The organism is Amycolatopsis sp. NBC_01307 (assembly GCF_035975215.1).
In the GTDB taxonomy this organism is placed as follows: Bacteria; Actinomycetota; Actinomycetes; order Mycobacteriales; family Pseudonocardiaceae; genus Amycolatopsis.
Genome location: NZ_CP108403.1, coordinates 4,920,601 through 5,034,104, shown reverse-complemented (window position 1 = coordinate 5,034,104; position 113,504 = coordinate 4,920,601). Strand labels below are relative to the sequence as shown.

At 70.1% G+C, this 113,504-nt stretch carries 102 protein-coding genes, 1 tRNA gene and 1 pseudogene (2 of these 104 only partly in view); 55 read left to right on the top strand and 49 right to left on the bottom strand.

Annotation, left to right across the window (positions count from 1 at the left end; genetic code table 11):
* Together OG439_RS20935 and OG439_RS20930 are read right to left on the bottom strand one after the other, a co-directional pair.
* Positions 1-248, bottom strand: the 5' portion of a protein-coding gene (locus tag OG439_RS20935; RefSeq protein ID WP_326951047.1) for a DUF4232 domain-containing protein. It extends 298 nt beyond the left edge of the window; only the first 248 of its 546 coding nucleotides appear in the window; it begins with the start codon at positions 246-248; its stop codon lies beyond the left edge, outside the window.
* Positions 249-1,138: 890 nt separating this feature from the next.
* The gene (locus OG439_RS20930) at positions 1,139-4,408 is read right to left on the bottom strand and encodes a glucodextranase DOMON-like domain-containing protein (protein WP_326951046.1); all 3,270 of its coding nucleotides are present in this window, start codon (positions 4,406-4,408) and stop codon (positions 1,139-1,141) included.
* Positions 4,409-4,531: 123 nt separating this feature from the next.
* On the opposite strand from OG439_RS20930, the gene OG439_RS20925 reads away from it, so the two are divergent.
* On the top strand, positions 4,532-4,942 hold the full coding sequence (locus OG439_RS20925) for an ATP-binding protein (RefSeq protein WP_326951045.1): 411 nt from the start codon (positions 4,532-4,534) through the stop codon (positions 4,940-4,942).
* A 21-nt stretch (positions 4,943-4,963) separates the two neighbouring features.
* Here the strand turns inward: OG439_RS20925 and OG439_RS20920 are convergent, their stop codons facing one another.
* The 6 genes from OG439_RS20920 to OG439_RS20895 all read right to left on the bottom strand — a co-directional run bounded on the left by OG439_RS20920 (position 4,964) and on the right by OG439_RS20895 (position 12,568).
* Positions 4,964-5,695 carry a GAF and ANTAR domain-containing protein gene (locus tag OG439_RS20920; protein ID WP_326951044.1) on the bottom strand — a complete coding sequence of 244 codons (732 nt, stop codon included), beginning with the start codon at positions 5,693-5,695 and terminating at the stop codon, positions 4,964-4,966.
* A 255-nt stretch (positions 5,696-5,950) separates the two neighbouring features.
* Positions 5,951-6,253 (bottom strand): STAS domain-containing protein, encoded by a 303-nt coding sequence (locus OG439_RS20915; RefSeq protein WP_247053708.1) that lies wholly within the window; start codon positions 6,251-6,253, stop codon positions 5,951-5,953.
* A complete protein-coding gene (locus tag OG439_RS20910; RefSeq protein ID WP_326951043.1) occupies positions 6,250-10,338 on the bottom strand; it encodes a SpoIIE family protein phosphatase in 4,089 nt (1,362 codons plus the stop codon). Before OG439_RS20910 ends, OG439_RS20915 begins: the two co-directional genes overlap by 4 nt.
* A 69-nt stretch (positions 10,339-10,407) precedes the next feature.
* Complete coding sequence (locus OG439_RS20905) at positions 10,408-10,833, bottom strand: ATP-binding protein (protein ID WP_326951042.1); 426 nt, start codon at positions 10,831-10,833, stop codon at positions 10,408-10,410.
* Positions 10,830-12,215 (bottom strand): PP2C family protein-serine/threonine phosphatase, encoded by a 1,386-nt coding sequence (locus tag OG439_RS20900; RefSeq protein ID WP_326951041.1) that lies wholly within the window; start codon positions 12,213-12,215, stop codon positions 10,830-10,832. The genes OG439_RS20905 and OG439_RS20900 overlap by 4 nt, the downstream gene beginning before the upstream one ends.
* Positions 12,215-12,568, bottom strand: a complete 354-nt coding sequence (locus OG439_RS20895) for an STAS domain-containing protein (protein WP_326951040.1) — start codon at positions 12,566-12,568, stop codon at positions 12,215-12,217. Before OG439_RS20895 ends, OG439_RS20900 begins: the two co-directional genes overlap by 1 nt.
* Positions 12,569-12,801: 233 nt before the next feature.
* On the opposite strand from OG439_RS20895, the gene OG439_RS20890 reads away from it, so the two are divergent.
* The gene (locus tag OG439_RS20890; RefSeq protein ID WP_326951039.1) at positions 12,802-13,116 is read left to right on the top strand and encodes an STAS domain-containing protein; all 315 of its coding nucleotides are present in this window, start codon (positions 12,802-12,804) and stop codon (positions 13,114-13,116) included.
* A 6-nt stretch (positions 13,117-13,122) separates the two neighbouring features.
* Here OG439_RS20890 and OG439_RS20885 read toward each other — a convergent pair whose 3' ends face one another.
* Positions 13,123-14,331 (bottom strand): PP2C family protein-serine/threonine phosphatase, encoded by a 1,209-nt coding sequence (locus tag OG439_RS20885; protein ID WP_326951038.1) that lies wholly within the window; start codon positions 14,329-14,331, stop codon positions 13,123-13,125.
* Between the two features lie 81 nt (positions 14,332-14,412).
* Here OG439_RS20885 and OG439_RS20880 point away from each other — a divergent pair, with 81 nt between their 5' ends.
* Positions 14,413-15,069, top strand: coding sequence for a histidine phosphatase family protein (locus OG439_RS20880; protein WP_326951037.1), 657 nt, complete (start codon positions 14,413-14,415; stop codon positions 15,067-15,069).
* On the opposite strand, the gene OG439_RS20875 is transcribed toward OG439_RS20880, so the two are convergent.
* The 3 genes from OG439_RS20875 to OG439_RS20865 form a co-directional block, all read right to left on the bottom strand.
* Complete coding sequence (locus OG439_RS20875; protein ID WP_326951036.1) at positions 15,066-15,785, bottom strand: SDR family oxidoreductase; 720 nt, start codon at positions 15,783-15,785, stop codon at positions 15,066-15,068. The genes OG439_RS20880 and OG439_RS20875 overlap by 4 nt on opposite strands.
* Positions 15,786-15,845: 60 nt before the next feature.
* Positions 15,846-16,682, bottom strand: a complete 837-nt coding sequence (locus tag OG439_RS20870) for a helix-turn-helix transcriptional regulator (RefSeq protein WP_326951035.1) — start codon at positions 16,680-16,682, stop codon at positions 15,846-15,848.
* Positions 16,683-16,793: 111 nt separating this feature from the next.
* Positions 16,794-18,377 (bottom strand): alkaline phosphatase D family protein, encoded by a 1,584-nt coding sequence (locus OG439_RS20865; RefSeq protein WP_326951034.1) that lies wholly within the window; start codon positions 18,375-18,377, stop codon positions 16,794-16,796.
* Positions 18,378-18,530: 153 nt separating this feature from the next.
* Here OG439_RS20865 and OG439_RS20860 point away from each other — a divergent pair, with 153 nt between their 5' ends.
* Complete coding sequence (locus tag OG439_RS20860; protein WP_326951033.1) at positions 18,531-20,777, top strand: extracellular catalytic domain type 1 short-chain-length polyhydroxyalkanoate depolymerase; 2,247 nt, start codon at positions 18,531-18,533, stop codon at positions 20,775-20,777.
* A 4-nt stretch (positions 20,778-20,781) separates the two neighbouring features.
* On the opposite strand, the gene OG439_RS20855 is transcribed toward OG439_RS20860, so the two are convergent.
* Both OG439_RS20855 and OG439_RS20850 read right to left on the bottom strand, forming a co-directional pair.
* A complete protein-coding gene (locus OG439_RS20855) occupies positions 20,782-21,285 on the bottom strand; it encodes a methylated-DNA--[protein]-cysteine S-methyltransferase (protein WP_247053685.1) in 504 nt (167 codons plus the stop codon).
* A 17-nt stretch (positions 21,286-21,302) separates the two neighbouring features.
* Positions 21,303-22,211, bottom strand: coding sequence for a glycoside hydrolase family 16 protein (locus OG439_RS20850; protein WP_326951032.1), 909 nt, complete (start codon positions 22,209-22,211; stop codon positions 21,303-21,305).
* Positions 22,212-22,551: 340 nt separating this feature from the next.
* Between OG439_RS20850 and OG439_RS20845 the strand changes: the two genes are divergently transcribed.
* Entirely contained in the window at positions 22,552-23,724 is a 1,173-nt protein-coding gene (locus OG439_RS20845; RefSeq protein ID WP_326951031.1) for a glycoside hydrolase family 64 protein, read from the top strand.
* A 42-nt stretch (positions 23,725-23,766) separates the two neighbouring features.
* Positions 23,767-23,979 carry a hypothetical protein gene (locus OG439_RS20840; protein ID WP_247053679.1) on the top strand — a complete coding sequence of 71 codons (213 nt, stop codon included), beginning with the start codon at positions 23,767-23,769 and terminating at the stop codon, positions 23,977-23,979.
* A 204-nt stretch (positions 23,980-24,183) separates the two neighbouring features.
* Here OG439_RS20840 and OG439_RS20835 read toward each other — a convergent pair whose 3' ends face one another.
* Positions 24,184-24,720, bottom strand: a complete 537-nt coding sequence (locus OG439_RS20835; RefSeq protein ID WP_326951030.1) for an ATP-binding protein — start codon at positions 24,718-24,720, stop codon at positions 24,184-24,186.
* 242 nt (positions 24,721-24,962) lie between these two features.
* Here OG439_RS20835 and rho point away from each other — a divergent pair, with 242 nt between their 5' ends.
* Entirely contained in the window at positions 24,963-26,027 is a 1,065-nt protein-coding gene (gene rho / locus OG439_RS20830; protein ID WP_326951580.1) for a transcription termination factor Rho, read from the top strand.
* A gap of 401 nt (positions 26,028-26,428) precedes the next feature.
* On the opposite strand, the gene OG439_RS20825 is transcribed toward rho, so the two are convergent.
* Entirely contained in the window at positions 26,429-26,629 is a 201-nt protein-coding gene (locus OG439_RS20825; protein ID WP_247053671.1) for a DUF3072 domain-containing protein, read from the bottom strand.
* 164 nt (positions 26,630-26,793) lie between these two features.
* Complete coding sequence (locus OG439_RS20820; protein WP_326951029.1) at positions 26,794-27,846, bottom strand: C40 family peptidase; 1,053 nt, start codon at positions 27,844-27,846, stop codon at positions 26,794-26,796.
* A 366-nt stretch (positions 27,847-28,212) separates the two neighbouring features.
* Between OG439_RS20820 and OG439_RS20815 the strand changes: the two genes are divergently transcribed.
* The 4 genes from OG439_RS20815 to OG439_RS20800 all read left to right on the top strand — a co-directional run bounded on the left by OG439_RS20815 (position 28,213) and on the right by OG439_RS20800 (position 33,084).
* On the top strand, positions 28,213-29,073 hold the full coding sequence (locus tag OG439_RS20815; protein ID WP_326951028.1) for a hypothetical protein: 861 nt from the start codon (positions 28,213-28,215) through the stop codon (positions 29,071-29,073).
* Positions 29,070-31,190: a heavy metal translocating P-type ATPase gene (locus OG439_RS20810; protein WP_326951027.1), complete on the top strand. Its 2,121-nt coding sequence runs from the start codon at positions 29,070-29,072 to the stop codon at positions 31,188-31,190. The genes OG439_RS20815 and OG439_RS20810 overlap by 4 nt, the downstream gene beginning before the upstream one ends.
* A 108-nt stretch (positions 31,191-31,298) precedes the next feature.
* Positions 31,299-32,129: a peptidoglycan-binding protein gene (locus OG439_RS20805; RefSeq protein ID WP_326951026.1), complete on the top strand. Its 831-nt coding sequence runs from the start codon at positions 31,299-31,301 to the stop codon at positions 32,127-32,129.
* A gap of 136 nt (positions 32,130-32,265) precedes the next feature.
* Complete coding sequence (locus OG439_RS20800; protein WP_326951025.1) at positions 32,266-33,084, top strand: LLM class flavin-dependent oxidoreductase; 819 nt, start codon at positions 32,266-32,268, stop codon at positions 33,082-33,084.
* Here the strand turns inward: OG439_RS20800 and OG439_RS20795 are convergent.
* Entirely contained in the window at positions 33,038-33,982 is a 945-nt protein-coding gene (locus tag OG439_RS20795; RefSeq protein ID WP_326951024.1) for a threonine/serine dehydratase, read from the bottom strand. The genes OG439_RS20800 and OG439_RS20795 overlap by 47 nt on opposite strands.
* Before the next feature lie 84 nt (positions 33,983-34,066).
* On the opposite strand from OG439_RS20795, the gene OG439_RS20790 reads away from it, so the two are divergent.
* Positions 34,067-34,951: a LysR family transcriptional regulator gene (locus OG439_RS20790; protein ID WP_326951023.1), complete on the top strand. Its 885-nt coding sequence runs from the start codon at positions 34,067-34,069 to the stop codon at positions 34,949-34,951.
* 1 nt (position 34,952) lies between these two features.
* On the opposite strand, the gene OG439_RS20785 is transcribed toward OG439_RS20790, so the two are convergent.
* Positions 34,953-35,960: an aldo/keto reductase gene (locus tag OG439_RS20785; protein ID WP_326951022.1), complete on the bottom strand. Its 1,008-nt coding sequence runs from the start codon at positions 35,958-35,960 to the stop codon at positions 34,953-34,955.
* A 141-nt stretch (positions 35,961-36,101) separates the two neighbouring features.
* On the opposite strand from OG439_RS20785, the gene OG439_RS20780 reads away from it, so the two are divergent.
* Positions 36,102-36,950, top strand: coding sequence for a helix-turn-helix transcriptional regulator (locus OG439_RS20780; RefSeq protein ID WP_326951021.1), 849 nt, complete (start codon positions 36,102-36,104; stop codon positions 36,948-36,950).
* A 76-nt stretch (positions 36,951-37,026) separates the two neighbouring features.
* Here OG439_RS20780 and OG439_RS20775 read toward each other — a convergent pair whose 3' ends face one another.
* On the bottom strand, positions 37,027-37,950 hold the full coding sequence (locus OG439_RS20775) for a LysR family transcriptional regulator (RefSeq protein ID WP_247053648.1): 924 nt from the start codon (positions 37,948-37,950) through the stop codon (positions 37,027-37,029).
* Positions 37,951-38,023: 73 nt separating this feature from the next.
* Between OG439_RS20775 and OG439_RS20770 the strand changes: the two genes are divergently transcribed.
* The 4 genes from OG439_RS20770 to OG439_RS20755 all read left to right on the top strand — a co-directional run bounded on the left by OG439_RS20770 (position 38,024) and on the right by OG439_RS20755 (position 42,322).
* Complete coding sequence (locus OG439_RS20770; RefSeq protein ID WP_247053646.1) at positions 38,024-38,950, top strand: DMT family transporter; 927 nt, start codon at positions 38,024-38,026, stop codon at positions 38,948-38,950.
* Positions 38,951-38,960: 10 nt separating this feature from the next.
* A complete protein-coding gene (locus OG439_RS20765; protein ID WP_326951020.1) occupies positions 38,961-39,857 on the top strand; it encodes an NAD(P)H-binding protein in 897 nt (298 codons plus the stop codon).
* Positions 39,858-39,868: 11 nt separating this feature from the next.
* A complete protein-coding gene (locus tag OG439_RS20760; protein WP_326951019.1) occupies positions 39,869-40,471 on the top strand; it encodes a CPBP family intramembrane glutamic endopeptidase in 603 nt (200 codons plus the stop codon).
* Between the two features lie 207 nt (positions 40,472-40,678).
* A complete protein-coding gene (locus OG439_RS20755) occupies positions 40,679-42,322 on the top strand; it encodes a glycoside hydrolase family 76 protein (protein WP_326951018.1) in 1,644 nt (547 codons plus the stop codon).
* Positions 42,323-42,410: 88 nt separating this feature from the next.
* On the opposite strand, the gene OG439_RS20750 is transcribed toward OG439_RS20755, so the two are convergent.
* Positions 42,411-43,598: a carbohydrate-binding protein gene (locus tag OG439_RS20750; RefSeq protein WP_326951017.1), complete on the bottom strand. Its 1,188-nt coding sequence runs from the start codon at positions 43,596-43,598 to the stop codon at positions 42,411-42,413.
* Between the two features lie 153 nt (positions 43,599-43,751).
* On the opposite strand from OG439_RS20750, the gene OG439_RS20745 reads away from it, so the two are divergent.
* Complete coding sequence (locus OG439_RS20745; RefSeq protein ID WP_326951016.1) at positions 43,752-44,375, top strand: SecDF P1 head subdomain-containing protein; 624 nt, start codon at positions 43,752-43,754, stop codon at positions 44,373-44,375.
* On the opposite strand, the gene OG439_RS20740 is transcribed toward OG439_RS20745, so the two are convergent.
* Positions 44,372-44,848, bottom strand: a complete 477-nt coding sequence (locus OG439_RS20740) for a MarR family winged helix-turn-helix transcriptional regulator (protein WP_326951015.1) — start codon at positions 44,846-44,848, stop codon at positions 44,372-44,374. The two genes, OG439_RS20745 and OG439_RS20740, sit on opposite strands and share 4 nt — an antisense overlap.
* 82 nt (positions 44,849-44,930) lie before the next feature.
* On the opposite strand from OG439_RS20740, the gene OG439_RS20735 reads away from it, so the two are divergent.
* Positions 44,931-45,572: an FMN-dependent NADH-azoreductase gene (locus OG439_RS20735; protein ID WP_326951014.1), complete on the top strand. Its 642-nt coding sequence runs from the start codon at positions 44,931-44,933 to the stop codon at positions 45,570-45,572.
* A gap of 50 nt (positions 45,573-45,622) precedes the next feature.
* Here OG439_RS20735 and OG439_RS20730 read toward each other — a convergent pair whose 3' ends face one another.
* A complete protein-coding gene (locus OG439_RS20730; protein ID WP_326951013.1) occupies positions 45,623-46,342 on the bottom strand; it encodes a M24 family metallopeptidase in 720 nt (239 codons plus the stop codon).
* A 191-nt stretch (positions 46,343-46,533) separates the two neighbouring features.
* Between OG439_RS20730 and OG439_RS20725 the strand changes: the two genes are divergently transcribed.
* From OG439_RS20725 to OG439_RS20710, 4 genes are all read left to right on the top strand, one after another.
* Entirely contained in the window at positions 46,534-46,743 is a 210-nt protein-coding gene (locus OG439_RS20725) for a TOBE domain-containing protein (protein WP_326951012.1), read from the top strand.
* A gap of 81 nt (positions 46,744-46,824) precedes the next feature.
* Positions 46,825-47,331, top strand: coding sequence for an ATP-binding protein (locus OG439_RS20720; protein ID WP_326951011.1), 507 nt, complete (start codon positions 46,825-46,827; stop codon positions 47,329-47,331).
* Between the two features lie 53 nt (positions 47,332-47,384).
* Positions 47,385-48,350 carry a GlxA family transcriptional regulator gene (locus OG439_RS20715; protein ID WP_326951010.1) on the top strand — a complete coding sequence of 322 codons (966 nt, stop codon included), beginning with the start codon at positions 47,385-47,387 and terminating at the stop codon, positions 48,348-48,350.
* 63 nt (positions 48,351-48,413) lie between these two features.
* A complete protein-coding gene (locus tag OG439_RS20710) occupies positions 48,414-49,040 on the top strand; it encodes a helix-turn-helix transcriptional regulator (RefSeq protein WP_326951009.1) in 627 nt (208 codons plus the stop codon).
* On the opposite strand, the gene OG439_RS20705 is transcribed toward OG439_RS20710, so the two are convergent.
* Positions 49,021-52,443, bottom strand: coding sequence for an indolepyruvate ferredoxin oxidoreductase family protein (locus OG439_RS20705; protein ID WP_442792316.1), 3,423 nt, complete (start codon positions 52,441-52,443; stop codon positions 49,021-49,023). The two genes, OG439_RS20710 and OG439_RS20705, sit on opposite strands and share 20 nt — an antisense overlap.
* Before the next feature lie 179 nt (positions 52,444-52,622).
* On the opposite strand from OG439_RS20705, the gene OG439_RS20700 reads away from it, so the two are divergent.
* Complete coding sequence (locus tag OG439_RS20700) at positions 52,623-53,069, top strand: Lrp/AsnC family transcriptional regulator (protein WP_247053617.1); 447 nt, start codon at positions 52,623-52,625, stop codon at positions 53,067-53,069.
* A 227-nt stretch (positions 53,070-53,296) separates the two neighbouring features.
* Here the strand turns inward: OG439_RS20700 and OG439_RS20695 are convergent, their stop codons facing one another.
* The 3 genes from OG439_RS20695 to OG439_RS20685 all read right to left on the bottom strand — a co-directional run bounded on the left by OG439_RS20695 (position 53,297) and on the right by OG439_RS20685 (position 56,809).
* Positions 53,297-54,298 (bottom strand): hypothetical protein, encoded by a 1,002-nt coding sequence (locus OG439_RS20695; RefSeq protein WP_326951007.1) that lies wholly within the window; start codon positions 54,296-54,298, stop codon positions 53,297-53,299.
* A gap of 109 nt (positions 54,299-54,407) precedes the next feature.
* A complete protein-coding gene (locus OG439_RS20690) occupies positions 54,408-56,039 on the bottom strand; it encodes a thiamine pyrophosphate-binding protein (RefSeq protein ID WP_326951006.1) in 1,632 nt (543 codons plus the stop codon).
* Positions 56,036-56,809, bottom strand: a complete 774-nt coding sequence (locus tag OG439_RS20685) for a cyclase family protein (RefSeq protein WP_326951005.1) — start codon at positions 56,807-56,809, stop codon at positions 56,036-56,038. Before OG439_RS20685 ends, OG439_RS20690 begins: the two co-directional genes overlap by 4 nt.
* Positions 56,810-56,928: 119 nt before the next feature.
* Between OG439_RS20685 and OG439_RS20680 the strand changes: the two genes are divergently transcribed.
* From OG439_RS20680 to OG439_RS20670, 3 genes are read left to right on the top strand one after another with little or no spacing between them, the layout of a single operon-like run.
* A complete protein-coding gene (locus OG439_RS20680) occupies positions 56,929-57,330 on the top strand; it encodes a GntR family transcriptional regulator (protein ID WP_247053609.1) in 402 nt (133 codons plus the stop codon).
* Between the two features lie 22 nt (positions 57,331-57,352).
* Positions 57,353-58,246, top strand: coding sequence for an ABC transporter ATP-binding protein (locus OG439_RS20675; protein WP_326951004.1), 894 nt, complete (start codon positions 57,353-57,355; stop codon positions 58,244-58,246).
* Positions 58,243-59,214, top strand: coding sequence for an ABC transporter permease (locus tag OG439_RS20670; RefSeq protein WP_326951003.1), 972 nt, complete (start codon positions 58,243-58,245; stop codon positions 59,212-59,214). The genes OG439_RS20675 and OG439_RS20670 overlap by 4 nt, the downstream gene beginning before the upstream one ends.
* A gap of 12 nt (positions 59,215-59,226) precedes the next feature.
* Here the strand turns inward: OG439_RS20670 and OG439_RS20665 are convergent, their stop codons facing one another.
* Positions 59,227-59,409: a hypothetical protein gene (locus tag OG439_RS20665; protein WP_326951002.1), complete on the bottom strand. Its 183-nt coding sequence runs from the start codon at positions 59,407-59,409 to the stop codon at positions 59,227-59,229.
* Between the two features lie 323 nt (positions 59,410-59,732).
* Between OG439_RS20665 and OG439_RS20660 the strand changes: the two genes are divergently transcribed.
* A complete protein-coding gene (locus OG439_RS20660; RefSeq protein ID WP_326951001.1) occupies positions 59,733-62,165 on the top strand; it encodes an RICIN domain-containing protein in 2,433 nt (810 codons plus the stop codon).
* Positions 62,166-62,223: 58 nt separating this feature from the next.
* Here the strand turns inward: OG439_RS20660 and OG439_RS20655 are convergent, their stop codons facing one another.
* Positions 62,224-63,078 carry an SAM-dependent methyltransferase gene (locus OG439_RS20655; protein WP_326951000.1) on the bottom strand — a complete coding sequence of 285 codons (855 nt, stop codon included), beginning with the start codon at positions 63,076-63,078 and terminating at the stop codon, positions 62,224-62,226.
* A gap of 76 nt (positions 63,079-63,154) precedes the next feature.
* Positions 63,155-63,346 carry a hypothetical protein gene (locus OG439_RS20650; RefSeq protein ID WP_326950999.1) on the bottom strand — a complete coding sequence of 64 codons (192 nt, stop codon included), beginning with the start codon at positions 63,344-63,346 and terminating at the stop codon, positions 63,155-63,157.
* A 233-nt stretch (positions 63,347-63,579) separates the two neighbouring features.
* Here OG439_RS20650 and OG439_RS20645 point away from each other — a divergent pair, with 233 nt between their 5' ends.
* Positions 63,580-64,314, top strand: a complete 735-nt coding sequence (locus OG439_RS20645) for a sugar phosphate isomerase/epimerase family protein (protein ID WP_326950998.1) — start codon at positions 63,580-63,582, stop codon at positions 64,312-64,314.
* Positions 64,311-65,414: a Gfo/Idh/MocA family protein gene (locus tag OG439_RS20640; protein ID WP_326950997.1), complete on the top strand. Its 1,104-nt coding sequence runs from the start codon at positions 64,311-64,313 to the stop codon at positions 65,412-65,414. The genes OG439_RS20645 and OG439_RS20640 overlap by 4 nt, the downstream gene beginning before the upstream one ends.
* Here the strand turns inward: OG439_RS20640 and OG439_RS20635 are convergent.
* Positions 65,411-65,998, bottom strand: coding sequence for a TetR/AcrR family transcriptional regulator (locus OG439_RS20635; RefSeq protein ID WP_326950996.1), 588 nt, complete (start codon positions 65,996-65,998; stop codon positions 65,411-65,413). The genes OG439_RS20640 and OG439_RS20635 overlap by 4 nt on opposite strands.
* Before the next feature lie 123 nt (positions 65,999-66,121).
* On the opposite strand from OG439_RS20635, the gene OG439_RS20630 reads away from it, so the two are divergent.
* Positions 66,122-66,910, top strand: a complete 789-nt coding sequence (locus tag OG439_RS20630) for a DeoR/GlpR family DNA-binding transcription regulator (RefSeq protein ID WP_326950995.1) — start codon at positions 66,122-66,124, stop codon at positions 66,908-66,910.
* Entirely contained in the window at positions 66,907-68,100 is a 1,194-nt protein-coding gene (locus OG439_RS20625) for an MFS transporter (RefSeq protein ID WP_326950994.1), read from the top strand. Before OG439_RS20630 ends, OG439_RS20625 begins: the two co-directional genes overlap by 4 nt.
* Before the next feature lie 6 nt (positions 68,101-68,106).
* On the opposite strand, the gene OG439_RS20620 is transcribed toward OG439_RS20625, so the two are convergent.
* Positions 68,107-69,081: a cation diffusion facilitator family transporter gene (locus OG439_RS20620; protein WP_326950993.1), complete on the bottom strand. Its 975-nt coding sequence runs from the start codon at positions 69,079-69,081 to the stop codon at positions 68,107-68,109.
* A 69-nt stretch (positions 69,082-69,150) separates the two neighbouring features.
* Here OG439_RS20620 and OG439_RS20615 point away from each other — a divergent pair, with 69 nt between their 5' ends.
* The gene (locus OG439_RS20615) at positions 69,151-69,504 is read left to right on the top strand and encodes an ArsR/SmtB family transcription factor (RefSeq protein ID WP_326951579.1); all 354 of its coding nucleotides are present in this window, start codon (positions 69,151-69,153) and stop codon (positions 69,502-69,504) included.
* Here the strand turns inward: OG439_RS20615 and OG439_RS20610 are convergent.
* Genes OG439_RS20610 through OG439_RS20600 form a run of 3 tightly spaced genes read right to left on the bottom strand, consistent with a single transcriptional unit; the run spans position 69,501 to position 72,224 of the window.
* Positions 69,501-70,079 (bottom strand): hypothetical protein, encoded by a 579-nt coding sequence (locus OG439_RS20610; RefSeq protein ID WP_326950992.1) that lies wholly within the window; start codon positions 70,077-70,079, stop codon positions 69,501-69,503. The two genes, OG439_RS20615 and OG439_RS20610, sit on opposite strands and share 4 nt — an antisense overlap.
* Before the next feature lie 23 nt (positions 70,080-70,102).
* A complete protein-coding gene (locus tag OG439_RS20605) occupies positions 70,103-70,912 on the bottom strand; it encodes a MerR family transcriptional regulator (protein WP_326950991.1) in 810 nt (269 codons plus the stop codon).
* 7 nt (positions 70,913-70,919) lie between these two features.
* Positions 70,920-72,224, bottom strand: coding sequence for an amidase family protein (locus tag OG439_RS20600; RefSeq protein WP_326950990.1), 1,305 nt, complete (start codon positions 72,222-72,224; stop codon positions 70,920-70,922).
* A gap of 112 nt (positions 72,225-72,336) precedes the next feature.
* On the opposite strand from OG439_RS20600, the gene OG439_RS20595 reads away from it, so the two are divergent.
* The gene (locus OG439_RS20595; protein ID WP_326950989.1) at positions 72,337-72,549 is read left to right on the top strand and encodes a hypothetical protein; all 213 of its coding nucleotides are present in this window, start codon (positions 72,337-72,339) and stop codon (positions 72,547-72,549) included.
* Between the two features lie 53 nt (positions 72,550-72,602).
* Entirely contained in the window at positions 72,603-73,049 is a 447-nt protein-coding gene (locus tag OG439_RS20590; RefSeq protein ID WP_247053579.1) for a nitroreductase family deazaflavin-dependent oxidoreductase, read from the top strand.
* 199 nt (positions 73,050-73,248) lie between these two features.
* Here the strand turns inward: OG439_RS20590 and OG439_RS20585 are convergent, their stop codons facing one another.
* Together OG439_RS20585 and OG439_RS20580 are read right to left on the bottom strand one after the other, a co-directional pair.
* Positions 73,249-73,887 (bottom strand): maleylpyruvate isomerase family mycothiol-dependent enzyme, encoded by a 639-nt coding sequence (locus OG439_RS20585; RefSeq protein WP_326950988.1) that lies wholly within the window; start codon positions 73,885-73,887, stop codon positions 73,249-73,251.
* Between the two features lie 66 nt (positions 73,888-73,953).
* Positions 73,954-74,745, bottom strand: a complete 792-nt coding sequence (locus tag OG439_RS20580; RefSeq protein ID WP_326950987.1) for an ANTAR domain-containing protein — start codon at positions 74,743-74,745, stop codon at positions 73,954-73,956.
* Between the two features lie 108 nt (positions 74,746-74,853).
* Here OG439_RS20580 and OG439_RS20575 point away from each other — a divergent pair, with 108 nt between their 5' ends.
* Together OG439_RS20575 and OG439_RS20570 are read left to right on the top strand one after the other, a co-directional pair.
* Entirely contained in the window at positions 74,854-75,447 is a 594-nt protein-coding gene (locus tag OG439_RS20575; protein WP_326950986.1) for an HSP18 transcriptional regulator, read from the top strand.
* A 29-nt stretch (positions 75,448-75,476) separates the two neighbouring features.
* Positions 75,477-75,662, top strand: coding sequence for a hypothetical protein (locus tag OG439_RS20570; protein WP_247053572.1), 186 nt, complete (start codon positions 75,477-75,479; stop codon positions 75,660-75,662).
* A 176-nt stretch (positions 75,663-75,838) separates the two neighbouring features.
* Here the strand turns inward: OG439_RS20570 and OG439_RS20565 are convergent, their stop codons facing one another.
* Positions 75,839-76,633, bottom strand: a complete 795-nt coding sequence (locus tag OG439_RS20565) for a cellulose-binding domain-containing protein (protein ID WP_326950985.1) — start codon at positions 76,631-76,633, stop codon at positions 75,839-75,841.
* A gap of 149 nt (positions 76,634-76,782) precedes the next feature.
* Between OG439_RS20565 and OG439_RS20560 the strand changes: the two genes are divergently transcribed.
* From OG439_RS20560 to OG439_RS20545, 4 genes and pseudogenes are all read left to right on the top strand, one after another.
* The gene (locus tag OG439_RS20560; RefSeq protein ID WP_326950984.1) at positions 76,783-77,730 is read left to right on the top strand and encodes an NmrA/HSCARG family protein; all 948 of its coding nucleotides are present in this window, start codon (positions 76,783-76,785) and stop codon (positions 77,728-77,730) included.
* Between the two features lie 11 nt (positions 77,731-77,741).
* Positions 77,742-78,813, top strand: a pseudogene (locus OG439_RS20555) (LLM class flavin-dependent oxidoreductase).
* 28 nt (positions 78,814-78,841) lie between these two features.
* Entirely contained in the window at positions 78,842-80,545 is a 1,704-nt protein-coding gene (locus OG439_RS20550; protein WP_326950983.1) for an AfsR/SARP family transcriptional regulator, read from the top strand.
* Between the two features lie 82 nt (positions 80,546-80,627).
* Positions 80,628-80,711 (top strand) — tRNA-Leu (locus OG439_RS20545).
* Here the strand turns inward: OG439_RS20545 and OG439_RS20540 are convergent.
* The 7 genes from OG439_RS20540 to OG439_RS20510 are packed head-to-tail and all read right to left on the bottom strand — an operon-like array spanning position 80,693 to position 86,267.
* Positions 80,693-82,447 (bottom strand): recombinase family protein, encoded by a 1,755-nt coding sequence (locus OG439_RS20540; protein WP_326950982.1) that lies wholly within the window; start codon positions 82,445-82,447, stop codon positions 80,693-80,695. The two genes, OG439_RS20545 and OG439_RS20540, sit on opposite strands and share 19 nt — an antisense overlap.
* Positions 82,437-82,601, bottom strand: a complete 165-nt coding sequence (locus tag OG439_RS20535) for a hypothetical protein (RefSeq protein ID WP_326950981.1) — start codon at positions 82,599-82,601, stop codon at positions 82,437-82,439. Before OG439_RS20535 ends, OG439_RS20540 begins: the two co-directional genes overlap by 11 nt.
* Positions 82,598-84,733: a cell division protein FtsK gene (locus OG439_RS20530; protein WP_326950980.1), complete on the bottom strand. Its 2,136-nt coding sequence runs from the start codon at positions 84,731-84,733 to the stop codon at positions 82,598-82,600. The genes OG439_RS20535 and OG439_RS20530 overlap by 4 nt, the downstream gene beginning before the upstream one ends.
* Entirely contained in the window at positions 84,726-85,424 is a 699-nt protein-coding gene (locus OG439_RS20525; RefSeq protein WP_326950979.1) for a hypothetical protein, read from the bottom strand. Before OG439_RS20525 ends, OG439_RS20530 begins: the two co-directional genes overlap by 8 nt.
* Positions 85,421-85,750: a hypothetical protein gene (locus tag OG439_RS20520; protein WP_326950978.1), complete on the bottom strand. Its 330-nt coding sequence runs from the start codon at positions 85,748-85,750 to the stop codon at positions 85,421-85,423. The genes OG439_RS20525 and OG439_RS20520 overlap by 4 nt, the downstream gene beginning before the upstream one ends.
* Positions 85,747-86,082, bottom strand: a complete 336-nt coding sequence (locus tag OG439_RS20515) for a WhiB family transcriptional regulator (RefSeq protein WP_326950977.1) — start codon at positions 86,080-86,082, stop codon at positions 85,747-85,749. Before OG439_RS20515 ends, OG439_RS20520 begins: the two co-directional genes overlap by 4 nt.
* The gene (locus OG439_RS20510; RefSeq protein ID WP_326950976.1) at positions 86,079-86,267 is read right to left on the bottom strand and encodes an excisionase family DNA-binding protein; all 189 of its coding nucleotides are present in this window, start codon (positions 86,265-86,267) and stop codon (positions 86,079-86,081) included. The genes OG439_RS20515 and OG439_RS20510 overlap by 4 nt, the downstream gene beginning before the upstream one ends.
* A gap of 156 nt (positions 86,268-86,423) precedes the next feature.
* Between OG439_RS20510 and OG439_RS20505 the strand changes: the two genes are divergently transcribed.
* The 3 genes from OG439_RS20505 (at position 86,424) to OG439_RS20495 (ending at position 88,834) form a co-directional block, all read left to right on the top strand.
* A complete protein-coding gene (locus OG439_RS20505) occupies positions 86,424-86,804 on the top strand; it encodes a helix-turn-helix domain-containing protein (protein ID WP_326950975.1) in 381 nt (126 codons plus the stop codon).
* Between the two features lie 123 nt (positions 86,805-86,927).
* Positions 86,928-88,487 carry a transcriptional regulator gene (locus tag OG439_RS20500; protein WP_326950974.1) on the top strand — a complete coding sequence of 520 codons (1,560 nt, stop codon included), beginning with the start codon at positions 86,928-86,930 and terminating at the stop codon, positions 88,485-88,487.
* Positions 88,484-88,834, top strand: coding sequence for a cupin domain-containing protein (locus OG439_RS20495; RefSeq protein WP_326950973.1), 351 nt, complete (start codon positions 88,484-88,486; stop codon positions 88,832-88,834). The genes OG439_RS20500 and OG439_RS20495 overlap by 4 nt, the downstream gene beginning before the upstream one ends.
* On the opposite strand, the gene OG439_RS20490 is transcribed toward OG439_RS20495, so the two are convergent.
* Positions 88,823-90,298: a helix-turn-helix domain-containing protein gene (locus tag OG439_RS20490; RefSeq protein WP_326950972.1), complete on the bottom strand. Its 1,476-nt coding sequence runs from the start codon at positions 90,296-90,298 to the stop codon at positions 88,823-88,825. The genes OG439_RS20495 and OG439_RS20490 overlap by 12 nt on opposite strands.
* A gap of 615 nt (positions 90,299-90,913) precedes the next feature.
* Between OG439_RS20490 and OG439_RS20485 the strand changes: the two genes are divergently transcribed.
* The 7 genes from OG439_RS20485 to OG439_RS20455 all read left to right on the top strand — a co-directional run bounded on the left by OG439_RS20485 (position 90,914) and on the right by OG439_RS20455 (position 99,591).
* Entirely contained in the window at positions 90,914-91,159 is a 246-nt protein-coding gene (locus tag OG439_RS20485; RefSeq protein WP_326950971.1) for a hypothetical protein, read from the top strand.
* On the top strand, positions 91,156-91,515 hold the full coding sequence (locus OG439_RS20480; RefSeq protein WP_326950970.1) for a MarR family transcriptional regulator: 360 nt from the start codon (positions 91,156-91,158) through the stop codon (positions 91,513-91,515). Before OG439_RS20485 ends, OG439_RS20480 begins: the two co-directional genes overlap by 4 nt.
* A gap of 1,491 nt (positions 91,516-93,006) precedes the next feature.
* Complete coding sequence (locus OG439_RS20475) at positions 93,007-94,380, top strand: RNA-directed DNA polymerase (RefSeq protein ID WP_326950969.1); 1,374 nt, start codon at positions 93,007-93,009, stop codon at positions 94,378-94,380.
* A 56-nt stretch (positions 94,381-94,436) separates the two neighbouring features.
* Positions 94,437-95,186: an SMODS-associated NUDIX domain-containing protein gene (locus tag OG439_RS20470; RefSeq protein ID WP_326950968.1), complete on the top strand. Its 750-nt coding sequence runs from the start codon at positions 94,437-94,439 to the stop codon at positions 95,184-95,186.
* Between the two features lie 579 nt (positions 95,187-95,765).
* Positions 95,766-96,782 carry a CBASS cGAMP-activated phospholipase gene (locus OG439_RS20465; RefSeq protein WP_326950967.1) on the top strand — a complete coding sequence of 339 codons (1,017 nt, stop codon included), beginning with the start codon at positions 95,766-95,768 and terminating at the stop codon, positions 96,780-96,782.
* Positions 96,783-96,802: 20 nt separating this feature from the next.
* Positions 96,803-97,813, top strand: a complete 1,011-nt coding sequence (locus OG439_RS20460) for an SMODS domain-containing nucleotidyltransferase (protein ID WP_326950966.1) — start codon at positions 96,803-96,805, stop codon at positions 97,811-97,813.
* Positions 97,810-99,591, top strand: coding sequence for a ThiF family adenylyltransferase (locus tag OG439_RS20455; RefSeq protein WP_326950965.1), 1,782 nt, complete (start codon positions 97,810-97,812; stop codon positions 99,589-99,591). Before OG439_RS20460 ends, OG439_RS20455 begins: the two co-directional genes overlap by 4 nt.
* A gap of 25 nt (positions 99,592-99,616) precedes the next feature.
* On the opposite strand, the gene OG439_RS20450 is transcribed toward OG439_RS20455, so the two are convergent.
* The 3 genes from OG439_RS20450 to OG439_RS20440 form a co-directional block, all read right to left on the bottom strand.
* Positions 99,617-100,810, bottom strand: coding sequence for an SAVED domain-containing protein (locus OG439_RS20450; RefSeq protein WP_326950964.1), 1,194 nt, complete (start codon positions 100,808-100,810; stop codon positions 99,617-99,619).
* A 154-nt stretch (positions 100,811-100,964) separates the two neighbouring features.
* Entirely contained in the window at positions 100,965-101,510 is a 546-nt protein-coding gene (locus tag OG439_RS20445; RefSeq protein WP_326950963.1) for a hypothetical protein, read from the bottom strand.
* A gap of 26 nt (positions 101,511-101,536) precedes the next feature.
* Positions 101,537-102,523, bottom strand: a complete 987-nt coding sequence (locus tag OG439_RS20440; RefSeq protein WP_326950962.1) for a hypothetical protein — start codon at positions 102,521-102,523, stop codon at positions 101,537-101,539.
* Between the two features lie 1,679 nt (positions 102,524-104,202).
* On the opposite strand from OG439_RS20440, the gene drmD reads away from it, so the two are divergent.
* The 4 genes from drmD to drmA form a co-directional block, all read left to right on the top strand.
* Positions 104,203-107,328: a DISARM system SNF2-like helicase DrmD gene (gene drmD / locus OG439_RS20435; RefSeq protein WP_326950961.1), complete on the top strand. Its 3,126-nt coding sequence runs from the start codon at positions 104,203-104,205 to the stop codon at positions 107,326-107,328.
* Positions 107,325-108,656 (top strand): hypothetical protein, encoded by a 1,332-nt coding sequence (locus OG439_RS20430; RefSeq protein ID WP_326950960.1) that lies wholly within the window; start codon positions 107,325-107,327, stop codon positions 108,654-108,656. The genes drmD and OG439_RS20430 overlap by 4 nt, the downstream gene beginning before the upstream one ends.
* Positions 108,657-108,949: 293 nt before the next feature.
* Entirely contained in the window at positions 108,950-111,358 is a 2,409-nt protein-coding gene (locus tag OG439_RS20425) for an Eco57I restriction-modification methylase domain-containing protein (RefSeq protein ID WP_326951578.1), read from the top strand.
* A protein-coding gene (gene drmA / locus OG439_RS20420; protein ID WP_326950959.1) for a DISARM system helicase DrmA crosses the window boundary here: on the top strand, positions 111,358-113,504 show its 5' portion. The gene runs 1,675 nt beyond the window's last position; only the first 2,147 of its 3,822 coding nucleotides appear in the window; it begins with the start codon at positions 111,358-111,360; its stop codon lies beyond the right edge, outside the window. Before OG439_RS20425 ends, drmA begins: the two co-directional genes overlap by 1 nt.

Here is a 113,504-nt window from a genome sequence, read left to right as displayed (position 1 = left end):
AGGGTGACCGGGAGCGCGCCCGGGAGGGTGCACGACTCGCCGGGCTTCGCGGTGAAGACCAGCGAGGCGTAGCGCTGGCCAGCGCCGGGGTCGCCGGCGACCAGCGTCGTGTCGACCTGGCCGGAGGCGCAGTTGAAGTCTGTCGGCATCGCGGAGGCGGCCCCCGCCCCGGCGACGACAGCGGACGCGGCGGCGCCGGTCACGGCGAGAACGGTCACGGTGCGGCGGATGCTCGGACGAGTGGTCATGAGCTGTACCCCTTCCGGTGTCGGGCGGTTCCGGTGAGTGGTTCACCGAACTCCGCGCTCACTAAGAAAGATGCCCACGACCCGTCCGGGTTAGCTCCAAAGTGGGGTTGCCCGCAGAAAAGCAACCCTGGGTGATCTTGAACGTCTGACTAAACGTGATTCCGTGCGCGACGGCGCTAGCCGTTCACGTGCACCGGCCTGCGGGACCCAGCGAGACGCTGGCGTCGGCGAGACCACACCCACGAACCTCACCCGGCGAGACACGGCGGTCGCCGCGATGGCGCGCACCACGGCGACGGCACGGGTCGGCTCGGCACCAGCCGGTCCGGCTTCGGCGGGCGTGGCCCGGCCCTGTCGGCGGCATTGGCCGGGCGCGGTCCGGCCCTGTCGGCGGCATTGGTGAGCGCGGACCGGCCCCGCCGGTGGCTCTGGTGAGCGAGGCCCCGGCCTCGTTGGCGGCGCTGGCCGGCGCAGTCCAGCCCCATCGGTGACATTTCGGGCGTGGCCCGGCCCCGCCGTTGGCACTGGTGAGCGCGGCGCCGGCCTCGCGGTGGCGCTGGCGGGCGTAGCTCGGCCCTGTCGGTCGCACTGGTGAGAGTGCCCCGGCCTCGCCAGCGGCACTGGGGAGGCAGCTCAGCCCTGTCGGCGGTGCTGGCGGGCACGGTCTAGCGTCGTCGGTGACGTTGGTGAGCGTGGCCCGGCTTCGCCGGTGACATTTGCGGGCGTGGCTCGGCCTTCTTGGGGGCGCTGGCGGGCGTGGTCCGGCCCCGCCGGTGGCGCTGGCGGGCGCTTCGCCCGGTGGACAGGCCCTCGCACGTTTGGACGGCAGGCAGACCCCGTCCACACCATCGCGACGGGGACCACCGCACAGCCGGTCCGAACCCGGCCGGTCAGCCCACCGGCACGCCGCGCACCGTGACCGGGCCGCGGGTCGGGTCCAGTTCGGTCGTCTGGTCGACTCCTGCCGGGGTCAGGACGTCCAGGGCCTTCGGTGCCGTGGCCGGGTCGGCGGTGCACACCGGGGCCGTGCCGCCCGCCGCGCACAGGCCGAACGTGTACTGGCCCGCCGTCGGGGTGAACGGCCTCGCCTGGTCGGGGGAGTTGCCATCCTGGCCGGTGAGGACCGCCGCGAACGTCCAGCCCGCGCCCGGCGTTCCGAACGCCGACTTCGCCACGCTGACCGTGATGTAGCGCGTCGCCTGCGACGCCTGGACCGAGGGTGTCGCCAGCGCGGCGCCCGAAGCGTCGACCAGTGACGGGTCGGCGAAGCCTTGGACTTCCAGGCGCCTGCTCCACGCGTCGGCCGGTGCGATCGTGTACGCCCGGCTCGGGAACGGAGCTGCGGTCGAGGTGGTCGTCGCGGCCGGGTCGTGGGCGTAGATCGTCAGCAGCTGGGCGCCCAGCGGTGATCCGAACGTCGGCGTGAGGTCGCGGACCTGGGCGCGGAACACCAGGTTGGTGCCCGAGTCGATGACCTGGAACCGCTGCAGGTCGAACGCGCCCGCGTGGAAGTCCGTCGCGGTCGGGTAGGTGTACGTGCCCGGGCCGTTGTCGTCGCCGTCCGGGTCGGTCTGGTCCAGCAGGACCGTGCCCGTGACGAAGTCCGAGCTGATCGTCCGCTGCGCGTAGCCCGTGCCGGCACCCGTGGCCGTTGCGGTGACGACGTTCGCGCCCAGCGGGGTCGGCACCGTCGCGGCGAAGGTTCCCGTGGCCGAAGCCCGCACCGAGAGCACCGTGGTCGTCCCGGCGTCGGTGGCCGAGACAGCCAGGTCGACCTGGCTGCCCGCAGGCGCGGTGCCGATCACCGCGGCCGTCGCGGTCGAGACCGACGCCGGTGCGTCCAGGGTGACCGTCAAGGCCGCGGGCGGGGCGTGGGTGACGTACCGGGCGCGGACGTCGGCGGGCTGCTCGGGCAGCTTGCCGTCCGCGACGGCCCGGGCCAGGCGCACCGACTGGGACTGCGCCCAGCTCAGCGGGGCGACCGAGCCGACCGACTGGCCCGGCGTGAACCCGATGGACGCCGTCCGCGGGTCGGTGCCGTACGGCGACGCCGGGACCGCCGGGTTCTCCCAGATCTGCTCGGGGATCAGGCCGGTCCCGCCGGTCTGGGCGCGCATCGCGCGCAGCAACGTGGCCGCGCCCGCGCGGTCGCCGGTCTGGACGGCCTGCTCGCCGCGTTCGCCCGCGAGCACCGGCCAGAGGTGCCCGGACCCGGTGTTGGTCGTCGGCCACGGCGTCCCGGTCGGGGCGCAGTTAGTCGGGTCGGGCTCGTAGCAGTCGCCGTAGCCGTCCTCGCTGCCCGGCGCCGACGTGCCGTAGCGGTACCAGCCCGGCCCGGCCGGGGTGTCCCGCTTGATCACGCGGTCGACGACGGCCAGCGACGCGGTGACGTCGGGGTCGGTCGCCGGCAGCACGCCGAGGCGGGTCAGCTCGAGGAACCCGGCGTCGACGACCGCGCGCTGGTCGGCGTCCACCGAACCGTTGCCCAGGTTGTAGAAGTACTCCGAGTTCGGGTCGCCGTTCTTGGTCAGCCGCAGGAAGTAGCGGCCGCCGTACGGGCCGTTCGACGTCACGGTCCAGCCCTTGATGCTGCGCTGGAACTGGTCGGCGGTGGCCCGGTAGACGCGGGCGCGCGCCGGGTCGCCGTTGTGGTCGGCGATCACGCCGGCCGCGACGAGCCCGGCGATCTCCGCGGCGATCGTCGAGGGGGAGTAGCCGCCCTGCTCTTCCCAGCGCTCGGAGCCGAACGACGGCCCGTGCGCGACGACGAAGTCGGCGGCCGCGCGGATGTGGCCGGTGTAGAGCGTCCGGTCGCGGTCGAGCCCGGCCTGCAGCGCCATCAGGATCGGGTACGCGCTTTCGTCGAGCTGGTCACCGCCGGAGTCCGGCGCTTTCTTGCCGTTGAGCAGGGAGTTGCGCGGGAACCGGCCGTCCGGCTGCTGCTGGCGGGAGAACAGCCAGCGCACGCTAGCCCGCGCCGTGTCGCGGTCGCCCGCGGCGAGCAGGCCGGAGAAGCTTTCGTAGAGGTCGCGGGCGAAGATCTCGCGGTAGGAGCCGAAGTACACGGGCTTGCCGCCGGGCGCGTCGCCCGCGGACACCGCTTGGCCCCACGGGCTGCCGAGCGACGCCACCACCGCGCCCGGGAACGTTTTGTCCTCGCTGGCCTTCAGGACGTTGGCCGACTGGTAGTAGGCGTCCGAGTCCTTGCCGCGCAACGGGGTCAGCCCGTTGTCGTAGTTCTGCCAGCCGCGCGCGTAGTCGCGGTAGCTCTGGTCGAACGGCGTGCGCAGGCTCGCCCCGGCCGTCGCGACGGCCGCCCGCGCGTCCGTGCCGAAGCCCAGCGCCAGCACGGCCGGGCGGCGCGGGGCCAGGTCCAGCTGCGCGGTCTGCACGACGTTGCCGTTCGCGGCCGTCGACGTCGGGTCGGTGAGCCGGTGGGCGCGGTCCAGCTGGGCCAGTCCGTCACCGGCGGTGCCGGCGAAACCACTGCCGGTGCTCAAGAACCTGCGGTCCGCGCGCAGGGCGGCGGCCAGCGGCGTGCCGTAGTCGCGGGCCGGCGCGCTCGAGACGGTGTTCGTGTCGGCGCTGACCAGCGCGGTCGTCGCCGCGTCGACCGTGGCGGTGTCTCCGCCGCCGTTGGTCTCCCCACCACCGCCGTTGCCGTTGACGCTCGCGTCGAACCGCACGTAGACCTTCAGGTCCCGGCCGGAGTCGCGCAGCGGCTCGAGGCGGGTCCGGATCAGCACGCCGGTGCGCGCCGGGTCGGCCAGGTACTCGGTGACCAGCCGGTACTTGCCGCTGCGCGGGGTCGACGTCACCTCGCAGGCCATCCCGCCCGCGCTGGTCCGGACCGTGTAGGTCATGTCGCGCGCCTGCAGGTCGGTGAAGCTGCGCCCGTCGGTGACGGCGAACTGCAGCGTCTCGACGTTCGTGTTGTCGATCACCGGCGCGTAGACGTCGGAGAGCACGCCGTTCGCGACGGTGAACCACGCCTTGCTGGTCGTGTTCCGCGCGGTGCCCAGGCAGTCCTTGCGGGCCAGGCCGAAGTGCGAGACGGCGCCCGGACCGGGATCGCCGGCCGCCGAGGCTGCGGGCACGGGCAGGAAGGTGGCGGCGGCCAGCACCGCGCAGAGCACCACGGACGACGTCGACCGAGTCATCCGCACATCGGATCACGCCCGTTCGCGCCGCACCAGGGCCGAACGGCCGCCCGGTCGCGGTGACCGTTGGTTGAGAACCCGCACGGGTGGGTAGCAAACCCACAGTCCCCCGAGGAGGTGAATATGGAAGAGCACGGATCGGATGGATGGAACTACCGCGGCACGATCACCCCGCGCACGTTGCCGGGTCTGCGCCGCCATCTCATGTCGTGGCTGCGCAGAAGAGCCGGCGACGAGGTGGGCCGTCAGGCCGACGAGATCGTCCTGGCCTGCTGGGAGGCGATGGCCAACGTGCTGGACCACGCCTACGGGGGCCGGCCCGGCGAGATCGACGTCCGGGCGCGGATCGACGACCGGGTCCTGATCGTCACGATCGCCGACCGGGGCAGCTGGCAGGCCCTGGAGGAGCAGGCCGGCCGCGGCCGCGGGCTGCGGCTGATCCAGGCATTGGTCGACGGGCTCGACCTGCGCTCGACCGACGACGGCACGGTCATGACGCTGACCTGGCCGTTCCCGGTCCGCCGCAGCGCCTGAGCGGCGGAGGACCGGACGCCGTCAGCCCGGCGTCGCGCCGTCGGACAGCTCGGCGACGAACCGGGCCGCGATGTCCCGCAGCTTCACGTTGGTGCGCTGGGACTCCGTGATGAGGCGCTTCATGGCTTCGTCGGCGGAGATCCGGTGCACGGCCATCAGGATGCCCTTGGCCTGCTCGATCACCGCCCGCGATCTCATCGCGGCCTCGAGCTCGGTGGCCCGCTGCCGCGCCTGGTGGTAGCGCCGCGTGGTGCGCAGGCCGAACGTGACGATCGTGGTGTAGAGCTTCAGCAGCTGGGAGTCGGTCTCGGCGAACCCGTGGTCGCCGAAGCCGAAGAGGTTCAGCGCGCCGCCGAGGTGCTCGTCGACCCGCAGTGGCGCGGCGAGGTAGCTGCCGACGCCGACGCTCCCGGCGTACTCGGTGAACTCCGGCCACACCCGCCCGGCCGTGGCGAGCGGCACCCGGACGATCTCGCCGGACGACGCCGCCTGCAGGCACGGGCCCTCACCGGCCGCGTACTGGACGTGGTCGATGTCGACGGCGCGGTCGTCGGTGGCGGCCGCGGTCGTCGGCTCGCCGTCGCGGATCGCGGTGATGCTGGCCATGTCGGCGCCCGGGATGGCCCGGATGGCCTCCGCGCAGACGGCCTGGAGGATCTCTTCGGCGGATTCGGTCTCCAGAGCACCCGTGAGATCCGCCATGGCGGCGGTCAGCTCGTCGAGGTCCTCGGCGGGGATCGGCGCACCGGTCACTGCTCAACTCCGTCCGGGCCGCTGCGGTCAGGTCTCGAACCGCTGCTGCTTCAACGGAACGGCGAAACCCTACCCGCGCCGGTCGCGTCCTCCGCAACTCTGGGCCCGGTACGGCGGTGGCACCGGCCCGGAGCTCACTGCTGAACACCGTGGGTTGGCTGCCGGGACGCCACCTGGCGACCGCCGGCAGTGCCACCCACACATCCAGCCGTCACTGCCCCACGCGTACCCCAGCGGGCCCGATCCCAACCGGGCTCAGCGGATCGTGACCTCGGCGACCCTGGTGAGCCCCGACACCCGCAGCACCCGGCCGAGCAGCCGCGGGGCCACCAGCCGCAGGTCGTGGGAGCCGGCCCGATCGAACAGCACCGCGACGCCGGCGCTGTCGAGGTAGGTCACGCCGGTGAGGTCCACCGTGACGGTGCCGCCCGCCGCCAGCTCGCGATCGAGCGCCGAGCCGAACTCGGCGGCGTTGCTCATGTCGATCTCGCCGGTCACGGTGAGTGTCCGATCTCCCGCGTCATCGGGACCGGGGACCAGGGTGAGTGCCGTCGTCACGAACCGATTCTCCATTCCAAGGTGACGGTGGTGCCCTCAGGGTCGTGGCGGACCGTGACCGCGTCGGCCAGCGCCTTCATCATCGGCATGCCCCGCCCGCGCAGCACGTGGTTGTCCGGCGGCGGCTGCTTCCAGTGCCCGCGGTCGGTGATCGTCACGACCAGCCGGGCGCCGCTGAGGCTCGCGGACAGGTGCGGGTTCGCGCCGTCGCCGTCCACGTAGGCGTGTTCGACCGCGTTCGCGCAGGCCTCGCCCGCGGCGACCAGCACGTCCTGCGCGAGGTCCGGGTCGAGCTCCGCGGTGGCCAGCCACGCCCGCAGCCAGTGCCGGGTCGCGGCGAGGCTGTCCGGGTGCGCCGCGAACTCCATCGTCAACGGCGGCACGGTCCGGCGGTAGAGCAGCAGGGCGACGTCGTCCTCGTAGCCGTCGGCCGGCCGCAGCGAGGTCATCAGCGTGCTCGCCAGGTCGGTCAGCTCGGCGTCGTGCGCGCGGTGGGCGACGCCGGTCGCGCGGTCGATGCCGTCGTCGAGCGACTCGCGGCGGCGTTCGACGAGCCCGTCGGTGTACAGCATGAGCAGCGAGCCGATCGGGACGACCGCCGTGGCTTCGGGCCGGGCTCCGGGGACGCGAACCGCGAGCGGGACGCTGCCGCCCGCGTCGAGGGACTCGGCCGTGCCGTCCGGGTGGATCAGGGTCGCGGGCGGGTGCCCGGCGCTGCTGTAGGTGAGGGTGCCGGTGGCGGGGTCGAGGACACCGCAGAACACGGTGGTGCACAAGGCATCCGGCACTTGGGCGGCGAAGCGGTCCAGCGTGGTGAGGGTGTGCGACGGGCTGCTGGCCTCGAGCAGCAACGCCCGGCAGGCGCTGCGCAGCTGGCCCATCACGGCCGCCGCGGGCAGACCGCGGCCGACGCAGTCGCCGACCACGATGCCGATGCGGTCGTCGTCGAGGGTGATCACGTCGTACCAGTCGCCGCCGACCTCCAGGGGCGGGGTCGCCGGCTCGTAGCGCACCGCGAACCCCTCGGGAAGCCGGGCGGGGCCGAGGATCGAGCGTTGCAGCGCGAGGGCGACCTCGCGCTGCCGGTCGTCGCGGTGCGCGCGGCGCAGGGCGTGCGCGAGGGTGCCGGCCAGCAACGCCAGCAGCGTCTGGTCCTCGGTGCCGAGCGGCCGCCCGGCCGCGGGCTCCACCCAGAGCGTCAGCTGCCCGTCGGGGTGGTCGAGGGTGGTGCCGGCGGCCGCGCCCGCCGTCGCCGCGTGCAACGCGGGCAGCGAGCGGATGCGGTCGAGCGTCGTGCGCACGGAGGAGTCGAGGTCGGCCCACCGGCGGTCGCCGGGGTCGGTGGAGGTGAGCCCCGGTTCGCCGATCCGCGGCCAGGTGACGGCGAGCACGCGGTCGGCCCGCCACAGGTCGCGCAGCAGGTCCACGGCGGCGCCGAGCACGGCCGGGACGCCGCTTTCCCCGGTGAGGCGCTGGTTCATCGCCGCGAGCGCGGCTTCCCGCTGCACGGCGTAGCGCTCGGCGGTGACGTCGCGGATCGTGCCGACGAGGCGGCGCCGGCCTTCGTCGTCGTTCAGCTCGTTGTACGCGGTCGCGGCCCAGACCCGGTGGCCGTCGCGGTGCCGCATCGGCAGCACGAAACTGCCGGTGGGCTCGGCCTTGGCCCGGGCGAGGGCGTCGAGCACCAGCCGGTGCCCTTCGGGATCGGTGTCCGCGGCGGGCAGCCAGGGGAACGGCTGGGCGTAGGGCAGCCCGTCCGCGCCGTAACCCAGCAGCTCGGTGAACGCGGCGTTGATCTCCACGATCCGCCCGTCGGCGTCGCCGACGAAGAAGCCCTCCTGCAGCGAGTCGATCATCGCCGCGCGCCAGCGCGTGTGCTGCGTCCGCAGCCGGGCCAGCCGGATGGTCGTGCGTACCCGGGCGAGCAGTTCCCGCGCGGAGAACGGCTTCACGAGGTAGTCGTCGGCGCCGGCGGCCAGCCCGTCGACCGCGGCCTCCTGCCCGGCCCGCGCGGAGAGCAGGAGCACCGGGACGGCGGCCGTGCGCGGGTCGCCGCGCAGTTCCGCCAGCAGGGCCAGCCCGTCCAGCCGCGGCATCATCACGTCGCTGATGATCAGGTCCGGCGGGTCGGCGGCCGCGGCGGCGAACGCCTCGACGCCGTCGCGCACCGACGTCACGGCGTACTCGTCGCGCAGCAGCCGGGCGAGGTACTCGCGCATGTCGGTGTTGTCGTCGGCGACCAGCACCCGCGCCCCGGTGAGCCCGGACGGGACGACCTCGGCCGCGGGGCCGTCGTCCGGTCCCGGCAGCCAGCGCAGGGTTTCCGCCACGAACGGCTCGACGGCCTCCGCGGCGATCCCGCCCTGAACCGGCCCGGTGGCGACCTGCTCGGCGGGCAGGTGCCCGGTGCCCAGCGGCAGCCGGATGCGGAACGTCGTGCCGGCGCCGGGCGTGCTGTCCGCGGTGATGGCGCCGCCGTGGATGCCGACCAGCTCGCGCACCAGGGCCAGGCCGATCCCGCTGCCCTCGTTCGACCGCGCCCGCGCCGAGGGGATGCGGTGGAACCGCTCGAACAGCCGGGGCATCTCGTCGGCGGCGATGCCGATGCCCGTGTCGCTCACCCGCACCTCGGCGTGCTCGCCGTCGCGCCCGGCCGACACCCGGACCGTGCCGTCGAAGGTGTACTTGACCGCGTTGGACAGCAGGTTGAGGACGACCTTCTCCCACATCCCGCGGTCCACGTGCACCGGCTCGCCGACGGGCTCGCAGTCGACCTCGAACGCCAGCCCGGCCCGCTCGACGGCGGCGCGGAACACACTCGCCAGCTCCGCGGTGAACTCCGCGAGGTCGACCGGCTCGAAGCGCGCCTGCATCCGGCCCGCCTCGATCCGGGAGAAGTCGAGCAGGTTGTTCACCAGCCGCCCGAGGCGCACGGCGTTGCGGTGGATGACGTCGATCTCTTCGCGCACCGCTTCGCCGGCGCCGGCGAGCGTCTCCCGCAGTTCGGCCGCCGGCCCCAGGATCAGGGTGAGCGGCGTGCGGAACTCGTGGCTGACGTTGGAGAAGAACGTCGTCTTCGCGACGTCCAGCGCGGCCAGCTCCTCGGCGCGCTCCTGCTGCACCTGGAAGGCGACGGCGCCGTTGACCAGCGCCGTGGTCTGCTGGGCGACCAGGCCGAGGAACGTCCGGTAGTTCTCGTCGACGGCGTGCCCGCCGCTCGCCGCGAGCACGATCACCCCGGTGGCCGGGGTGTCCGCGGCGCCGGGCAGCGGCAGCACCACCGCCTCGGCGGGCGCGGTGGACCAGCCGCCCGCCGGCAGCTCGCCGAACTTCCCGGTCAGCCCGGACACGACGCGCGGGACGCCGTCGGCGAGGACTTCCGCCAGTGGCCAGCCCTCCGCGTCCCCGGAGCCGCCGGGCGTCACGGCGGCGAGGGTGAGGTCATCGGTGCCCGGGCGGCGGACGTGGATCGCGGCGTACGGGACGTCGGCCCCGGCGCGGCCCAGTACGTCGGTCACCAGCTCGCAGGCTTCCGTGACGGTGCGGGCGATCCCGGCTCGCGCGCCCAGCTCGCGCAGCGCGGCGAGCCGGCGCTCGCCGATCACGCGCTCGGTGCTGTCCGTGCAGGCGGTGAACACGGCCTGCACCGCGCCGTTGTCGTCGTGCAGCGGGCTGTAGGAGTACGTCCAGTACGTCTCTTCCCAGTAGCCGTGCCGGTTGACCGGCAGCAGCATGTCCTCGGACCAGGTCGCCTCGCCGGTCTCCATCACCCCGGCCAGCATCGGCCCGATGATGTGCCAGATCTCGGTCCAGACCCGCTCACCCGGCTTGTCGAGCGCCGGGTGCTTGGTGCCGAGCAGCGGCAGGTAGGCGTCGTTGTAGAGGAACCGCAGGTCCGGTCCCCACCAGACGATCATCGGGAAGCGGGAGGTCAGGCAGATCCGCACCGCCGTCGTCAGGCTCGGCGGCCAGCCCTCCGGCGGGCCCAGCGGTGAGGACGCCCAGTCGAACTCCCGCATCCGCGTCGCCATCCGGCTGGTCCCGGGGATGACGGCACCGGGGCCGGACTCGTCAGCGGCGGTCATCTCTCTCCCGGATCTGGGCTCCGGAAGAAGCCTACCGGGGTGCCGGGGGCCGCGCTGATCCGTGCGGGCTCAGCTCGCCGGGTCGGTCCGCCAGGTCATCGTGATCGTCGTGCCGTCCTCGCGGTGGACCTGGGCGCACTGGTCGGTGAGGCTGTCGATGAGCAGCAACCCGCGGCCGCGCAACCCGTTGGTGGGCACCGGCGTGCGCCAGTCGCCGTAGTCCGTGACGGTGACGGTCAGCCCGCCCGCGAACGCCTCGGCCCGGACGTCGACGTAGCCGGCTTCCTGGTCGCGGTAGGCGTGTTCGGCGGAGTTGGCCATCGCTTCGTAGCCGGCGAGGACGACGTCCTCCGCGCGTTCGGTGCCCAGGCCGAGCGCGCGCACCCAGCCGGCCAGTGCTTCGCGCAGCTCCGGCAGCCGGTCGGCGAGCGCGACCGTGCGGCGCTGGAACAAGGTCGGGGAGGGAGGTGCGCCCGGGGGGACGGGTTCCGTCATGGGCGGTCCTCTCCGCGGTGACGCACGTGGATCAGCGCGATGTCGTCGTCGTGGCGCCCGTGCGTGAGCTCGTCGACGAGGGTGTCCCACGCCGCTTCGAGGTCGGTCGCGGCCAGCAGGCCCGGGATCCCGGCCAGCAGCCACTCGATGCCCAGGGTGAGGTCGCGGGTGCGGCTCTCGACCAGGCCGTCGGTGTAGAGCACCAGGTCGGTGCCCGGCGGGAACGTGGTGGTGTCTTCGGGGAACGCCGAGCCGACACCCAGCGGCTGCGCCATCGCCTCGCCGAGCTGCTCCACCGGGGCACCGGGCCGGATCAGGATCGCCGGCAGGTGCCCGGCGTTCGCGAAGCTCAGCGTGCCGTCCGGGTGGAGGACCGCGTAGAAGCACGTGACGAAGCTCCCGCCGAACAGCCCGGCCGTCAGCTCGGAGACGTTGCGCAGCACTTCCGACGGCGTCAGCTCCAGCTGCGCGTAACAGCGGATCGCCGTCCGGACCTGGCCCATCACGGTCGCGGCGGTGACGCCGTGGCCGACGACGTCGCCGATCACGAACGCGGTCGCGCCGGAGGGGAGCCGGATCACGTCGAACCAGTCGCCGCCGATCTTCGTCCCGGTGGCCGCGGGCAGGTACCGGGTGAGGACGTCGAGGCCGGGCAGGTCCGGGACGACCGGCAGCATGCTGCGGGACAGTTCGGTGACGAGGGTGCGCTCGCGCTCGTAGAGGCGGGCGTTGTCCAGCGCGATGGCCGTGTAGCCGGCGATGCCCTCGGCGAGGTACTCGTGCCGCTCGGTGAACCGGGCGGAGCCGGGGTGGCCGAAGAAGAACCCGCCCAGCACCTCGCCGGTGGTCGGGCTGATCGCCGAGACCGCCAGGTAGCTGCGCACGGGCAGGTGTCCCTCGGGCATCCCGTGGTGGGGCGCGTTCTGCCCGAACCGCGGGTCCGCGGTGATGTCGGGGCTGCGGACGGTGCCGGTGCCGTCGAAGGTCGGGCCGAACACCGCGGTGTTGCGCGGCATCGGGAACCGCTCGAACGCCGCCCGCGGCACGCCCGAGAGCGTGTAGAGGGTGTACGACTCGCCGACATCGTTGACGAGGTTGTAGAAGAACGCGCCGAAGTCCGCGCCGGTCGCCTTCGTGGCGGCGTCGGTCGCGTCCTGCACGATCCGGCCGAGGTCCAGCTGGGCGGTCAGCCGCCGGCCGACCGAGTGCAGCGCGTCGATCACCGCGGCGTCGCCCTGCAGCCGCGCCACCGTGTCCACGAGGTCCGCGGTGGCGGCCCGCACGGCGGCGGCGACGGCCTCGGTCACGGCCGGTTCGTCCGCCCCGTCGACGAAGGCCCGGCGCACGGCGTCGAGGACTGCGTCGACGGGGGGCGGGGACATCAGGGACTCAGTGCGTCGGTGAGCGACGGGAAGATGGCGAGCTCGTCGGTCAGCCGCGTCAGCTGCAGCGGGCGCAGCGTGATCCGGCCGTTCGCCACCACGCGCAGCGGGGCGGAGCCGGAGTCGCCGCGGTGGGCCCGCACGAGCTCGGCCATCCCGGCCGAGGCCAGGAAGGTGACGTCGGTCAGGTCGATGACCAGCACCGCCGGTTGCTGCCGGGAAGCGCGGTCGGCGAACTGCCGCAGCTTCGGCGCGAGAGCGAGGTCGAGGGCGCCGCTCACCCGGAGCACCGCCGCGCCGTCGCGGTGCTCCAGGACGACGGTGCCCGCGGCACCCACGTCCGGTTCGGCCATGGTCACCATCCTGCCCGTTCGCGCGCGCGAGGCAAACCCGTGGGTGCTGAAACGGCACAGCCGCGGTGCGGCGGGCATGATTGGTCACGGTTGAGCAGACAGCCTTCGTGATCAAGCGCGCCCGCCGGACGTCCCGGCGGCGGCGCCGAGGGCGGGAGAGACACATGACCGAGAACACCCACACTGAAGGCTCCCCGGCTGCTGTGCCATTCGGCGAGTTCAGGATCGCCCGAATGGAGCAGGACGGCGCGGTGGTGCTCGAGGTCGCCGGGGACGTCGACACGACGACGGCGCCCGCGCTGGTCCAGGCGGCGGACGAAGCGCTCGCCGCGGTACCGAGACTGCTCGTGGTGGACCTGAGCCGCGTCGAGTTCCTGGCTTCGCCGGGGCTGACCGCGCTGCTGATGATCCACCGCAACTCCGCGGCGGGCACCACTGTGCGGATCGTCGCGACCGGCCGCGCCACCCTGCGGCCGATCCAGCTGACCGGCCTCGAGGACAGCCTTTCGCTGTTCCCGACCCGGGAGGCGGCGCTGACGGCTTCCTGAGCCGCCTCAGGCGTGGCGGTGGACCACGAGCAGGGCGACGTCGTCCTGCGCCGGCCGGGAGCCGATCATCGCCGCCATCAGCTGCGCGCAGACGCGCTCGGGCTCCCCGGCCCGCACGGTGGCCGCGAGGTCGGTCATGCCGGCGTCCACCGCCCGGTCCCGGCGCTCGACGAGCCCGTCGGTGTAGAACACCAGCACCCCGCCCGGCGGCAGGGTGACGACCGTGGTCCGCCGGTCGGGGTGCCCGATGGTCAGGCCGATCGGCGGGTCCGGCGGCGCCGTGACGAGCGCGCCCGGCTCGCCCGGGCGCGCCAGCACCGGCGGCAGGTGCCCGGCCAGCGACAGCGTCAGCGTCTCCCGCGGCGGATCGATGATCCCGTAGGCGACGGTGGCCATCGCTCCGTGCTCGAAGTGGTTGGCCTTGCGGTCGAGCTTGCCGAGCGTCTCGGCCGGGTCGTCGCAGTCGAGGGCGTAGGCGCGCAGGGCGCTGCGCAGCCGGCCCATGATCACGGCCGCCTCGAGCCCGTGCCCGGAGACGTCGCCCATCACGACGCCGAGCCGGTCGCCCGGCAGCGGGAACAGGTCGTACCAGTCGCCGCCGAGCCCGGCCTCCGCGCCGGGCACGTACCGGGCGGCGAAGCCGAGACCGGGCAGTTCGGGCAGCCGGTCCGGCAGCAGGCTGCGCTGCAGGGCCATGGTGGCGGTGCGGTTTTCCTCGAGCGCCTCCACCTGGATTGCCATGGCGAGGCGGTCGGCGAGCAGCTGCAGGGTGCCGACCTCGGCCTCGGAGAACCCGCGCGGCCGCACGGATCCGACGTGCAGGACGCCGACCAGCTCGCTGCCGGTGATCATCGGCACGCCGAGCATGGCGTGCAGGCCGCGTTCCCACAGCAGGGAGTTCACGACGGTGGTCTCGTCGACGTGGTCGAGGGCGACGGGCGTGCGGTCCTGGGCCACCCGCCCGGCGAACCCGGTGCCGACCGGCACACGCACGCCCTGGTGGACCTCTTCCTCGATGCCCGCGGCCGCGATCGCCACGAGCTGCTGCCCGCCCGGCTGGTAGCGCAGCACGGTCGCGGTGTCGACCTTCAGCACCTCGCGGACGCGGTCCAGGGTCGCGGTGAGCAGCTCGGTCAGGCCGAGGTGGCCGGCGGGGGCACCGATGATCGTCTCCAGCAGCTGCAGCCGGTCCTGGGCGTCGAGGCTCCGCGACATGGACCGACCCTAGCCGGACGTTGTTGGCGCGCCTAACCATCCCGGGTTTCGCGGGTGGGTCGCCGGGGGTACCAGCCGCGCGTGAAAGTCGACCTGGAATGGGTGGGTGTGCTGCGGCACGGCGAGAGCACCGGGAACGTCGCCCGGGAGGTGGCGGAGACGGCGGGCGCCGACGTGATCGACCTCGCCGAGCGCGACGCCGACGTGCCCCTGACCGGGCCGGGACGGGACCAGGCCGCGGCGGCGGGGGAGCTGCTCGCCGGGCACCGGCCGGACGTCGTGGTCACCTCGACCTACCGCCGCGCCTGGGACACCGCCAAGCTGGCCGCGCCGGCCGGGGTGGCGATCGTGCCCGACGAGCGGCTGCGCGATCGCGAGCTCGGCGTCCTGGATCTGCTGACCTCACACGGCGTCCGCGAGCGCTGGCCCGACGAGGCCCGGCGCAAGCGGCGGCTCGGCCGGTTCTACTACCGGCCCCCGGGCGGCGAGTCCTGGGCGGACGTCGTGCTGCGGGTGCGCTCCCTGCTCGCCGAGCTGAGTGCCGAGCGGCCGGGCGCGCGGGTCCTGCTGAGCGCGCACGAGATGACGGTGTTCGCCCTCCGGTACCTGCTGGAGGGCCTGCCGGAACCGGACCTCATGCGCGCGGCCGCCGCCACGGCGGTCCCCAACGGCTCGCTGACGACCTGGGAACGCGACCGCGACGGCGGCTTCACGATGGTGCTGGCGCAGCGGACTTAGCGCTGGGCGGTGGGCCGGACCACGAGCTCGTTGACGTCGACGCCGTCCGGCTGCCCGATGGCGTACGAGATCGCGCCGGCGATGGCGTCCGGCGGCATCGCGTGCGCGCGGTAGGCGACCATCGCCTCCTTCGCGCCCGGCTCGGTGATCGTGTCGGCCAGCTCGGACTCCACGACGCCCGGCGAGATCGTCGTGACGCGCAGGCTCGGGTCGGACTCCAGGCGCAGGCCTTCGGTGATCGCGCGCGCCGCGTACTTCGTGGCGCAGTACACCGCCGCCGTCGGCACCACCTCGTACGCGCCCGTCGAGGCGATCGTCACGAAGTGGCCGCCGCCTTGCCGCTCGAAGTGCGGCAGCGTCGCGGCGATCCCGTTGAGCAGGCCGCGGACGTTGACGTCGAGCATCCGGTCCCACTCCTCGACGTGCAAGGAATCCAAACGGGACAACGGCATCACGCCGGCGTTGGCGACGAACACGTCGATCCGGCCGTGGTCGCGCACGGCCGCGTCGGCGAACGCGGCGACGTCGGCGCGGTCGGTGACGTCCAGGCTGTGCACGTCGGCGCGCCCGCCCGCCGCCCGGATCTCCGCGGCGAGGGCGTCGAGGCGGTCCTTCCGCCGGGCCCCGAGCACGACGTGGTGGCCTTCGGCGGCCAGCCGCACGGCGGTGGCGTGGCCGATGCCGCTGCTGGCCCCGGTGATGAGGACGATCTTCACTGACGTTCCTTTCCAGGGTTTTCGGGCAGCACGAAATAGACTGTCCAATGTGGAAGACGCTTAGCGGTTGACGTTCTCCGGCGTGCTTTCGGCGGTCAGGCTGCCCAGCAACGACAACGCCGCCTCCGACGGGCTGCCCGGCTCCGCTTGGTAGACGACCAGCTGCTGCCCGGGCGCGCTGTTCACCGTCAGCGCCTCGTAGCTCAGCGTCAGGTCGCCGACCAGCCGGTGGTGGAACCGCTTGGTCTCGTGGGTCTTCTGCCGGATGTCGTGGCGCGCCCACAGCCTGCGGAACGCCTCGCTCTTGACCGACAGCTCGCCGACCGTCTCGATCAGCAGCGGGTCGTCGGGGTCGATCCCGGCGGCCGCGCGCAGACCGCCGACCGTGTTGGCCGCCACGCGCTCCCAGTCCGGGTAGAACGAGCGGGCGTCCGGGTCGAGGAACACCAGCCGGACCAGGTCGCCGCTGTGGGTGTGGCCGTCGAACAACGCCCGGCCCAGCGTGTTGTGCGCCAGCACGGTGAGGCACCGGCCGAGGACCACCGCGGGGGTCGCCGGCCAGCCCGCCATCAGGCGGACCAGGTTCGGGCTGACCTGCTCACGCCGCCGGGCGCGCCGACGGGCCGCCGGGCGGGCCAGCCGGTGGAGGTGGGCGGTGGCGTCGTCGTCGAGCACCAGGGCGCTGGCCAGCGCGTCGAGCACCTGCTCCGACGGGTGCCGTTCGCGGCCCTGTTCCAGCCGGACGTAGTAGTCGGTGCTGACGCCGGCCAGCAGCGCGACCTCTTCCCGGCGCAGGCCCGCGACGCGCCGCCCGCGGCCGCCGGGCATGCCCAGCTCCTCCGGACTGACCTGCGCACGGCGGGCCCGGAGGAACTCCCCGAGTACGTTTCCATCCATGCCCCCGCCGCCACCCTCAACGGAGGAGCTTCGCTCCGCTGGCTTCTCTTCAGCCACGAACCGAGGCTAACCCGGATCAGGCGGGGGTGAGTGGCCGCGCCGCACCCACCCTCAGGTGAGGCGGATCGACGGCCCGTCGACGAGGCCGTCGTCCGTCGTCCGCTGCATCGTCGCCCACGCAGTGCGCCCGTCGACGTCCAGCGTCATCACGGCGTTGCCGAAGTGCGGCCCCGAAACGCAGTCCCACGTCAGGTCCGTGGGCCGGACGCCGGAGCGGCGCGCGAGCCACCCCATCAGCCCGGTCAGCCGCCGGGACCAGCCGAGCCGGAACACCCGGTTCATGTACCACGGCACGGTGTTGTGCATCGGCGAGCAGGTGAGCTGGTGCACCGGCGCGGCCGGTGCACGCGGGAACCGGGCCCGCGCGACGTAGGCGTGGTGGACGTCGCCGGAGAGCACGTTGACCGAGGCCGCGCCGTCGTCGGCGACCCGGGCGATGAGCTTCGCCAGCCGGTCGAACGACTCGCGGAACGCCGGCCAGTGCTCGAGGTCGGCGAACTGCCGGAACCACTCGGCGGCCTTGCCGCGCACGCCCGGCCGGGTGCACGCGCGTTCGTTGATCGACTGCGCGAAGGACAGCGCGGTCGGCAGCAGCCACGGCAGCGACGTGCCGATCAGCAGGTGGTCGACGTCGCCGCCGGCCTGCTCCTCGATCCAGTGGAACTCGTCCTCGCCGATCATCGACCGCACACCCCCTTCGAGGATGCGCCCGGCCCGCGAGTCGATCACGAGCAGCCGGACCGGGCCGAAGTCGCGCCGGTAGGACCAGCGCGTGCCCTTGGCGCCGTCGGCCTCCCGGTCGGCGCGGTCGGCGAACTCGCGCAGCAGTTCCGCGTTGTCCGTGCCGGACGAGCCGACCTGCTGGAAGAGCTTGTCGCCGGCGAGCTCCTCCGGGCCGAGGTTGCCCAGGTGCTGGTAGATCCAGTACGACACCAGCGCGCCGCGGATGCGCTCGGGCCACCACGACGTGGCGGCCATCTCCGCCCGCCAGGCCTGCGAGGTGTTCCAGTCGTCGCGGACGTCGTGGTCGTCGAAGATCATCGACGTCGGCAGCGTGGACAGCAGCCAGCGCACGGCCGGGTCGGACCAGGCCTCGGAGTAGAGGTGGCAGTACTCCTCGAAGTCGGCCACCTCGGAGCCGGGTGGCTGCGAGGTGTCACGACGGCTCGCGAGCCACTTCTGCGTGTCGTCGGTGGTTTCGTCGGCGTAGACCTGGTCGCCGAGCAGCACCAGCGACTCCGGCCACTCCTCCTCGGCGAGCTTGGCCATCCGGCGGGCGTACGCGGCGAGCGCGTCCTGCCCGAGGGCGTCCTGCTCGCGCAGCTTGCGGCACGAGCCGAACACCAGCCGGAACCGGGAGTCGTCGGGGGAGAGCGTGCGGATCCGGCTCGGCGGCAGGTCACCGCCGGGTTCGGGCCAGACGACGTCGCCGTCGAGCCGGACCTCGTACGGCGTGCTCTTCGCCGGTTCGAGGCCGGTGAGCACGACCAGCGCGTAGTGGTGGCCGGAGACCTCGAAGGTCCGGGCGGTCGCGTCGCCGGCGCCGACCTCGCACGGGCCGTCCGTCTCGACCCAGATCGTCGCCGACGTGGCGTCGACGTGCCGGAGGAGCGGGCCCAGCAGCAGCGCGGTCATCCGGCGATCCTTCCAGAACCGCGTCGTCCCGGCCGTCCGGCACGCAGTGGGTGGTGCGAAAGCCCCCGAAACATACCGATAGTCGTTGACCGGTTCCGGGGCGCGACGAACGATCGAGACCGCTGCGCGCCCTGCCCCGGAAAGGAATCCCGAGTGAGAAGACTGCTCACTGTGCTGCTGGCCGCCGTCGTGCCGGTGGTCGCCGCGGTCGTGCTGCTCGCCGCGCAGCCCGCGTCCGCGGCGTCGCTGAACCGCGTGACCGGCTTCGGCACCAACCCCAGCAACCTGAACATGTACACCTACGTCCCGGACCGGGTGGCGGCCAAGCCGGCGCTGCTGGTCGCGATCCACTACTGCACCGGCTCGGCTTCGGCGGTCTTCAACGGCTACGCCCGCGACTACGTCACCGCGGCCGACCAGTACGGGTACGTCATCGTGTTCCCGGAGGCCACCCGCAGCGGCGCCTGCTTCGACGTCTCCTCACCGCAGGCGCTGACCCGCGGCGGCGGCAGCGACCCGGTCGGCATCCTCTCGATGGTCGACTACGCGAAGCAGCACTACAACGTCGACCCGTCCCGGGTCTACGTCACCGGGTTCTCCTCGGGCGCGATGATGACGAACGTGCTCGCCGCGGAATATCCGGACGTGTTCGCCGCCGGGTCGGCGTTCATGGGCGTGCCCGCCGGCTGCTTCGGCACCACCGACGGGTCGAGCTGGAACTCCCAGTGCGCGAACGGCCAGCTGACGAAGACCGCGCAGCAGTGGGGTGACCAGGCCCGGCAGATGAGCGGCGGGCGCAGCGGCCCGTACCCGCGGATGCAGCTGTGGCACGGCACCGCCGACGACACCCTGCGCTACCCGAACTTCGGCGAAGAGGTCAAGCAGTGGACCAACCTCGCCGGGGTGAGCCAGACGGCGTCGGGCACCGACCAGCCGCAGTCCGGCTGGACCCGTGCCCGCTACGGCGGCACCGGCGTCCAGGCGCCGGTCGAGGCGATCAGCGTCCAGGGCGCCGGGCACGTGCTGCCGCAGAGCGGCATGGTGGGCTACGCGATCGCCTACCTCGGCCTGAACAGCGGCGGCACGACCACGACCACGCCGACCACCCCGACCACTCCCACCACGACGACGTCGCCCCCGCCGGCGACGGGCACCACGCTCGGCGGCGCGGCGGCGCGGACCGGCCGGTACTTCGGCACGGCCGTCTCGGCGAGCAGGCTCTCGGACAGCGTCTACACCGGCATCCTGAGCCGTGAGTTCAGCATGATCACGCCCGAGAACGAGATGAAGATCGACGCGACCGAGCCGAACCAGGGCCAGTTCTCCTACGGCAACGCCGACCGGATCGTGGCCCAGGCCAGGTCCCAGGGCGCCCAGGTCCGCGGGCACACGCTGGCCTGGTACGGGCAGCAGCCCGGCTGGATGCAGGGCATGGAGGGCTCGTCGCTGCGCTCGGCGATGCTCAACCACGTCACCCAGGTCGCGACGCACTACCGCGGCCAGCTCTACTCGTGGGACGTGGTGAACGAGGCGTTCGCCGACGGCAGTTCCGGCGCTCGCCGCGACTCCAACCTGCAGCGCACCGGCAACGACTGGATCGAGGCGGCGTTCCGCGCCGCCCGGGCGGCCGACCCCGGCGCGAAGCTCTGCTACAACGACTACAACACCGACGACTGGAGCCAGGCGAAGACCCAGGCCGTGTACCGCATGGTGCAGGACTTCAAGTCCCGCGGCGTGCCGATCGACTGCGTCGGCTTCCAGTCGCACTTCAACAGCGCCAGCCCGGTGCCGTCGAACTACCAGACCACGCTGCAGAACTTCGCCGACCTCGGCGTGGACGTGCAGATCACCGAGCTGGACATCGAGGGGTCGGGCACCACGCAGGCGAACAGCTTCAGCACGGTCACGAACGCCTGCCTCGCGGTGGCGCGCTGCAACGGCCTGACCGTGTGGGGCATCCGGGACACCGACTCCTGGCGCGCGTCGGCCACCCCGCTGCTGTTCGACGGCAGCGGGAACAAGAAGGCCGCCTACACCGCGGTCCTCGACGCGCTGAACGGCGGCACCACCACTACGCCGCCGCCGACCACGACCACCCCGCCGCCGACGACCACGACCCCGCCGCCGTCGGGCGGGTGCACCGGGACCTACACCAAGACAGCGGAGTGGAACGTCGGCTTCAACGGCCAGGTGAGCGTGACGGGCTCGAACAACTGGGTGCTCACGATCACCTTCCACGCACCCCAGAAGGTCATCGGCAGCTGGAACTACACCGGCACCTGGGACAGCACCGGGTACGTGCTGACCGCGAAACCCAACGGCAGCGGCAACGTCATCGGGTTCACCGTCGAGCACGGCGGGAACCTGACGGCGCCCACCGTGACCTGCGGGACATCCTGACGGGTCAGAACAACCGGCCGACCTCGTCCGCGGGCGGCTCCTCCAGGCTCAGGAGGAACCGCTTGCGGGCCAGGCCGCCGGCGTACCCGGTCAGGCTCCCGCTCGTGCCGACCACCCGGTGGCACGGCACGATGACGCTGATCGGGTTCCAGCCGTTCGCGTTGCCGACGGCCTGCGCGGCACCCGGGTCGCCCAGTGCGGCGGCCAGCTGCCCGTAGGTGCGGGTCTCGCCGAACGGGATCTTCGTCAGCAGGTCCCAGACCTGCTTCTCGAACGCGGAACCACGCGGCGCGAGCTCGAGGTCGAACTCGCGCCGCGTGCCCGCGAAGTACTCGCCCAGCTGTGCTTCCACGACCTCGAAGCCGGTCTCGGTGCGCTCCCCGAGGTCGGTCATCCGGGGCGTGCGCAGGTGGCCGTCGAAGTAGAGGCCGAGCAGCGCACCGGCCGCGTCACCGACGAGGGTCAGTGGCCCGATGGGGGAGTCGATGACGGTGTGCCGGACGCTCATGGCGCCAGCTTATCGGCTCAGGAATCGCTGACCTTGACCGACAGCGAGTCGACGCTCATCTCGGCGCCCGGCGTGATGTCCGCACTCGGGGAGGTGCAGCCGCAGACCTTGTTCGGGTAGGAGCCGCCGATCGCGACGTCGAAGATGACGAAGAACCCGTGGTCGACCGCGGCCTTCCAGGTCGCGTCGGACACCTGGTTCTGCTTCACCGAGTAGGTCTGGTTGCCGTCGAGGTAGAACCGCAGTTCCTCCGCGGCGGCGTCGCGGCGGTCCACCACGACCGAGTAGGAGTGGTAGCCCTCCTGGCAGCCCGGGCAGTCCTGCAGGTCGCTCGTGATGCCGTCCGGGTCGTGGCACTCGCCCTGCCACTGTCCACAGTGGAAGGTGGTGGAGTGCTTGCTGAGCGCGTTGACGTCCTCCATGATGTCGAGCTCGCCGATGCTCGGCCAGTTCGTCGCGCCGACCGGCCGCGCGTCGCCGCCCATCGCCCAGAACGCCGGCCAGTAGCCGAGCCCGCTGGCGGGGGACGGCTGCTTGAGCGACGCGTTGATCTCCATCTGTCCACCCGCCGGGGCGGCGAAGTCGGTCCGCTGCGTCTCGATCCGGCCGGAGGTCCAGTTGCCCGCGGCGTCACGCAGCGGCTTGATGGCGAGGTGGCCGGCGCCGTCGTGGTAGACGTTGTCGGTCGAGTCCGTCGCCGTCTCGAGCTCGCCGGTGCCCCAGGCCGCCGCGCCGCCCGGGTAGCCGGTTCCCCTGTCGTAGAGCCAGTCCTGGGTGTTCAGGCCGGTACCGGCCGCGCCGTCGAAGTCGTCCTGGAACACAGTGGTCCAGGTTTCCGCGGCGGACGTCGTCGCGGGGGCGAGGAAGGGCAGTGACAACGTTGCCATCACGGCGGTCAGTCGCAGGAAACGCTTGCTGGGCTGCATGGGGTCCGCTTTCTCTGTGATGAAGCCGGAAAGGGGGTGCGTCCACCTGCGAGGCCGTCCACTGTCACCGACCGTTCGCGGGGAAGTCAAGGCCCCTGCCCGGAATTACCCGCGACCCGGTACCCGGGGGCAGTGACCGGCCGGGATTGTTTGAAATTTCTCCGCGCGGGGCATCGCGCGCCGGGTGCGAACGGTGGTCTAGACCTACCTTGGAGGGGTTGTCAGGCCCGGCCGGCGGCGTTCATAGTTTGTTGGCGTCCACAACGAATCTGCGAGCGCGGCCTGTGCCTCCATTGTGGAGCACGCCGCGTGTTCTGGTAATCCTCAAAGTGGAGGAATCATGATCTCGCGCCGCTCGTTCCTGAGCCTTTCGGCGGCCACGCTCGCCACCGCCACCGTGCTGCCCCTGGCCCGCACCGCCTACGCCGCGACGCCGTCGACCTTCGGTCTCAAGCTGGTGAACAACTCCGGCTCCGGCACCGTGTACGCCTATGTCACCGGCACGACCCCGGACGGCCGGCTGGTCCTGCTGCGCGCCGACGGCTCGCCGTACTACCCGGACTCGCCCGGCGCCGCGCACACGCCGTTGCCCGAGGACTGCGCCATCCCGGTCGGCTCCGGCGCTCAGGTCTCCGTGCCGAAGATGGGCGGCGCGCGGATCTACGTCGTCACGGACGCGAAGCTGGACTTCTTCCTCGACCCGGGGCCGGCCCTGGTGCACCCGAGCTTCCTGAACACCGCCGATCCCAACTACGAGAAGAACTGGTCGTTCAGCGAGTTCACGTTCAACGACGAGCAGCTGTTCGCCAACATCAGCTACGTCGACTTCGTCGGGATGCCGATGGGCCTGTCGCTCACGACGTCCGGCTCGGGCACGAAAACCGTCAACGGCCTGCCTTCGGGGTCGCTCGACGCCATCTCGTCGGAGCTGACGGCGCTGGGCGGCAACTGGCCGGGGCTGGTGCAGACCGGCGGCGGCGGGAACCTGCGCGCGCTGTCGCCGCACCACCACGCCGACCAGTTCGGCGGGTACCTCGGCGGCTACATCGACCAGGTCTGGCAGAAGTACGAGGGCACGGACCTCGTGGTGGACTCGCAGAACCCGGGCCTGGGCACGTTCACCGGCCGCGTCACCGGCGGCCAGCTGGTGCTCGGGGCCGAGTCCTTCGCGAAGCCGGCCACGGCGGACGTCTGGAGCTGCGACAGCGGCCCGTTCGCCATCGCGGCCGGCGCGAGCGACGCGCGCAAGAGCATCATCCCGCGCTTGGCGGCGGCCCTGAACCGGACGACGTTGCTGGACAACGCGAACCAGCCGACGGCGGAGGACCCGGCGAAGTTCTACCTGGGCGACGTCACCAACCACTACGCCCGCATCGTCCACTCGAAACTGCCCGACAACCGGGGCTACGCGTTCCCGTACGACGACGTCAGCCCGGGCCCGGACTTCAGCGGCGCGGTGTTCGCCGGCGACCCGGACGTGCTGACGATCACGGTGGGAGCGACCCATGGCTGAGCCCGTTCAAAAACTGTCGGTGGTGGCGGTTAGCCTCATGGCATGAACACGGACGACGCGACGGTCCCGGCGGACCAGCTCACCAAGGGCCAGTGGTTCTGGCACGAGCCCGCCCCGGGGCTGCCCGCGTGGCAGCTACAGGTGACTTCGGCGGACATCCTGGAGGATTCCGTCGAGATCTTCACCACGGACGAGGAGCGCGAACTGGTGTCGTACCCGCGCAACCGCCTCGTGCGGCTGGCCAGCGCGGCCTGAGGTTCCCTGAAACGCGGTGGGCCGGCTCCGGCTCACCGCGTTTCTCGGCTTTCGAGCCTGCTCATTTGCATTCGATGAGCGATGCCGGAGTGACTGACGGTATTCGGGCTGGTGGTTGCCCGCTGCTTCGTCAGCCGTGACGTTCTTTCATCTTGCTCGATTCCCGAATCGGTCGCCTTCGCGGCCTCATTCGACCCACGCGGGTCAGGCCGCACCCGCGTGCCGCAAGGCGGCCGGGCGCCAGGTCATCCGGACCGTCGTGCCCTGCTCGCCGGTGTCGATGTCGTACTGGTCGGTCACCTTGTCGATCAGCAGCAGGCCGCGGCCGCCCGAGGTGCGCAGGCCCGCGGTGCGGGGGCGGCTCGCGCGGGTCGCCGGGATGCCGCAGCCGGTGTCGGTGACCGTCACGATCACGGCGTCGCCCACCCGCGCGGCCTGCAGGCGCGCCCAGCCGTGCTTGACCGGGTAAGCGTGGGCCGCGACGTTCGCCAGCGCCTCGTAGGTGGCCAGCGTGATGTCGTGCGTGCTCTCCGGGTCCAGGGGGAGGGCGGCCAGCCAGTGGATGAGCTTGCGGCGCAGGTCGGCGACGTCGTTGGGCAGCGCCGGCGCGAGTTCTTCGAAGGTCGAGCTGACCACGGTCCCGGACCCCGCGGGGAGGCGGTCGGGGGACGTGGTCCCGGGTGGGCCGTCGTCGGCGGTTTCGCCGGTGTCGACGTCCGGTTCCGGGGTGTGTCGGTGCACGGTGTGCTCCCATCCGTCGGCCACGGTTCGGCGGCTTCCCTGAAGTCCTACCCACCGCCACCGGTTCTCACGCATTGTGCTTCGGGGAAAGTCGGGCTACAGTGAAGGTGCTCCTCGCGGACGTCGGCCTCCAGGCCGCCCGGAGGAAGCTCCCGGATCCAGGCCAGCTCGGCCTCTTTCCTTTCATTTCACGGTCCGCCGCCGTCCGCGCGCCGGCCGTTCCCCGCATTCAGGAGAAAACCATGCCTTTCCACGGAATCCTTGACGTACAAGGAAAATCCGCCTTCGTCCGCGCCGGCTACCGGAGCGCCGACGGCGACGTCACCATCCCGCTTTCCGTCGTCCGCAAGCACAAGCTGCGCACGGGCGACGAAATCACCGGCACCGCCGAGGAAATCATCAGCGTCGACGGCGTCAACCCGGCCACGCGCCGCCCGCACTTCGACGACCTCGTCCCGGTGCACCCCGACGAGCGACTGCTGCTCGAAACCACCCCGGCGCGGGTGCTGACCCGCGTCATCGACCTCGTCACGCCGATCGGCAAGGGCCAGCGCGCGCTGGTCGTCTCGCCGCCGAAGGCGGGGAAAACCACGGTGCTGAGCGAAATCGCGCACGGCATCGCCACCAACCACCCGGAGTGCAAGCTCATGGTGCTGCTCGCCGACGAGCGCCCGGAGGAGGTCACCGAGCTGCGCCGCACCGTGCGCGGGGAGGTGATCGCGTCCACATTCGACCGCCCGCCGGCCGAGCACGTAGCGATCGCGGAACTGGCGGTCGAGCGCGCCAAGCGCTTGGTGGAGCGCGGCGAGGACGTCGTGCTCCTGCTCGACTCCCTGACCCGCCTGGGCCGCGCGTACAACCTGTCGGCCCGCCCTTCGGGCCGCACCCTCTCCGGAGGCGTCGACGCGGCGGCCCTGCAGCCGATGAAGCGCATCCTGGGCGCCGCAAGGAACGTCGAGGGCGGCGGTTCCCTCACGATCATCGCGACAGCGCTGGTGGAAACCGGTTCACTGGCCGACACGGTGTTCTTCGAGGAGCTGAAGAGCACAGGCAACGCCGAGCTGAAGCTGGACCGCCGCACGGCAGAACGCCGAGTCTTCCCGGCGGTAGACCTGGCCGCATCCGGCACCCGCCGCGAGGAACTGCTGGTGACACCGGAGGAACTGGCCGCAATGCGCGACGTCCGCCGAGCACTGCAGGGCCCGCACGCGGTGGAGCAACTGCTGGACCAGCTCCGCAAGACAGGCTCGAACGCCGAGTTCCTGCTACGCGTAACCGGCGCGGCCGCACTGCCCCAGGCCGCCTGAACTCGCTCGGCCGGCGTGGCCACTCGCTCGCTACGCCCGCTCGGCCGGTGCCTGCCCTCTCGCTCGCGATGCGCTGAGCCGCAGTCGCGCATCCGCTAGCTGCCGCGCCCGCCCGGCTACGGCGCTCATGTGGTCCGCTCGACCGGTGCTCTTGCTCAGCCGCCGCGCTCACTTCGGTGCGCGCACCTGGACCGGCGTGCTTGTTCCGCCGATGTGCTCTCAGCAGGTGCCGTGCCAGCTCAAGCGCTCGCGCCGCCCGATCGGCTGGTTCGGTCCGCCGCCGAGCGCCATCCGGCCCAAGTTCTGGCCAGCCCGAGCGCTTGCCCGCCAGCAGCCGGGTGCCGCTTCAGCCGCCGCAGTACCTCAGCCGCCGCCAGCCCGCGCAGCCGCCCCGGACACGCTCAAGCGCCGCGGCCGGTGGTTTGTTGCAGCTCGTCGATGCGCTTGGAGGCCTCGGCCTTCGTCAGATCCTCCGGCACCTCCTGCCCCGCCTCCTGGGCGAGCGTCTGCAGGTAGGACTTCTGCGGCCCGGTCATCGGCTCGTCGCCGGTGGTCCAGTCGCTCGGGTCCTTCTCCGGGTTGGGTTCCGGCTGTTCGGTCATCACCACTCCATTCGAACGTCTGTTCGCCTGAGTCCGACTGTAACCCAGAGCCCCGACAGTTTCCGTGCACGTCCCCGCGGAGGAGTTTCCCCGCGAACCCCGCCCGGAAACGCGAAATCCGTCCACCGCGGCGTGAACACCACTGTGGACGGATTCGCGAAACGTCAGGCCGTCGGGCGGGTCGCTCCGGCGTACTCGCTCATCAGCGGGGAGATCTTGACCACGTCACCACTGGTGGGGGCGTGGACCATCTTTCCGTCGCCGATGTACATCCCGATGTGCGACACCGGGGAGTAGTAGGCGACCAGGTCGCCCGGCTGCAGCTGGTCGCGCGAGACCGACGTGCCGAAGCCCGCCTGCGCCGCCGAGTTGCGCGGCAGGGTGATGCCGGCCTGCTTGTAGGCCCACTGCATCAGGCCCGAGCAGTCGAACGTGCTCGGTCCGGTCGCGCCCCAGACGTAGGCGCTGCCCAGCTTGCTCAGCGCCGCGTTGACCGCGGTCTGGGCGGCCCCGGTCGCCGCCTTGACGGTGGGGGCCTTGCCGCCGGTGTCCTTCTGCGCGGCCTTGTCGGCCGTGCTGAGGGTCTTGCTCTGCGCCTCGATCTGGTCGATCTGGGTCTGCAGGTTCTTCTTCTTGCCCTCGATGTCCGAGGTCAGCTTGGCCGCCGCGTCGCGGGCGTCGGTCGCCTTCTTCGCGGCGTCTGTCGCCGTCTTCTCGGCGGTCTTGGCCTTCTCGGCCGCGCCGCTGAGGTTGTCCATCGCGGAGTTCTTGTCGGTCGCGATGACCTCAAGGGCCGACGAGCGGTCCAGGAAGTCCTGCGTCGACGTGCCGGCCAGCAGCGCGGACAGCTTGTTGAGCTGGACGCCGCTGGTGAACGACGCGTTGGCGAACTTGTCCACCTGGGACTGGTACTTCTGCTTCGCGTCGGCGGCCTCGGCGCCCGCGGTCTTCGCCGCGTCCACGTCGGTGGTGGCCTTGTCGAGCTCACCCTGCTTGGTGGTGAGGTCGGCCTGGGCCTTGAGCAGGTCTTCGTTGAGCTTCTCGGCCTGCGCCGCGAGGTCGCGGTACTTGGCCAGGGCCTCCGACCCGGTGGGCGGAGCCTGAAGGGCGGGGATCGGGGCGGCGGTGGCCGCGGGGTCCGCGACGGTGATCACTGCGATCACCGCGGCGGCCGCGAGGGCACCTGACACCACGCGCTTGACGGGATGCGAATGCACGTTCGCGCGGGTCTCCTTTGCTGTTCGGCCGCCGGTCGGGACCGGGGCGGCGAGTCGGGGGCCTCGTCCGCACTGCCCCGTCACGGTGCGCGCTCTCCCGCAACAGGTGAGCCACGCGGTGTGGGGGTCCGGTACCCGGCAGGGGGGTATCGGCGGCGATCTCGCGTAGCCACCTGTCGGCGGCGCGGGGCCGCGAGATCTCGAACAGGTTACGAAAAGAACACGGGAGAGTCCAGGGGGTTCGCGTCGGAACTCTCCGTGACGGCCGAAATCATCGCTGGACCAGGTGCGCTGCGAAAACTTGTGTCCGGTCTGACAGGCCGTGACGGCGTTGCTTACCCTACCCCCCTAGGGTATATCTGAGGCATGAGCACCACCTCAGCGAAGCTTTCCGCCTACGGCGCGGCGCTCGTCCTGGTCGCCGGGGGAGCCTGGGCGCTCGGGACCGCCGTCGGTCCCTTCCCCCAGGCCGAGGCCCACAGCGACACCCACGACGACACCCACGAGGACACCCACAGCGAAGCCGTCGTCGACCTGCCCGGCGGCCTGGCCTCGGCCCAGGACGGCTACACCCTGACGCCCACGACCACGACGCTCACGCCGGGCGTGGCCACCCGCTTCACGTTCCGGATCACCGGCCCTGACGGCGCGCCCGTGACCGCGTTCGACGTCGAGCACGAGAAACGGCTCCACTTCATCCTCGTCCGCCGGGACACCGCCGGTTACCAGCACCTGCACCCCGACCTGGGCGCCGACGGCACGTGGACAGTTCCGCTCACCGTCGCCGATGCGGGCAGCTACCGCGCCTTCGCCGGCTTCACGCCTTCGGGCGCGAAGCCGCTGACGCTCGGCGTAGACCTCGTCGCGCCGAGGGTGTTCCAGCCGGTCGAGCTTCCGGAGACGCGCGTCGCGGACGTCGACGGCTACCACGTCCGGCTCGACGGCGACCTCGTCGCCGGGCGGGCGTCCCGGCTGACGGCGACCGTCACCGAGGACGGCCGTGCGGTCACCGACCTGCAGCCCTACCTGGGCGCCGCCGGCCACCTCGTCGCGCTGCGCGGCGGCGACCTGGCGTACCTGCACGTCCACCCGGCCGGGCCCGGGCTCACCTTCGTGGCCGAGGTGCCGTCGGCCGGCACCTACCGGCTGTTCCTGGACTTCCGCCACGGCGACGTCGTCCGCACCGCCGCGTTCACCGTCACCACCGGAACGGGGGCACCGCGATGACCGTCGACCTCGCGATCACCGGCATGACCTGCGCGTCCTGCGCGATGCGGATCGAGCGCAAGCTCAACAAGCTGGACGGCGTCACCGCGACCGTCAACTACGCCACGGCGAAGGCGAAAGTCGCCTACTCCGGCGACATCGAGCCGAAAGAACTGGTGGCGCAAGTCGAAGCGGCGGGCTACCGCGCGAAACTGCCCGCCGACGAGCCACCGGCAGCCGACGAAGACGACGGCACGCGGACCTTGCGGCAACGGCTCGTCGTCTCGGCCGGGCTCGCCGTGCCGGTGATCCTGCTGGCGATGGTGCCCGCGTGGCAGTTCACCTACTGGCAGTGGATTTCGCTCACCCTCGCCGCGCCCGTGCTGGTGTGGGGCGCGTGGCCGTTCCACCGCGCCGCGTTCGCCAGCCTGCGCCACGGCGCCGCCACGATGGACACGCTCATCTCGCTGGGCACGCTCGCCGCCTTCGGCTGGTCGCTGTACGCGCTGCTGTTCGGCACCGCGGGCACCCCCGGCCTGCGGCACCCGTTCGAGCTCACCGTCGAGCGGATGTCCGGCGACGGCGCGATCTACCTGGAGGTCGCCGCCGGCGTCACGACGTTCCTCCTGGCCGGGCGCTACTTCGAGGCCCGCGCCAAGCGACGCGCCGGTGCCGCGCTGCGGGCGCTGCTCGACCTCGGCGCCAAGGACGTCGCGGTCCTGCGCGACGGCCGTGAGCTGCGGATCCCGGTCGGCGAGCTGGCCGGCGGCGACGAGTTCGTCGTACGACCGGGGGAGAAGGTGGCCACCGACGGCGTCGTCGAGGACGGCGGATCCGCGATCGACGCGAGCCTGCTGACCGGCGAGAGCGTGCCGGTCGAGGTCGGGCCGGGCGACGCCGTGGCGGGCGCGACGGTCAACGTCGGCGGCCGGCTCGTCGTCCGGGCCACGAAGGTCGGCGCCGACACGCAGCTGGCGCGGACCGCGCGGCTCGTGGAGGCGGCGCAGACCGGGAAAGCGCAGGTCCAGCGGCTCGCGGACCGCGTCTCGGCGGTGTTCGTCCCGATCGTCATCGCGCTGGCCGTGGCGACGCTCGCCTTCTGGCTCGGTGCGGGCGGGACGCCGTCGGCCGCGTTCACCGCGGCGGTCGCCGTGCTGATCATCGCCTGCCCGTGCGCGCTGGGCCTGGCCACGCCGACGGCGCTGCTGGTCGGCACCGGCCGCGGCGCTCAGCTGGGGATCCTGATCAAGGGCCCGGAGGTGCTGGAGTCGACCCGGCGCGTCGACACCGTCGTGCTGGACAAGACCGGCACGGTGACGACCGGCCGGATGGCGCTGGTCGAGGGCGACGGCGAGGTGCTGCGGCTCGCGGGGGCCGTCGAGGCCGCGTCCGAGCACCCGGTGGCCCGCGCGATCGCGGCCGCCGCCCGGGAGCGCTTCGGCGTGCTGCCCGCGGTGTCGGAGTTCCGGAGCACGCCCGGGCTGGGCGTGACCGGCGTGGTCGAGGGCCGCACGGTGCGCGTCGGGCGGGCGGACGCCGCCGGGGCCGAGCTGACCACGGTCGCCGTGACCTGGGACGGCGAGGTCCGTGGCACGCTGGCCGTGGCCGACACCGTCAAGCCGACGTCGGCCGAGGCGGTCCGGCGGCTGCGCGGGCTCGGGCTGACGCCGATCCTGCTGACCGGCGACAGCGCCGTCGTCGCCCGCGCGGTGGCCGTGGAGGTCGGGATCGAGCGCGTGATCGCCGAGGTGCTGCCGCACGACAAGGCCGCCGTCGTCGAGCGGCTCCAGGCGGAAGGGCACGTGGTCGCCATGGCCGGCGACGGCGTCAACGACGCGGCCGCGCTCGCCCAGGCCGACCTGGGGCTGGCCATGGGCACCGGCACCGACGTCGCGATCGAGGCGGCCGACCTGACGCTCGTGCGCGGTGACCTGCGCGCGGCGGCCGACGCGATCCGGCTGGCGCGCCGGACGCTGCGGACGATCAAGGGCAACCTGTTCTGGGCGTTCGCCTACAACGTCGCCGCGCTGCCGCTCGCCGCCGCGGGCTTGCTCAACCCGATGATCGCCGGCGCGGCGATGGCCGTCAGCTCGGTCTTCGTCGTCATGAACAGCCTGCGTCTGCGCCGTTTTGAATAAGCACGGCCGAACCAGCACGGATGGGTGATTGGAGCCCGTTTGTACGTCCCTTGTATCCGTTCGCGTGATCCTGATGGCGGCAGGGATTCCGACGAGTGGAGGACAGGGATGTTCACGAAGGCCGCCGTGTTGACGGCACTCACCGCCGCGACGCTCGCTGTGGCGGCGCCGGCCCAGGCCGCGCCCGCGGTCGCAGCCGCACTGCCCACGGCGAACATGGAGGCCGTGCTCAAGGCGGCCCAGATCGACCCGCGCCGCGCCGACGACACCCAGACGCCGGGCGCGCACGCCAGTGTCCTGCTGGTCGAGCAGGCGTTGCAGGCGAAGGGGCTCCTGGACAGCAAGTACGTCGACGGCTACTTCGGCACGACGACGATCACGGCGTACTCCCAGTACCAGAAGTCGTTGGGCTACACCGGGATCGACGCTTCGGGCCTGCCCGGCAAGACGTCGCTGGAGAAGCTGGGCGCGAGCCGCTACACCGTGACGAGCGCGGTGTCCGCGGGCAGCCGCGTGGCCTACCGCGGGGTCACGATCAACACCCGCACCAAGGCGATGCTGCTGGCGGCGGAGAAGATCGCCGGCTTCACCGTCAGCCTGACCCAGGGGTCCTACAATCCGGGCGGCGTCGACGCTTCGGCCGGGACGCACGACGGCGGCGGCGCGATGGACATCTCGGTGTCCGGCATGTCGGCGGCGACCCGCACGACCCTGCTGAAGGCGCTGCGCAACGTCGGGTTCGCGGCCTGGTACCGCACGCCGGACCAGGGTTTCGCCTACCACATCCACGCGATGGCGATCTCCGACCCGGACCTCTCGTCGGGCGCGCAGCACCAGACGGGCGACTACTACCTGGGCAAGAACGGCCTGGCCGGCCGCGGCGCCGACGACGGCCCCTCGGTCACGAAGGTCACCTGGGAGGAGTACCAGCGCGGCTGATGCTGCGCTTGAAGTCCGTGAAGGCCCCCTTACCGGCCATAAGAGCCGGTAAGGGGGCCTTCACGGCGTTCGTGGTGGCACGGCCGGGCGCGGCGGTGGTTTGATCGGGTCAACAACACAAGCGGGGGTTGATCCGATGGCTGAGAAGGCGTTCCGGTTCGGTGTGGTCGCGGCGGCCCAGGAGGGCGGCGCGAAGTGGCGGGAGACCGCGCGCCGGGCCGAAGAGCTGGGGTACTCGACCCTGCTCTCGCCGGACAACCTGAACCTGCCGACCCCGACGGCGTCGCTCGCGACGGCCGCCGCGGTCACGACGACGCTGCGGGTGGGCTCGTTCGTGCTGGCCAGCCCGCTGCGCACGGCACGCGCGGCCGCCTGGGAAGCGCACAGCCTCACGGCGATGACCGACGGCCGGTTCGAGCTGGGCCTCGGCACCGGCCTGGCGTCGATGCGCCAGCAGGCCGAGGAGCTGGGCCTGCCCTACGGCACCGGCCAGGAGCGGCTCGACTCGATCTCCGAGACGATCGACCACGTCCGCCGCCTCGACGGTGACGCGCACACGCCGGTGATGCTCGCCGCGGGCGGTCCCAAGGCCCGCCGGCTCGCCGCGGCGAAGGCCGACATCGTCACCCTCGCCGGGGGCGTGCTGACCACCCGCGACGAGTTCGCGTCGCACGTCGAGGAGATCCGGACCGCCGCCGACGGCCGGGACATCGAGCTGGCCATGAACATCTTCGTCGTCGGCGAGGTCGTCCCGCCGTGGATCCGCGGGTTCATCGGCGTCGACGCCGCGACGCTCATCGAGCACGACTCGCTGACCATGCTGCGCGGCAGCGTCGACGACATGGCGGGTGAGCTGGAACGCCGTCGCGACGAGCTCGGCGTCTCCTACGTCAGCGTCAACAGCGCCTTCATCGAGGAGTTCGCGCCGCTGGTGGCGCTGCTGACGGGGAAGTGAGCGTCGCCGGGTCGGTGTTGCCGCCGCAGAGCAGGACGGCGACGCGCTCGCCGGGCGCGGGCACGTAGGCGCCGCTGAGCAACGCGGCGTAGGCCGTGGCCCCGCCCGCTTCGACGGCGAGGCGGTAGCGGTCCCACAACGTCGTCCGGGCTTCGGCGATCGCGGCGTCCTCGACCAGCACCGACCCCGCGCCCGTGCGGGTGGCGACCGCGAAGGCGATGTCCCCGAGCCGGGACGCGCCGAGTGAGTCGGCGGCCAGGCCGGACACCTCGACCTGGACCGGTTCACCGGCTTCGAGAGCCGCGTGGAGCGTCGGGATCGTGCGCGGCTCTACGCCGACCACGCGCGCCCGGCCCTCGACCGCCGCGGCGATGCCGGCCAGGAGCCCGCCGCCGCCGACCGCGACCAGGATCGTGTCGAGCCCGTCCACCTGCTCCAGCAGTTCCAGTCCGGCCGTGCCCTGGCCGGCGCAGATTTCGGGCTGGTCGTAGGCGTGGCAGAACAACGCGCCGCTGTCGGCCGCGTGCTTCACCGCAGCGTCGTAGGCGTCGGCGTACTTGTCGCCGACGAGCTCGACGGCCGCGCCGAGCGCGTGCAGCTTCGCCACCTTGACCGCGGGCGCGGTGGCCGGGACGAAAACCCTTGCGGGGAAACCGAATTCGCGGGCCGCGTGGGCGACGGCGAGGCCCGCGTTGCCGCCCGACGCGGCGACCACCCCGGCCGCCGCGATGTCACCGGCCGCCAAGATCCGGTTGAACGCGCCGCGGGCCTTGAACGACCCGGTGTGCTGCAGGTGTTCCAGCTTGAACCACATACCGTCGGCCGCGAAGACCGGCGTCCGGCGGACCCGGCCGTGGATCCTCGTGGCGGCGCGTTCGACGTCCGAAGTGCTGATCATGACTTCAGCATGCGCGCGCCCGGCCGTAAGCACCAGCGACGTCTCCTATGCTGGCATCAGCAACGCTTACGGCTGGAGGCTCCCGTGCTCGACGCCCACCGCCTGGCCCTGCTCGCCGAGGTCGCGCACGCCGGGTCGATCGCCGGTGCGGCACAACGGCTTTCGTTCACACCGTCCGCCGTCTCGCAGCAGCTGGCCAAGCTCGAACGCGACGTCGGCGCCCCTTTGGTGCACCGCAACCCACGCGGCGTCACGCTCACCGCCGTCGGCGAAGCGCTGCTGACCCACGCCGAAACGATCGTCGGAGAGCTGCGGACCGCCGAGCGGACCGTGCGGGCGCTGCTCGGCGAGGAACCGGCGCAGCTGACCGTCGGCACGTTCGCCAGCGCGGGCGCGACGCTCGTCCCGGCCGCGCTCGCGGGCTTCCGCGAGGCCCACCCGGCGGTCGCGCTGCGGCTGCTGGACCTGGAGCCGCCCGACGGCTACGGCCTGGTCAGCTCGCGCGAGCTGGACCTCCTGATCACCCACCACTATCCCGGTGCCGTGCTGCCCGACCCGCGTGGGCTGGAACGCTCGTTGCTGCGCTCGGAACGGTTCCGCCTGATCCTCCCGGTGGGCCACGCGAAAGCCGCCGTCCGCCGCCTCACCCTGCGCGGGCTCGCGGGAGAGGACTGGATCTCGGGCAGCCCCGGCGTGCCCAACCGGGTGTGCCTCGAGCAGCTCGCCGACGCCGCCGGGGTCCGGCTGCGCGTCGCCCACGAAAGCCGTGACTACCAGGTGATCCTGGCGCTGGTCGAGGCCGGGCTGGGGATCGCGTTCGTCCCGGAGAGCGTGCTGGAACGCGCCGGCGGCGCCCGGATCGAGGTCCGGGACGCGGCCGACGCCCGCCCGGCCCGCGACGTCTTCCTGGTGCACCACAAGCGCCCGGGCCGGCTGGTGACGGAGATGGCGGACCGGCTCCGGGCGTGACTCAGCGGCGTCGAAGCCTCGGGTTCTCGATCGCCGGCGCCGCCGCCTGGTAGTTGTCGTGCCGGTTGACCTCGGTGCCGGGCGGGACGATCTCGTCGATCCGGTCGAGCACGTCGCCGGGCAGCGGGCCCTGTGCGGTCAGCAGGTCGTCGAGCTGCTCCGGCGTGCGCGGGCCGATCAGCACCGACGTCACGGCCGGGTGGCTCAGCACGAACCGCACCGCGAGGTGCGCCAGCGGCAGGCCCGCGTCGCCGGCAAGCTTCCGGAGCCGCTCGACGGTTTCGGCCCGCGCGCGGTTCTCCGGGACGGCCGGGTCGAACACCTCGGGAGCCATGCCGGCGCGGTGGCTGCGCGCCGGGTCGCGGTCGGTCAGCCAGCCGCTGGACAGCGGCCCGTAGGTCAGGACGCCCATGCCGTGGCGCTGGGCCGTCGGCAGGACGTCGTTCTCGATGATCCGGGTGAGCATCGAGTACCGCGGCTGCTCGGTGCGGAACCGGTGGTGCCCGCCTCGCTGCGCGGCCCACTGCGCCTCGACCATCAGCTCGGCCGGGAACGTCGAGGACCCGATCACGCGCACCTTGCCCGCGCGGACCAGATCGGACAGCGCGCCCAGCGTCTCGTCGATGTCGGTCAGGTGGTCGGGGCGGTGCTGCTGGTAGAGGTCGATGTGGTCGGTGCCGAGCCGCGTCAGGCTGGCTTCGACGGCCCGCTTGATCCACCGCGGCGAGGCGCCGGCCCGGTTGGCGTCGGGGCCCATCGGCATCGAGAACTTCGTCGCGAGCACGACGTCGTCGCGGCGGTCCTTGAGCGCCTCGCCGACGATCACCTCCGACTCGCCGTGGGAGTAGACGTCGGCCGTGTCGATGAAGTTGATCCCCGCGTCGAGCGCCGCGTGGATCATCCGCACCGACTCGGCGCGGTCGGTGTTGCCCATCGCGCCCAGCATCATCGCGCCGAAGGCGAAGCGGCTGACGGAGATGCCCGTGCCGCCCAGGATTTCGCGTTCCATCTCGGGTCTTCCTTCTCGGGAGCTGGTTCTGCTTCCAGCTAACCGCCGGCTCCGGCCGTTCGACCTCGCGAAGGGGGCATGGCTCTACCGGGGGTCCAGCAGACCCCCGCACGCGCGCGGCGCCCGATCTAGGCTGGCGGGATGAGCGAGGACAACCCGGAACTGCGGGACTTCCTGCGCGCCCGCCGTGCCCGGGTGACGCCCGCCGACGCCGGGCTCCCGCCGGAACCCGGCGTGCGGCGCGTTCCCGGGCTGCGGCGGGAAGAGGTCGCGCGGCTGGCCGGGGTGAGCGTCGACTACTACGTCCGGCTCGAACGCGGCCGGAACCTGAACGTCTCGGAGTCGGTGCTCGACGCGATCGCTCGAGCCCTGCAGCTGGACGAAACCGAGCGGCGGCACCTGGTCGCGCTGGCCAAGCCGAGCCGTCGCCGGCCGCGGACCCCGGCACCCCAGCGCGTCCGCCCCGGGCTGCTGCGGATCCTGGAGACCCTGACCGACGTCCCGGCGATGGTCACCGGCCGGCGCCTGGACGTGCTGGCCGCCAACCGCCTGGCGAAGGCGCTCTACCGCGACTTCGACGCGCTGCCCCCGCGCGAGCGCAACATGGCGCGGTTCGTCTTCCTCGACCCGCTGGCTCGCGAGCTGTACGCGGACTGGGAGTCGTCGGCGCGCAGCGTGGTGGCGACGCTGCACCTGTACGCGGGCCGCAACCCCCACGACCCGGCCCTGGCCGAGCTGATCGGCGAGCTGTCGGTGCGAGACCAGGATTTCCGCGTCTGGTGGGCGGATCACGACGTCTACCAGCGCACCCACGGCACGAAGCACTACCGGCACCCGGTGGTGGGGGATCTGATCCTGGGTTACGAGGCGCTGACCCCGACGGGCGACCAGGACCAGGTGCTGGGAGTCCACACGGTGGAGCCGGGTTCACCGTCGGAGGCGACGCTGAGGCTGCTGGCCAGCTGGACGGCGGAACCGGTAACGCCTTGATACCCCGGCTCGTCGTGAGTGTTTAGGGCGGTTCTAACCGCCCTAAACACTCACGACGAGCCGGCACGAGGTGGCGTCAGCCGACCGGGCGTAGGGCGGTGGTGAAGCGGGCCGAGGCCTCGCTCAGTGCGTCCAGGCAGGCCCGGACCGCGCCGTGGTCCTCCTCGCCCGCTCGGCAGATCGCGTAGATCGTGCGGGTCAGGGCCGGGCGGGTCGTCAGGATGCGGACGCCTTCCGGGAGCCGCTCGCGGGCCAGGCGGGGGACCAGGGCCGCGCCGAGGTTGCCCGCCACCAGGGCCAGCTGGGTCGGGTAGCTGCCTACCGTGCAGCTGATCCGCGGGTCCAGCCCCTGCTTGCGCAGGACCTGGACCAGCCAGTCGTGGCAGCCGGAGCCGGCGCTCCAGCCGATCCACGGCAGGTCGTCCACTTCGGACAGATCCACGGCCTTGCGGTGCGCCAGGCGGTGGCCGGCCGGCAGGGCGAGGTCCGCGACGTCGGAGAACAACGCGATCCTCGTCGTCTCCGGCGGGAGGACCGTCGGGCGGTCCGCCCAGCTCTCCAGCACCGCGACGTCGAGGTCGCCGGCCAGGACGCGGGGCATCGTCTGCTCGGCCTCGCCCTCGTGCAGCGTCACCTCCAGCCGCGGGTGCTGCACGGCCAGCGTCGCCAGCGCGGGCGGCAGCAGCGCGTGCACGGTCGTCGGGATCGCGCCGACCCGCAGCGGCCCGATGACGTCCTCGCGCAGCAGCTCCAGGTCGGTTTTCGCCTCGGCGACCTGCGCGAGGATCCGCTCGGCGTGCCCGGCCAGCACCTGGCCCGCCTTCGTCAGCCGGACGCCGCGGCCGCGGGACTCCAGCAGCGGCTGCCCGGCCTCCCGTTCCAGCTTCGCCAGCTGCTGGGAGACGCCCGAGGGCGTGACGTGCAGGGAGGCGGCCGCCGCGGCGACCGAGCCCTGGGTGGCGAGGGCGTGCAGCGCCCGCATCCGCTCGAGTCCGAACACGGTAGTGATGCTACCGGATTCCGCGCAGAAACATTCGCTTGTTCTTGACAGTCGAGACGCCCACGCTGGAGGGGTGACCACGACCGCGCCCCGCCCCGTCAAGACGACCTTCACCCAGCGCGTCGACCCCCGCCTGCTCGCGGCGCTCGGCAGCTTCTGCATCGCGCTGTCGTCGGTCTTCATCAAGGTCTCGCACACCAGCGGCGCCACCAGCGCGTTCTGGCGGTGCCTGCTCTCGCTCCCGGTGCTGTTCGCGCTGGCCTGGTGGGAGCGGCGCAAGGCGGGCCCCGAGACCCGCCGCCGGGTGCTCTTCCCGCTGCTGGCCGGGGCCGGGCTCGGCCTGGACTTCGTGCTCTGGGGCGAGGCGATCCCGCGCGTCGGCGCCGGCATCGCGACGGTCCTGCTCGCGGTGCAGGTCGTGATCGTGCCCGTGCTGGCGTTCGCGTTCCTCGCCGAACGGCCGTCGAAGCGGTTCCTGGTGGCCGCGCCGGTCCTGCTCGGCGGGGTCGTGCTGGCCGGCGGCTTCGCCGGGACCGGCGCGTTCGGCCCCGACCCGGTCACCGGCGCCGTCGCGGCGCTGATCGCCGGCGCCGGGTACGCCGCCTACCTGTTCCTGATCCGGCTCAGCGGCGCCAAGGGGACGCAGTCGCACTCCCTGCTCCTGGCGACGCTCTCCGCCTGCGCCGTCGCCTTGGTGCTCGGGCTCCCGTCCGGCACGCTCGACTTCGCGCCGGGCTGGCCCTCGTTCGGGTGGCTGATCGCGCTCGCGCTCGTCGGCCAGCTCACCGGCTGGCTGCTGATCTCGGCCGCGCTGCCGCGGATGTCGGCCACCTCCGGCGCGACGCTCATGCTGCTCCAGCCGGTCGGCGCGGTGCTGCTGAGCATCGGGCTGCTCGGCGAATCACCCGGTGTGCTCCAGCTGGTCGGCTGCGCGGCCGTGCTCGGCGCCGTCTGCTTCGCGGGCACCGCGCGACCTGCGGGACGGCGCCGTCGCGACTAGCGTCACCGGCATGCGAGTGCTGGTAGCGGGAGCGTCGGGGTTCGTCGGCAGCCGGTTGTGCCCGGCACTCGACGAAGCCGGGCACACCGTGCTCGCGATGACCCGCAGACCCGAGGACTACCGCGGCACCGGCGAACCCGTCCGCGGCGACGTCGCCGACGTCGGTTCCCTGCGCGACGCGCTCAAGGGCGCCGACGCCGCGTACTACCTGGTCCACTCGCTCGACAGCTCGGACTTCAAGCGCCGCGACTCCGAGGCGGCGCGCGCCTTCGCCCGGGCCGCGGCGGACGCCGGGATCGGCCGGATCGTCTACCTCGGCGGGCTCGGGGACGACGACGGCACGCTCTCGGAGCACCTCGCCAGCCGCCGCGAGGTCGAAGAGCTGCTGGGTGAGACCGGCGTGCCGGTCACCGTGCTGCGCGCCGGGATCGTGATCGGGCACGGCGGCACGTCGTGGGAGCTGACCCGCCAGCTCGTCGAGCACCTGCCGGCGATGGTCACGCCGCGCTGGGTCGGCACCCGCACCCAGCCGATCGCGATCGACGACGTCGTCCGCTACCTCGTCGGCGTGCTCGACCACGCCGACGCCGCGGGCCGCGCGTTCGACATCGGCGGCCCGGACGTCCTGGCCTACCGGGAAATGCTGCAGCGCGTCGCGGCGATCGAAGGACGGCCGCTGGTGATCGTGCCCGTCCCGCTGCTCTCGCCGCGGCTCTCGTCGTACTGGCTTTCCCTGGTCACCGACATCGACGTGCAGACCGGGCGCTCGCTGATCGACTCGATGACCAACGAGGTCGTCGTCCGCGACGACAGCATCCGCAAGATCGTCGAGTTCGAGCCGATGGGCTACGACGACGCCGTGCTCCAGGCCCTCGGCGAGCGCGCGAAGAGCCGGCGGGCCGGATGAAACGACGGTTCATGACCGCCGTGACCGCCGCCGGGACCGGGCTGCTCGGCGCGTCCCTGTCCAGTCCGCCGGGGTCTCTTCGCTTCTACGGCCTCACCGCGGGTGTCGCCACGACCTGGCTGGCGGGCGCGCGTGCGGCCGGGCCGGTGCGCCGGGGCCGCCGCGACGTCGTGCAGCCGGTGCTGGCCGGCGCGGGCGCGTTCGGCGTGTTCTACGGCTGCGCGCTGGTGTCGCGGCACATCCCGCCGCTGCGCCGCGCGATCGCGGGCGTGCTCGACTACGCCCACCGCGGTTCGACGACGTCGGTGGTGGCGACGACGCTCCTGACCGGCGCGGCCGAAGAGGTCTTCTTCCGCGGCGCCCTCTACGACGCCGCGGGCGCGCGCCGCTCCACCGCGATCTACGTGCTGTCCACCTGTGCGACCCGCAACCCCGCGCTCGTCCTGGCGTCCGCGGTGATGGGGTCGCTGTTCGCGTGGCAGCGCCACCGCGGCGACGGCGTCCAGGCGCCGGTGCTGACGCACGTGGTCTGGTCCGCGCTGATGCTCGCGGTCATGCCGCGCCTGTTCGGCTCCCCGTCGGAGATTGTCCGGAACGAGCCAGAAGTTGTCTGAACCCTTCTGACCGGGCGCCGGATTTCCTATCCTGGAAAGAACTCCGGCGCGTGGAGAGGGATGTCGATGCGGACATTGCTCGTGCTCCTGCTCGTCCTCGGTTCCCTGTCACCCCTGTCATCGCGGCCCGCCGCGGCGGCGACGGCGGTGTGCGTGACCTCCTGCGACACGCTTGATCCATCGCGAGCCGCGCGAGAGAGCTTTCCCTTGCCCGACAAGGTGATCAACGGCCGTATCGTGCGGCTGCACGCGTCCGACCCCGACGGCATGGCCTGGGCGAGCATCGACAACGGCGTCGCGAACGACGCCGTCTGGCTCGACCGCTCCTGGGACGGCGGCGCGACCTGGGAAGGCCTGCTGGGCAAGGCGAGCGTCCCCAGCGGATGGACCGGCACCCGCACGCTGATGTACAACCTCACCGATCCGGCGCACCACCGCCGCGGCCTGGTCCGGGCCTGCGGGGACGCGCAGGGCGTCGCCTGCACCGCCTGGATCTACCCGGACGTCTGCGACGCCGCGTGCGACCGCGCCGCCCCGGGCACCGGGGACGCCCAGCCGGTCGCTCCCACGACCCTTTACGGCCGCACGATCCGGCTCCACTTCGACGGCCGCGGCATGGCGTGGGCCGGCATCGACGCGGGCGGCGCCGGCGACGAGGTCTGGCTCGACCGGTCCTGGGACGCGGGCGCGAGCTGGCCGGACGGCTCGTCGCTGGGCCGCACCAGCGTCGCCGCGGGCGCGACCGGCACCCGCACCACGGCGTTCGCCACGCGGGACCCGCGCGGCCGGCTGTACGGCGGCGCCGTGCGCGCGTGCGGCCGGGAAGCCACGCACGCCTCGGGCAGCTGCACGGCCTGGGCGCGCCCGGCGACGACCCGGGCCGCCGGCGCGGTCGACGCGCTGATGTGGTCCTACGAGCCCTACACCGCGTGGTGGCCGTCGAGCTGGTGGAACTCCGCGGTCGCCGTGACGGCCGTCGCGGACGCGGGCGGCTTCGACGCCGCCATGGCGCGCACCTTCGACGTCAACAAGGCCGCTTTCTCCGCCGGTGGAAGGAGTTCCGACCCGATCGAGGGTGACTTCGTCAGCCGCGCGATCGACGACAGCGCGTGGTGGGGCCTGGCGTGGATCGCCGTCTACGACCGCACCCACGACGCGCGTTACCTGACCGAGGCGACGACGATCGCCAACTACGTCAACGGGTTCTGGGACACCGGAAGCTGCGGTGGCGGGGTGTGGTGGAACCGCGAGCGGACGTACAAGAACGCCGTCACGAGCGGGTTGTACCTGCGGCTGACCGCGTCCCTGCACACGCGGCTCGCCGGCGACACCGTGTGGGGCCAGCGCGCCCGGACCGCGGGCGACTGGTACCTGAACAGCGGCCTGATCAACGCTTCCGGCCTGGTGAACGACGGCCTGACGTCCTCGTGCGCGAACAACGGCCAGACCGTCTGGACGTACAACCAGGGTCTCGGCATCGGCGGGCTGGTCGAACTCTGGCGCGCCACCGGCGTCACGTCCTATCTGGACGCCGCGAAGAGGCTGGCGGACGCGGCGATGTCCCGGCTCACCTCGGGCGGCGTGCTCGTCGAGTCCTGCGACGCCGCGAACTCCTGTGACGACAACCAAAAGCAGTTCAAGGGCACCTTCATGCGCTACTTCGGCGACCTGGTGAAGGTCACGGGCTCGGCGACCTACCGGGCCTTCGCGCAGAAGCAGGCCGACACGCTGTGGGCGAGCGATCGAGACTCGCTCGACCGGATCGGCGAGCGCTGGAGCGGGGCCACGCCGAACGCGACCGACTGGCGGACCCAGGCGTCCGGGCTCGAAGCGGTGCTTGCGGCGGGATGACCGGAATGGCCGAGGCGACACTTTTCACGTGAAAGTGCCGCCTCAGGTCCCGGCCCGGCACTTTCACGTGAAAGTGCCGGGCCGTGGTTCAGCAGTGGCCGAGGTCGGCCCACTGCGCGGTGAGGCCGGGCTCGGAGCCCTGCGTCCACCAGTTCGCCTGCCAGAGGTGGCTGTTGTGCTTGACCCGCTGCCCGCCGAGGTAGACGGTGCCCCAGTCCCACTCCGCCGCGCTGGAGCAGTTCGCGGGCTGGGTCGGGGTCGTCGGTGTGGTGGGTGTCGTCGGGGTGGTCGTCGGCGGCGGGCTGGTCGGCGTGGTGCAGTTGCCGGAGCCGACCGTGTCGACGTGCGCGGTGCCCGCGCCGCGGTAGGTCGAGGCCTGCGCGACCGCGGCGGCGGGGGTGACGACCTGGTTGCCCGCGTAGTAGGTCCAGTCCACCTGCTCGGTGTAGGTGCTGGTGCCGCTCGTGTGGCCGGCCGTGTCGATGAACCACATGTTGTAGTTGATCGACATCGGCGTGCGCGGGTAGACCGGATCGCCCTGGGCGTCGGTGGTGTGGTCCGCGGTGAGGACGCCGTCGAGGTAGTACTTCACGTGCCCGCCGGAGACCTGCGTGACGATGTCGTGCCAGCCGTCGAAGCTGCGGTTCTGCGCGGTGGAGGTGCGCAGGCCGTCCCAGGACGGGTTGTTCCAGTAGGTGTACCAGGACGTCTGGTAGTTCGCGGTCGAGCCGCCCCAGCCGCCGTTGGGCAGGTACTCGGAGAAGTCGAGCTCGCTGTAGAGCGGGTCGCGGTCGTACCGCAGCGGCGAGATCGTGAAGTACGTTTCGTTGACGTGGTCGCCGTCCGTGCCGCTGGCTGGCGCGTCGGTGAACTTCACGCGGCTGGCGTAGGTGCCGTCCAGGAACCGCAGCTGGTTCTGGTACATCTCGGCGTGGGTCGTGCCGTTCGCGCTGCCGTCGGTGGACGCGTTGAGCTGCGCCACCTTTTCCCCGTTCACCGTGGGGAAGCTGATGTTGCTCGTCAGCCAGCGCGCGCCGGGCACGCCCGGGCTGCCGACGTCGTTGCGGGTGGTCCAGCCGGCCGCGCCGAACGCGCTGTCGGTGGGGGAGGCGTAGTGGAAGTCGTCGAACAGGACGCCGCAGGCGGCTGTGGTTGTGGCTGTGGCTGGGGCGGCGGCCGGGCTGGCGTCCGCGCCGTGGGCGAGCACGAGCGCGGCCGCTGTGGCCGTCGCGGCGGCGAGCGCGGCGGCGGCCTTGGCCGGTTTCCGGGGGGACATGGTGGTGTCTCTCCTCTCGGGGAGGTACCTCGAAGAGCGGACAGATTGGTCTAGACGAATTAGCCTCAGTAGAGTGCGTCTTACCATTGGTAAAGTCAAGGAGTTACCAGTGGTAAGTTCCCGATCTGGGGCCGGGACGCCACAATGACTCCCGTGCGGATCTCCCTCGCGGCGCTGGCCGTCCTCGTCACCGTCGCCGGGTGCTCGGCCCAGGTGTCCGGAAGCGCGGCGCCCTCGGGCGACGGCTTCGTCGTCAAGGACGGCACGCTGCTGCACTTCCGGCCGGTCCTGACCGAGCTGCCGCCGTCACCGTCACCGGCACCGAGGTCAGGCTCGGCGCCGGACCGGCAGAGTGCCGACCCCGCCGCGCAACAGGCCGCCGCGGCCGCGCTCGACTGCGCCCCCGGCAGCCCGGACCCGTTGGCCGGCCGGGACGACCCGGCGCGGCCGCTGGTCAGCTGTGACCGCGCGAAGGGCACGAAGTACGTGCTCGGCCCGGCGTTCCTGAGCGGCGCCGACGTCGGCTGGGTGGCCGCCCGCCTCGACCCGCAGTCGGGTCACCCGGTCATCGGCCTCCGGTTCACCGCGGCCGGCACCCGGACCTGGGCGGAGTGGACCGGCGGGAACGTCGGCAAGCAGGTCGCGATGGTGCTGCGGAGCCGCGTGCTCACCGCGCCGGCCGTCCAGTCCGCCATCACCGGCGGCGAAACGCAGATCTCCGGGGAGTTCACCCTGCCCGAGGCGCGGCAGCTGGCCCGCGACATCGCGGGCGGTTAGCAGGGGCGGGTCGCGGCTTCCGTGCAGGCTTCCATGTTCGTCGTGTTCGTGACCTGCTGCAGCAGCGTGTAGAGCGTCTCGCGCTGCTCTTCGTCGAGGCCGCTGAACACCTCGTCCTCGACCGCGGCGAGCGCGAACTCCGCGCGGGCCAGCAGCTTCGCACCGACGTCGGTCAGCTCGACGATGTGCCGGCGGCGGTCGACGGGGGAGCGGCGGCGCTCGATCAGGTTCTCCGTCTCGAGGTCGTTGAGCAGGCCGACGACGTTCGTGCCGTCCATCTCGAGGATCTTCGCCAGGTCCTGCTGCGAGCTGCCGCCTTGGTCGCGCAGCACCGTCAGGGCGATCAGGTGCCGCGGGCGCAGCCCGAGCGGGGCCAGCACCGACTCGCTGCGCAGCCGCAGCCGGCGCGCGAGGTGGTCGAGCAGCGCGCCGCAGCGGTGGGGCGGCTGGTTGACGACCGGCAGCGAAGTCATCTGCCCAGTATATGGCCGGCCTGATGATCGGTGTGCTATTAATGGTTTGTCTAACACCAACGATCTATGGACGGCGAACGACATGGCGCATCTCCTGCACATCGACTCGAGCATCACCGGCGAGGCTTCGGTGAGCCGCAGGCTCAGCGCGCGGGCCGCGGCCGCGTGGCGGGCCGCCCACCCCGACGGCACGGTGACCTACCGCGACCAGGGGGAAAACCCGGTGCCGCACATCGACGCGGCGGGCGGGACGGCCGGCCGGGTGCCGCCGGAGCACCACACGCCCGCGCAGGCGGCGGCGTGGGCGCTGACGCGGGAGATCGTCGGCGAGGTGCAGGCGGCCGACACCGTGCTGCTGGGCCTGCCGCTGTACAACTTCGGCCCGCCGAGCAGCGTCAAGGCGTGGGTCGACCACCTCATCGCCCCCGGGCTCTCGACCGACGCCGTGACGATGGCCGGCCTGCTCGGCGGCCGGGAGTTCATCGTGCTGGCCAGCCGCGGCGGCGGTTACGGCGCGGGCACGCCCCGCGCGGGCTGGGACCACGCCGAGGCGTGGCTGCCGCACGGCCTCGCGCCGACCGGCCTGGAGCCGCGGTTCATCACCGCCGAGCTGACGCTGTCGTACGTGAAGCCGGCGATGGCGGAGCTCATCCCGCTGGCCGACGCCAGCCTCGCGACGGCCGAGCGCACCATCGACGAGCTGTGGGCGACCGCGCGCGTCTGACGTGACCGGTCCTCCTCACCGGCGTCGGGGGCCGGTGAGGAGGACTCGTTTCAGGACTGCGCGGCGGCGGGACCCAGGTCGAGGAGCTGCTCGAAGAAGCCGCCGATCTCGCGGTCGCGGTCGACGAGGTGGACCTCCAGGATCCAGTGCGACGCCTGGCCGCCGCGGTCCGGCCGGCGCATCGGCTGGTCGCTGCCGGGCGCGATGTAGGACGCGATCCTGGCGCCGTCGATCGTCTCGTGCGGGAACCGGCCGACGAGGTGCCCGGCGATCTCGCCGCCGAACTCCCAGCCCGCTTCGTGCGCGAGCTGGACCATGTGCGCGTACAGCTGCTCGCCGGTGATGTCCGGCAGCGCGTCGAAGTACGCCCGCCCGGCGTCGAACACCTTCGGCAGCGCATCGCGCAGCGCGTGCTTGACCGGGTCGTCGCCCAGCACGAACGTGCGGCCGAAGTCGGCTTCCCAGTCCTCGAAGATCGGGCCGAAGTCGGCGAAGGCGATGTCGTCCTCGCCGAGCACGCGGTCCGGCGGGTTCTCGCGGTAGGGCCGCAGCGTGTTGACGCCGGCGCGGACGATCCGCTTGTGCCAGTAGCGGCGGATGCCGAGCAGATCCCCGGCCAGGTCGCGGATCGCGTCGCTCGCCTCGGTCTCGCGGACGCCCGGCGCGAGGATCCCGCGTTCCTCGACCGCGGCGAACAGCTCGACCGCCTTCGCCTGCGCGTCCAGCAGCCGCTCGGCCCGCAGCGCTTCGTCCTCGACCACGTCACCCATGGGCCGACGGTAGCAAGTCACACCGGATTCGCGGGTGCTCCCCAGCGCGTCCCGCCGTGACGCAGCTGCGGTGATCCGGCCCGCCCCGCTGCCGCACCACTCGATCGTGCCGGGCCGCTTCCGGCGGCGTGACCTGCGGAAAGGCCGTAGCCTGACGCCGTTCACCAGCCCTGTAACCCGTTAGGACGGCCATGCGTCTCTCCACCCGCAACCAGCTCACCGGCACCGTTTCGGCCATCAAGCCCGGCGCCGTGATGTCCGTCGTGACCGTCGAGCTCGACGGCGGCCAGCAGGTCGTCGCGTCCATCACGAAGGACGCCACCGAGGAGCTGGAGCTGGCGCCGGGCAAGCCGGTGACCGTGCTCGTGAAGTCCACGGAGGTCATGCTCGGCGTCGAGTGACGTCCTCCTTACGGGTGGTTCCCGGACGGGTGGCATGATGCGTGACTCGAACAGTGGCACCCGGGCCGAGGAAGGTCAGGTTTGAGCGCGCACACCTCCCAGATGGACGACCTCCGGCTGGTCGCGCAGCCCAGCGCGCTGCCGGTCAGCGAGCTGTTCGTCCGCCTGATTCTCAGCGACTGGTCCTTGAAGCCGATGTTGGAGCAGGTCACGGCCACGGCGAGACGCCTGGTCGAGGCGGTCATCGACGCCGGCGACCCCAAGGCACCCGCCTTCGTCACCCTGCGGCTGCGGCTGACCGCCGAGGTCCTGCTGGTGGAGGTGGACGACACCCTGCCCCACCTGCCGCCACCCCAGGCCGCACCCGGCGAGCGCGTCGGCGTCGACCCGGCACCCGGCGGCGGCCGCACCACCTGGTGCGAGCTGCCGCTGCCCGGCGGGATGACCGCGAAGCAGGTGCGCCTGCCGCGCCGGGGCGATCGCCGGACGCTGGTCGACGAGCCGGTCTCCGGTGACCCGGTGACGGCGGACCCGCAGGTCCTCGAACGGCTGCTCAGCCGGCTGAGCGGCTGGTCCGGCGAGGGCTGAGCACCGGCGTTCCCGCCGGGACGGTCGGCGGCGGAACTGGTGATACTGGACCGGTGAAAGCCCGTCCCGTCCTCGTCGTGCTCTACGACGGCGTCCGCCTCCTCGACGTCTCCGGTCCGCTGGAGGTGTTCGCCGAGGCCAACGAGCACGGCGGGCGGTACGAGCTGCGGACGGCGTCACCCGGCGGCGCCGACGTCCGCGCCAACACCGGGACGCGCCTCGGCGCCGACCTCGACCTGGCGGCGGCCGACCCGCGCGGGGCGACCGTGCTGGTGCCCGGCGGCCCCGAGTGGGCCCGCACGATCGCCGACACCGAGCTGGTGGCCCAGATCCGCCGCCTCGCCGACGGCGCGAGCCGGACGGCGTCGGTGTGCGCGGGCGCGTTCGCGCTGGCCGCGGCGGGCGTCCTGGACGGCCGCCGCGCGACGACGCACTGGGACCTGACCGGCCAGCTGGCCCGCCGCTTCCCGCTGGTCCGCGTCGACGCGGACGCGATCTTCGTCAAGGACGGCCCGGTGATCACCTCGGCCGGCGTCACCTCGGGCATCGACCTGACGCTGGCGCTGGTCGAGGAGGACCTCGGCCCGGAGATCGCCCGGCTGGTGGCCAAGCACCTGGTGGTGTTCCTGCAGCGGCCGGGCGGGCAGTCGCAGTTCAGCGTCCGGCTGGAGACGGGCCGCCCGCGCAACGAGGTGCTGCGGGGCCTGCTGGACGCCGTCGCGGCGGACCCGTCGGCCCCGCACACGCTCGGCGACATGGCGGCCCACGCGGGCGTCAGCGTCCGGCACCTGACCCGGCTGTTCCGCGAGGAGCTGGGGCGGACACCGGCCCGGTTCGTCGAGCAGATCCGCCTGGAGTTCGCCCAGCAGCAGCTGGAGAGCACCGTGGACCCGCTGGAGGTGGTGGCCCGCCGGTCGGGCTTCGGCTCGGTGGAAACGTTGCGGCGGGCCTTCGCGCGTGGCCTGGGCGTGACGCCGAGCGACTACCGGTCCCGGTTCCGGACCACGGGCATTTCCTGAACGTTTCGGCCGCCGTGTCCGTGCTTTCCGGTAGGGGGCATCGACGTGAGGAGGCCGGCCGTCGTGCGGATCGTGATCGCCGAGGACGACGCACTGCTGCGGGAAGGGCTCGTGCTGCTGTTGCGCAGCGCCGGGTTCGTCGTCGCCGCGGCCGTCGACCACCCCGACGACCTGCTCACCGCCGTGGGGGACGTGGCACCCGACCTGGCCGTCGTCGACGTCCGGCTGCCACCGACCTTCACCGACGAAGGCCTGCGCGCCGCGTTGGAAGCGCGTCGCCGGGCGCCGGGGCTGGCGATCCTCGCGCTGTCGGCGTTCGTCGAGGACGGCTACGCGGGCGACCTGCTCGCCGCGGGCGGCGGCGGGGCCGGCTACCTGCTCAAGGAGCGCGTCGGGAAGGCCGACGAGTTCCTGGACGCCCTCCGCCGGGTGGCGGCCGGCGGGACGGTGCTGGACCGCGACGTCGTCGCCCTGCAACTGGACCGGCGCCGCCCCGGCGACCCGGTCACCACGCTCACGGCGCGCGAACGCGAAGTCGTCGCACTGCTCGCCGAAGGCCATTCGGTCCCGGCGATCGGCCGCCTGCTCGGCATCGGCACGGACGCGGCGCGCCGCCACGCCGGAGACGTCAGCACCAAGCTGCGCGTCCCCGACGAGGCCCAGGCGATGCTCAGCTACCTGCGTGCGTGAGCGCCAGCACCTCGGCCTGCTTCTCGCGGTACCGCACCACATTCGCCAGCTTGACGTCCTCGTAGCCGCGCACCAGGTCGGGTAGCTCGGCCAGCGCCAGGACCTGCGCGAGGTCGACGTCCTCGGCCCGGAACGCGCGCAGCACGACGCCGCGGTACTCCTCGACCAGCTCGCGCTCGACCCGGCGAACCTCGGCGCGGCCGAACGGGTCGAACTTCGTCCCGCGCAGCCGCCGCAGCGCGTGCAGCAGCCGGAACGCCGGGCGGAACCACGGGCCGAGGCTGATCTTGCGCTTCATGCCGAGCGCGCGCAGGACCGGCGGGTGCAGCCGGAACGCGTACCGCGTGCCCGCGCCGAACTGGGCTTCGAGGTCCGCCGTGAACGCCGGGTCGAGCGAGAGCCGCGCGACCTCGTACTCGTCCTTGTAGGCCATCAGCTTGTACAGGTGCTTCGCCACGGCCTCGGTGACCGCCGTCGGCCCGTCTTCCAGGACCCGCACCTGCTCGACGTACTCCGCGTACGTCCGGGCGTACGCCGCGTCCTGGTAGGCGACCAGGTCGGGGATCCGGATGTCGAGCAGCCGGGCCAGTTCCGACCCGGGCTCGGCGTGCACCAGTGAACGCACGGCCGGCGCGGCGGGCTTCGGCGTCGCGGCGGGCGCGGGGGCGACCGCGGCGGCCAGCGCGTCCGGGTCGGCGACGAGCTGCCGGCCACGGCGGAAGGCCTGCAGGTTCGCGGCCACCGCGGTGCCGTTCAGCTCGATCGCGCGCTCGAGCGCCGCGGCGGGCAGCCCGATCACGCCGGTCTGGAAGGCCGCGCCGAGCTGCAGGACGTTCGCGAACTGGTCGTCGTCGAACAGCGTCTCGGCCAGACCGCGCGCGTCGAGTGACACAGTGCGCGCTGCCGCGGCTTCCAGCGGCGCGAGGACGCTGCCGGGGCTGGGGAACGCCACCGTCGTGTCGACGACCATCCGGCCGGTCGGCACCTCGGTGGTCGACACGACCGCCGTCGTGCGGCCCGGGTCGGACACGCCCAGGTTCGTCGCGTCCGCGCCGACGAGCGCGTCGCACGCCAGGTAGAGGTCGCACTCCGCGGTCGCGAGCTTCGCGGCCTGGGCGACCGGCTCGGCCGTCACCTTCAGGTCGGACACCACGGCGCCGCCCTTCTGCGCCAGCCCGGTCTGGTCCAGCGTGCGGACGTGCCGGCCGTCGAGCACCGCGGCCGTCGCGAGGATCTGCGTCACGGTCACGACGCCGGTGCCGCCGATGCCGGTGATCCGCACGGTGAAGTCCGGCGACCCCGGCGAGGCGGGCGCGGGGACGGCGTCGGCGGCCAGCTCGCCGAGCTTGCGGTGCTGCTTGCGGCCGGTCGGCACGACGGTGACAAACGACGGGCAGTCCCCGGCCAGGCAGGAGTAGTCGACGTTGCACGACGACTGGTGGATCGTGGTCTTGCGGCCGAACTCGGTGGCCACCGGCTGTACGGACAGGCAGTTCGACTTGGTGCCGCAGTCGCCGCAGCCTTCGCACACGCGCTCGTTGATCACCACGCGGGTCGCGGGCGTCTCCTGCTTGCCCCGACGGCGTTTCCGCCGCTTCTCGGCCGCGCACTCCTGCTCGTGGATCAGCACGGTGACGCCGCGGACGGCGGCCAGTTCTTCTTGCGTGCGCAGGATTTCGGTGCGGTCGCGGACCTCGACACCGGCGGGCAGCTTGCGGCGGCGCAGGGCCCCGGGCGCGTCACTGGTGATCACGACCTGCTTCGCGCCCTCGACGAGCAGCAGCTCGGCGACCTTCTCCACCGGCAGCGCGCCGACGGCGTCCTGCCCGCCGGTCATCGCGACGGCCGAGTTGTAGAGCAGCTTGTAGGTGATGTTGACACCGGCCGCGACCGCCGCGCGCACGGCGAGGCTGCCGGAGTGGGTGAACGTGCCGTCGCCGATGTTCTGCACGAAGTGGTCGGCCTCGACGAAGGGCGCCATGCCGATCCACTGGGTGCCTTCGCCGCCCATCTGCGTCACGCCGAGGACGGTGCCGACCTGGTCGGGCTCCATGAACAGGGCCATCGTGTGGCAGCCGATGCCGCCGCCGACGAGCGTGCCCTCCGGGACCTTCGTGGACGAGTTGTGCGGACAGCCGGAGCAGAAGTACGGCGTCCTCGCCAGCAGCGGCACGGAGATGCGCTCACGGCGACGCCGGCCCCGCCAGGCCTCGACCGACGGGATCTCGTGGTGCGCGGCGAGCCGCCGGGCCAGCCCGGTCGCGACGACGTCCGGGTCCAGCTCGCCCAGCTCGGTGAACAACGTGCGGCCGTCGGCGTCCTTCTTGCCGTGCACGGCGGGCGTACCGGACGCGCCGTACAGGACCTCCTTGAGCGCGGCTTCGATGAACGACCGCTTCTCCTCGACGACGACGATCTCGTCGAGCCCGTCGGCGAACTCCCGGACGATCGACGGCTCCAGCGGGTGGATCGCGCCCAGCTTCAGGACGCGGATGCCGTGCCGGTGCAAGGCTTCCTCGTCCAGGCCGAGGATGCGCAGGGCCTGCTGGACGTCCAGGTAGGACTTCCCGGCCGACACGATGCCGATCCGGTCGGCCGGGCCGCGCGTGGTGATCCGGTTGAGACCGCTCAGGCGCAGGTACTCCATCGCCAGCGGCAGCCGCACGGTGAAGAGGCTGCGTTCCAGCGCGGCGAGGCTCGCGCCGAGCAGTTTCGACGTCGGCGCGTGCCGGTACGCCGTGGGTCCCAGGTCCGGGGCCGTCCACTGTGGACCGACCTGGGCGGTGCCGGACGCGTCGGCGACGTTCGTGACGACCTTCAGCGACGACCACAGCCCGCTGGCCCGGGACAGCTCGACCGCGTGCATCCCGAAGTCGAGGACGTCCTGCGAGTCGGCCGGGTACAGGATCGGGATGGCCAGGTCGGCCAGCGTGAGCTCGGACGCGCAGGGGATCGTCGAGGACTTGGCGTTCGGGTCGTCGCCGACCAGCGCGACCGCGCCGCCGCGGGGGTCGGTGCCGGCCAGGTTGGCGTGGCGCAGGGCATCGGACGCGCGATCGAGACCCGGTGCCTTGCCGTACCAGTACCCGGTGACGCCACGCTGCCCGCCGGCGCCCGCGACGAGCTGGCTGCCCATCACCGACGTCGCGGCCAGCTCTTCGTTGAGCCCGGGCCGGTGCACGACGGCGTGCTTCTCCAGCAGCGTCGCGCGGCGGCCCAGCTCGAGGTCGTACCCGGCCAGCGGTGAGCCTTCGTAACCGGAGACGAACACCGCGGGGTCGCCACCGTGGGCGCGGTCGTGGCGGACGCGGTCGAACAGCAGCCGCACCAGGGCCTGCACCCCGGTGAGGTGCACGGTTCCCGCCTCCCGCAGGTAGCGGTCCTCCAGCGTGAACGACTCCACGGCGCGGCTCCCTTCGCCCTCGCGCGGCTGTGCTCGGGCGCACAGTGCGATGCGGGCCACGGCACACGGTATCGGCCCCGGACGCAACAGCCGACGCGGGATCACCGCCTCTCACGCAAACTTCGGCGGTCATGATCGACGATTGGCCCGGTTTTTTGCGCGGAGTTACGCTCGCCCGCATGACCGAAGAGCTACTCGACGCCACCGACCACGAGATCCTCGGCCTGCTGCGCGAGGACGCCCGGCGCACGCTGTCGGACATCGCCGGCCGGGTCACTTTGTCGACGGCGGCGGTCAAGCGGCGGATCGACCGCCTCCGCGAGACGGGTGTGATCACGGGCTTCACCGTCCAGGTCGACCACGCGAAGCTGGGCTGGGGCATCGAGGCGTTCACCGAGCTGCGGTTCGTCGGCAACACGAAGGTCGCCGAGATCCTCCGCACGACCACGCGGATGCCGGAGGCCCAGGCGGTGTTCACGATCGCGGGCGACCCGGACGCCCTCGTGTGGCTGCGCGTCCGTGACATGGCTCACCTCCAGAAGACGATCGACGAGATCCGCCGCCACCACCAGATCACCGGCACCAAGACGCTGATCGCCCTGGAGTCCTGGTCGCGCGGGCACTAGCGTCACGCTCTCCCGGCGCCCGGACTAGCCGCGGCGACCTAACCCGCCGGGTTCGCCGCGGTAGACGGAAGGCGAGCCGCCTGGTCCGCAACCTCCCGGGTCGCGAGACCTGGTCGCTCGGCGACCGTCCAATGCAACCCTCGCCGACCGGCGGCGCCGGACCGGCCTGCCGTTCGATCGCCACGGCTCGGTGCCGGCCCCGGAGCGCTCGCACCCGGACAGAACAGCTAATCGCCCAGCAGCACGCCCGAGTCGCGCTCCCGTTGCAGGAAGAACTCCGGCCATTCGAGCGCGCCCGGCGGTGCCTCCAACGCGGTCGCCCGGCGGCGCATCTCGGTCAGGAAGTCCGTGTCCAGCATCGTCCGGGCCGAGATGGGCTCGCGCAGCAGCGTGCCGGCCGGACCTTCGTACAGGTAGGCGTCCACGCCGGGAAAGCCCTTCGTGCCCGGCGGGAAGTCGCGGTCCAGCGGGAAGTACGACGCATCCAGCTGTCCCAGCCACGAGTTCTTCAGCGTGGTCAGCGACGGCCACGAGCCCAGGCGCGATTCGAGCCGCGCGTTGTCCTTCAGGAAGCCGCGGTGGTCCGCGACGACGAACGCACTGCCCGGGTACTCCTGCTCCAGCCGGCCGACCGCGCTGCCCGTGTTGTGCGTCAGGTGCCCGAGTCCGAACAGCAGCAACGCTTTCCGGTGTTTCTGCAGCACCTGCGTCTTCAGCACGGACACGATCGCCGGGTCGCGCTCCTCGAACGGCGTGAAGTCCGCCGGGTGGTGGATCTTGCTCCAGTCGACCGGTGGATCGCAGGCCAGCACCCGGATCCGGCGGCTCGCCGGCAGTGTCGTGTTGACCTGCCGGACCAGCGGGAACAGTTGTTCGTAGAACGTCGAGAACCCGCAGCTGGGCTGGGTGGTGTTGCGCCACACCGGCCGGACGTCGGCGATCGGGACGTCGGCTCCGGCGATGTAGGCGTCGAGAACCGGTTGGTACAGCGAGTTCCCGCACTCGACGGCGATGTCGTTCACCTTGCCGGGCAAACGTGGATCGCGGACCAGGTCGAGCAGGAAGCTCCCGACGTCCGGACTGGACTTGGCGACGAGCGCGTGGTCGTCGAACGCGGCGAGCAACGCGCCCGCGGCGTCCGGCGACGACCGCGACTGATCGGCCGTGGCCGATGTGGCCGGCGTGACCACCAGGCCCATGGCCGCGAGCACGGCCAGGAAGATACGCATGAACGGCTCCTCGGAGCGATGAAGTTCCCCCACTGTCTTACGTCTGTAAGACAACTCGGTCAGCATCCAGCCGCGCCCGAGCCGTTGTCAAGGGCGTCCCACGATCGTGTCAGTGCCGGAAGGCCTCCGCGAGCCACCACGAACCGCCGTCGTCGGCGATCTTCGCGTCGATGACCAGGGGCGCGTCGCGCGGTCCGGCGAGCCAGTCCTTCACCGCGAAGAGGTCCTCGGCCGACCGCACGGTGACGCCGGCGCAGCCGAAGCCGCGGCCGATGGCGGCGATGTCGGAGTCGGGGAACCGGACCGTGGTCATGTCGGCGTCGCCGAAGTGGTGGATCTCCGCGCCGTACGCGGCGTCGTTGTAGACGATCACGACCAGCGGCAGGCGCAGCCGGACCGCGGTGTCCAGCTCGGACAGTGCCATGTGGAACCCGCCGTCGCCGGTGCCCAGCACCGGCAGCCGGTCCGGGCGGGCGAGCGCGGCGCCGATCGCCGTGCCGAGACCCAGGCCGACGCTCTGGAACGCCTGGGTGAAGCAGAACCCCAGCTCGTCGGGGACCGAGAGGTACGCGCTCGGGTAGCCCATGAAGTTGCCGGAGTCGATCGAGACGATCCGCTCGGCGGGCAGCAGGTCGTCCAGGAGCCTGCTGAGCGTCCGCGGGTCGATCCGGCCGCCGCGGGACAGGTCGTCGTGCTCGACGTCGTTCCAGCGCCCGGCCGCCGCGATCCGGCCGGCGACGTCTTCGGTCCGGTAGCCCACCGCCTTGTGGTCACCGAGCTCGCTCAGGACGTCTTCGGCGGTGCAGCCGGCGTCGCCGACGACGCCGAGGTCGATCGGCCGGTGCGCGCCGAGCGCGCCCTGCTCGAGGTCGACCTGGGCCAGCGTCGCGTACGGGCTGAGCAGCTTCCCGTCGCGGGTGGTCCACGTGTTCAGCGCGCAGCCCCACCCGACGACGAGGTCGGCGCCGGCGATCAGCTCCGCGGCCACCGGCGAGGCGAACCCGCCCGAGATGCCCAGCGCGAACTCGTCGTCGTGGAAGAGCCCGTGCGCGACGGCCGACGTCGCCAGGAGCGCTCCGGCGCGCGAAGCCAGCTCCCGCAACGGTTCGCGGCTCCCGCGGGCGCCGCGCCCGGCGATGAACACCGGCCGTTCGGCGGCGATCAGGAGGTCCGCCAGGTCGGCCGCCGCGCCGATGTCGGGGCGCATCGGGGCCGGTCCGGGGACCAGTGGAAGCACGTCCGGCAGGTCCGGCGCGGGCTGCGCCTGGACGTCGAGCGGCAGGTTCAGCACGACCGTCCGGCGCTCCTGCCGGGCGGTCCGGAAGGCCCGGACGGTGTCCGCGACCGCGCTCGCGGCGGAGTGCACCCGCTCGGGCACCGCGCCGGCCGCGGTGGCCAGCCCGTCCTGGTCGATGCGGAAGTTCGACAGCACCGACGAGCCCGCGGAGTCGGCGGTCACCACGAGCATCGGCGTCCGGCTCTTGGCCGCCTCGGTGATCCCCGTGACGGCGTTGGTCAGCCCGCAGCCCTGGTGCAGCGACAGCACCGAGACCTTCCCGCTGATCCGCGCGTAGGCGTCGGCCATGCTCGCCGCGCCGCCCTCGTGGCGGGCCGCGACGAACCGGACCCCGCCCGCGCGCAACGCGTTGGTGACCTCGAAGTTGCCGCTGCCCACCACGCCGAACGCGGTGCCGGCCCCGAGGCCGGCCAGGGTGCGGCCGACGAGCTCGGCGACGTTCACCGCTCCACCAGGGCCAGCACGCGCGCCGGGCTGCCGGACCCGCCGACGATCGGCAGCGGCGAGACGATCAGCAGCACGCCGGTCGGCGGCAGGGACGCGAGGTTCTGCAGCTGCGTCAGGCCGTGCTTCCCGGCGCCGAGCAGCAGCTCGTGGCACGGGAACATCGGCTCGAGGCCGGGTGCCTGGCCCGCGTCGGTGCCGACGGTCTCCACCCCGAACCCGGTGATCGGGGCTTCTTCGGCGAGCCACCGCGCGCACTCCGCGGAGACGCCGGGGGTGTGCGAACCGGTCTCGTCGGCGTTGAGGAACTCGTCCTGGTCGCCGCCCCGCGCGTCCCAGCCGGTGCGGTAGAGCAGCCAGCCGCCGGCCGGCAGCGGCCCGTGCTCGGCCGTCCACGCGGTCACGTCGTCCACCGAAAGGAGGAAGTCCGGGTCCGCGGCCGCCCGCGTCGAGAAGTCGAGCACGACCGCGGGCGCGACGAGCGTCTTCAGCGGCACCTGCGAGACGTCGTGGCCGTCCTTTCCGGACACCCAGTGCACCGGCGCGTCGAGGTGGGTGCCGGTGTGCTCGCCGGTGTGGATGTCGTTCCAGTACCACCGCGGGCCGCGCTCGTCGTAGCGGCTGATCTCCTCGAGGCGGAACGGGATGGTGTTGGCGAAGGGTTCGGGCAGCCGGAGGATCGGCGTGCTCGGGCTCAGCGGCGCGGTGAGGTCGACGATGTCGACCGCCCCCGAGGTGATCGCCTGGCCCAGTCCGTCCAACAACGACATGCCTGCCTCCCGGGTGCGGGTGAACGTCTCGTCCGAGACCCTATGCCGGGAGCCCGGTCCTTGACAGGGCTCGATTCCGGGTGTTGTCTTAATGTCGTAGGACAGTAGGAGGGTGTGGGGTGATCGAGTTCGTCCTGGACGGCCGCTCGCGGGTCGCCACGTACATGCAGCTCGTCCTGCAGGTGAAACAGGCGCTGCGCGTCGGCCTGCTGCGTGACGGCGACCAGCTGCCGAAGGTGCGTGAAGTGGCCCAGGCGCTGGCGATCAACCCGAACACGGTGCTCAAGGCCTACCGCGAGCTGGTGCTGGAGGGGCTCGCGGAGGGCAAGCCGGGGGTGGGCACGTTCGTCACCGGCACCCTCGCCGGGCCGTCGCTCGGCTACCAGGCGCGGCTGCGCGAGGAGCTGGTGGCCTGGCTGGAGCGCGCGGGAGAGGCGGGGATGTCGGGTGACGACATCAGCGCGCTGATCGACACGACGATGCGCGGCACCACGCCGCCGTTCGACCAATGGAAGCTGTAGTGACCCCGAGGGGAGTCCGACGATGGAGCTGGCGGTGGAGGCCAGGGCGCTGGGCAAGCGCTACGGGCGCAGCTGGGCGCTGCAGGACTGCGCGCTGACGCTGCCCGCCGGGCGGATCGCCGCGCTGGTCGGCCCGAACGGCGCGGGCAAGTCCACGCTGCTGCACCTGGCCGTCGGGCTGCTGAAGCCCGACGCGGGGGAGGTGCGCGTCTTCGGCCGTGACCCGCGTGACGGGCCCGCGGTGCTCGCCGACATCGGGTTCGTCGCGCAGGACACCCCGGTGTACCGGGACTTCACCGCGGCGGAGCTGATCACCATGGGCGGCAAGCTGAACCGCCGCCGGTGGGACGCCGCGCTGGCCCGCGAGCGGCTCGCCGCGCTCGGCATCCCGCCGGGCAAAGCCGTCGGCAAGCTTTCGGGCGGGCAGCGGGCGCAGGTCGCGCTGGCGCTCGCCCTGGCCAAGCGGCCGCGGCTGCTGCTGCTCGACGAGCCCATCGCGAGCCTCGATCCGTTGGCGCGCCGCGAGTTCATGCAGACGCTGATGGGTGCGGTGGCCGAAAGCGAGACCACGGTGCTGCTGTCCTCGCACCTGCTGGCCGACCTCGAACGCAGCTGCGACTACCTGGTCGTCCTGCAGTCCTCCCGCGTCCAGCTGACCGGCGCGGTCGACGAGCTGCTCGACGCGCACCGCACGCTCACCGGCCCGCGCGCCGGCAGCGAGTCCATCGCCGGGGTCGCGGAAGTCGTCCGCGCGAGCCACACGGACCGCCAGTCGACACTGCTCGTCCGCCGGGGTGCCGGTTCGATCGATCCACTGTGGACGGAACACGAAGTGACCCTGGAGGACCTGGTGCTCGGCCACCTCGCCGCGGCCGAGCCCCGCGTCGCCCCGGAAGCGTGGGGGGTGCCGGCATGATCTGGCTGACCTGGCGCCAGTACCGCAGGCAGGCGTGGTTCACCCTCGCCGTCCTCGGGGCGCTCGCCGCGATCGTCATCCCCACCGGCCTGGCGATGCACGCGAAGTACGAGGATTCAGGCCTGGCCGCCTGCCGGGCCGCATTGGGCCAGGCGTCGATGATCACGCAGACGGCGTCGGTGGCGAACTGCGAAAGCCTCGCCCACCAGTTCCAGCAGCAGTTCGGCGGCATGGTGTTCGTCGCCGTCCTGTTCGTGATCCTGCCGGTGCTGGTCGGCGTGTTCTTCGGCGCGCCGCTCATCGCCCGTGAGGTCGAGCAGGGCACACACCGTCTGGTGTGGACGCAGGGCGTGAGCCGGCTGCACTGGGCGCTGGTCAAGTTCGGGCTGGTCGGCTCGATCACGGCGGTGCTGGCCGTCGGGTACGCGCTGGGCGTGTCGTGGTGGTTCGAGCCGCTGGTGAGCGCGACCGGCCGGCTGGGCTACTTCGCCTTCGACGTCCAGGGCGTCGTCCCGGTCGTGTACACGCTGTTCGCCCTCGCGCTCGGGATCTTCGCCGGGACGTACTGGACGAAAGTGCTGCCCGCCATGGGCATCTCGCTCGTCGGCTACGCGGTGGTCCGCGTCGCGATCGAGGTCTTCGCCCGCCCGCGGTACCTGCCGGCGCAGACCCTCACGTTCGCCCCGGACAGCGGACAGACCCCGAACACCGCGGCCGGCGACTGGGTGATGGACCAGGGTGTCCGCAACGCGGCGGGCGACATGGTGCTGCCCAACTCGCAGATCGGCCCGTGCGGCCCCGAAGGCTGCGGCACCGGCGGTGCCGGCGGCCCGGGTGCCTACAACTGGCTGGAATACCAACCGGGGGACCGGTTCTGGACGTTCCAGGGCATCGAGACGGGCATCTTCGCGGTGCTGACAGCGGCGCTGGTGTACTTCGCGATCCGCCGGGTCCGCGTGCTCGCCTGACCCGTGCCCGGCTCAGGATTTCCGGCCCCAGAACGCGCGGACCACTTCGGCGAAGGCGCGCAGCCCCTCCGGGCCGCGTTTCTTCGCGATGTACACGCACACCGGCAGCGCCGCGACGAAGCACACCGCGAGGCAGAGCACGACGTAGAGGGGCGCCGCCACCCACGAGCTGACACTCACCTTGACCTCGCTCATCGCACCGCCCGTCCCGGTACCGGCGGTGCTCGTCGAAGTCGGTTCAGCTGGGGTGTTCGGTGCTGCGGAGGGCAGTCCGGGTCTGCCCGGTCGCCATCGGCCACCGTGGTACCCGCCCGGCTTGCGCCGAGCCACGCACACAGACGTTGCGACCCGGTGCGTTCCGGACCCTCCGGTCGGAGCTTAACCCGGATCTGACCGCGGGTACACGACCGAATCCGGGCCGTACGCCGGCGCCTCCGACGAACGGCGGATTTACAACGTTGTATACAGCGGGTAAGACTATTTTTACAACGTTGTAACGACCGCGGAGGCTGATACCCGTGTCGCTGAGCCGCAGGCAGTTCGTCGCCGGAGCCGTCGCCGCTGGTCTGTTCGCGAGTACGCGGGAAGCCGGGGCCGCCCTTCCCGGCGGCCGCACCGTCGCCCCCGCGGCCGGCGGGCTGTACACGCCGAACGCGGCTCCGCTCAAGCCCACCGCGTTTCTCAAGCTCCCGCCCGGCGCGGTCACCGCGCGCGGCTGGCTCGCCGGGCAGCTGCGCCTGCAGCTCGACGGCCTGTGCGGGCACTACGCCGAGACGTCGCACTTCCTCGACTTCGCCACCAGCGGCTGGGTCCACCCGGAGCGCACCGGCTGGGAGGAGGTGCCGTACTGGCTGCGCGGCTACGTCGACCTCGCCGCGGTCACCGGCGACGCCACCGCGAAAGCCACCGCCGGCAAGTGGATCGACGCGATCCTCGCCACCCAGCAGCCCGACGGCTTCTTCGGCCCGACGGCGCTGCGCACGGCGCTCAACAACGGCCCCGACTTCTGGCCGTACCTGCCGCTGCTGCAGGCCCTGCGCTCGTGGCAGGAGTACACCGGCGACGCGCGCGTCGTCCCGTTCCTGACGCGCTTCCTGCGGTACATGAACGCGCAGGGGCCGGGCGCGTTCAACTCCAGCTGGGTGTCCGTCCGCTGGGGTGACGGGCTCGACAGCGTGTTCTGGCTGTTCAACCGCACCGGCGACACCTTCCTGCTCGACCTCGCCGACAAGATCCACACCTACGGCGCCAACTGGGTCGGCAACCTGCCGAGCCTGCACAACGTCAACGTCGCCCAGGGTTTCCGCGAGCCCGCGCAGTACGCGCTGCGCACCGGCTCGGCGTCGCTCACCCAGGCCACCTACCAGGACTACACCACGGTCATGGCCGCGTACGGCCAGTTCGCCGGCGGTGGCTTCGCGGGCGACGAGAACGCGCGTCCCGGCTTCGGCGACCCGCGGCAGGGCTTCGAGACCTGCGGGATCGTCGAGTTCATGGCCAGCCACCAGTTGCTCACCCGGCTGACCGGCGACCCGGTGTGGGCCGACCGCTGCGAGGACCTCGCGTTCAACTCCCTGCCCGCCGCGCTCGACCCGGCCGGGCGCGCGGTGCACTACATCACCAGCGCGAACGGCGTCGACCTCGACAACGTCCCCAAGAGCGAAGGCCAGTTCCAGAACGGCTTCGCGATGCAGGCCTACCTGCTCGGCGTCGACCAGTACCGCTGCTGCCCGCACAACTACGGCATGGGCTGGCCGTACTTCACCGAGGAACTCTGGCTGGCCACCCCGGACAACGGCCTCGCGGCGGCGATGTACTCCGCCAGCAGCGTCACGGCGAAGGTCGCCGACGGCACGGCGGTGACCATCACCGAGGACACCACGTACCCGTTCTCCGAGCAGGTCACCTTCACCGTCCGGACGCCTCGGGCGCTGGCCTTCCCGTTGTACTTCCGGATTCCCGCGTGGTGCGCGGCGCCACGGCTGGTCGTCGCGGGCGCGTCGGTCGCGGTGACCGCCGGGCCGTCGTTCGCGAAGGTCTCGCGCACCTGGGCGGACGGCGACGTCGTCACGCTGACGCTGCCGCAGCGCACGACCGTGCGGACCTGGAGCGCGAACCACGACTCGCGGTCGGTCGACCACGGCCCGCTGACGTACTCGCTGAAGATCGGCGAGAGCTACCAGTCGCTCGGCGGGTCCGCGCAGTTCCCGCAGTACGCCGTGCACGCGACGACGCCGTGGAACTACGGCCTGGCCGTCGACGCGGCGCTGACCTTCTCCGCGGCCGGGGGGACGTTGCCCGCCAACCCGTTCACTCCGGACACCGTCCCGGTGAAGATCACCGCGTCGGCGCGGAAGATCGCCGAATGGACCGCGGACGACCAGCACGTCGTCACGCCGTTGCAGGCGTCACCGGCGAAGAGTGACGCGCCGGTCGAGACGATCACGCTGATCCCGATGGGCGCGGCGCGGCTGCGCGTCACGTCGTTCCCGACGACGGCGCCGGACGGGCACCGGTGGCTGCCCGGCGGCGGGGGAGCGGCCATCCGGATCGTGAACCGCAACTCGGGCAAGGTCTTGGGCGTCGATCAGATGTCCACAGCGGACAGTGCGCGGGTGGTGCAGTTCGCCGACAACGGCACCGACGACCACCTCTGGCACCTCGTCGCGAACGGCGACGGCTGGTACCGGATCCGCAACCACCACTCGGGCAAGGTCCTCGGCGTCGACCAGATGTCCACCGTGGACAGTGCGAAGGTGGTCCAGTTCACCGACAACGGCACGGCGGACCACCTCTGGCAGCTGGTCGACAACGGCGACGGCTGGTGGCGGGTGAAGAACCGCAACTCCGGCAAGGTCCTCGGCGTGGACCTGATGTCGACGGCGGACAGCGCCCAGGTGGTCCAGTTCGCCGACAACGGGACAGCGGACCACCTCTGGCAGCTGCGTTAGCGAGCCTGTCGTGAGTGGTAATGCGGGTTCTAACCCGCATTACCACTCACGACCGTGGCTAGCGCTTGACGCCGACGATCCCGGCCACGCACTTCGCGGAGCCGCTGAGCGGGGTGAGCCGGGGGCCGTCGGGCCACCACTCGTCGCAGACCGCCAGGCCCGGCTCCGACGTCGCGTTGGGCTGCAGGAACTCCAGGCCCGGCAGCATCGCCTCGATCTCGGTGCGGGTGCGGAACCGGCCGGCGCCGAGGGGGCCCTGGGTCAGGATGTCCTCGATGCGTTTGGCGATCGCGGTCAGCTCCGGCACCTCGGGGTCGAAGAAGTGCGACAGCACCACGTACGAGCCCGGCGCGAGCGCGTCGATGTACTCGCCCATGACGTCGGCGGCGCCGTCGCCCTCGAAGTGGTGCATCGTGCCGACGTGCAGCAGCGCGACCGGCTCGGTGAAGTCGATGTGGCGCAGCACCTCGTCGTTGCCCAGGACCGCTTCCGGCTTGAAGATGTCCGCTTCGACCATGTGCGTGAAGTCGTTCTCGGCGAGCAGCGCGCGGCCGTGCGCCAGGACCACCGGGTCGTTGTCGATGTAGACGACGTTCGTGTCCTTGTCGATGCGCTGGACGATCTGGTGCGTGTTCTCCGCGGTCGGCAGCCCGGACCCGCAGTCGACGAACTGCCGGATCCTGGTCTGGCTCGCCAGCATCCGCAGCGCGCGGTTGTGGAAGCCGCGGTTGCCGCGGGCGATGTCCACCGCTTCCGGGACTGCCTGCCGGATCTTCTCCATCACCACGCGGTCGACTTCGTAGAAGTTGTGACCACCGAGGAACCCGTCGTAGATCCGCGCGATGCTCGGCCGCTCGGGATCCACCCCCACCGGCTTCTGGCTGGGGGAACTCACGGACGGGACGTCGGACATGGCGACCTCGCAGGACATCGGCGGGCGGCGTGGGCCACCCAGCGTAGTAGGTCGCGTCCCCGCGGTAAACGCGAGGTCAGCCGCTCGGGCGAAGCCGCTGGTCCGGAATGTCGTCCCGGCGTCCGGCGCGGTCCCGGCGCAACCGCGCCAGGTGCTGCTCGATCCGCCGGTCGAGATCGCGCGCGGCCTCGGACAGTTCCGTCAGGTCGCGACGGGACCCCGGGTGGCCGAGCGCCCCCGTGTCCACTTCGTCCCCTGTCCTGTCCACTGACGGCACCTCCAGCGTCGGTCCGGCCCCTTCCCGTGCTGCGTTACTGCCCCATCCGGAGCACCCCAAAACCCCCGCGGCCGGTGAGCCGGGGCACGCACGAAGACGTCCGGGAAAACCGCGGATCTGTCCGGTCGAGTCACCGGGAAAGCCCTGGTGCGAATTTTGACCAGGTGGTAGAAATCTTGTGGAGCCGTGGCGGGCGTCCGCCACCGTGATCTCAGGAGCTGGGGATGAGCCTGCTTTCCGTGCAGCTGTATTCGGTCCGCGACGCGTTCGCGGCCGATCCCGCCGACACCCTGCGGCGTCTCGCCGCGATCGGCTTCACGCAGGTGGAGCCGTACGGCGTCGTCGAGAACGTCGAGGCGCTGCGGGCCGGGCTGCCGGCCAACGGCCTGACCGCGCCGACCGCCCACGCCCGGCTGATCGGCGCCGACCAGGCCGCCGTGTTCGCCGCGGCGGCCGAGCTGGGCATCGGCCTGGTGATCGACCCGCTGGTCAAGCCCGAGCAGTGGCAGGACCCGGCCGACATCGCCGCGACCGCCGACGCGCTCAACGCCGCCGCGAAGGTGGCGGCCGAGCACGGCGTCGGAGTCGGCTACCACAACCACTGGTGGGAGCTGGAGTCCCGGATCGACGGCCGCGCCGCGTTCGAGGTGTTCGCCGACCAGCTCGACCCGGCCGTCGCGCTGGAGGTCGACACCTACTGGGCCACCGCGGGCGGCGAGAACGCGGCCGCCCTGCTGGGCCGGCTCGGCGACCGCGTCAAGGCGATCCACGTCAAGGACGGCGGCCTCGCCACCGACGCCTCCGGCCAGCTTCCCGCCGGTCAGGGCCAAGTGCCGATCGCCGAGGTGCTCGCCGCCGCGCCGACCGCCCTTCGCGTGGTCGAGTTCGACGCCTTCGACGGCGACCTCTTCGAAGCCATCGCCGCCAGCCACGCCTTCCTGACCGGCGCCGGGCAGTGACCGGCGGGCCGGTCGGCGTCGGGTTCGTCGGTGCCGGCGTCATCAGCGGCACCTACCTCGAGAACCTGACGAGCTTCCCGGACGTCCGCGTCCTGCGCGTCGCCGACCTCGACACCGAGCGCGCGGCGGCGCGGGCGGCCGAGCACGGCGTCCCGCGGTCGGGCACCGTGGCCGAGCTGCTCGACGACCCCGACGTCGAGCTGGTGGTCAACCTGACCACCCCGGCTTCGCACGTCGACGTCGGGCTCGCCGCGCTCGAGGCGGGCAAGCACGTCTGGGCGGAGAAGCCGCTCGCGCTCGACCGCCAGACCGGCCGCAAGCTGCTGGACCGCGCGCGGGAGAAGGGCCTTCGCGTGGCCAGCGCGCCCGACACCGTGCTCGGCGCCGGGCTGCAGACCGCGCGGCGCGCGATCGACGAAGGCCGGATCGGACAGCCGAACACCGCGCTCGCGCTGTTCCAAGTGCCCGGGCCGGAGAGCTGGCACCCCGCGCCGGAGTTCCTGTTCCAGGCCGGCGGCGGGCCGCTGCTGGACATGGGCCCGTACTACCTGACGACGCTGGTGCACCTGCTCGGCCCGATCCGCCGGGTCACCGGCGCCGGCGGCCGGGCGCGCGACACCCGTGTCATCGGGTCCGGGCCGCGCGCCGGGACGGAGTTCCCGGTGACGGTGCCGACCACGGTCACGGCCCTGGTCGAGTTCGCCTCGGGCGGGTCCGCCCAGCTCGTGCTGAGCTTCGACTCGGCGTTGAAGCGCACCGGCTTCGTCGAGCTGACCGGCACGCTCGGCACCGCCGTGCTCCCGGACCCCAACCGGTTCGACGGCGCGACCGCGTTGCACCTGTTCGGTCAGGACGAGCCCGAAGAGCTGGAACCGAAGGGGCATCAGGCTTCACGCGGCACCGGCACGCTGGAGCTGGCGCGGGCGATCCGCGCCGGGGTGCCCGAACGCGCGTCCGGCGAGCTGGCCTACCACGTGCTCGACGCGATGCTGGCCATCGACGAGTCGCTGACCCGCGGACAGCCCGTGGAGGTGGACAGCGTGGTCGCTGTGCCGCCCGCGTTGCCGGCGGCGTGGGACCCGTACGAGAAGACGCTCTAAAGCGGGACGGCGAGCAGGTTCTGCAGGGCGAACCGCAGTGAGCCGACCAGGTCCACGTCACCGGGCACGGTCAGCCACTGCACCTGCAGGCCGTCCATCAGGGCGATGAAGGTCAGCGCCGCCACCCGGGGGTCGACGCCGTCGCGCAGCTGGCCACGCGCGGCGAGGACCTCGAACGACTCGCGCACGCCCGCCCGCGCGGCCCGGTAGTGCTCGACGAAGTAGTCGTGCGCCGGGTGGTCCGCGGCCACGGCTTCGGCGGCGAGCCGCGAGTAGAGGTCGACGATCCCGGGGTGGCGGACGTTGTGCTCGGCCAGCGCGACGAAGTGGCGCAGGACGTCGAGCCCGGGCGGGACGCGCAGCTGCTCGCGGTCGGAATCGTCGGCGTCACGCCGCTCGAGGACGGCGGCGAGCAGCGCTTCCTTGGTCGGGAAGTAGTACAGGAGGCCGGCGTGGGTGATACCGACGCGTTTGGCGATCTCCCGCAGCGACGAGCTGTGGTAACCGAGCTCGCCGTACGCCGCGGCCGCCGCCGTGATGATGTCCTCGCGGCGGATCCGGCCCTTCAGGTAGCCCCCGGTCACGGGGCTGCGGTGGTCTCGGCGACGTGCACGTCCCCATCATGCCGCAGCGGGATTTCGCACAAGCCGCGTGATCGGTCGAACAAATCAGTTGTGCGAATGCGCGGTTCTTGCGAGCATCGCGGGGTGAAGAGCGCGGAGCGGCAACGGGTCATCGTCGAGCGGCTGCGCGGCACCGAGCAGGTCGGCGTCGGCGAGCTGGCCGAGGTGACCGGCGCGTCGGAGATGACCGTGCGCCGGGACCTGGACCACCTCGCCGCCCGGGGCGTGCTGCGGCGGGTGCACGGCGGGGCTGTCCCGGCGTCACCGTCCGGTATGGAGCCGCCATTCGCGGCCCGCGCCACGGCGTCCACCGAGGCGAAGCGGGCCATCGCGGCCGCGGCGGCGGAGCTGATCGCCGACGGCGAGACCGTCGTCCTCGACAGCGGCACGACGGCGCTGGAGCTGGCGCGGTTGCTGCGCGACCGGTCGGTCACCGTGATGCCGCTGTCGCTGCACGCCGTTCGTGAACTCGCCGACGCCCCGCACGTGCGGCTGCTGCTGCCCGGCGGCGAGCCGCGGCCAGGGGAGCAGGCGCTGGTCGGGCCGCTGACGCTCGCTTCGCTGCGGGCGCTGCGGTTCGACGTCGCCGTGCTGAGCCCGTGCGCGTTCGACCTCGACGCCGGGCTGACCGCGTTCGACCTCGCCGACGCCGAGGTCAAGCAGCAGGCCCTGGCGGTGTCGGCGCGGTCGATCGTGCTCGCCGACAGCGCGAAGTGGGGTCGCGCTGCGCTCGCCCACGTGTGTCCCGCCGACCGGGCGGACGTCCTGATCACCGACCCGGGTGCCCCCGCGGACCAGCGTGCGGCGCTGGCCGAGCGGGGCGTGCTCGTGCACGTCGCTGTCCCCTTGCCAGACTCGCTGGAGAACCGATGACGACCGTTTCCGCCCGTCCGCGCGCCGCCCGTGTCGCGACGTGGATGTTCTTCGCCCTCAACGGGTTCGGCATGGGGATGTGGGTGGTGCACATCCCGAACGTCGAGCGCGCCACCGGCATCTCGCACAGCACGTTGGGCGCGTTGCTGCTGGTGCTCGGCGGCGCGGCGTTCGCCGGCATGCAGGTCTCCGGCCCGCTGGTCGACCGCCTCGGGCACCGCAAGCTGGTCCCGGCGGCCGGGGTGTTCCTCGGCCTCGCGCTGTGCGCGCCGGGGTTCGCGAACTCGTGGTGGACGCTGGGGCTCTCGCTGATCCTGTTCGGCTTCGGCAACGGCGCGATCGACGTCGGGATGAACTCGCACGCGGTCGTCGTGGAGCGCGCGTACCCGCGTCCGATCATGGCGTCGTTCCACGCGATGTGGTCCATCGGCGGCGCGCTGGCCGCGGTGATCGGCGCCGCGACGCTCGGCGCGGGCGTCCCGACCGGCGTCACGCTCACCGGCACCGGCCTGGTGTGCATCGTGCTTTCCCTGGTGGCGGCCCGGTTCCTGATCGAGCCGGCCGACGCGCCGGACGACGTCGCCCAGGCGTCTCCGGCGCCGACGTCCGCCCGCCGGACCCCGGGCCGCCTGATCTGGCTGCTGGGCGCGCTGGCCCTGGCGCTGATGCTCTCGGAGGGCGTGGCGAACGACTGGGCCGCGCTGCACATGGAGAAGGTGCTGGGCACCTCGGCTTCGACGGCGGCGCTGGCGTACGGCGCGTTCGCGGTGGCCATGACGACGGGCCGCTTCCTGACCGACCGCGTCGCGGCCTGGGCGGGCCCGGCGGCGATCGTCCGCTACGGCGCGGCGATGGCGGCCGTGGGGCTCTCGGTGGCCGCCGCGGCCCCGTGGGTCCCGCTGTCCCTGGTGGGATGGGCGGTGTTCGGCCTGGGCCTCTCGGGCGGCGTACCGCAGCTGTTCTCGGCGGCGGGCAACCTGGACACGCGCAACTCGGGCGCGTTGATGGCCCGGGTGGTCGGCTTGGGTTACGTGGGCCTGCTGGCCGGCCCGGCGTTGATCGGCGGCCTGACGCGGTGGATGCCGCTGAACGTCACGTTCGCGGTGCCGGTGGTGCTGTGCGTCCTGGCGGCGCTGTTCGCGGGCGTGCTGACCCCGAAGCCGGAACCCGTGGAGCAGCCCGTGGCGTGACCTCGGTCAGTGGTGGTGGGCCAGTCCCTCGTGAGCCTGCTCGGCGCCGGTCGCCGGTTCGGTGTGGACGACGACCGCCGTCAGGCGGGCGACCGCGTGCAGCAGCCGGTGCTCGACGTCGTGGGCGATGCGGTGGGCCTGCGCGACCGTCAGCGTCGTCGCGACCGTGACCGCGAGCTCGGCGCGCAGGTGGTGCCCGATCCAGCGCATCCGCAGCGGGCCGGCGCCGAGCACCCCCGGGACGTCGCGGGCGGTGGCCTCGGCCAGCTCGACCGTCGCCGGGTCGACCGCGTCCAGCAGGCGCCGGAAGACCTCCTTCGCCGCGTCGCGCAGGACGAACAGGATCGCGACCGTGATGCCGAGCCCGACGATCGGGTCCGCCGCCGGGAATCCGAGCGCGACGCCGGCCGCGCCGAGCACGACGGCCAGGGACGTGAAGCCGTCGGTGCGCGCGTGCAGGCCGTCGGCGACCAGGGCGGCCGAGCCGATCTCGCGCCCGACGGTGATCCGGTACCGCGCCACCAGCTCGTTCCCGGCGAACCCGACCACCCCGGCGGCCGCGACCACCCACAGGTGGCCGACCGGGCGCGGGTCGAGCAGCCGCAGCACGGACTCGTACCCGGCGATCACCGCCGACGCCGCGACGACCAGCACCACGACCACCCCGGCGAGGTCCTCCGCGCGGCCGAGGCCGTAGGTGTAGCGGCGCGTCGCCGCCCGCCGGCCCAGCAGGAACGCGATGCCGAGCGGGACTGCGGTCAGCGCGTCGGCGAAGTTGTGGATGGTGTCGCCCAGCAGCGCCACCGACCCGGTGACGACCACGAGCACCAGCTGCGCGACGGCGGTGACGAACAGCGCGGCGAACGAGCGGACGAGCGCCCGCATCCCGCGCCGGCTGGTCTCGAGGGCCTGGTCGACGCGGTCGGCGCTGTCGTGGCTGTGCGGTCGCCACCGCGAGTGGCGGTGCCCGTGTCCCGTCATGGCCGTCATCTTACCTGCGTAGGCGCGCATATACGCAAGTAGTAGGGTAACGAAGTGCCCGACTTCGACATGCCCACCGACGAGCAGGTCCACCTGGCCGCGGAGTCGTTCCGCCTGCTGGCCGACCCGACCCGCATCAAGGTCCTGTGGGCCCTGCTGCAGGGCGAGTCGTCGGTGGCCGGCCTGGCCGAGCTGGCCGGCGCGGCGCCGACGGCGGTCAGCCAGCACCTGGCGAAACTGCGCTTGGCGGGCCTGGTGAAGGGCCGCCGCGAAGGCACGTTCGTCTACTACTCGGCGGCGGACAACCACGTCCGCGGCCTGCTGGCCCAGGCGTTGCACCACGCCGACCACCTGGACCGCGACCTGCCCCCGGGCGCGCACGCCCAGCCGCACCACCCGCGAGCGGACTCCGGCGGCGCCTAGCTCAGCGGCGCGGCCAGCCGGGCCACCAGGTCCTCGGCGATCTCCCGCGCCGTCCGGCGCAGCTCGTCGGCCGGGAACGCCGCCACGGTCCCCATCCGGATCCGGCCGGGGCTGCGCACGCTGCGGGTGGCGACGGTGGTCGTCGCGGCGACGGGATCCAGCCCGATCGCCGGCGCGAGGGCGTCCGGCAGCGGAAGGCCGATGGCCAGCAACGCGGTCAGCCGGGCGGCGACCCGCAGCGCCAGTGCCTCCCGGTCGAAGCTCTCTTCCGGCAGCGGGAACCAGCACGTCCGCTGGCCGCTGCTCAGCACCGCGAGCCCGGACTCCCCGGCCGTCGAAAACGCCCACACGCCGTCTTCGGACGAGCCGGCGTGCACGGGCTGCTCTCCGACGAAGCTGGACGCGGCGAGTTCGCCGCGGGTCCGCTCGAGGTCCGGCGTCGCGTGGTGCGTCCCCGGAGCGGCCGGGACCAGGTGGACTTCGACGAGCGGACCGCGCGGCCGGTACTGCCGCGGGAGGATCGCCGATCGCCAGACGACCGGGAGTTCTTCGAGGGAAAGCGATTGTCCGGTCACGCCGCGGAACGATAGCAACGATCTCAGGCGATCGGCTCCTGCAGTTCGGTCACCCAGCCCGCCGGATCCTCCGGACAGTCGAGGTACAGCTCCCGCTGCGCGCCCGCCGAGCGGTGGCCGTGCGCCTCGATCCACCGCACGACCGCCTGCCAGCTCGGCAGCACGCCGTCGATCGCGCCGCGGTGGACCAGCGTCGCCGCGCGTGCTGCCGGGAGGTCCGCGACGCTCAAGCCGTTCAGGTCACCCGGGCCGACCGACGCCGGGATCGCCGCGTGGACCACGACTTCGTCGTCCGCGCGCTGCTCGTAGTAGCACGTCAGGCGCCCGGCCGGCGTCACGTCGGCGGTCGGCAGCCGCCGGCCCAGCTCCGCGCACAGCGGGCGGACCACCGGGCCGATCGCCTCCGGCGCGAACCCGGCCGCGACGCCGGTCAGCTCCACCACCCGCACGGCGGGCAGGTCCTTGACCACGACGTCGTACGCCGGCGCGCGGCCCTCGTCCTCGATCGTCCGCAGCCGGGCCTCGACCTGCGCCAGCTTCGCCGCGCTCGCCGCCACCGCCGTTTCCAGCTCCGCGCGCCGCAGGTCCAGCATCCCGCGCACCCGCTCGACCGGCACCTCCTCGGCCAGCAGCGTCCGCACCTGCTCGAGGGTGAACCCGAGGTCCTTCAGCGCGACGATCCGGTTGAGCCGGGCCAGCTGCCCCGCGGTGTAGCTGCGGTAACCGGTCGCCGGGTCGACGCGGGCCGGGCGCAGCAGCCCGAGCGCGTCGTAGTGGCGCAGCATCCGGACCGACACCCGGCCGTGGCGGGCGAAGTCCCCGATCGAGAACATCCGCCGATCATTCCCCAGGCGGGACGAACCCGCCCGCGACGGCCGCGGCGAGCTCGGCGAACGTGATCGCCGTGTCGTCCTCGTGCGCCGGCCCGACCACCTGCAGCCCGGCGGGCAGCGCGCTCCCGGCCGGGGCGGACACTGCGGGCAGGCCGGGCAGCGACGCCTGCGCGACCCAGAACACCTGGTCGTCGTAGCGGTCCTGCTCGCCGTCGTGGGGAAAGGCTGTCGTGAAGACGGTGGGGCACAGGAAGACGTCGACGTCCCGGAAGTACCGGCCCCACGCCGCCGCCGAAGCGTGCCGCCGCCGTTCCTGCTCGACGACGCCCGCGACGTCGCCTTCGTGCATCGCGAAGAACAGCTCCACCTGGAACCCGAACGACTCCGCCTGGGCGGCCGGGTCGACGCCGTCCGGCCAGCCTTCGGTGACCCGGACGCCGTCGCGGGCGAGCGCGTCGACGACGTCCGAAAGCGCGTCTCCGACCTCGGCGGTCACCGGGCAGCGCGGGTCGTCGAGGACGACGCCGGCGCGGAAGTCCGCCAGCCGGGTGCGGCGCGGTGGCGCGAGCCGCCACGAGTACGCGTGCGCCTCGGCGCCGTCCGGCCCGCCGGTGACGCCGAGGGCGAGCCGCAGGTCGGCGGCCGAGCGCGCGAGCGGCCCGGCCGCCGACGGGAAGTCCCGGCCGGGCTCCGCGGGCGGGCCGGGTGGCTGGAACCCGCGCAGCGGCACGGTTCCGGCGGTCGGCTTGAGGCCGTAGACGCCGCAGTAGGCCGCCGGGATCCGGATCGAGCCCGCCAGGTCGGAGCCGTACTCCAGATAGGACAGACCCGCGGCGACCGCGGCCGCGGCGCCCCCGGACGAGCCGCCCGGCGTGCGCGCCGGGTCGCGGGGGTTGAGCGTGCGGCCGTACACCGGGTTCACCGTCCGCCCGAAGTCGGCGAGCATGTGGTGCACATTGGACTTGCCGACGACGATCGCGCCCGCGGCCCGCAGCCGTTCGACGACGGCCGCGTCGTGGTCCGCGACGTGCTCCGCGAACGCCGGCTCACCCCAGGTCGTGTGCATGCCTTCGACGGCGAAGGCGTCCTTGACGGTCATCGGGACGCCGTGCAGCGGCCCGAGATCGGCACCGCGCGCGACGGCCCGGTCCGCGTCCTCGGCGGCTTCGAGCGCGGCGTCACGGTGGGTTTCGACGACGGCGTTGAGCTGGGAATCCTCGATGCGGTCGAGGAGTTCTTCGGTCAGGTCACGAGCCGAGAGCGCGCCGCGGCGGATCCCGGCGGCGGCTTCGGTGGCGGTCCGGAAGGTCATGGCCGAGGAGTACGGCCTGACACGGTGTCAGGGTCAAGCGCGGTTCCCGGATGCGCGTCTTGGGTAACCAAGAGTCACAGCCGCCCGACCCACGGACGGCGGAGGGAGATCGATGCCGATCGCAGCGGAGCGCCTGACCGCACCCCCGGCGCCACCCGAGCCGATCCCGGCGGACCCGGTCGGGCCGAGCCCCGACCCCGCGCCGCCGGGCCCGGATCCGGTGGCGCCGAGCCCTGGCCCGGAGCTGCCGGCGCCCGAGCCCGGCAGCGTGCCCGTGCCGGATCCCGTCCCGCCCGAGCCGGCACCGGGTCCCGACCCGATCTGAGTTACGGCTTTCGGATGATATGAGTCTCGTACGAGTTGGTGTACGCTCGGGGCATGGCAACAGCACAGAACTACCGGCGGATGGTCAACGCCGGGAACAAGCTCGTCGTCGGGCTCCAGCGGCTCGGCATCGCCTTCGGCCCGATGCAGCTGCTCACGGTCGCGGGGCGCCGCAGTGGCGTCCCGCGCACCTTCCCGATCGCCGTCATCCCGCAGGACGGCGAGCGCTACATCATCCAGGCGTACCCGAAGGCCGCCTGGGTGGCGAACGTGCGCGCCGCGGCCAGCGTCACGCTGACCCGCGGCCGCCGTTCGGCCACCGCCCGGCTGGTCGAGGTGCCGGTGGAGGAGCGGCGCCCGATCCTGCGCAAGCTGGTGGAGACCAGCCCGCCGAGCGTCGGCAACCGTTACGTGACAACGGGTCTGGCCGAAGCGTCCAACCCGGACGCGGTCGCCGACGCGGCGGGCCGGATCGCGGTGTTCCGTGTCGAACCCGTTTAGGAGCCGCTTCCGCCGCGCGCTGCCGGCGGCCTGGCGGAGACAGCATGCCGCGGTGCTCGGCCGGTGCCGAAAGATCGTCGTGCGCGGCCAGTCGATCCGCCGAAGACCCGAGCCGGAGCGGGGTCGCCTGGGCACCCGCCTCGCCGCGAGGCGTGGGTTGCTGGGCGCCGTGCGCAGCCGGCCGCTCGAGCCGGATCGCTCAGGAATCCGTTGCGCAGCGGGCCGCCAGCTGGTCGACGCCGGGCCCGGAAAGCTCGTCGAGCACCGCACTTCGCCCGGTCATGGCCAGCACCAACGCGAGCATCGGCCCGGTCACCTCGGGCCCGCTCCCGGTCGACCAGCCCGCGTCGGTCGCCCGCAGCGTCAGCCCGGTGACCCGCTTCTTCGCGCCGATCAGCAGGTTGGACCGCCGGTAGAACTCGGCGACCTGCACGAGCGTCGCGATCGGGAACGCACGCTCGAGCCCCAGCGGGCGGCGGATGTCGGTGCCGTGCACCACGATCTCGCCGAGCCACGAGTCCGCCGGTCCCGGCGGCCCGGTGGTGTCGTTCGCGTGCTCGCGCAGCTGTGCGAGCGTGGCTTCCGGACCGGCCTCCGTCTCGCGGGCGAGGTTCTTCGCGGCCATCGCCTCGAACCGGAACCCGGAACCGGCCAGCCGCGCGAAGAACGTGACGGGCGTCAGCTTCGCGGTCGCAACGACGTGGCCGAGTACCTCGTGGACTGTCCACCCGCGACACAGCGACGGCGTCGACCACGCCGCGGTGGGCAGGTTCGCGAGATCGTCGGCGAGCGCGGCGCGTTCCCGGTGGATCTCCGGCCAGGAACTGGCGTCCGCCATGGGGGCCTCCCGGGTGTCCTTCCGGGATGTCCCGGTGCCCGCAGGTCGCCGGAGCGCCCGGAAGTGTTACAACGCCGTAGTCGCGCCGTCGAACACCAGCAGCAGCTGTTCGGCCGCGGTGCGGGCCGCGTTGCCCGGGCGGATCGTGCGCTCGCCGTCCGGCTGCGGCGCCGGCGCCCCGGACATCAGCTCCACCAGCGCGACGGCGAGTTCGCGGACCTTGACGTTGAACTCCTGGCTCGCCCGCCGCAGCGTCGCCCAGGCCTCGTCGGGGCTGCAGCGGCGCAGCGCGATGACGATGCCCTTCGCCTCCTCCAGCGCGGCCCGCGACTGCAGCAGGTCCAGCATCTGCTCGGTCTGGTCCGGCCAGGCCGACTCGGCGAGGACGAGCGCCATCGCCGTGAGCTTTTCGTAGCGCCGCAACACCGTCACGGTCTCTTCGGTGGCGGGGCGGTCGAGCGTGGCCGACAGCACCAGGCCGCCGTCGGCGTCCCAGGCGGCGGGCAGTGCGGCGCCCCCGCGGGTGCGCAGCCAGTCCGCCGCGAACTCGGGGAAGTACTCGGTCATGCCGCTGACGGTGAGCGCGGGCCATCGCTCGTCGGCGAAGACGTCGGCGGCGACCACCGGCACGCCCGTGCGGCAGGCGAGCGGCACCGGGCCGCCGAACCGCTCCAGCTGGGCCCGGACGCACGCGGCCGAGAGCCCCCGGGCGGCGGCCACGCGCAATGGGCCGTCGCCGTGCTGGACGGTCACGGCCGCGCCGAGCGCGCCCGGCACCTCGGCCGCGATGCGGTCGAGCAGCTCCTGCAGCAGTGCGGTCAGCGGCGCCTGGTCGTCGGCCGCGGGTCTTCCGGTCACCTCGAAACCTTTCTCGACGTCTTGCTCAAAACTCTGGCGTCGACACGCACGGCGGTTTTAGCATGTCGTCGTTAAGACGACAAGATACCCGTCGTCGAAAGGACGACCATGGACGAGACCGCCGGCGTTCTGGGCCGGATAAACGAAGCGGTCGCCGCCGCGCGCGCGGGCACCGCGGACCAGGACCAGCTGGTCACCGCGCTGAGCGGCCTCCGGCTGCTGCGGGACGAGCTGGCCGGCTGGGAGCCGGAGCTGATCACGGCGGCGCGAGCGGCCGGCGCCAGCTGGGTGACCCTCGCGCCCGCGCTGGGCGTCGCCAGCAGACAGGCCGCGGAACGGCGTTACCTGCGGCTGCAACCGTCGAGCACGGGGGAGCGGACCGGCGAGGCCCGCGTCGACGCCGAGCGCGACCGGCGGGCGGGAGACCGGGCCGTCGCGGACTGGGCGCGGCGCAACGCCGCCGTGCTGCGCCAGCTCGCCGGCCGCGTGAGCGCGCTCGACGGCCTGGCCCCGGCCGCGCAGGCGAGCGCCGATCGTCTCAGCGCCGCACTGGGCGACGACGACCCGGCGAACCTCCTGCCGCCGCTGGCCGCGGCCCGCCCGCACCTGACCGGCGACCTGGGTACCCGGGTGGGTGAAATCTCCGCCGAAGCGGCCCGGTTGCGCCGTGCCGCGGCCGGCAACCGCCGCTCCCGGGACTGAGCCGCCGTCCGCGTGGGTACCAGGCGGGTATGGCACAAGAAGCGGAACAGAACCCCGACGAGCGCACCGCGGGCCGGGCCGAGCTGCTGCCCGAGGAAAAGGCCGTCGAGAGCGCCGATCCCGAAGCCCAGGCCCGCGAAGTGCTGCGCGACTCCGACCGCCGGAGCGCGGACCCCGAGCCGACGATGACCCGGCGTCCGGAGGAGACGATCTGAGCGATCAGTCCCCGTCCGAGTCGCGGCTTTCCCGCTCGTCCTCGGTCCGGTCGTCCATCGGGTTGCCGCTGGAGTCGTCTTCGTTCGTCTCGTGGTGGGGTTGAGTCATCGCATCTCCTCGTCCGGGTGGCCGATCTTCGGCGGCTACCCGGACGGGAAGCGGATCAATCCCGTGATCAGCCCGCGTCGCAGGCCGCGCCGTTGAGCGTGAACGCGCCGGGCGCCGGGTTGCCGCCGCGGATCGAGCCGTTGAAGCCCGTGGTCACGGTCGCGCCGGGCGCGAGGGTGGTGTTCCAGTCGGCGGCGTTCACCGTGACGCGGCCGCCGCGCTGGTCGTAGTCGCCGTCCCAGCCGTGCGTGACCCGCTGCCCGTCGGCGAAGGTCCAGCTCAGCGTCCACGGCGAGAGCGTTTTCGCGCCCTTGTTGGTGATCGCGACGGCCGCGGTGAAGCCGTCGTCCCACTGGTCCTGCACGGTGAACCGCACCGAGCAGGACGCCTGGGGAGCGGCCGCGCTCGACGACGGCGGTGGCGGCGGGGCCGATGCCGAGCTCGACGGCGCGGTCTGCCGGCCCACCATGACGGTCGGGATCGGCGTCGGGCTCGGCGGTGGTGGCGTGCTCGTGGCCGGCTTCGGGGTGGTCGCGGGCAGCAGCGGCACCTGCGGGGGCGACGCCTCCCGGCCGGGCGAGCTGGTGGTCACGGCGATCACGACGAGACTGCCGACGACGGCGACCAGCCCGCAGATCGCGCTGACCCACCGGATCCGCGCCCCGGCCCGCTGCTGCGCGGCGGCGGCTTCCCGGGCCCGCTGCTCGATCCGGTCCACGTGCTCCGCGGGCGACAACCCGTCGGGCAGCGGCGCCCGCGGCGGCAGGGAACCGCCGGTCAAGGGCCGCGCCGTGGCGCCGGTCTCCTTCAAGAGCTCGGCGACGGAGATCTCGTCGTCGTCCCGCTCGGCGCGGCGCGCCATCCAGCACCTCCCGTCTCGTGCCCGGCGAATCCTAGGAATCCGCGCAGGTCTTGTAAACCGCGTGCATGCCGCGTGCACAAGCCGCCAACATCGCCGCGGTTACCTGGGTTCACGACCGGATGTCCCGGTCACCGAAACCGGGGAGAACCATGACCGAGCAGAAGATCATCGCCGTCGTCGGCGCCACCGGCCAGCAGGGCGGCGGCGTCGCCCGCGCCATCCTCGACGACCCCGCCGGCCGTTTCGCCCTCCGCGCGATCACCCGCCGCCCCGGCTCCGACGCCGCACAGGCGCTCGCCGCGCGTGGCGCCGAGGTCGTGGTCGCGGACCTCGACGACGAAGCGAGCCTGACGACGGCGCTGCGGGGCGCGTACGGCGCCTACTTCGTCAGCGCGTTCTGGGAGTACAACGACGTCGAGCGCGAGCAGAAGCAGGCCCGCGCGATGGCCGCGGCCGCCAAGTCCGCGGGCCTGCAGCACGTCATCTGGTCGACGCTGCCCGACACCCGGCTGCACCTGCGCCTCGACGACGACCGCGTCCCGACGCTGAACGAGCGCTACAAGGTCCCGCACTTCGACGGCAAGGCCGAGGCCGACGCGTTCTTCGTCGAAGCGGGCGTGCCGACGACGTTCCTGTCCACGACGTTCTACTTCGAGTCCTTCCTCGACTTCTTCCGCCCGGTCCGCGACGACGACGGCGTCCTCGCCCTGCACCTGCCGATGGGCGACCGCACGCTGCCCGCGATCGCGGCCGAGGACATCGGCCGGACGGCGTTCGGCGTCTTCGAACGCGGCCCCGAGCTCGTCGGCCGCACGATCAGCATCTCCGGCGAGAACCTGACCGGCGAGCAGTACGCGGCGGCGTTCGCCAAGGAGCTCGGCGAGGACGTCGCCTACCGGCCGGTCAGCGTCGAAGCCGTGCGCGCCCAGGGGTTCCCGGGCGCCGACGACCTGGCCAACATGTTCTTCTACTACGCCGAGTACGAGAGCGTCTTCGCCGGCGCGCGCGACCCCGGCGCCGTGCGCGAGCTGAACCCGCGGCTGCAGGACTTCGGCACCTGGCTCGCCGCCCACCGCGACGCGTTCAAGGGGCTGTGATGCCTTTCGGGATGCACTTCGGCATCTTCGGGGTCGGCGACATCGCCGCCGACCCCGCAACCGGCCGCGCCCCGACCGAGCACGAGCGGATCAAGCGGATGGTCGAGACGGCCGTCCGCGCCGAGGAGGCCGGCCTCGACGTCTACGCGACGGGGGAGCACCACAACCCGCCGTTCGTGCCGTCGTCGCCGACCACGCTGCTGGGGTTCGTCGCGGCGCGCACCAGCCGGATCGTGCTGTCGACGTCCACGACGCTGATCACCACGAACGACCCGGTGAAGATCGCCGAGGACTACGCGATGCTGCAGCACCTCGCGGACGGCCGGCTCGACCTCATGCTCGGGCGCGGCAACACCGGCCCGGTGTACCCGTGGTTCGGCAAGGACATCCGCGACGGCATCGCGCTGGCCGTGGAGAACTACGCGCTGCTGCGGCGGCTGTGGCGCGAAGAAGCCGTGGACTGGTCCGGCAAGTTCCGGTCTCCGCTGCAGGGCTTCACCTCGACCCCACGTCCGCTGGACGGCGTCCCGCCGTTCGTCTGGCACGGGTCGATCCGCAGCCCCCAGATCGCGGAGCAGGCGGGCCTTCTACGGCGACGGGTTCTTCCACAACAACATCTTCTGGCCGGTCGAGCACACCCGGCGGATGATCGCGCTCTACCGCGAGCGCTTCGAGCACCACGGCCACGGCCCCGCGGACACGGCGATCGTCGGCCTCGGCGGCCAGACGTTCATCCGACGCCGCTCCCAGGACGCGATCGCCGAGTTCCGCCCGTACTTCGACCACTCGCCGATCTACGGCCACGGCCCCTCGCTCGAGGAGACGATGGACCAGACGCCCCTGGTCGTGGGCAGCCCGGAGCAGGTGATCGACCGGACCATGCGCTTCCGCGAGGACTTCGGCGACTACCAGCGCCAGCTGTTCAACGTCGACGGCATGGGCCTGCCGCACGAGACGGCGCTGGAGCAGATCGACCTGCTGGGCGCGGAGGTCGTCCCGGTGCTGCGCAAGGAGTTCGCGCGAGGACGGCCGGCGCACGTCCCGGACGCGCCGACGCACCGGTCGCTCGCCGCGGTGGAATAGCGACCCGCCGCCCGCGGTTGCGCTGAGCGTGACCGAATCAGTGCGGTTCGAGGTGCTGGGCCCGGTACGGGCGTGGCGTGGCGACGTCGAGCTGGAGCTGGGCCCGCCCCAGCAACGGGCGGCGCTGGCGGTCCTGCTCCTGCAGGGCGGCACGTCGCTCTCACCCGCCCAGCTGGTAGAGGCGCTCTGGGGCGGCGCGGAACCGAGGGCGGCGACCGGCATGGTCCGTTCGTACATCTCCCGCCTGCGCCACGCCCTGGAGCCGGACACCCCGATCAAGTCGATCGGCGGCGGCTACGCGATCATCGCGCCGACGTTGGACCTGACGGAGTTCCAGCACCTGCTGACCACCGGCGACGCGCCTTCCCTCCGCGCCGCACTAGACCTCTGGCACGGCGCCCCACTGTCAGGCGTCAACGGCTTCGAGGCGGAACGCGTCCGCCTGGAGCAGCTGCGCTTGAAGGCGATCGAAGACCTAGCGGCAGCCGACATCGAGGCGGGCCACCACACAGGTGCCATCGGCGCCCTGACCGAGCTGATCACCGAGCAACCCCTGCGAGAACGCCCCCGCGAGCTGCAGATGCTGGCCCTCTACCGCTCCGGCAGGCAAGCCGAGGCCTTGGACGTCTTCGCCCACATCCAGCGCCGGCTGGAGGACGAGCTGGGCCTCTACCCAGGCCCGGAACTACGCGAAATGCAGCGCAAAATCCTGTCCTCGGACCCCACTTTGGCCGCCACCATCACCCGCCCCACGCAACTACCTCCGCAGCTCCCGGAGTTCGTAGGCCGAGAGGACATGCTGACCGCGCTGGCCGACACCCTGCGGACAACCAACCCAGGCGTCCCGGTAGTGGGCGTCGAAGGCCTGGCCGGAATCGGCAAGACCACCCTGGCGATCCAGCTGGGCCACAAGATCACAACGTCCTTCCCCGACGGCCAGCTGTTCACGGACCTGTCGGTCTCGCCGGACCCGCTGTCCGAGCTGCTGCGAGGTATCGGCGTCACGGACCTGCCACCGTCGTCAAGCGAGCGAGCGGCATTGTGGCGCACCCGCACCACAGGCCGCCGCGTACTCATCGTCTTGGACGACGCCCAGGCAGCGGAGCAGATCCGCCCCCTGCTCCCAGGCACCGGAGGCCCGGCGGTGATGATCACGGCCCGCCAGCGCCTGTACGGCCTGCCCCACGCCCACTGGCAGAAACTACGAGGCCTGGACCCCACGGCATCGCTGCAGTTGCTGAGCCGCTTGATAGGCCCCCGAACCGACCACGACCGCGCCGCGACCGAAGAACTGGTCGCCCGAACAGCGGGCCTACCCCAGGTCCTGCAGGCGGTGGGAGCCCGAGTGTCATCCCGCCCGGAGTGGACGATGCCCCAGGCACTCAGCCGCCTGGGCCGCCCGTCGCCAGACTCCCCGGTGACACCCCCGGAGTGCGGAGCGATAGAGAAGCCCTACGAGTCGGCAATGGCCCAGCTGACCCCGGCCCAGTCCCGAGCATTCCGGGTGCTGTCGCACCTCTCAATGCCGGTAGTCCCACTCTCCGCCGCCGCCGAGACTCTGAACCTCGAGCTACCGGCAGCAGCGGCGATCCTGGAGTCCCTGGTGGACGCCCACCTACTGGACCCGGCAGGCCCAGACGCCTACCGCTACCAGGAGCCCCTACGTGAGTTCGCCCGAAGTCGAGCAGGCCAAGAGGACTGGATCGATACAGTGGCGAGCCAAAACGCATGATCATCCCAACCCCCGACACCGTGCCGATCCAGACCCCCCTGAACGCCCCCACAAGGCGGCCGGGTACTCTTTTCTCCAGCAGGTCCGAGTGGCGGAATGGCAGACGCGCTAGCTTGAGGTGCTAGTGCCCTTAACGGGCGTGGGGGTTCAAGTCCCCCCTCGGACACACGCACTATCTACACCCGGGCTGGTCGTCGCATAGACGGCCAGCTCTTTTGGTTCGTAGCGTAGCTCCAGGTTCAGGGCGCGGTACAGGCGGCTCATGCCCGCCGTTGTCGCGTCGGCCAGTGTCCCGCAGACGTCGCCGAGTGCATCGATCCTCGCGTAGATCTCGGCGCGGCTCACTGTCGAGTCGGCCGGGACGCTCTCTAACTGCGCTTTCGCGGCGGCTCGTTCAGCCTGTGCCTGGTTCATTGGGTCGACGAGTGCTTCGGGCTCGACGCCGGCCGCGATCGCGGCCTGATACCGCTGGAGCCTCGCTTCCGCGTCTGCCAGCCGGTTTCGCGCCGCTTCGAGCGGACCACCGTTGGCCTGACTGCCGTCCGATCCGAGCAGCGCGGCCGCCGTTCGGTCGCGGTTGTCCGGGTGGAATAGCTCATGAATCCATCCGTTGAGTGCCTCGACGACCATGCCCTCGCGCAGATTGACCGTCTTCGGGTGGTCCGCCAGCTTCGGTGAGCCGGGCGCCATGGTCCGTGAGGTACATCGGTAGTAGGCGCCCTTCCTGATCGTGGCGCCTTGCATCTTCCGGCCGCAAACTCCGCATCGGAGCAGACCGCGCAGCAGATACGACCGCGCGGTCTTTCGGGCGCCCCGTTCGGCCTTGCGCGCCGTCTTCAATCCGCCCGCTGACTTCGACCGGCGCAGTAGTTGAGCCTGCGTGAACGTTTCCACGGACACGATCGCCGGATGTGCCTGCACGCGCGACCGTACGATCCGGTCGGGAGCAGCGCGCTTGAACCGCACCACGTGGCCCGCGGCAACGTCCTCCGGGTCAAGCAACGTTTCGTGTTTCGTCCAGCGCCCGAAGATCGCGTAGCCGGTGTATCGCGGGTTGTCCAAGATTGCTCGGACCGAGCTGCCTTGCCAGCCATCGGCAAGTCGGTGTCGGTTCTGGTCCCGCCGATGCGCGGAGGGACAAGGGATGCCGTCCCGATTGAGCAGGTTGGCGATCGCTCGGTCACCGTTGCCGTCGAGGTACTCGGCGAAGATCCGGCGCACCACCTCCGCCGTCGTCTCGTCGAGCGCCAACGCGCGCAACTTGAACCCTTCGGCGGCCTTCCGCGGATTCGGGTGAGGACCACTGTCGACAACGATGTACCCGTACGGCGCCCGGCCGCCTTGGTGTCGTCCTTCGTTGATCACCTGCGCGTCCATCGCCGCCCGGACGCGCGCCTGAACGTGCTGGCGCTCCGACTCGCTCATCCCGCCGAGCACGCTCATCAGCATCTTGTGAGACGGGTTCCGCGCGTCGTACTTGCCGCCCAGCTCCGGCACCCACAGATCCACGCCGTACGCGGCGAACTTCGGCGCGATAAGCGAGAACTGGTTGCCGAACCAACAGCGGGTGCCCTCGCCGACCACGATCGCGTCCCATCCGCGTCGCGGGTCCTTCAGTGCTGCGAGTAACCGTGCGCCCTCTGTCCTTCGTTCCCATGGGACGGAGCGCGACTGGCCGATGTCGAAGAACTCCGACACGATCTGCCCGCCGAGCGGCTCGACGAACTTCCGCGCGTTCCCGAACTGCCAACCACGCGACGTCTCCGGGTCCTGGTTGTCCTCGGTCGAGCACCGCCCGTAGGCCGCCATTGCGCCGATCCCGTCGTCCACCACGTCGGCGATCTCCAGACCCAGGATGTCGTCCAGGGTCGACCACGGGTCGCTGATGATTTCAGCTGCCACGGTTCACCTCCTCCGCCGGAACGTCCAGCACCGGCACCTCAGTAACCTCGATCAGAACGGCCAGTAGCGCACGTGCGACAGCGGGCGTCAGCTCGGGCAATCCCGCAGGTAGGATAACCCGGATCGGCGGATCTTCGGAACGAGCGGTGCTCATCGCTGATCGTCCTCGTCTGCCGCCTCGGCGCCAGTGGTCGCGCGGTCGATAGCGCTCCTGATTTCAGCCGTGAGATACCCGCGTACCTGCCGTGTCTCGCCGTCTTCGCTGGTCACGCGGTCTCGCGTCGGTCGGCATCCCGCGTCGGTCATCTGCTGCGCGAACGTCTTCCCGTCGATCTCCAGAGCGCTCAGCAGCTCGGCCGTTGGGACGAAGTCCCTGCCGTCCGGGCTCAGGTCATCGCCCAGGTACTCGACGAGCGACGCGAGCACCTCGGGCAGTTCACCAGGTGACTGAACCGCGTCAACCGCGTGACCTGCGCCGATTGCCTTGACCGCGGCTGCGTGGTCGAGCACCGGCATGGTGTCCTGTCCGGCCGCGTGCCCGGTGAGCGTCCCAGCCGCTTCGCGCAGCGTTCGTCCCTGCTCGCAGATGGTCCGCCAGTCCTCGTTCGGCATGTAGTACGTCCGGACCGTCATTGCCAGCACATCGGCGCCGGCTGACGTGTCGCCGTCCGGCCGCAGGATGCCGACGCCCTTGTGAGAGGGGAGCAGTCGGGACGAGTCGAATCCGCGCGTGTTCATCTGCTCGCCAAGCACGATGTTCGAGTCGCGCCAGTCCATCACCCGCAGCGCGAACCGCGACCCGAGTACTGCCCGCAGACCGGACGGGATCGTCTTCGAGTCCGGCCGCTGTGTCGCCAGCACGAGCACGATCCCGGCGGCCGGTCCCTTCTTCGCGAGCCACGTCAGCAGCTCGCCGACGTACTCGCCCGCGGTGAGCTTCTTTCCTTGCACGTCAACGGGCGTACGGTTCTCCAACGGAACCTGGACCTCATCAATGAAGATGGCCGTGATGGGCATGTTCAGTGCCTTGTCGCGAGACATCTCCGGCGTGACCTTCGATTCCGGACACGTGAGGTCGTCCAGGTCGCGCATCCGCCGGAACCGCGTCTGAACCTCGCCGACCAGCTCAATCAGCCAGTCCACGAGCGCCAGAACGTGTTCGGGTTCGTCGCCGGACATGAACCGGTGTGCCACCAGGCCGGCCGCGTCCCAGTCTTTCCCGGCTTTGAAGTCCGCCACATACAGCCGCACCCACGCGTCCAAGATGAGCCCGGCCGCCGCGAGCCGCGCGGCAAACGTCTTGCCCTGCCGGGGAATGGCGCCGACCAGCAGGGACGTCCACACCAGCGGCAGGTCAATCCGCCGGTCCCGCGCATCCCGGCCAAACGGGATCGGCCGCCACGCGTCCCACTGCGCCACGCCGAGCAGCGGCGTCCGCAACGGCGGTGAGGCGTACGGGTCCTCATCAGCCACCCACATCGACACCCGCCCGGCGTGCCCGCCGTTGCCGCGGACCCGTTCGACGATCAGCTGGACCTCATCGACGGCGAGCGCCGACGCGAGTGCATCCCGGTTCTTCACCACGTCAGCCGCCTTGCGGGTGGCCGGAAGGTCGACGGTGACCGCCCAACCGTCGCCGACACGCGTCGCGCGCTCGACCAGCCGCAACACCTCGTCCTTGCCGATCAGCTTCGCGTCCCGAAACGCATCCACCAGCACCTGCGGGTCCATCGTCCACGTGAGAGTGCGCGGCCCGGCTAGCGCCGGTTTGCGTCCAGGACTGCCGTCCTTCCTGCGCCCGAGGACTGCGAGCGCTAGGGAAGCGGCCGCACCTCCGATCCACAGAGGATCGGTGCCATACACGAGGTCGACGACAGCCACCGCGACGGCCGTAACGACCAGGACGGCACCGGTCACCTTCCAGCGGAACAGCGTGAGCGCCCGAATCTCCGTGAACTTGTCGGCCAGCTTCTCTGATTCTTCGGCCGCCGTCCGGTAGTCCCGGACGGTGACCCACCCGCGCCACCACCGCACCCCGACGACCAGGCCGCGAACGACCGCGCCGACGTACCGCCACGGTGACTTCACCAGCCCAACAAGAGCGTCTTTGCCTGCTTGGACAGCCTGCGGCTTGCTCTTTAGCCACAACGGGACACGCGGCGAGTGCCGCCACCACAACACAAAGCGGTTCGTCTTCGGCTCTCGCCGACGTGGTTGCGGCAACGTGTCGTCGACCAGTTCGCCGTCCAGCACGGGGTCGGCCTTGACCGGCAGCGAGTCAGCCATTGCCGACCTCCGACCGCAGCGCCCGCGCCACCCGGGGCGACAAACCGCGTGAGCAGCCGGTAGCCCGCCGCACCCACGCTGGCGTGATCTCGACGTCCGGCGTCCAGCTCTCCCGAGCGATCGCAAGGTAGTCGGCAAACAGCACGCGCCGACCAGCTTTCGCCGGCTCCGGCTGAACGGCTTGCCGTTCAGCCGCCACCAGGACGGCGTCGGTGAGCTTGTCCCGCAGGTCGGTGATCGCTTCGACAGCGACGAACACGACCAGCGGCGGCACAGAGTGAAGCACGATCGCCGCAGCCTCCCCAGCCGCGAACGACGTCCAGGTGTTCATGACGTAGGTGGCCGCAAGTGTGAACCACTTCGCCCGCCGCACCCAGACGCCGGTCCGGACCTGGTACCGCGCGGTGACCTGCTCGGCCCGCAGGATCGCCAACAGAACGAGAGAGACGGTCGGGTCCAGCACCCACGCGGCCAGCCACGGCAACGAACCCGGCCGCGTCCCGGCCGACGCGAAGCCCTGGACGTTGGTCATCGTGAACGCGAGCCCGAGCACGATCCCGGACCAGCACATCCAGTCGACCTGCCGCCGAACACGCTCAATCCGCAGCGCGACGACGTCCGGATCGGTCTGGTACGCGCGCACCTCCGCTGCTTCGGCCGCATCCTGCGCGAGTCGTTGTGCCCGGTTCATCGCCGACCACCCCGCTTCGGGGTGTCGACCGTGGTCACGGTCATGGCGCGGGTCAGCGCGTAGGACGCGAACAGCGCCGGCAGCCCGAGCACGGCGAACAGCAGCCACGGGCTACCCGGGTGAGCGATCACCACCCACTGGACGGCCACGATCAACCCGGCGTTGAACAGCACCCGCCCGACCAGCGACACGAGCCGTGCGCCGCTCCGAGCGGCTTCGGCGGCGGCCTTCGCCCGGCGGGAACCAGCCCGCCAGACCCAGAACAGCACGAGCAGCACGCCGACACCGGCGAGGATCTGCGTGGGCGTCACGGTGAGTCCGTTCATCGTGCACCCCGATCGGTCCGCTCGCCACGCCGCAGCCAGAGCGGGTGCAGCGCGCGCCGGTCGTCGTCGGTCATCCCGCCCCAGACGCCGACCGTGTCGACGCTGGCCGTCCGTAACTCCAGCTCCAGGCATTCGTCCCGGACGGGGCACCCGCCGCACAGCCGCTCAGCCAACTCGGCGTCGCTCCTCGCGTCGGGTGGTCCGTCGTTCGGCGGGGGCCACATGCAGACTCCCTCGCTGGTCACGACGTCGGTCAGGACATCGGTCGGCACCCAGCGCAGCCGGTCCAGCCGCCACGCGATCCCGATCAGGCGCAGGTCGTCGGTGCTCATGCGGCACCTCCGGCCTGACGCGAGCCGAGCAGTCGGGCCAGCTCGGTCGACGACACGCGGAGCCCGGAACGGCAGCGGGTGGCGCGCACCTCGCGGGTCCGGATCGCTCGGCTCACCGCAGCGCGGGACACGCCGAGCAGCCAGGCCGCTTCTCGAATGGTGTGAAAGGTGATTTGCGAGTTCATGAGAAAGACCAATCTGATGATTTCAAGACTATGTTGTTGATTTCAGCTCTTTGACGGGCGCGTTTGTCCGACGCGCCGCCGACGAAGTGCTAGGCGACGTGGTGAAGGCTTGAAGAACCGCTAATCTCGGCGCTGAGGCGGAGCGCGGAGGAATACGTGTCGGAGGACTGGGCGGCAGTCGCCAAGGCGATCAACATGCGCGTGAACGAACTCGGCTGGCGACAACGCGAGCTGGCCGAGCGGTCGCACGTGTCGCAGGCGATCGTGCGCGAGCTCCAGCACCACACGGTGGAGCGCCGCCGGAGCGCGCGCACGCTCGAAGCACTGTCCACGACCCTGGGCTGGCACCCGCAACATCTGCTGGCAGTGCTGCAAAACCGCACACCGCCGCATCCGGACGAGCCGGCCGACGACGGTCACGAGCTTTGGTCCCGGCTGGACGCCCTCGAACAGCGCCTGGCCGAGATCACCGACCGCCTGGAGGACGTCCAATCGAGCCTTGCGACGGTCGTTGAGCACGTCCGGCCGAAGCGTTAGCGACTTGGTGAGCGAGGTGTTTTCCATGCCTCTAATTCAAGGCCGGAACGGCGTCGTAACCCATGTACAAGCACCGCAGCACCACTGCACAAACACTGCAGATCGCCGACATTTGGGAGAGCAATGAGTCCGGCCGGGGGATGGACGGGGCGCGCAGCGGTCGCGTTGCAGTCGGCATTGCGGCTCAGCCAAGAGCGATTTGCCGAGCACCTCGGAATCAGCGCGCGCACGGTCGCGTCCTGGCACAAGAAGCCGGACCTGCGGCCACAGTCGGAGATGCAACAGGTCCTGGACACCGCGCATGAACGGGCGTCGGACGCCGAGCGTGCCCGCTTCGTCGAGCTGATCGGCGAAGGTCCGGCCGCCGAGACGACGCCGGACACGACGGAAGCCGACCGGCGGCTCGCCGCCGACCCGCACATCGGCGCGGCACTCGAATGGCTCGACCGGCACGCCCACTGGACGCCCGGCACCGCACGCCGCGCCGTCGCCGAGCGAGTCGCGAGCGTCGACGTCCAAGACCTCCACGACCGCGGCACCCGGCGGGGGTGGGTCAGCCAGCGCGACGTAGCGGCCGCTCTGGCCACCTACTACGGCAGTCGGCTTGACGACCACGGCCTGTACTCTGCGCGGTGCGGCGATCTGACCATGAACACCAGCGTCCTGACCTGCGCAGACTGGCTGGACCTGGACTGCGAACTGCGCCCGCCGTATGACCGGCTCCGGGTTCCGAGCGCACAGCCGGAAGCCGACCTGGAGTTGGACGACCACGCCGCCGGCCGCGCCGTTCAGCGGCTCGCCGAGACCCTATCCATGAACACCCGGCTGACAGACAGCCCGATCTACCGGCTGCTGAGCACGGACATCCGTGAACACCAGCTCGGCGGCACGTTCGGCATGTCCCAGTTCGTGCACTACGCGCTGACGGTCGACCTGCTCGAAGGCGAACTGGTCGACGCCGTGGCCACTGGCTCGACCACCATGCCTCTTCGAGATCGCTACCTGCCGGATCTCCGATCGGTGCTCGACGTCGGCGAGCGCCTGTGTGCGGGCGGCGTGCTCGCACTGACGGCGATCGCCCGGCCCGCCGATCCGTACCGTGGCGAAGCGGACTACCTCCTGCTGGTCCAAGAGCGATCCGGCCACGTGCTCAACGCCGCGCGCCGGCTCGCGGTGATCCCGAAGGGCTTTCACCAGCCGCTCACCGACGTTCGTCGAGACGCGCAGGTCGGCATCACGCTCCGCCGCGAGATGGAAGAAGAGCTGTTCGGCCGCCCGGACATCGACAACACGCTGGGCGACATCCTCTCGGCTGACCCGCTGCACCCGACCAGGCTCAGCGAGCCGATGGGCTGGCTCATGGCACAGCCCGGCCGACTGCGGATGGAGTGCACCGGGTTCGGCCTGAACCTGGTCAGCGGGAACTACGAGTTCGCCAGCCTGATCGTCGTCGACGACGAAGAATTCTGGGCGCGCTACGGGGGAGTGGTCGAAGCGAACTGGGAATCCGCGACTCTTCGTCAGTATTCGACTACCGACGCGGAACTCGTCACCGAGTTGTTGGGTGATGTAGCGTGGAGCAACGAAGGATTGTTCGCCATGACGCAAGGACTCCGACGCCTTGCTGAAATCGGCGGAGAGCGTGTGAAACTGCCCGAGATTGAATGGGAGATCAGCCAGTGAGCGACGGTTGGACCGCCGGCAACGCCAACGAGGACGCGGCCGACACCCGCGGCTGGCTGGTCGGCCATTTCATCGACCCGTCGCAGGGTGTCCGCGCCTCGAAGGACGTAGAAGTCAAGTGGGCCAACCATCCTGCAGGTGACAAGCGTCCCGAGTGGACGTCTGACGACCAGCGGACCACGTTGGTGATGCTCGTCTCCGGTGAGTTTCACGTGGAGGTTACCGGCGGCAGTAAGACGATGACCCGCCCAGGTGACTACGTGATGTGGGGTCCGGGAATCGACCATTCTTGGGAAGCGCTGGCGGATTCGGTCGTCCTGACCGTCCGTTGGCCCTCAGCCACCTAATTCGACTGCTGGAATCCGCACTCGATCGCCGTCGATCTCGGCGAGACGACGCAAGCCCTGGAGGAACGCGAACAGTCCTTCGTTGCTCCAGGTTTCGTCGCTGATCAGTTCGGTGATCAAGTCGCCATCGAGTGTCGAGTATTGCCGCAGCCCGGCAGCCTCCCAGTTCGCTTCGACGTCGCCGCCGAACCGCGGCCAGAACTCTTCATCCTCGATCACGACCAGGCTGGCGAACTCGTAGTTCCCGCTGACCAGGTTGAACCCGAACCCGGTGCACTCCAACCGCATCCGCTCCGGCTCGGCAAGCCAGCGCATCGGCGCCGACAACCTGCTCGGGTGCATCGGGTCGGCCGCGCGCTGCGCTCCCGCCGTGTTGTCGACGTCGGTGCGTCTGAACAGCTCCTTTTCCAGCTCGCGTCGCAGCGTCGCGCCGATCCGGGCGTCCGCCCGATGGTCCGCCAACGGCCGGTGGAACGCCTTGGGGATGACCGCCAACCGGCCGACCGCGTTCAGCACCCGCCCCGATCGCTCCTGGACGAGCAGCAAGTAGTCCGGTCCGCCGCGATGCGGGTCGGCTGGTCGCGCGATCGCGGTCAACGCGAGTACCCCGCCCGCGCACAGGCGCCCGTCCAGACCGAGCACCGCCGCGAAGTCGGGCAAGTACTTGTCCCGCAACGGTGCATCCCCCGGCCGCAATTGCTTTCCGGCCTCCAAGCTGTCGGTCAACTCGCGCTCAAGCAGATCCACGCTCAAGGCGTACTCGACGAAGGGGGCCAACCCGACCTCGCCCACGATGGCGTCCCGCTGAGGCTCGATTGCTGACAGCCGGTAGATCGGAACGTCTGCTATCCGCACATCATCCGCCGCAGCTTCCGCGAGCCGCCGGACTGCTGCGTTCTCTTCGATGCCGCGGCGCGGCCGCGCGACGTCTGACAGCAACGTGAGCCGGTCGGTCTGAAACGTCAGAGGGCACGCCAGCTCCGTCCACTCTGGACGGGTCAGGATGCTGGTCGGTACCTCGGCTCCGCCGCCGCGAACCTGGTACATCGAATGTCCGGCAGGCGGATCACCGTAGTAGCTCGCCAAGGCGTCAGCGAGGTGGCTTCGACCGATCGGGCTCCGGACGCGCCGACCTGCTGGTACCCGTGCTTCCACTCGCTCGCGCGTCGTCCCCGGGCTCCAGCCGACCTGCCGATCTAACCAGCTGAACGCGGGCTCAAGCGCCGATCCGAGAGACGTACCGGCGGCCGGACGCACGCCGATCAACTCGCGCAGCTCGTCGGCGGAGCGGCCGAGCACCCTGGCGAGCTTCGGCCACTGGTACGGCTGTGGCGCGTAGTCGCCGGCCTCCCACCTGATGACCGTTGATCGGTCGACGCGCATCACTTCGGCGAGCTGCTCTTGAGTCAGCCCGGCCGCCTTGCGAGCTGAAACAAGCTCCTCGCGCCGACGAACGCTGACCACCCGAACACCTCGCTATGGTTGACGATGATCGCAGCCTAGCAGGCATATCAGCAGGTAAACGCGCCGACTGCCACATCTGTGCCACGAAACCCCGACGTTTGCGCTCTGGGCTGTGCCGGGTGCTCCGGATTGGATGATTTCAACACATCCGACAACCGAAGGGGCGACCGTGACGAGCGGCGAGCATGGCTCACGACCGCCGCGTCTCTACGTGACCTGGTACCGCTGCGTCGCCGACGACCTGGACCACGCCGTCACGGACGAGGCGTTCGCACACGGCGTCGCCCTCCACGAGGGTCGCTACCGCGCGCTCTGCGGACACGAAGTCTTCATCGACTCGTGCCTGGTCCCACCTGGTCGTCCGTGCGTTGCTTGCTTCGCGCTGATCCGCCTCCACAACCGCCCAGCCGATCCCACGCCTGCGCGCCATCGGGAGCCGTCCCGATGGCGTCGCCTCGTCGGCCGCCTCCAGACCCCGGCCGTCCCGCCACCGCGCCCGCCTCAACGCGTGCGGCTCATTCCCGAGCAGGGCGGCCGGACCACCACGTCGGCGGGAACGGGCGGCGCCCCGACCGCGCCCGTTCCCGCCGATCACCACGCCCGGCGAGGCGCCCGATGACCCCCCGCCTGATCATCGCCCGCCCGCTGCCCGGCACAGTGGGCGAAACCCGCCGCGTCGTGCACGTCTTCCCGCTGTCGCCGGAGGAGACCGCGCCGGAGCGCCTGACCGCGTACTGCGGCGAGACGTTCGGCCCCGACGAACTCGAATTGTTGGACCGCCCGGTCGGGATGCCCTGCGTGACCTGCCTCCGCCGTTCGCCCGGACCTGGTGCCACCGAACTGCCGGCAGGGAAGCGATGACGCCCGACGAACCGCCTAGCGTGCCTGCCTTCCAACGGGAGCTTGACCCGCTTCTGCTTCTGCCGGTGCGGCTGTTCGTCGCTTGCCTGCTGGCAGACATGCGCTGGTGCGAGGACGTCGCCGTTCGGGGCGCGTTGCGCCTTGGTGAGCGGAGCTTCGCGCAGCACGTCGAGAGTCTGCGCGCGGACGCGTACGTGGAGACCCAGAACGAAGGACGTCGTATGAAGCTCCGCCTCACCACACTCGGGTTCGACCGGCTGACCGAGCACGTGACCGCGCTCCAGTCGGTCGCGCGCACGGCCGCAGAACTCGTCGCCATGCAGCGTCCCGTGCTCCGCCCATCCGACTCCCTGTGACGGGTGTCCGCTGGCGACTCGAAGTTGCCTCAGCATGGGCAGATCATGACGGCTGTGACGGGTCTCGCGCGGAGCCTGTCACAGCCGTCACAAGCAGTATCTCCCCAGGTAGAGTGGCGTTTTGGCCTGTCACCGCCAGTGTGACGGCGTGACGGCTCGCGAGACGAGTTGTGACAGCCAATTTCCGCGACAATTTACGTGACATGGCGGTAAGCTACACGCGCATTCGTCACGAAAAGAGTCACAAAGGCGGAGGTTCAGATGGCCGGGCCGGTCTGTGCGGGTTGTGGCAAGACGTTGCCCAGTCCAGGTGGACGGGGGCGTCCAGCGATGTACCACGGCCCTGCATGCCGCCAACGCGCCCGCCGCGCCCGGCTCGCCGCCGATCCCGCCCGCGCCGACCTGCTAGGCCTACTCGGCCGAGCTGGACGCGCCGTCGCCGCCGCGCGCCGGGCCGCGACTGCTGGTGATGATCCCCGCGCCGCGCTCGCCGAACTTGCTGCCTTTGCCGAGCTAGCCAACGCCAGTCATGCGACTGAGGCTGCCGCCGCACCTCACGCTGAGGTCGAGCGTGCGTCCGCGCGTGCCGCAGAATCGGCAGCAACCGAAGCGCGACCGGTGACACGCGAAGACGTGATCGATGTCGACACGGTCCGGGTTGAGCAAGGCGAGGATTTCGAGTTCTCAGGCACCTACCGCGTACTGGCTGGAGACTCGATCATGCTTGGTTAACTCGCTCGTGACCAGCACCGACGCTGGGAAGCGCGGACGGCTACAACGACGATGACAGTCCCCGGCGGACCGTGGCGCACTCGTCAAGGCGCGCTCGTGGGCTTACTTCTCGACGGAGGCATCCGTACCAGGGAGGCGTAGCGATGTACTTCTCTGTGCACCATCACGCGGAGCTTCCGGCTCGTGGGCAACCGTGTCCGGGCTCGGCTCGACGGCCGGCGCGCTGGGCACCAACTTATCATCGGAGTGCCGCCCTCTCGAGGAGGGCGCGGTCGCGGAGACGGTTCCACGCGACTTCTTGTTCGGTGAAGTCCCGGGCCCAGCGGATGTTGCCGTGGTCTAAGAAGTTGACGATGGATGGATCCGTTTCCCAGGCCAGCGACGACGATCAGCCGCTGAACCTTTGAAGCGCCGATCTCCTCGATCGGGCTGGTAGGCCGTGCCCTCCGCTGGTCGAGCTGCACTGTCTGACGAAGATCCTTGAGCCATGCTGGCCGAGTTGGCCACGACCGACTGCTGATCATCTGCAATACTGTGCGTCCAGATCGAAGATGCTTAGTTGATCAATGGGGGGTGACTGTGATTGACTGGCGTGACACATTGAACTTTCCGCGAGCATTGTCCAATGTCAGACAAGACAGCCGCGACGACTGGTACCAAGATCCATGGAACTGGCCCGAATACAGATTTGTTCGCGCCAAAAAATGGCAAGACCTCACTCGTAGGCTGAACAGTTCGGGGACTTGTCAAGTCTATCTCATGGACGTTCCGAAGGAAAATTTTGGCATTCGTCCGGCCGTGATTATGGATCCATTAGATCGTCTTAGCTATCAAGCGCTAGTGGATGTTCAGAGTGCGCGCTTGATTGGCGGCCTGGATCAATGGGTGTGCGGCTGGAGGCTGCCGCGAATTGCGCCGGAGGGTAGGAATTACAGGACAAACCGATCGGAGTGGGCACAATACCGCGTTAGCCTGGCAGCTTATGCAGACCTAAACTCAGTCGGCTTGAAGACGGATGTGACATCGTGCTTTTCTAGTATGCCGATTCCTGGCGTTGTGAGCGACATCTATCAATACGGCGCGAGTGGCCCAGCTCTCGAGCGACTTGTTGATATCGTCGTTTCATTGGACAAGACGCCGGGTCGATCGGGTCTGATGCAGAGATCAAAGGCCTCGGCGGTACTGGCTAACATGTACCTGCAGCGCCTAGATGATCCTCTTCGTCATCATAATCAGAGTCTGCCACGTGGTCACGGGTTGCGGAAGTTTCCGTTTCGAAGTGGAGGCGTTGCACGTTGGATGGATGACATTTGGGTCTTCGGATCAGATGAAGCAGCATTGCGGAAAGTTCAAGTCGATCTTCAGAATGTCGGACGCAATGCTGGACTTGAGTTGAATTTAGGTAAGACTAGCGTGAAAAGTGGCCAGGAATTGGTGGCAGCTGTCAAGAAGATTCAGCACAGCGCCATTGATGACGCGCTCGACGCGGAGCCGTCCGATCAGGCCCCGCTCGAAGAGTTACTTGATACGATAATCGACGACCCTGCGCAGGCGGATCGCACAACAATTCGGTTCGCTTTATCGAGAATGAAAAAGCATAAAATTCATTCTCGTCGCGAAAAGCTCATAAATTCGATTGAGAAGATGCCTCACGGGGCAGATCATCTTGCGAGAGCCTTCCGAGATTTGGGATGGTGGAAGGAGCTTCAGGATTGGTATTTGGAGTACAAGGATGGCCAATGGGCTCACTTCCCGTGGAGCGTAGCTCGCCTTGGCGCCATGTTTCCCACCAGGGGAGATGCCGCAGTACATCTGTGTAATGCGTTCGCGGATACGTTATCATCTCGGCCGCCCTTGCCGTTGATGGCACTTACTGCGCAACGTCTCGCTTTTTGGGATTCGGAAAGAGCTCGAGACGTTATATGTGAACTGCTTCTTGAGGTAGACAATCCGCATGAACGTAGGGTTCTGTCGTTGACGCTTCTGCACGTTGCAAAGGAGCGAAAATTGATTCGGCGCTCCTTGTCTGACTTCGAAGAGAACGCATTGACTCTGCGAATGATCGAAGACGGCAACTTCCAGCCTTTCAATGTTTCAGCAGACTTCAGCGCAAGTGAAACTGACGATGAATGAAGCTAGGTGTAATGTACCGACTGATTGCGTACGTAGTACTGATACTAGCCGCCTCTGTGGCCCTGCTCTTCGTTCGCGGAGAGGTGATGGTTGCGCTACTGACGGGATTCATAACGGGCTGCGCAATACCGATCATCGACGCCGTAATTCAGAACTGGAAATACTTGCGCATCGTCGTTGCTTGCGTTCGTTACTATCGAACGCAAGTGCGCATCTCCGTCTCATACCTTTTCCGAATTGAACGGGGCGGTAAGTATCTTCTTGTGCGAGGTGGGCGCTATCCGAACCAGTTTCAGCCTATTGGTGGCGTATATAAATTCCACGACTCGGCTAGGCCGATTTTCCGGTCATGGAAAGTGGAAACCGATGATTTAATTCCAATTGATATCTCCAGTAAGGATGACCTGAGAATCAGGGTGGAAGGTCGGCATCTGCTCAGATTCTTTCAATGGTTCGAGAGTGGCAAAAACCGCGAAATTGGCCCAAATAGGGAGCTCTATGAAGAGTTAATCGAGCCTCACTTGCCACCAGAAAAGTTTCTGTACACCGCAAATGACTTCTTAGAGCGAAGGGTTGAGAAAATTGGATTTAGCAACTTCGCGAACAGTCGCGAATTACTAATTGCTGACGTGTACGAATTAGTTCCAACCATCGATCAGGCGGTTGAGCTTGACGGCTTGGCCACGCATGCCTCAGGTGAAGGCAACTTAATCTGGGCTACCGCGGATGAGATTAGACGACGAGGGGCTAAGCCTGGACGTACCCAAAACTATCAGATCTCATCTACGTCTCGCTGGACTATATAGATGTACCGGGGAGTGCTGCCTGCAATATGTGTCGTGATTGGCCTACCAAAAGCATGTTATTTCGCCAGCGTTTCAATTTTGTTCTGGGGTGAACGTGTCAGCTCCGCTAATACGAGATCGAGAATTTCGATCGTGTCGATTGGTAACAAATCCATTGTGGCGCACATGGTTGCACAATCCATGTATTCTTGGATTCGAGTCCGCCAGCCAGGAGGCGCGAGCTCGCGCCTCCTGCCTCCTGCGGCGCCACGCTGGCCGACGAACTACGTCAATCTAAGTTCGAGTAGACCTTCACGAAGGTTGTCGCCGCCGCTCTGACAGCGGCGGCGCGAGCTGCTCCCTATCGCTGACGAGATACGAGAGTCAGGCTGGCCGGGGCCGCAACTGCATGCGATAGAGCGGACGCCTCTAAAGGCATCATCCTGGCACCATGGAGGCAGGTCGTCACTGTCCGACATCGAATGGTTACGTAGACCGATAGGCCATCCATCCATCCATCCATCCATCCGCCGCTACGCCTGCCTCGTTTTGTCGGACCCTGCGCGTACCCTCAACGGTCATCGGGAAGGAGGCGGACCTATGACCAGCAAGGCAGGCTCGTGCCATGATCATGACCCGCCGGCCAATTCGTCGAGTGATGAGCGCTTTCAGATACTCTCACTCGACGGCGGCGGAGCTAAGGCACTCTTCACCGCTAACGTGTTGGCGCGCCTCGAAGCGGACCTCGGCGTGCATGTCACCGACCACTTCGACCTAATCGCCGGTACGTCAGTTGGCGGTATCCTGGCTCTCGGCCTCGGCGCCGGTCTGCGTCCTGCCGAGATCGTCGAGCACTACACCGCGCTCACCGAGCGGGTGTTCCCGCGTTCGCGCCGAACGTGGTGGCGCTACCTTCCGCGTGCGGTGCGGCCAGCCTACTCCGGCGCGGTTTTGCGCGAAGTGCTTACGGAAGTGCTTGGGACGCGCCTGCTTGGTGAGAGCAACAAGCGGCTCATCATCCCATCGTGGGACGTACAGCGAGGCGAGGTGCACATCTTCAAGACGCCGCACCACGAACGCTTGCGCCGCGATGGCCGGATCCCGATGGTTGACGTCGCAATGGCCACTACGGCGGCCCCGACATTCTTCGAGGCGGCCCACGTAGGCGACCACCGTCTGATCGACGGAAGCGTGTGGGCGAACAACCCGTCGGTGGTAGCGATCGGAGAAGCGCTGAGCATGCTCGGCGTGCCGCTTGAAGCCATTCGGATACTGAACGTCGGCACTATCGACCAGCGGACGAACCACCCTGTGCGTCTAGACATCGGCGGATGGGCAAACTGGGCCAAGCCCGCGGCTCCGTTGATGATCACGGCATCGAGCCGCGGCGCGCAGGGCACGGCGATTCATCTGGTAGGTAAAGACAACTTTGTCCGCTTCGACGCTAACGTGCCCGGCAGTGTCTTCACCCTCGACCGCGCACGTCCAGTGGCGCTAGCCGGGCTCGTCGCCGGGCAGAGCCGTGCTCTCAGTCCTGTCTTTACCGATCGGTTCGCCGACCACGTCACGAGTTCCTACACGCCCATTCTCTTGCCGGGACAACAGTCCTGCACGTAGTCCCGACCTGGAGGCGCGTCATGAGGCATACCGACTACTTCAAGAACTTCCTCGACAACACCGTCAACCTGTCCAAGTTCAAGTTGGAGACTCTCAGCGGTCGGGTCGACACCATCTATGGTGTCTTGAAGGCCGACGCGAGCCTGGGACCACTTCTCAAGAAGAAGATCCCGCAGGGATCTTGGCCGCAGAAAACCATCATTAACCCGCAGAACGGAAAAGCATTCGACGGTGACTTCATGGTCCAGATGGAGGAGGACCCCGAGTGGGCTGATGACTTAAGAAAGTACGGCAACGCAGTATACGACGTGCTGCACAGGAAGTCACCCTACAAGGACATGCCTCATGGGCGCAAATGTCGATGCGTCTACGTCAACTACGCGGATAACGCCATGCACGTCGATATTGTGCCGTTCGTGGTCCGCTCCGATGGCACCCAGTGGATCGTCAACCGTGACGACAATAAGTGGGAGCGCACCGACACCGAGGGATTCACGAATTGGATGAAGAAGCAGGACAAGGCCGCCGGCCATCGCCTCCGCGAAGTCATCCGGATCATGAAGTTCCTCCGCGACCACAAGAACTCCTTCACCGGGACCAAGTCCATCCTGCTCACGACCCTGCTCGGCGAACGTGTCGAGGAATGGCGCACGGTCGCCGATTCTGGCTACTACGGCGACCTGCCAACCGCCCTACTGCACATCGTCTCCGACCTCGATGACTGGCTCCAGGCGCGGCCAGGCAAGCCTGTAATCATGGACCCTTCGGGCTCAGGCACGTCGTTCGACCACCGTTGGACTCCGGAGACCTACGTCTATTTCCGCGAGCGCATCAATGTACACGCCGCCGAGATCAAGGCCGCCTATAAGGAGACTGACTTCGACGCGAGCGTTAAGAAGTGGCAGGCCCTGTTCGGCGATGGTTTCAAAGCACCCAAGTCGTCAGCCTCGACTGGGAAGTACAGCAGCGTCAGCACTGGCGCCGTAGCGTCCGGGGCGGCAACAGTCAGCCACTCTGGGCGCGCGGGGTGAGCAAGAAGAGGCTCAGCGACTGGCAACGCCTCGTCCTCGCAGACCTGGCCGCCATCGCTAGGGCCTTCCCTGGAGACGTCGAGAAGGTCGGTGGCCATCAGCTCGGGCCGCAGCGGGAGATGAAGTTCCGGCTGCGGCTTCGAACGGCTGACATTCCCCGAGCCGATGGCGGGCTAGCGCTCGGCGAATATGAGGACTTCAGCATCACCGTCGACCCGTTCGACTTGGCGCCGCCGCGTGCCGAAGTGGACCACATGCGCTTCCTGCACCACGCTCATGTGCTCCAAGGGCGGCGCCTGTGCCTTTATCTCGACGCCGCTCGCGAGTGGGACCCAATCACGGGATTCGGCGGCTTCGTCGATCGCCTAGTTGCTTGGCTCTCCGACGCCGCGACCGGCCGATTCGATGCCCAGACTGCCCTCTATCACGCAGTCGGCGGTGTACTGCATGTGACAGATGGGGCACCGACTGTAGTAGTCCGAGACAGTCTCAGGTCCCGCGTGCGCGTACAGAACGGATGGTGGAAAAGGCGCACACTCCACCGGTTCGACGTGATCATGGATCGACCTGAGCGAGCAGCGGACGCCACGCATGTGCCGGTCCTGATGTTAGACACGGACCTGCCATTTGGGGCGGGGCACAACCTGGGTTCCCTCATGCTGACGATTGACAATCCTTACTTTGGACACCTATCGCCGGGCCGCGAGGTACGAGCTACCCGGATGAACACCGGCCTTTCGAAGACGCTCCTGACGGTGCTTGGCGCGAGCGCGATTCGCAAGCCCGACGGCACGCCGCAGGGCATCGTGATTGCCGTACCTCATCCAACAGGCGGCCCGCCGCATCTTCTGTCGGCCAGTATCCCAGCTTCCGGAGCCGACCACATCCGCGCACTGGTAAGGGCGTCCAGAGGGAGAAGTTCCATGATTGACATCGACGGGAACCAGGCGAACCCCGACACGCCAGTGGAGTGGTGGCCAGTCTCCGATGAGCGCGCGGAGGTCACGACTCGACGCGACTCAACCCGCCCGGTCACTGCGTTCTCGGGCAAAACGATCCATATCTGGGGATGTGGCGGCCTCGGCTCCTGGGTTGCGGACTATGTAGTCCGCGCAGGGGGGACGAAGATTGTTCTATGCGATCCCGGTAGGGTCACGGGCGGACTCTTGACCCGGCAGAATTTCGTAGAAGCCGACATCGGTAGCACGAAAGTGGAGGCCCTCGCTGATCGCCTGCGCGCGATCAGTGACTCCGTTGAAGTATTGGTCCACAAATGCATGGCGCCTCCAGTGCCACATCTCGCAGAGGTAGACCTCATCATCGACACCACCGTGAGCGTCGCGATCGGTCGTCTGCTCGACGGCGTCGCCACCGCGACAGGACGCCCCGTCCTGGCCCAATTGGCGACCGACGCGCGCACGGGAACGCTCGGAATCATGACCGTCTCCGTACCGCCGCTGACCATCGGGCCGTTGGCCATCGACAGACAGGCTGGACGAACGGTCGCCGCCGACGGAAGTCTGGAGGAATTCCATCAACTGTGGAACTCTCCGGAGGCCGGCGACGAGCTCACTCCGACGCGGGGATGCTCAACGCCCACCTTTCACGGTTCCGCTGCGGACTTAGCAGGAGTGGCAGCGAGTTTGGCGAGCATCCTCGGCTCACATCTGGGAGCGGCGACAGCGGTATCCGGCACACATCTGATCTCACTTCCTCATGGAGAGGCCGGGCCTTTACGCAAGTTCGTGCCAGCAGACGAGGGTGATAAATCCATGTGAGGTTGAGAGCACGGTGTGAAGTACGTCAGATCGCGGGACGTTCGTTGACGATGAGTGCAGCCTCGTAGGATTGAGATCCGCGCTCATAGACGGTCACTGGCGGTTGTGCGCCACGCATGAGGGCTCGCCCAGATTCAATGGCGACCGTTACTGGAACTGATGCGACTAGGTGCCAACGTTTTGCGTCGGGGTACTGCGCCTCGGCAGTCGCTATTGCTCCCCGCCATTGAGCAGCGAAGTTGACCAGCGATTGCTCATTCGATATTAGGATCGGGCTGGGTGAGGCATTCATTGGTCGGACATCGATGCGCGGCGCTTCAGCGATCTCGCCAGGCAGGAGGTTGGTGTTCACCTCACTCGTGATTGCGCACACGAACACAACATCCTCGCTGTCGCAAGTACTCGAATCGTATTTCTCAACTACAACCTCGAAATTGACAGGTTCGTCCTGGGTGGCCCACGACCACCCGACGAACTGGTCGCGATGCTTCTGGAAGAGACGTGTGGGTGTCTTGTCGTCGAGGAGCCAGCCCAGATAGACCAGCAGCGGGATCGGAGCGATGGCAAAGACTGACATGTGCTCGACGTCGCGGCTGTCGATAGCCTGGTGCACGAGCGCGAGACTATCGGCGATGGACTGCTGGGCTGCGTCCCAGAATCCACGACCACCCACGGACCCGTGGATACGGCAAGTGAAGTCACCGCTACGTTGTGTCTCAACGAGTCCGAGATAGTTGCCAGCAAGAAGTGTTTCCGCGACCTCGCGCTGAGACGCGAGTGCAAGCGAACCATGAATCTGGCAGCCGACCCGTAAGGCCGCTGTCCGAGTCAGGCCGCCGTGCTCAGTGACCATCTCGATGCGGCGCTCGAATGTCTCCTTGATTTCGCGGAGTTTCTCAGGCGGGAAGAAGCCGATGTGTTCAGGATGGTCGATGATCTTATGGCAGTCGTGGCAGAGGAGGAGAAGATTCTCTTCAGCCTCGGTGTCCTCAACGCCGTCGTCGTAGTCGCGCCGCGGTGATTCTGAACTCTCGGTCGCGCCGATGTTGTGTGCCAGTTCGGCAAGAAGTACCGAATGAAGATATGTACGAGAGTCGCCGAGCAGGCGGCGGTTACATATCGTGCACCGACCGGCTGTTCGTGCCCACAAGGCGTTTCGGACGGAGTCTTTGATTGCCTCGCGTTTGACCGAGGTGTCTCGACAGTCGCTCGTAGTCATTGAGAAGTCCTGTGATTATGGTCAGTGGTCTGTGTTCGGATTATCCCATGTCAAGCGATGAGTGTAGCGAGCGACAGACCACTGTTTGCCGGATTGCTCGGGGTTATACTCACCATTCTAGTGCTGCAGCTACGGCAACGTCTCCACCCGCCTACTACGCCGGGCCCCGCCGGTCATCGCAGGCCTCCATATCCCCTGACTCCACCTGCGCGGGAGGTTTGCCGGGAAGTGGCTTCTGTGCCGCGGGGACGCGCCTGTGACGAAGCGCAGCGCGCATGGTCGTCACGCAGTGATCCCGAGCATGGTCCACGCGCTTGCGGTCGTAGTGCTCATCTAGATTCATCTCCGCATCGTCGACGCGAACCGGTTTCTGCCACGCCGTTTTCATCTGCCCGCCGACCTGGGCCTTCGCTTCGTTCGCGAGCAGCCGGTAGGCGGCCGCGACCTTGGGCGTCTCGATGTCGAGCAGCGCCTGGTGGAACGCGAGTCGCGAATAGATCCTGCTCATTTCCTCGGTGAGCTGCTGGCGCCCTTCCAGCGTTCCCGGCCGGCGCCGGATGCGGTACGGCATCTCCGCGTAGTCCTCGATGACGCTGAGCGCCTCACTGAACGCCAGGGCACGACGTTCGCGGCGCGCGGCACGCCGGTTCAATCCGTAGCTCAGTAGCGCGGTAAGCGCGCCGCCCAAGATCGCGAGCACTGCCGTCGTTTGCGTGGCCGTCCAAGTCATGGTGCGGCTACCAGTCCGGGGCTTCGGATCTCGTGGAGGATGTCGATGATTCCTCCGGCCCCGCCGGCCTCCCACTGATCCGGGCTCTTGCCGAAGAGCCGGTTGATGCCGTTCTGGCATGGCAGCTCGGCGAACGACACCGGATCCTCGCGGTGGCACCTGCGCAGCCACTCGAACGCGCCGCTGTAGGCCTCCCCGGGCGACGATGTCCGGTAGACGTTGTCGGGGACGTTGTACAGGAGACACTCGAGCAGGTATGACGGCGCGGCGCCTTCGGCGATCATCCGTTTTCGCTCGGCCATCCTCCGGTTGCGTTTGGCTGTTCGGACGACCTCCTTGAAACGGCCGCCGGTGGATAGGTCTTTCAGGTCGCCGCTACGCCGGTGCTGCTTGGGGAAGTTGACGATCCGTCGGCCTTCGCGGTCGCGGAAGAAGACGCCCTGCTCGTAGACCTCGACGCCCGGCGACGGGAACGCCGAGTATAGGCGGTATTCCGTCGCGAGGAGGATGTCGACCATCTCACCGAAGAGCGATTCCGGCGAGTCGACATTGACGCACCGGCGACCCATGCGCACGACGTAGGATTCACCCAGCGCGGCCAGGACGTCCTCGCGGAACTCTTCCCAGCCGTAGTGGCCGGCCTGGTAGCGTTCCCTGAAGTGGTCCATGCCGGGTTCATCGAGGGCATCAACGTTCGATTCGAACGGCATCTTGAGCATGAGGACGAGATCGATGTCGCTCGCATGCTCGATATAGGTGTTGTTGACCCGCGAGCCCTGGCCGAAGATCTCGTACGATCGCGCGTCGAGCAGAGGGGACCGGCGCAGTGCCTGGCGCAGCACGTCCTCGGCCCAGGACAACAGGAACGCGTCGGGCTGGACAGTCCGGGTAGCCGCATTCTTCTCGGCGACTGTGCGGCGCGCATGCCACGGCTCAGCTGTAAGCCCCAGCGTCAGAGGCGGCCGGACCACCACGGCAGCCATTAGGCGTCACATCCGAGCAGGACAGGGTCGCGGCCCCACAGTACCGGTCCGCGAAACGTCATGGTCATGACGCCAATTATGCATCGCTGGCGCCATCGATGATGAGTGACGCGCTGCAATCAAGTAGCGGCGTCGGTACTCGGTGAGTCCGGCCGAACTTGCGCTGACCTCGCCGTGCGCAGGCCAACGGAGGCCTCCAGGTCGTCCACACTTCGGTGGAAGCTACCCAGGGCGTACTTTGTCAAGTCCAGCACCGCGCAATACAGCCTTGACCTGGCGAACGGCCCTTGAGGTCAGCCCAGTAGAAGCGTTGTGGTCAGTGTGCAGGTCTCGGACACATCATTGCCCCATGGCGAGCCTGGGCCAGGCTGAGCGAAGCTCGCATGCCCCCTGCTCAGCCGAGGTGCAGCCGTGTAGATAGTGAGCAAGATCGTCCTCGGACACATAGTCAGGTCTCTGACCGGCAGCTTTGCGCGGCAGTCGAGATTGCTTACGGTAGAATCCCTGGTCAGGCGTGTGGGGGTTGACGTCCCCTTCGGTCGTGCACACTAACCACACAAGGCTGGTTGGCGGCTCTGAGCTTGACGACGCCGGGCAGTGCAGCGCGAGCCTTGGTCGCCGTGCCGGCCGGCTCAGCAGCGTCGCGCGTACGTGTACAACGTGCCATGGTTACGCGGATATGCCTATTCGTTCTATTAGGCCCCGCGTCAAGGTAAGGAGCTCTGGCTCGTAGTCCTCTTCGGCATGGTTGACGTTCCACAGTCCGGACCCGCGGACCTTCAAGCTCGCTGCGTGGTGGCCAAGCAGGTTGCGCTGGGGGATCCTGGAAGCCGGGCAGGTTTCAGCGTGAGCCGATGCTGTTTCGCTCGATGTATCCGCGCTGGCTGGTTTCGTCGGCGCTGGTGGGCACGACCGGTCATCGGAAGGGCATCCGGCCGATGTGGTTGCTGACTCTGTGTTCGATGTCTGCCTCGGCTGCCGACCACTCGGGCGGGCGGCGGGGACTGATCCACGCTTCTAGGGAGCTGGCGGGCATGCGGTCGCGGCTTATCAAAGCGCTCCCTCCCGACGGCCGAGATCGTCGACGTCCGGCAACAGGCTGGCTCCTGCTGTCCGCGCCTCGCACCTCTGCGTGAGTTGAAGTAGAGCGGCGCGCTGCCCCTGCAGGCAAGGTGAGGACTCTATCCTTCGGGAACATCTGCCGGACCCATCGAAGAGCAGAGCTGCCAGTCCTACCCGGAGGGCGATCACATCAGCGACCTCCGCGCGCCTCGAGTCCAGCAACAAGCAACCCGACGGTCCCGGCAGCAGCGCTATCGCGTGGTGCGCAGATCTGTTACACGTCACGCTCAAATTATTCGCAGGTTAACTCAATCGTCGCACCCGAATCGGATATGTCGTCCTTATTGCCTGAGTCGCGAACGTAAATGTTTGTGTGTTGCACTTGGTTTGGGATTTGCCAACACTAGAGATTGAGATGTTCAAGGATCTGAACTGCATTGGCCATGAGCCGTCCCGGAACGTCCGATGGTCGTACCACGCAAGCTGGTCTGTAACGGATCTCGAAGCCAACGCGACTGATCGCTGTCTGCTCCGGGCAAGCTGGCCGTTCGCTCGATCGTGTTGTGTCTCGACCGCAGAACTCTAACGGCAGCAGGGTGATCAGTGAGGGGGCCGTGATGTCGAGCAGTATCTCGACCGATGCAGAACTGACCACTGGCGCGCTTGTTTCCGTTCGTGGACAGAAATGGGTAGTCAGCGACGTCGATCCCGCCGATTCGAGCACGCTCGTAATGCTGCAGAGCGTCGATGAGGGCCGTTTCGGAGAGACGCTGGAGGTCATCTGGGAGGTCGAGCGCGGCAGGCAGGTACTGCCGAGCGGCTCGCTTCCCACAGTCACCACCAAAGGTTTCGATCCGCCGGAGCAACTTGCCGCGTTCCTGGACGCTGTCCGTTGGTCTGCAGTGACCTCGGCTGACGTCGGGACCTTGCAGGCGCCGTTCCGTTCGGGCGTCGCCATCGAGGACTACCAACTCGAGCCGGTTGCCCGTGCCATCCGTGCGCCCCGAGTGAACCTCCTTCTCGCGGATGATGTGGGGCTTGGGAAGACGATCGAGGCTGGCCTCGTGGCGCAGGAACTTCTGCTTCGGCATCGTACGCAGCGGATCATGATTGTTTGCCCCGCCGGGCTCACGATAAAGTGGCGGGACGAGATGGCCGAGAAGTTCGGCCTCGACTTCACCATCATCGACTCCGACCGTTGCGCGCAGGTCCGCCGCGACTACGGCAGCGCTGCCAACCCGTTCAACGTCTACCCACTGAGCATCATCAGCTTGCCCTGGCTGCGCGGTGCGAAGGCCCAGCGGTTGCTCGACGAGGTGCTACCCGTCGACGGACCTACGTACCCGCGCACGTTCGACCTCCTGATCCTGGACGAAGCCCACCACGTCGCGCCGGCCGCGCCGAAGCAGGTGTACGCGGTGGACTCGCAGCAGACCAAGCTGATTCGCCGACTCGCGCCACACTTCACCCACCGACTGTTCCTGTCCGCTACCCCGCACAACGGCTACCAGGCCTCCTTCACTGCGCTGCTGGAGATCCTGGACGACCAGCGCTTCGCCCGTGGCGTCGAACCAGACCGTTCGGCAGTCAAAGAGACCGTGGTGCGACGCCTGAAGCGGGACATCACCAACGCTGACGGCACTCCCCGCTTCCTCGCGCGCAAGACCGAACCACTCCTCGTCGAATACCCGGCGAGCGAGCGCGAGATCCACCAGCTGCTGACCCAGTTCGCCGAGCTGCGCCGCAAGAAGCTGACCACCCGGAGGAGCCGCAAAGCCACGGACCTCATCACCCTGCTACTGAAGAAGCGGCTGTTCTCCAGCCCGGCGGCATTCGCCCACACCGTCGCGGTCTACCAGGAGACGCTGCGGTCGAAGACCCGGGCGCTCAGCGTTGCAGGCGATGACATCCCGGCGTGGATGGAGGACTTCTTCGACGACATTGCCACCTACGACGATGAGCTCTTGGCCGAGGCTGAGGACGACGCGCTCGGCCGCTCACGGCCCATGCAGCCCGACGCGGACGAGGACGAGCAGTCGCTGCTGGAGCGGATGCACCGGTGGGCACGCACGCACGACGCAGAGCCCGACGCCAAGGCGCGCGTGCTGATCAACTACCTCAAAGGCGTGTGCAAACCCGACGGCAAGCGGTGGACCGACGACCGGGTCGTGGTGTTCACCGAGTACCGCGACACCCAGCATTGGCTCGTCGAACTGCTTCGCCAGGAGGGCCTAGGCGGGGACGGCGTGTATCAGTTGCACGGCGGGATGAGCAACGAGGAGCGCGAGCAGTTGCGGCTGGCGTTCCAGAAGGCTCCCGCCGAGCACCCCGTGCGGATCCTGGTGGCCACCGACGCCGCAAGCGAAGGGATCGACCTGCAGCGCCACTGCCACCGCCTGGTCAACTACGACATCCCGTTCAACCCCAACAAGCTCGAGCAGCGCATCGGCCGCATCGACCGCTACGGACAGAACCACACGCCCGACATCCGGCACTTCGTCGGCACCGGCTGGGAGGGCAAGGTCGACTCCTACGAGGCCGACCTGGAGTTCCTCTCCCGCGTGGCTACCAAGGTCGCCCGGATGGAGGCCGACCTCGGGTCGGTCAACGCCGTGCTCGCCGACGCGGTGCAACGCCGCATGCTCGGCCAGCTCAAGGACTTTGACGTCGACAAGGCCGGCGCGAAGAAGGATCAGCTACCGGCCGAACAGAACGTCCGCGAGCAGGTCCGCAAGCTGCGCGCCAACCTCGACGAGACGGTCGCGGAGCTGGGCATCACGCCGTCGCGCGTCAAGCGGGTCGTGGACACCGCGCTGACCCTGGCCAGGCAACAGCCGTTGCGCGCTGACGACACAAGCAGTGCGTTCGTGGTGCCGACCCTGACCGGCTCGTGGGTTCGCGCGAGCGAGGGACTGATCGAGAAGTTCCAGCCGGAGAAGCACAAGCGCAACGAGGTCCCGAAACAGCTGCCGGTCACCTTCGACGCCGCGGTCGCGCGCGGCCGCGACGACATCGTGCTCGCGCACCTGAACCACCCGCTGGTCGCGATGTCCACCCGGCTGCTGCGCGCGGCGGTGTCCAACGACGACATCGACCTGCACCGCGTCACCGCTGTGGTCAGCGATGATCCACGATTGGAAGACGTGCTGGTCGGCGCGTACTCCCGTTTCCTGATCGTGGGTGCCGATGGCGTGCGGCTGCACGAGGAGGTCCTGCACGCCGGTGGCTGGGCCCCGGAGCAGGGACGCTTCCGTCGGGTGGAGAATCTCGGGCTGCTCGACGACATCCTGGACCGCGCCCTCGCGGACGGCACGCCCGCCGCCGAACCGGTCCGGCGCCGCATCGCCGAGCGCTGGACGAGGATCGCCGACGGCCTGCTCCGCGCGATCGACTGGCGCACCACCACTCGCCTCGACTCGCTGCGCCGGGCGCTGAGCCAGCGTGAGGATGCCGAACGCAAGCGCATCACCGCGACCATCGATCAATTCGCCGCTACCCTGCGCTCCGCGCTCGCCGAGGACCAGGAGGACGCGCTGTTCAGCCGCCTCGACCTGGAGAAAACCAGGGACGAGCGCGAGCAGTACCGGCGCGACCGCAGGCGCTGGGAAACGCGGCTGACCGAGCTGGCCGCCGAGCGGCAACGCGAGCTCGACGCGATCGCTGCCCGCTACCGCCATCAGGAGCCGCACCGGTTCCCGGTCGCCGTGGTGTTCGTCGTGCCGAAGAGGGAGGCGATCCGATGAGACCCCGTCGTTCGCACGCGCCGGACAGCGCGCAACAGCACCGGGACTGGCTCAGTCTCATCGAGGTCAGCGGCCCGTTCCTCTCCCTTCCGGTGCTGCGCTCAACCTGGTCCACCCTCGATGCGCTGGACAAACCGACGAAGGAGAAGCTGCGGCTCGCGCACGCCACGTGGCAGGAGAACACCGCGTCCGGGCAACGCGGCTGGATCGACTACATCCTCGGCGAGCTGCTCGAATGGGGCGACGCGCTGCGCTGGGCCGAGGATGAGGATTTCGACGCCCTGTCGATGGATGTGGCCGAGCATGACGCTCGCGTCACGCCGGCGTTTGCGCTGGTCGATCCGGGTGAGGATGCCAAGCCTCGCACCACGCAGGTACTTGGGCTGATCTGTGCGCCGGGCACCCAGCCGACCGCGCGGATCAAGGGCGAGACCTGGGCCGCCACCCCGGTGGACCGGCTCGCGCGGCTGTGCCGGCACCACGAGGTGCAGCTCGGCCTGGCCACCGACGGCCGCTGGTTGGTGCTGGTGTCGGCGCCGCGCGGCAAGGTCACCACCACGGCCGTGTTCGATACCGTCGCCTGGAACGAGGCGGCCGAACTCGATGTTGCGCGCGCATTTGTGTCGATGCTGCGCCGCTCTCGGTTCTACGGGGTGCCGGATAACGAGAAGCTCGTCGAACTGCTGCGCAAGAGCGAGGATGCCCCGGAGGAGATCACCGAAGCGCTCGGTGTGCAGGTCCGCCAAGCTGTCGAACTGCTGGTCGCCGCGATCGGGCGCGCCGACACCGCCCAGCGCGACCGCGGCGAGAAGGGCCTCGACGTCGACGCCTGCGAGGTCTACCGGGGCGCCGTCACCGTAATGATGCGCATCGTTTTCTGCTCTATGCAGAGGAACGCAAACTGCTGCCCTCCGACAGCCCCCTGTACGCCAGCACCTACTCGGCTGGCCGGTTGTGCGCGCAGCTCGAACAGCAGGCGCAAGAGGGCAGCGAAGACGACCTGGAATACAGCGGCGTCGCCTGGCACCGGCTGCTTGCCTTGTTCGACGCGGTCTACTACGGCATCAGCCACCCCAGATTGCGGATGCATGCCCACAACGGCTCGCTGTTCGGCCCGTTCAATTACACCTGGCTGCCGCCCAACATCGACGACCGCACCGTGCTGCACATGCTCCGCGCCGTGCAATACGTGGAGGTCGGCACCGGCCACTCGAAGGAACGTCGCAAGCTGTCCTTCCGTGAGCTGGACGTCGAGCAGATCGGCTACGTCTACGAGGGCCTGCTCTCCTTCGACGGCTTCCGCGCCGACGACGTCACTCTCGGGCTGATCGGCAAAGCCGGGCTGGAGGAGGAAGTCCGGCTCCGTGACCTGACGAGACTGGCCACTCAATGCCTGGATGTGCCTGCCCTCGCCGCCGCGCTTGCCGAGGAGTACAAGAAATCCGGGATCGGTTCCCCACGTGCTCTGGAGAAGAAGCTTGCGCCCCTGATCGGAGTCGAGAAGGAGGACGCCCGCCGCAAGCTGCTCGCCGTCACCCGTGGCGACGCGGCACTGACCGATCAGCTGTTGGTCTTCTTCGACATCATCCGCCAGGACCTGCGCGAGCAACCCGTCGTAATCATGCCGGGCGAGCTGTTCGTCACCGAGTCACCGCTGCGCAAGAACACTGGCACCCACTACACCCCGCGCTTCCTGGCCGAGCAGATCGTCGATGGCACCCTCGAACCTCTGGTCTACGAGCCTGGGCCGCTGCAAACAGCGGACAAAAACGAGTGGAAACTCAAGTCGTCCAGCCAGATCCTCGCGCTCAACGTCGCCGACATCGCGATGGGTTCTGCTGCGTTCCTCGTCGCCGCCGCTCGCTATCTTGGCGAAAAACTCATCGAAGCCTGGACTCTCGAAGGCGACGACCGAGTACGGGACAACCGCGCCCCGGATACTGAGCGTGACGCCGACCAGGATCCGGTAGTGATCGAAGCCCGCAGGCAGATCATCGAACACTGCCTCTACGGCGTCGACATCAACCCCATGGCCGTCGAAATGGCCAAACTCTCCCTCTGGCTCGTCTCGATGGACCCACACCGGCCCTTCACGTTCCTCGACGACCGGCTCGTAGCGGGCGACTCCCTACTCGGCATCACGTCGCTGGACCAGCTCGAGTGGATGCACATGGACCCGGAGAAGGGGCGCCAAATCCACCAGCGTGGGTTGGTCGACTTCACAGCCGAGAACCGGGAACTAGTCGCCGAAGTCGCTGCCACACGCCGCACGGTCGCCAACATCGACGGGACGACCCTCGCCGGCCTCGCACGCAAACGACAGGTGCTTGCGGATCTCGAACAGAAGTCGAGCCGCGCCCGCCTGCTCGCTGACCTCTGCGTGGGCGCTGCGCTCGTCCACGCCAAACGCGGCGATAACGGACTGCGAATTGGCTCCGTCACCGCCGCCGACTACGCGCGCCGAATCGACACGGCGGAGATGGAGACACGTGAACAGGCAGAAGACTGGCTCGAGACCGAGCGCCCAGACGGCGGATTTGGTCGAGTACCGGTGCACTGGCCATTAATCTTTCCCGAGGTCTTCGAGCTGGGAGGGTTCGATGGGATAGTCGGTAATCCTCCATACCTTGGCGGACCAAAGATATCCCCAACGCATGGCGAGGCCTACCGCAAGTACCTAACTGAAGTAGTGGCACGGGGCGGCAATGGTCGAGCCGACCAAGTCGCTTACTTTGCAATAGTTGCCCATACCTTGCTCCGCAAGTCAGGGCAAAGCGGCCTGCTGGCCACTGACACTTTGGCTCAGGGCGACACAATGGAAACCGGACTTGAACTATTGGTCCGCGAGGGCGCGATCATTCGTCGAGCAATCAAGAGCAAGAAATGGCCTACAAAGAGCGCAGGAATACAGTACTGTGCCGTCTGGTCCAGCAGATCAGATCTTCCGAATGCTCTCGATCGAATATTGGATGGAGAGGCCGTTTCGCGCATATCCCCAGCGCTGGAGCCAGCGAGTACAGTCTCTTCCGTCCGTCACAAGCTCGACTCTAGCAAGGGAATTGCATTTGTCGGTCACGACATTAAAGGGGCGGGGTTCATCCTGTCAAGATCGGACGTGGTCAGGCTCATTGAGAGCGATCCGAGGAGCAGTGATGCGATCAGCCCCTACATCAAAGGTGACGAACTGAACCAGTCGACACAAATAGCTGCCACCTCTCATATAATAAACTTTCAAGATTGGTCGATCGAACAAAGCCGTGCGTATTCAGCATGTTTTCAAGTGGTGCAAACGCGCGTAAAACCTGAACGCGACACTAAGAATAGAAAATCCCATAGGGTCAATTGGTGGCGATACGCTGACTACAGGAAGGGATTGGAGGCTGCCACCCAATGCCTGGACACTGTCATCGCCATGACTCTACATAATAAACATATGATTCCTACCTTTGGTCCGGGCCACACGATCTATTCCCATGGCTGTGTCGTGTTTGCAACCTCCGACGCTGCCATGTTGTCTATTATCAGTAGTTCCGTACATTATTTGTGGGCAACTACAGGTGGGGCATCGACACTATCCACGACTTCACGTTACGCTCCGTCAGATAAATTCGAAACGTTTCCGCTTCCCGACTTCACGGTCGATCTGCGAGAGTCCGGCGAGCGTCTAGCTGCTTTCCGTCGTGAAGTGAGCCGAGCTAGGAACTCTGGACTGACAAAGATATATAATCAGGTCTTCGACCCAGCTTGTATAGACGCCGACATCGAAAACCTCCGTCGCATCCACCAGATGATAGACGAGGCAACGATCCGCGCATACGGGTGGGAGGACCGGATCGCGGCGGTTGGAGGGCTGGATCAGGGCTTCCACAAGGTCGGCCGGCAGACGCGATACACCATTGGCCCGGCCGCTCAACGGGTGGTTCTCGACAGCTTGCTGGACCTGAACCACGAGCGGTACGCCGAGGAGGTCGCGCAGGGTCTGCACGACAAGAAGGGTAAAACTAAGCGCGCTGACGGGACGTTGTTCTGATGACCAGCGACGGCCTCTTCCCGAAACCGGACAGCGCGCCAACATCAGCCGTGTCGCCGTTGGACGTCGAGCAGTCCTTTTCCGACGCCGGTTCGTTCGAGGTGCGCGATGAGTTCCAGGACCTGGTGGAGCGGGATTTGCTCGGGCCATGGGATGGCGACGCCGAGAAGTTCAGACCGCGCGCGATGGGGCCGCGCGAGCGGTACCTCGTCGGGATGCTAGGGCCGAAGCGCGCACCGAGGTCCACTATGGACGATGCCGACGCCACAACCGATACCGAGTCTGGGGTACAGGGCGACGCGCGGGGCGAGGAAGGCGGCGAGCTGCCCGACATTCTCACGCCGCAGAACCTCGGGCGGATCTGGGCGTCATCGATGGGGCTGTCCTTTTGTGTAGGCGCGGACACTGACGTAGTGGTTGTCACCGCGAGCTGGGGGCGCTACTTCAAGCACGAGTCCGAGGATGCCGAGGGGCGAAAGCGCAGTGTGTGGGCGCGCGAGCCGATGGAGTTCCAACCTGAGCTCCGGCTCGACGGCGAGCGGGACTTCCGCGTGCCGCTGAGCGTGGTCGATCCGAGTGATCCAGGTGTGTCGCTGGCGGTCGCGGTTCGCCCGGCGGGAAGCACCCGCACGATTGAGGTGACGCTCATCAATGCACAAGAGGAACCAGAGTCGAATCGGGACGCGGCGTGGATCTTCCAGACCAAGCTGACTGTCACTGCGCTGGACAGCACCGCGCCGATCTTCGTGCCGATCGACGATCCGATGGCCGACGCGAACCCCGTCGTGGAGGACCAGGAGGAGCTGCACCTGCGACTGCTGTATCGCGACCAGATGAAGTTCGCCACCGGGCAGAACGTTGCGGTGCACGCACACACAGAGCTGGCGATCCGGCGCGCGCACAAGCTGGAGACCCGGTGGCTGCCGACCCACGACGTGCCGGCCACCATCGCGCAGGTCGGCGCGGGCACGGCACTGGCCAACGCGGAGCTGTCGATGGACGCACTCGCGACGGCCGAGCCGGAGGCGTTGCGCACGGGGCTCTCACCGCTGGCGGATGGGTACGCCGCCTGGCTCGACAAGCGCAAGCGGAAGATTGTCGCATTGCCAGAAGCGCTGCGAGGTCCGGCCGAGGGTGCGGTGTTCAGGGCACGAATCGCGCACCGACGCATCAGCGCGGGCATCAGGCTGCTCACCGACCCGGAATCACCACGCCACAAGGAGGCGTTGCGGGCGTTCCGGTTCGCTAACGAGGCGATGGCGATGCAGCGGCGGCACACGGAGATCGCGCTGCGCCGCGCGGACCCGGTGGTCTCCTACGCTGACGCCGAAGCGGACGTGAAGAGCCTGAGAGCCAAGGTGGCCTCGTGGCGTCCATTCCAGCTCGCCTTCGTCCTGCTCAACCTGCCTGCCATCACCGACCCCGACCACACCGAGCGAGCGGCGAGCCCGGACGCGACTGTCGACCTGCTGTTCTTCCCGACCGGTGGCGGCAAGACGGAGGCTTACCTGGGGTTGACCGCTTACACGTTCGCGATCCGTCGGCTGCAGGGCGTCGTCGGGACTGGGGAGGACGCTCGCAACGGGGCGGCGGGGGTGGCGGTGCTGATGCGCTACACGCTGCGGCTGCTGACCGCGCAGCAGTTCCAGCGCGCGGCGGCGTTGATCTGCGCCGCCGAGGTGTTGCGGCGGGCGGACGAGTCCACGTGGGGCGGCGAGCCGTTCCGGATCGGGCTGTGGGTCGGTGGGACGGTGTCGCCGAACTGGTTCGACCAGGCCAGGGATCAGATCGCCGAGGCCCGCGAGGCCGGTCAGAGCAAGCGGGCGAACGTGCTGCAGACGCTGTCCTGCCCGTGGTGCGGCAGCAAGCTCGAGGCACACCGGGACCTGCATGTCGACACCGTCGCGCGGCGGCTCTTCCTGTACTGCCCGAACGCCGAGGGCGCGACCGCCTGCCCGTTCGCCCGCACCAAGTCTCCCGAAGGTCTACCGATCCTCACCGTGGACGAGGAGATCTACCGCTACGCTCCGAGCCTGGTCATCGCCACGGTGGACAAGCTCGCGCAGCTGCCGTGGCGGGGGTTCGCGGGGATGTTGTTCGGCCGCGTCTCCCAGTATTGTCCCCGGCACGGGTATCGGCACGAGGA

Excerpts from the sequence above, each read along its gene's own strand:
- OG439_RS20870 (WP_326951035.1), bottom strand. The coding sequence starts at position 16,682 with ATGGATGGAAACGTACTCGGGGAGTTCCTCCGGGCCCGCCGTGCGCAG.
- drmD (WP_326950961.1), top strand. The coding sequence starts at position 104,203 with ATGTCGAGCAGTATCTCGACCGATGCAGAACTGACCACTGGCGCGCTT.
- OG439_RS20695 (WP_326951007.1), bottom strand. The coding sequence starts at position 54,298 with ATGCGTATCTTCCTGGCCGTGCTCGCGGCCATGGGCCTGGTGGTCACG.
- OG439_RS20595 (WP_326950989.1), top strand. The coding sequence starts at position 72,337 with ATGCCGATCGCAGCGGAGCGCCTGACCGCACCCCCGGCGCCACCCGAG.
- OG439_RS20800 (WP_326951025.1), top strand. The coding sequence starts at position 32,266 with ATGGCTGAGAAGGCGTTCCGGTTCGGTGTGGTCGCGGCGGCCCAGGAG.
- OG439_RS20825 (WP_247053671.1), bottom strand. The coding sequence starts at position 26,629 with ATGACCGAACAGCCGGAACCCAACCCGGAGAAGGACCCGAGCGACTGG.
- OG439_RS20810 (WP_326951027.1), top strand. The coding sequence starts at position 29,070 with ATGACCGTCGACCTCGCGATCACCGGCATGACCTGCGCGTCCTGCGCG.
- OG439_RS20615 (WP_326951579.1), top strand. The coding sequence starts at position 69,151 with ATGCCCACCGACGAGCAGGTCCACCTGGCCGCGGAGTCGTTCCGCCTG.
- OG439_RS20905 (WP_326951042.1), bottom strand. The coding sequence starts at position 10,833 with ATGACGGAACCCGTCCCCCCGGGCGCACCTCCCTCCCCGACCTTGTTC.
- OG439_RS20475 (WP_326950969.1), top strand. The coding sequence starts at position 93,007 with ATGGACGTTCCGAAGGAAAATTTTGGCATTCGTCCGGCCGTGATTATG.
- OG439_RS20460 (WP_326950966.1), top strand. The coding sequence starts at position 96,803 with ATGAGGCATACCGACTACTTCAAGAACTTCCTCGACAACACCGTCAAC.
- OG439_RS20855 (WP_247053685.1), bottom strand. The coding sequence starts at position 21,285 with ATGAGCGTCCGGCACACCGTCATCGACTCCCCCATCGGGCCACTGACC.
- OG439_RS20780 (WP_326951021.1), top strand. The coding sequence starts at position 36,102 with ATGAGCGAGGACAACCCGGAACTGCGGGACTTCCTGCGCGCCCGCCGT.
- OG439_RS20750 (WP_326951017.1), bottom strand. The coding sequence starts at position 43,598 with ATGTCCCCCCGGAAACCGGCCAAGGCCGCCGCCGCGCTCGCCGCCGCG.
- OG439_RS20485 (WP_326950971.1), top strand. The coding sequence starts at position 90,914 with ATGACCCCCCGCCTGATCATCGCCCGCCCGCTGCCCGGCACAGTGGGC.
- OG439_RS20685 (WP_326951005.1), bottom strand. The coding sequence starts at position 56,809 with ATGTCGTTGTTGGACGGACTGGGCCAGGCGATCACCTCGGGGGCGGTC.
- OG439_RS20525 (WP_326950979.1), bottom strand. The coding sequence starts at position 85,424 with ATGAACCGGGCACAACGACTCGCGCAGGATGCGGCCGAAGCAGCGGAG.
- OG439_RS20565 (WP_326950985.1), bottom strand. The coding sequence starts at position 76,633 with ATGGCGCGCCGCGCCGAGCGGGACGACGACGAGATCTCCGTCGCCGAG.
- OG439_RS20850 (WP_326951032.1), bottom strand. The coding sequence starts at position 22,211 with ATGCAGCCCAGCAAGCGTTTCCTGCGACTGACCGCCGTGATGGCAACG.
- OG439_RS20735 (WP_326951014.1), top strand. The coding sequence starts at position 44,931 with ATGGCGCATCTCCTGCACATCGACTCGAGCATCACCGGCGAGGCTTCG.
- OG439_RS20530 (WP_326950980.1), bottom strand. The coding sequence starts at position 84,733 with ATGGCTGACTCGCTGCCGGTCAAGGCCGACCCCGTGCTGGACGGCGAA.
- OG439_RS20430 (WP_326950960.1), top strand. The coding sequence starts at position 107,325 with ATGAGACCCCGTCGTTCGCACGCGCCGGACAGCGCGCAACAGCACCGG.
- OG439_RS20535 (WP_326950981.1), bottom strand. The coding sequence starts at position 82,601 with ATGAGCACCGCTCGTTCCGAAGATCCGCCGATCCGGGTTATCCTACCT.
- OG439_RS20510 (WP_326950976.1), bottom strand. The coding sequence starts at position 86,267 with ATGAACTCGCAAATCACCTTTCACACCATTCGAGAAGCGGCCTGGCTG.
- OG439_RS20520 (WP_326950978.1), bottom strand. The coding sequence starts at position 85,750 with ATGAACGGACTCACCGTGACGCCCACGCAGATCCTCGCCGGTGTCGGC.
- OG439_RS20590 (WP_247053579.1), top strand. The coding sequence starts at position 72,603 with ATGGCAACAGCACAGAACTACCGGCGGATGGTCAACGCCGGGAACAAG.
- OG439_RS20625 (WP_326950994.1), top strand. The coding sequence starts at position 66,907 with ATGACGACCGTTTCCGCCCGTCCGCGCGCCGCCCGTGTCGCGACGTGG.
- OG439_RS20575 (WP_326950986.1), top strand. The coding sequence starts at position 74,854 with ATGGACGAGACCGCCGGCGTTCTGGGCCGGATAAACGAAGCGGTCGCC.
- rho (WP_326951580.1), top strand. The coding sequence starts at position 24,963 with ATGCCTTTCCACGGAATCCTTGACGTACAAGGAAAATCCGCCTTCGTC.
- OG439_RS20645 (WP_326950998.1), top strand. The coding sequence starts at position 63,580 with ATGAGCCTGCTTTCCGTGCAGCTGTATTCGGTCCGCGACGCGTTCGCG.
- OG439_RS20795 (WP_326951024.1), bottom strand. The coding sequence starts at position 33,982 with ATGATCAGCACTTCGGACGTCGAACGCGCCGCCACGAGGATCCACGGC.
- OG439_RS20700 (WP_247053617.1), top strand. The coding sequence starts at position 52,623 with ATGACCGAAGAGCTACTCGACGCCACCGACCACGAGATCCTCGGCCTG.
- OG439_RS20730 (WP_326951013.1), bottom strand. The coding sequence starts at position 46,342 with ATGGGTGACGTGGTCGAGGACGAAGCGCTGCGGGCCGAGCGGCTGCTG.
- OG439_RS20665 (WP_326951002.1), bottom strand. The coding sequence starts at position 59,409 with ATGAGCGAGGTCAAGGTGAGTGTCAGCTCGTGGGTGGCGGCGCCCCTC.
- OG439_RS20895 (WP_326951040.1), bottom strand. The coding sequence starts at position 12,568 with ATGGCCGAACCGGACGTGGGTGCCGCGGGCACCGTCGTCCTGGAGCAC.
- OG439_RS20560 (WP_326950984.1), top strand. The coding sequence starts at position 76,783 with ATGACCGAGCAGAAGATCATCGCCGTCGTCGGCGCCACCGGCCAGCAG.
- OG439_RS20925 (WP_326951045.1), top strand. The coding sequence starts at position 4,532 with ATGGAAGAGCACGGATCGGATGGATGGAACTACCGCGGCACGATCACC.
- OG439_RS20425 (WP_326951578.1), top strand. The coding sequence starts at position 108,950 with ATGCCGGGCGAGCTGTTCGTCACCGAGTCACCGCTGCGCAAGAACACT.
- OG439_RS20930 (WP_326951046.1), bottom strand. The coding sequence starts at position 4,408 with ATGACTCGGTCGACGTCGTCCGTGGTGCTCTGCGCGGTGCTGGCCGCC.
- OG439_RS20605 (WP_326950991.1), bottom strand. The coding sequence starts at position 70,912 with ATGTTCTCGATCGGGGACTTCGCCCGCCACGGCCGGGTGTCGGTCCGG.
- OG439_RS20450 (WP_326950964.1), bottom strand. The coding sequence starts at position 100,810 with ATGACTACGAGCGACTGTCGAGACACCTCGGTCAAACGCGAGGCAATC.
- OG439_RS20515 (WP_326950977.1), bottom strand. The coding sequence starts at position 86,082 with ATGAGCACCGACGACCTGCGCCTGATCGGGATCGCGTGGCGGCTGGAC.
- OG439_RS20890 (WP_326951039.1), top strand. The coding sequence starts at position 12,802 with ATGGAGCAGGACGGCGCGGTGGTGCTCGAGGTCGCCGGGGACGTCGAC.
- OG439_RS20865 (WP_326951034.1), bottom strand. The coding sequence starts at position 18,377 with ATGACCGCGCTGCTGCTGGGCCCGCTCCTCCGGCACGTCGACGCCACG.
- OG439_RS20725 (WP_326951012.1), top strand. The coding sequence starts at position 46,534 with ATGCGTCTCTCCACCCGCAACCAGCTCACCGGCACCGTTTCGGCCATC.
- OG439_RS20500 (WP_326950974.1), top strand. The coding sequence starts at position 86,928 with ATGAGTCCGGCCGGGGGATGGACGGGGCGCGCAGCGGTCGCGTTGCAG.
- OG439_RS20440 (WP_326950962.1), bottom strand. The coding sequence starts at position 102,523 with ATGGCTGCCGTGGTGGTCCGGCCGCCTCTGACGCTGGGGCTTACAGCT.
- OG439_RS20670 (WP_326951003.1), top strand. The coding sequence starts at position 58,243 with ATGATCTGGCTGACCTGGCGCCAGTACCGCAGGCAGGCGTGGTTCACC.
- OG439_RS20675 (WP_326951004.1), top strand. The coding sequence starts at position 57,353 with ATGGAGCTGGCGGTGGAGGCCAGGGCGCTGGGCAAGCGCTACGGGCGC.
- OG439_RS20585 (WP_326950988.1), bottom strand. The coding sequence starts at position 73,887 with ATGGCGGACGCCAGTTCCTGGCCGGAGATCCACCGGGAACGCGCCGCG.
- OG439_RS20845 (WP_326951031.1), top strand. The coding sequence starts at position 22,552 with ATGATCTCGCGCCGCTCGTTCCTGAGCCTTTCGGCGGCCACGCTCGCC.
- OG439_RS20740 (WP_326951015.1), bottom strand. The coding sequence starts at position 44,848 with ATGACTTCGCTGCCGGTCGTCAACCAGCCGCCCCACCGCTGCGGCGCG.
- OG439_RS20840 (WP_247053679.1), top strand. The coding sequence starts at position 23,767 with ATGAACACGGACGACGCGACGGTCCCGGCGGACCAGCTCACCAAGGGC.
- OG439_RS20785 (WP_326951022.1), bottom strand. The coding sequence starts at position 35,960 with ATGGAACGCGAAATCCTGGGCGGCACGGGCATCTCCGTCAGCCGCTTC.
- OG439_RS20570 (WP_247053572.1), top strand. The coding sequence starts at position 75,477 with ATGGCACAAGAAGCGGAACAGAACCCCGACGAGCGCACCGCGGGCCGG.
- OG439_RS20760 (WP_326951019.1), top strand. The coding sequence starts at position 39,869 with ATGACCGCCGTGACCGCCGCCGGGACCGGGCTGCTCGGCGCGTCCCTG.
- OG439_RS20465 (WP_326950967.1), top strand. The coding sequence starts at position 95,766 with ATGACCAGCAAGGCAGGCTCGTGCCATGATCATGACCCGCCGGCCAAT.
- OG439_RS20805 (WP_326951026.1), top strand. The coding sequence starts at position 31,299 with ATGTTCACGAAGGCCGCCGTGTTGACGGCACTCACCGCCGCGACGCTC.
- OG439_RS20885 (WP_326951038.1), bottom strand. The coding sequence starts at position 14,331 with ATGTCGCGGAGCCTCGACGCCCAGGACCGGCTGCAGCTGCTGGAGACG.
- OG439_RS20480 (WP_326950970.1), top strand. The coding sequence starts at position 91,156 with ATGACGCCCGACGAACCGCCTAGCGTGCCTGCCTTCCAACGGGAGCTT.
- OG439_RS20620 (WP_326950993.1), bottom strand. The coding sequence starts at position 69,081 with ATGACGGGACACGGGCACCGCCACTCGCGGTGGCGACCGCACAGCCAC.
- OG439_RS20900 (WP_326951041.1), bottom strand. The coding sequence starts at position 12,215 with ATGTCCCCGCCCCCCGTCGACGCAGTCCTCGACGCCGTGCGCCGGGCC.
- OG439_RS20815 (WP_326951028.1), top strand. The coding sequence starts at position 28,213 with ATGAGCACCACCTCAGCGAAGCTTTCCGCCTACGGCGCGGCGCTCGTC.
- OG439_RS20600 (WP_326950990.1), bottom strand. The coding sequence starts at position 72,224 with ATGACCTTCCGGACCGCCACCGAAGCCGCCGCCGGGATCCGCCGCGGC.
- OG439_RS20655 (WP_326951000.1), bottom strand. The coding sequence starts at position 63,078 with ATGTCCGACGTCCCGTCCGTGAGTTCCCCCAGCCAGAAGCCGGTGGGG.
- OG439_RS20765 (WP_326951020.1), top strand. The coding sequence starts at position 38,961 with ATGCGAGTGCTGGTAGCGGGAGCGTCGGGGTTCGTCGGCAGCCGGTTG.
- OG439_RS20910 (WP_326951043.1), bottom strand. The coding sequence starts at position 10,338 with ATGACCGCCGCTGACGAGTCCGGCCCCGGTGCCGTCATCCCCGGGACC.